Genomic DNA, 113118 nt, shown 5'->3' on the forward strand with positions numbered 1-113118 from the left:
CGTCACCCTGGACGCTGACCACGGGGGACGCTTGCACGTTGGCGCGGGCGCCCATGTCAACGGTCTTCTCCACCGTCATGCTTGCGAGGTCGATAACGGTGAACTGACCGTTGTAGGAGGCATCGTTTCCGCCGATGTAGGCCTTGCCGCCCGCCACGGCCGGCGTGGACGTGGAGGTGTTGGCAAAGGCGCAGCTGGACTCGATGGCAAGCTCGTCGCCGTCGCGGACGATCTTGTACAGCGTCGCAGGCTGGCGGCCGACGGCCAGGAAGACCTGCTTGCCGCCCTCGGTGCCGGCGCTGACGACGGTGGCTCGGATGGGGTTGTCACCAATGCTCACGGAGGACTTGACCTCGCCGGTGGCGCCGTCCACCAGGTTCACGCGGCCGCCCTCGTCGCCGATGACGAGGTCGGAGCCGGAGGCGCAGGCGCCGGCCCAGTAGTAGCCCTCGCCCGTGGAGCCGCCGGACTTGACGGTGAGCTTGGTCCACCTGACCTCGCCGGTGGAAAGGTCGACGCAGGTCATGGCACCCGCAGAGGCCGTACCGCTGTAGCTCACGCCCGCGACGAACTCCGCGTATACGCAGCCGTTGGCCAGGGTCATCGTGGAGTTGGCCTGGTAGCGCCCACCCACGGCAGGGGCGTCGAGCGCCTTGGTCTTCCAGACGCACTCGAGCGTCTCCGCGGAGAAGGCGGCAAGAGAGCCGTCGTCGTTGGCGCAGACGATGAGGCCGTTCGCATACACGGGACGCGAGAAGTACGAGGTGCTGCCACCCTTGTTGACGCGGCCTACCACGGCACCCGTGGAGTCAATCTTGATGAGGTCGGTGTTGGTGGTCAGGAAGACGTAGCCACCGGCGATGACGGGGTCGCCCAGGGCAACCCAGGGGTCGCCGTCGGTCTTGAGGTTGACCTTCCAGAGCTCCTCGGCGGCGTCGGAGGGCGTGGGCACGTTCACGAGCGTCGTCGAGCCGCCGTTGCCAAAGCCGCTCCAGCCGGCGTCCCAGTCCGGACGGGGCGCCAGGGGGTTGATGATGACGGAGTCCAGGGGGTTCTCGCCATATGCGGAGTAGACCCACTGCACGTTGTCGCCAGGCTTGAGCGTGACCTGGCTCGCGCCCAGGTCAGAGGACTTGCCGTTGACGAAGAGCTGCCAGTACTTGCCCGTGTCCTGGTCGTAGCCGAGCTTGCGGCCGTCGGCGGAGGTGATGTCGGAGAGGTAGTAGCCGTACGCGGTGTCGCTGGAGGTGTGGGCAAGGCCTGCGGCCTGGAGCGCCTGCTCGGTGAGGTCGGCCGCCGTGGAGCCGGAGGTCAGCTTGACGTCGGTCTGCTGGGCCCACACGGAGTTGTTGCCGTTGGCGTCCGGACCGACGAAGGACACGGACACCTTGACCTTGGCGTTGTTGATGTCGTCGATGCTGGCGCCATAGGCGGAGTAGTACAGGACGACGGAGTCGCCGGGCTTGAGGGCAACCTGGTCGGCGGTGACGTCGGAGGCAACGCCGTTGACGAAGAGCTGCCAGTACTTGTGCGTGTCCTGGTCGTAGCCGAGCTTGCGACCATCGGCGGAGGTGATGTCCTTGAGGTAGTAGCCGTACGCGGTGGTGCTGGAGGTGTGCTCGAGGCCCATCTCGGTCAGGACGGACTCGATGAGCTCGTCTGCCGTGGAGCCGTAGGCAACCTGGCGGCTGGCGTCGGACCAGACCTCGTCGGTGCCGTCGGCGTCAATGCCCACGAGCTGGAAGGGCACGGAGATCTGCGGGTCGGTGTGGTCGGTAGTGCCCACGACGCGATAGGTGGCCGTGACCTGCTGGTCGACGAGGCTCTGGAGCTTTGCGTTCTCGGGGTGGGCCTCCGCGAGGCTGCGGTACTTCTCGTAGGTGAGGTTGCTCGTGACGGTAACGAGGGTGTCGGCGGCAGGCTGCGTGACGCGCAGGGTCTCGTCGGCGACGACGCTCGTGTCGCTGGAGCGGTACGTGCGCCAGTTGGTGCTCGCCATGGGGTCATAGCCGGGCAAGTCATCGGCGACGACGTAGGCGTACTGGCTGTCCTTGCCCTTGCGGTACTCCACGCCGCCGTCGGCGGTGGGGGCGGCCTCGGCAAAGGTGGCGAGGTCCTTGCTCACGGCGTCGGCGGACTCGTTCTCGCCGAGAAGCGCGTTCTGGTAGCCGGCCTTGACCTGGGTCATGAAGGCCACGGCCTCGTCGATCTCGGACTCGGGGATGGGCTTCACGCGGATGGTGATGTCACGGGTGGCCGTTACGCCGTCCTTGGTGAGCGTGGCCGTGATGGTGGCCTCGTTGGTTCCGCCCTCGATGTCTCGAGTGATGAAAACGCGGTAGCCGTTGACCTTGGCCACGGCGTCGTTGCTGGAGCTGTAGGAGAGCTTGGCGCCGGAGGGGGCGTCGATGCCAGAGCGGCTCGTCCTCGGCAGCTGGAGGTCGGCCTCGACGGCATCGGCGTCGACGACCTCCTTGGTGACGAAGTCCTTGAGGACGATGCGCCCGAGGGCCTCGTCGAGCTCGGCCTTCTCCGCGGCGATGTCCTCGGCGGACTTTGCCGCCACGGTCACGGGGTAGCTCTTGGCAAGCGACGAGGAGGGGCCGTTGCCGTAGCCGGAGACGAAGAGCCTCACCGTGGCCTTGAGGGTGACGTTCTGGGACGCGTTGCCGTGGGTGTAGGTCACCTTGTAGACGGTGTCGTAGTTGGCGTCGTAGCTCTCGGTGACCTTGGCGACCGAGGAGTCGGTGGACGTCCATTCGATGGTGGCGGCCTTCTTGCCGTTCACCATGATGGTGCCGGGAAGCGTCTCCTCCTTGACGTCAGAGGCGGCGGTGCCGGACTTCACCGAGGCGGTGAGGTCGGCGGAGGCCATCTGCTCCTCGAGGTAGGACTGAACCTTGGCGTCGTCCCAGGCCAGCGTGGAGGAGAACTCCGGGGTGAACTCAATGGACTCGGAGCCCAGGGTCAGCACGTAGGTGGGCTTGAACTGGCGCAGCGAGGAGTAGTCGGAGTAGGTGGTCTTGTCGGCGTTGGAGAGGAAGAAGTACGTGACGGTGCCGTCAGCCGCAATGCCGCCCTGCTCGGCGGGGTCGGTCGCGGAGAAGCTCACGGACTTGAGGCTTGCCCTGACGTTGCCATAGCCAAGGTCGGCGAGCTTTGCCTGAAGCATGGAGACGATGTTGGTGTCAGTTCCGTACTTGGGGCTGGGCTTCCAGGTGGAGAGCTTCTGCTTGGCGGCAGCAAGGGTCTGGCCATCCTCGCTGAGCGACGGGGCCTCGTCGGACTGGACGGCAGCCTTCAGGCTCTCCGTGAACTTGTACTGCCAGGAGCTTGAGCCATAGGTGACCTTGCAGGCGACGTACTTGCCGGCGAGGTCGGAGGTCAGCGTGAGCTCGCGAGAGGTGGCGCCGGAGATGGGCTCGTAGCCGGAGGCCGTGGGCGCGCTCGACTGCTTGGTGCCCACATACCACTGATAGGAGAGCTGGGCGTACTCGGAGGAGGAGAGCTCGACGTCATCCCACTCGTCATCGTCCCAATACGTTGCGACCAGCTTGACCTTCTCGCCCACCTTGACGGTGTGGCCAGCGTGGGTCAGGTCATTGCCCTTGGAGTCCTGAAGCGTGACGTCATCGAACGTCACGCTCGATTGGACGGCAACGGCGCTCTCTGCCTGCGACTGGACGGCAAGAGCGTCTTCCGCCTCGGCGAGCGCCTGCACGGGAACGCAGGAGAACGCAGTTATCGCGGCAAGAAACGCTGCGGTGACTCTTGTTGGCAGGGGCCTAGTTTGTCTCATGTGCCACATCCCTACCCTTCTGGGGTCTCGGGAGGGCAGGGCAGGATTGGCGGCTTGCGCGGCCACCATCGATGCGTCAGGGCGCGCGCTCACACGAACCCGACGGCAATCCTTTGAACACAGTCTTTCAACTGATCCGGAGTCGAACCGGAATCCTTTTTTCTCTACTAGGCGTAGCAGCTGTTCGAACCGTGCCCTCATGCTATTAAGTTACGGTTCAGTCTACCAGCTTGGCCCCCGCGCGCCTCCGCCAAACCCGTCCCCAGTTTGCGCAAAAACGAACACGTCCCCAATTTGAGGGGTCGCTCGCGGGGCGGGGGGCACCGCCTGTTCCGACGTTTGGCAACTCGTATCGCGATTTTGTACCATACGGGCTAGCTGGCATAACGTTGTTACGTCTTCGGGGGAGGACGAATGGATCGCACCACCATCGAGAACGCGGCCCTGGAGCTGTTCCACAAGAGGGGCTTTGACGCGGTAAAGGTTCAGGACATCTGCGCCGCCTGCGGCATCACCAAGCCCACCTTCTACCACTACGTTCCCTCCAAGGACGACATCCTCCTGCGCTGCTACGACGACATCGTGGAGATCGTGGAGGCCCACGTGGCCGGCACCGACCCCGAGGGTCCCGTGGTCCAGCTCCTGGGCGCCTACCTGGCGCTCATTGACGAGTGCGAGCGCATCGGCGCCGACCTTTTGAGCCGCATCGCCTGCTCCAACCTGCAGGAGAACCGCGGCAGCTACGACACGCGCCCTGCCATCACCGAGCGCATGGAGGCCATCATCGCCACCGGCCAGTGCACGGGTGTCATCCGCAACGAGGCCGATCCGCATCAGATCTACCTCTCGACCGCCTACCTCTACGAGGGCCTGCAGTTCATGTGGTGCCTCAGGCGCGGCGACTTTGACTGGCGCACCCAGATGTGCGAGGGCCTGCAGGCCATCCTCCAGGTAAAGGCCTAGCAAAGAGGCGCCCGGCGAGAAGCTCTTCTCGCCGGGCGCCTTTGCCTGCACGCCTCTGCCGAGCGCCGGGCCGCTGGCGTCCCTACAGCCGCCAGCCAGCGGACTCGCGCTGGAGGCCCACCATGCGGGCGAACTCGCCGCCGGCGGCAAGCAGCTCTTCGGGCGAGCCCTGCTCGGCCACGCGGCCGTCGCGCAGTACCACGATCTTGTCGGCGGAGAGGACCGTGCGCATGCGGTGCGCTATGACGATGACGGTCTTCCCGGCCAGTAGCCTGGAGAGCGCCTCCTGGACCTGGGTCTCGCTTTCCACGTCCAGGCTCGCCGTGGCCTCGTCCAAAAGGACGATGGGCGCGTCCTTGAGGAGCGCGCGGGCGATGGAGATGCGCTGGCGCTCGCCGCCAGAGAGCCTGGAGCCGTTCTCGCCGATCATGGTCTGGTAGCCGTCCGCCATCCGACCCACGAACTCGTCGCAGTTGGCGGCACGCGCGGCAGCCAGGACCTCCTCGTCGGTGGCGTCTCGGCGGCCCAGGCGGATGTTGCCCATCACCGTGTCGTCAAACAGCAGCACGTCCTGGAAGACCACGGCGTAGTCGGCGAGAAGCGCCTCGGGGTCCACGCCGGCAACGTCGACGCCGCCCACGCGCACCGTGCCCGAGGTGGCGTCCCAGAAGCGCGCGGCCAGGCGGGCGCAGGTGGACTTGCCGGAGCCCGAGGGACCCACCAGGGCCGTGACCTCGCCCTCGCGGGCCACAAAGCTCACGTCCTCCAGGACCTTCTCGCCAGCGCGGCCGTCCGGGCCGGCGCCGTAGCCAAAGGCCACATGGTCAAACTCCACGTCATGGCCGTCCGGGCGGAAGTCCGCGGAGCCCGTGGCCAGTGGCTCATCCATGATGGAACGCATGCGAGAGGCGCTCGTCTGCGCCGCAAAGAGCTCGGAGAGAAGGGCCAGGGCCTGGTCGAAGGGCGCGTAGATGCGCGTGACCATGAGCAGGAAGGCGAAGAGCGTCATGAAGCCGACCTGCCCCGCAGCGACGAGGGAGGCACCCGTGGCGACCGTGGTGGCGATGCCAAGCCGCAGCACCGCATAGGCGCCGTTCACCACCAGGCCGTTGGTGAGCTCGCCCTTGGCGCAAACCCTCTCGCAGCGGTCGACCTGCCCGAAGAGGCCCTCGAGGTAGCGCCCCTCCTGGTTGGTGGCGCGAATCTCGCGCACGCAGTCGAGCGTCTCCTGGATGGCCTCGGTGACCCTGACCTTCTGGGCGCGGTTGGCCTCAAAGAGGGGCTTGAGCGGGCCTCGGCTCGCGAAGAGCATGGCAAAGGCCACCGGGATGCTCCAGAACGCGGCCAGGCTCAGCTGCCAGCAGAAGAGGAGCGATCCCGCAAAGACGATGGAGGTGGAGATGACGGCGCCCCAGAGCTCGCCCAGCACGTGGCTGTAGGCGTGCTCCATGGTCTGGACGTCCCCCATGATGGTCTCGGTGAGGTCGGCCAGGTCGCGGCGGCCAAAGAACGAGAGGGGGAGCTTCCGCAGGCGCTCGGCGATGCCGATGCGCTGCTGGCCGCTCTCCCGGTAGAAGACGCAGTACGTGTTGTTGTACTGCTGCCAGTTGCAGAGGAAGAGAGCCACGGCAAAGGCGGCGAGGCCAAGCGCCAGGACGGGCAGGCCAGGCAGCGGCGCGCCCTCGGTCAGGTGCGCCACGAAGCCATCCATAGCGTAGAAGAGAAAGCCGATGCCGCCCATGGTCACGAGGTTGGTCGCGGTCGTCCAGAAGATGCCGCGCCTCATGCCGGCATAGGCGTTGTCGGAGAGCAGGTACTTCTCCCTAAAGCCGGAAAGCATCAGGCCTCGCCTCCTTCCCGGGCCGCGGCGCCTGCGTCAGCGGCGGCCTCGCTCGAGATCTTCCAGCTTGCGGCGCGCTCGTAGTCGGCCCACATGCGCGCGTAGAGTCCGCCGGCAGAAAGCAGCTCCTGGTGGGAGCCGCTCTCCGCCACGCGCCCGCGGTCAAGGACCACGATCTTGTCCGCGCCCACCACGGTGGAGAGGCGGTGGGCGATCATGATGACCGTTCGACCGGCAGCCAGGCGGGTGAGGGCGCGCTGGATGAGGGTCTCGTTCTCGGGGTCGGCAAAGGCCGTGGCCTCGTCGAGCACCACGATGGGGGCGTCCTTCAGAATGGCGCGGGCAAGCGCCACGCGCTGGACCTCGCCGCCGGAGAGGTATGCCCCGCCGGCACCAAGCATGGTACGGATGCCCTGGGGGAGCTTGGCCACGATGTCGTCGCACTGGGCGGCGGAGAGGGCGGCGAGCACCTCGTCGTCGGTGGCGTCGGGGCGGGCGGCACGGACGTTGTCGGCCAGTGTCTGGCGGAACAGCCGGTTGGACTGGAACACGAAGGCCACCTGGTCCATGAGCTCGTGCGGATCCATCTGGCGCACGTCGACGCCACCCACGGTGACGCTTCCCCCGTCAACGTCCCAGAAGCGCGGCACGAGGCTGGCCGCCGTCGACTTTCCGCCGCCCGAGGGACCGACCAGAGCAAGCGTGCTCCCGGCGGGAACGTCAAAGCTCACGTGGTCGAGCGCGGGCCTCTCGGCGCCCTCGTAGGCAAAGCTCACGTCGCGGAAGGCCACGGCGTTGCCGCTGGGGTGCCGCGGCTCTGCGGCCACGGGCAGCGAGGGCGCCTCGAGCAGCCCCTTCACGCGGGCGAGCGAGTCCGCGCTCATCTGGGAGGCCTCGCCCGCAAACTGCAGCTTTGCCATGGCCGTAGGCACGATGGCCGAGAAGATCGCGTAGAAGGCAAAGTTGGCGAGAAACGCCGCGAAGTCGCCCTCCCCCGGCGCCAGCAGGATGGCGACGGGAAGCAGGAAGACGACGAGGCCGTTCAGGGCCGTGAGCTGGGCCACCTGCGGGGCGCGACAGAACGTGCCCGCATAGTCCATGGCCATCTGCGAGTACTCGACGATGGCGTCGTGGAATGCCCTGAACGAGAAGACCGTCTGCTGGAAGACCTTGACCACGGGGATGCCGCGCACGTACTCGGTGCCCGTGGCGTTCATCCTCGCGAGGGCGCCCATGTACCGCCTCATGAACTTCATGCCGTCGCCGCTCATCATGCGCATGAGGCAGGCGATGGAGACCACCACGGCAAGCAGGCAGGCCGCGCCCAGGCGCCAGTCGAAGACGAAGAACATCACGAGCATGCCCACGACCATTGCCACGGCGCCCGAGACGTCAGGGAGCATGTGGGCGAGCAGGGTCTCGGTCGAGGAGGCGCAGCCGTCGATGACGCGGCGCAGCTCGCCGGAGGGATGCACCGAGAAGTACCCCAGCGGAAGGCGCATGAGGTGCTCGGTCGTCGCCTTGCGCATGTTGGACGCGCACCGGAAGGCCGCCAGGTGCGTGCACATGAGGGCGAGGAAGTACGTGGCGATGCTGGCCAGCGCGAAGCCGACGGCCCACCACCCGTATGCCATGATGCCCGTGGCCGCCTGCCAGTCGGGCGCCACTGCGATGAGGTCGCGGACGACGAGCCAGATGCACACGTAGGGGCCAAAGCCCAGCAGCTGAGAGACGGCGGAGAGCGCGCAGCCCAGGTACGTGAGGCCTCGCCGGCTTCCGGCAAAGTCCAGGAGTTGGGCGATGTCGGAGCGCGGGCGCTTCTCGCCCGATGAGGCGTCTTGCGATGCCATTGGTCCTCCCTTTGGTCGAGGTTGATAAGTTAGCCAGCGTGAACTTATCATGAGTACAGGTTGGGACCGCCGCCGACGGGCGGCTTGCGAACGAAGGCTCAAGCACCGTGGACGAAAGCTCAAGATGACAGGCGCGCACAGGACGCCGCCGGCCGTGACCGGCCTCTACGCCCCGCAGTTCGAGCAGTTTGGCATCGAGCTCGTTGGCGAGGGAGCCGTCTTCACCGGCAAGGTGGCCACCAAGGACGCCGAGGGCAGCGCCTGGGTCATGCCGCTGGGCGCCAATTGCCTGGTCATGGAGCACAGCGTGGTGCCCCGGCACGACATGTCCCTCATGGAGCGTGCGCCCGAGCCGTACGCGTGCGTGACCCAGGTGAGCTCGGCCGCCGTGGACTGCATGCCGGAGGCGGGCATCTCCCCCGCAAACGTCCGGCCGCTGCGCGGACCATGGCCGGCGAGCACCGTGTGCACCTTCGTCCAGAGCAGCTGCGAGGAGCAGTTCTCGCCGCTCAAGGCGGGGCAGCTGTACCACTCGCGCTGCATCGCGTTTCTGCCAGAGTACTTCGAGGAGCTCGACGGCCGCTGGCCCGGGGGCTTTGGGGGACTGTTCGGGGCGTTTGCCAGGCCCTGGGCCGAGGACGCGCAGACGGCCATCGGCGGGGCGCTGCGGCGCCTGACCGCGGCGCGGGTCCGCGGGCACGCCGGCGAGCTCTATGCCACGGGCGTGGTGGAGGCCCTGGTGGCAGACCTCGCGGCATCGTGGGCAGAGGGGCAGCTGGCGGCCGAGCGGGCGGGCAGCGGGACGGCGCGGCTCCTGGCCGAGGAGGCCGCGGCCGAGGTGGAGCGCGCCCTCGACGAGGGCCGGCGGCCCGGCGTGGACGAGCTGGCGGCCCGGCTCTACGTGAGTCGCTCCAAGCTCTGCGCCACCTTCCGGCAGGAGACCGGCGAGGCCGTGGGCGCCTACGTGCGCAGGCGGCGCGGCGAGCGGGCCGAGGAGCTTCTGGGGGACGCCGGCCTCGAGGTCGGTGAGGTGGCCCGCCGACTTGGTTACCCCAGCGCCGGCGCCTTCTGCCAGGCGTTCCGCACTTCTCACGGCGTGAGCCCCAGCGACTGGCGGGCGGCGCAGTAGGCAGGGTTTACTCTGGTATGTACGCTATTGCGGTTTTGATGTTCTGTGGCGAGCAGCGCAGCAAGGCTCTGGCCTGCTGTTCTCTTGGCGAGAAGTGCTTCTCGCCTTTGCATCAATCCCGCAAGTACGTACATACCAGGGTTAAGGCACCGCAGGGGGCTGCCCACAGCCCCATCACGCCTGTGGAGACCTTGCGTTGATTGAAGATGGTTGAGCTATATATGCAACCAAGCCCTCCCGCGGCAACCACCGCCTGAGCTGCGACTTCGCGGTTCTGCCGCAAGCGTGCCGCACGCCAGCTGTCCGCGGAGGGAAAGCCAGCGGCAAGTATCATGTGCCAGCCTTGGGGCATGGTGACCCTCACGGACATATCGGCGCTGGAGAAGATGGCCGCGGACGGCCTGCTGGCGGAGCTTGGCTCGCCGATCTCGGGCGCGGGGCTCGATTGGGGCAGGACGAGCATGCGCGCCATTGGCCATGCCGGGCTGCCCGGCCTTGGAACGTGCCTCTCGGTGGACACCCCGGCTCACGTGCTCGTCTCTTCTCCCCAAGATAGGGTCAGATCAAAGTCCGTCGTGAGCCACGTCTGGAGGGGGCCGCTGCCCGACCGCTCGCTCTTCCAGCTTACCGACGACGTGCTCATAGCGTCACCCGGCCTCGTGCTTGCCCAGATGGCAACGAGCACTCCCCCGCCCGAGCTTGCCGCCGTGGTCATGGAGATGTGCGGCCGCTATGGTCGGGTGCGCTGGACAGAGCGCGGCTTTCTTGACCGCGGGCCGCTCACCACGCCGGACAACCTCAGGGAATACCTGAGGCACCTGCCCGGAAGGCTTTGCGTCCAGCGCGCCGAGCGGGCGACGCGACTCGCGCTCGTCGGGTCAAGGTCGCCCCTTGAGACGTCGTTTGCGCTGATGGTCAGCCTGCCCAAGGAGCTCGGCGGCTGCGGATTTGCGCGGCCGCGGCTCAACCATCGCATTGACCCCTCGACCCAGCTGGCCGTCCTCTGCGACCAGGGGTGGTACGAGGCCGACCTCTGCTGGCCCGAGCAGCGCGTGATTTGCGAGGTCAACAGCAGGCAGGAGCACCTGACGCCTAACGCGCAGGACCACGACGCCGCCAAGACGGGGGCGCTCGAGGCTATGGGCTGGAGGGTCCACTCCGTCACGGTTGGCCTGCTCAAGAGCCCGACCAGCCGAGAAGCGCTCTTCGGACAGATGACGAGCTCTCTTGGGTGTCCTCCGCCGAGCGACAGGCCGGAGGACGTCCGCCGCAGGGGCGAGCTGATGCGGCGCCTGCTGGATTGGTAGCGGATCGGCTGGCATGGCTTACCCCGGTATGTACGTACTTGTATGTTTTATATATCGGCGAGAAGGGCTTCTCGCCAGAAGAGCCGCAGGTCAGAGGGTTGCCGCATCTTCGGCGTCAGAATATCAAAGTCGCAAGAACGTACACACCGGGGTAAAGCGGTGGCCCGTCTACGCCACCGTCTACGCCAGGAAGAGCGCGCCGAGGATTCCCAGGACCAACAGACCACCGAAAGACACGGCGGCGCAGAGCGCGAGAGCCTGAGGAAGCCCCACGCGGCGGCGAAGGCGGCGGCGGTCGGCCAGCACGAAGGCCGCCGAGGCAAAGCCCGCCGGCATCCACGCGCCAAAGGCGAGGAGCCTGAACCAGAGGGGCCACGCGGCTCCGGACCCCGCCGGCTCCGCCACGTTCACCCAGCTCGCAGCCACCAGGACCGCAACCGCCAGGGCCAGCACGACGTTCCATGCGCGACCCGCGGCGGCAGGCACCTCCACTCCGACGGCCCCGGCTGGCGAGAAACGCCTGCCGTCGGCACGCCCCTCCACCGCGCGGGCAAGCTCCTCCGCGCTCGCGTAGCGCGCCTCCGGGTCAAAGCTCATTGCCTTGGCCACAACGCGATGCAGGTCAGATGGCACGTCAGGCCGTTCGGCCAGCTGCCGGGAGTCCATGCCGGGCGCTGGGTCCTCCCCCGTCAGGCAGAACCACAGCACGGCCCCCAGCGCATAGACGTCGCTCCTGACGCTGGTCTGCCCAAAGCCGAACTGCTCCGGCGGGGCGTAGCTGCGGGTGCCCAGACGCGTGGTGTCGGCCTCAGCGCCCTCGCGCCACGTGCGAGCAATCCCCAGGTCAATGAGGACGAAGCTTCTGGGCAGGCCGTTCTTGCCGCCCACCACCATGACGTTTGACGGCTTGAGGTCTCGGTGGATCACCGGGGCGCCCTCGCCCAGTCCCCCGTGGAGAAGCCCCACGGCGCAGACGAGCTGCGGCGCCACCTCGCGCGCCAGCTCCTCGGACGGGCCCTCCTCCCGCACGCAGTCCTCGAGCGTCACGCCAGGTAGCCACTCCATGAGCGCGTTGAGGCGCTCGCCGTCGTTCCAGCAGTCAAGGACGCGCGGCAGGTTGGGGCAGCGAAGGCCCTGGCGCTGGGCGGCCATAAGCCGCTCGTAGGCGTGTCCCAACCCGCAGGCGGCGTCGATCCGCTTGCGCACAAAGGGCCCAAGCTCCCCGCCGTCGCGTCCGCAGAAGACGACCTTCTCCGTGACCTCAAAGTCCGACGACTTGAGCGTCTCCAAAACGCGATAGCTACCCGCCCCCTCGCAAGAGGACAGGTAGCTCGCAAGCTCTGCATCAAAGTCGGCATCAATATCTGTCTTGCGCTCATCCATGAGGCACATGATAACGCCGCTAGCAGACGGTTTTCTCGCCAAAGCGGTAGAGCTCCTCGTTGACCTTCTGCAGTGAGCACCCGCGGTCGATGCAAAAGATGATGATGGCGTCCCGGCGGTCCTTGCAGTTGAGGTTGCTCACCCCGGCCGCCGTGAGCGCGCGGTTGGTCTCGCGCAACGTGAGGGCCATGGCAAACGCTATCTGGAGCACCTTGTCGCGCGAGGGGTTGCGCGCGCCGGTGAAGATCTGGTAGCCAAACGTCTCGTTGAGGTCGGCCATGCGCACCACGCGGGAGCGTGCCAGGCCCTTCTCGTCAAGGAGCTGCTGCAGGTAGGCCGACAGCGTCGTGGCCGGAAAGTCGTGGCCGGCCACGTAGCCGTCTATGCTCGGCGCGTCTAAGAGCTCGGCGAGAAGCTCCTCGGTCAGCTTCTTCTGCGACTGTGGTTGCGTCACACGCGCACCTCCCCTCCCACGAGAACCGGACGACTGACATCTTAGGAGAGCGCCCAGCTTGCCGTCGCGGTCTTCTCGAGCACGTTGCCAAAGTAGAGCACGCGCGCCAGGTCGCCCTTGAAGTAGACGTTGCCAGAGACGGTGCCGCCCTTGGCCAACGTGCCGGAGCTCAGCTCGTCCGAACCATCGCTGTAGTAGCCGCTGGACTGCTGGGCGCCGTTGGCGTCCTCGCCCTTCCAGTCAAAGACGTTGTAGCTGGCACCGTCGTCACCGTTGTTGGTGTAGGTCACGTGGATGCCCGTCATCGCGGAGCCGTCGTAGTTGGCGAGGCCCGGCTCAACGGAGTCGACCGTGACGGAGAGGCCGTCCGGGAGGTTGACGGTGGTCCCGATTACCAGGTTCTCGGTGGACTCCTCGGTCTTCTGCTCCGTCGCAGACTGATCCTTGGCGTCAGACTGCTCCGTCTGCTGAGTGGATTCGGGAGCGGTCGTCGTGGTCTTGTTGCCGCCCATGGACCCGAGTGCCCCCACGACGACGAGAACCACCACGACAATCAAGACGATCTTGCCCATGGGCTTCTTGCCTTCCTTAGCCATCTTTCCTCCTAATGTTGGCTGCTTTGCCGGCTGTTTTGCCGTCGGGGCCCATGGTGAGACGTTGGGGAGGCGATTTCATTAGCTGCCAGCTAATGCCCCGGGGCTCGCGCCTTTCTCGCCGGACGCGACGGGACGGCTGGGCTATGATGTCCTGCGGCGATAGGCGCCCGCGCTGTTCTAATCCGATATCCAGCGCGTAACAAGTTAAAACCAAAGGAGCCATGCATGTTCAAGAAGGTCTGGGAGGACTACAAGGTCCTTCTGCGGAGCATTCCCGCGTCCACCGTCACTCTGTTCATCGTGAGCGTCATCATGATGAACCTCCTAGCAAACAAGGAGCTCATCAGCCTGCCCTGGCTGGCGCTTGACTGCGGCTTTGCCGTGAGCTGGGTCTCGTTCTTGTGCATGGACATGATCTGCAAGCGCTTTGGCGCCCGCGCCTCCATCATGGTCTCGGTCATGGCCCTGGGCATCAACCTGGGCGTAAGCCTGGTCTTCTGGCTGCTCACGCTCACGCCCGGCATGTGGGGCGCCTACTACGACACGGGCCTTGCCGAGGTCAACGACGCCCTGAACGCCACCATCGGCGGCACCTGGTACGTGGTCCTTGGCAGCTCCTGCGCCATGCTCGTCTCCTCCGTGGTCAACTCCCTGCTCAACCAGGCAATCGGCCGCCTGGAGCACAAGAACACCTTCGGGGCCTTCGCGCTGCGCTCCTACGTCTCGACCGGCATCGCCCAGTTCGTGGACAACCTGGTGTTTGCCATCATCGTCTCGCACACGTTCTTTGGCTGGACGTGGCTGCAGGTGCTCACGTGCTCGCTCACCGGCGCCGTGGCCGAGCTGCTCTGCGAGGTGTTTCTCTCCCCCGTCGGCTACCGCGTGGTCCGCGGATGGGAGCGTGAGAACGTGGGCGCACTCTACCTGCAGCGACGCGCGACAGAGACCGGCGCAGGCGCCGAGGCCGCGGAGATCCAACAGTGAGGGTCCTTGTCACGGGAGCGTCCGCAGGCATCGGACGCGCGACAGCCGAGCTCTTCCTGGAGCGCGGGCACGAGGTCGCAGGCTTTGACGTCCAGGCCGCAACGCTGGACCACCCCAGCTACACGCACCACGTGGTTGATGTCCGCTGTCCGCAGGACTTTCCCCGCGGCATCAAGCCAGAAATCATCATCAACAACGCGGGGGTCCAGGACTCTGGCGACGACCTTGGCGTCAATCTTCACGGCACCATCAACGTCACGGAGTTCTATGCCTTTGGGAGAAGGTCTTCCGGCGACATGGGCACCGGTGCGGGTGCGCTTCTGGCCAAGCCCGCCCCGCAGGTGCGCGCCGTGGTCAACGTGGGTTCTGCCAGCGGTCACACGGGAAGCGAGTTTCCCGAGTACGCGGCCTCAAAGGGCGGCGTCATCGCATACACCAAGAACGTGGCCGGTCGGCTTGCCCCGCAGGCGACGTGCAACAGCATCGACCCCGGCGGCGTGCTCACCCCGCTCAACCAGTGCGTCATGGACGACCCCAAGCTCTGGAAGCGCATCATGGGCCTCACGCCGATGCGCCGTTGGGCCACGCCCGAGGAGATTGCGGAGTGGATCTACTTCGTGGCCGTCACCAACCGCTTCATGACCGGCCAAAACCTCCTCATCGACGGCGGCGAGGCCGGCCGCAGCGAGTTCGTCTGGCCCGAGGAGTAGGCAAAGGGGCCGCGGAGACGAGCCCGCAAAAGCCAAGCGTCAAAACAACGCGACGCTGCTCAGAGATCATGCTCGCACCCCCGCGCGTCAGCGGTGGGCAGAATCCGGAACTGCGTGGGACCTTCTTTCAGATAGCCAACGTAGGGCAGTATCCCGCTTTTGCGGCGTATCATCGACCACGGCTCAAAAGTCATCCCAGGAAGGCGACCATGTCAGACGCAGACCGCAAGCCCAGCGAGAAGGGCCCCCAGCCCCAGCACAACGTCCCCGAGGGCTTCGCCCTCGCGTTGGCGCTGGTGGACGCCGTGTCCGTAGCCCTCTTCTGCGCGAGCGCGGTTGTCTTTGGCACCCGCGTCCAGAGCCCGCTCTTTGTTGCCAGCGCCGCGGCGGCGGTGCTCGCCGGGCTCACGCGCCTATCGAGCCTGGCACCGCTGCTGGCGCCGCTTCTGGCGTAAGACATCAACCATCAAACGAAAAGGACGCGCATGACCGCATACAAGCTCTTGGCTCTGGACATGGACGGAACGCTGCTTGACTCCCGCAAGCAGGTGCTCCCCAAGACGGCCGCGGCCCTGGAGCGCCTTGCCGCAGCGGGCGTCGCCGTGGCCTTCTCCACCGGCCGCGGCCTCGCGGAGCTTTCGGACTATGTGCCCAACCTGCCGTTCATCAAGTACGGGTCTTGCATCAGCGGCGGCCTGGTGTATGACTTCTCAAACCAGCGCACCGTCTTTGTCCATCCGTTTGAGACCAAGCTCGCCCTTGAGGTCATGGCGGTGGCCCGCCAGGAGGCCCCCATGGTCCACGTCCTCACCACCACCCAGAGCGTGGCGGCCTCCGAGGCCCTTCCTCACATGGCCGACTTCCACATGGGCATCTACCAGGGCATGTTCGACCGCATTTGCACGCCCGTGGACGACATGCCCGCCTTCGCCCGCGCCAACGAGGGCGCGGTCTGCAAGGTCAACCTCTACCACCGCAGCGCCGAGTCGCGCGAGCGCACCCGCGCGCGCCTGGAGGAGGCCGGCCTTGCCGTCCAGCTTGCCTACGCGGAGGAGACGTCCCTTGAGGTCTCCCCCGCCGGCGTGAGCAAGGCCGAGGGCCTCTCCCGCCTCTGCGACTACCTGGGCATCACGCTCGCCGAGGCCGTCGCCGTGGGAGACGCGCCCAACGACACGCAGGCTCTGCAGGTGGCAGGCCTTCCCGTCGCCATGGGCAACGCCACGCCGGACATAAAGGCCCTGGCCAAGATGGTCGTCGCCGACAACGACCATGACGGCATCGCCGAGGTGGTCGCAGAGGTCTTCGGCGTCACCGCGTAGGCAAGGCGCCCGGCCGCCGCAGGCCAGCGCTTCTCACCCGGTCCCAACGTCCGCCGCCCGCAACCCGGCGCCCGGCGAGAAGCGCTACTCCTCCACCAGCTCCGCCAGCCAGACGTTCAGCGTGTCCACCTCGGGGCAGCAGAACTTGGCCGTGCCGGGGGCGTTTCCGGGGACGGTCCCGCCGTAGCGCAGGATGTCGATGTAGGGAAAGCCCACGTGGCAAGCCATGGAGCACATGCGACCACGGTCCCGGTCAAAGTCAAAGACGTCGCCCGGCTTGTGCCCGTGGTGGCAGCGGCACGTGCCCAGCTGGTCTACGCAGGTGATGCGTATGCGCGGCCGCTTTCCGCGCGGGGCGCCCAGGGGCTTCTCGCCGTCCGCGGCGCCTGTGCCTGCGCCGTCCCCAGCCAGGCACTTCTCGCCGTCTGCGCTACTCACCGTCGATCACGTCCAGGCAGGCCTCGATGGGCAGTCCGGCGGACTTGTCCTGCTGGCCGGCGTTGCGCGCGATGAGCTCGGAGACCACCCGCATGGCGTCTGCCGTGGCGCGCTGCAGCGTCCAGCCGGCCATGACGCGGCCGAGCAGCACCGACGAGAACGTGTCGCCCGTGCCGGGGAAGTAGACCGGGATGAGCTCGAACGGAATGGAGAAGTGCTCGCCGGCCACGTGGTCGTATCCGATGACGGCATTGGTGTCGTCCACCTTGGCGCTCGTGACCACGACGGACTTGGCGCCCAGGCCGCGCATGGCGTCCACCAGCGCGCAGGCCTCCTCGGCGCTGATGCCGTCCTTCATGGGGGTGTCCGTGAGCAGGCAGGCCTCGGTGTAGTTGGGCACCGTGTAGTCCGCGCAGGCCACGAGGTCGCGCATGAGGCCGATGGTGGACTCGGGCACGCCCGCGTAGAGCCTGCCGTTGTCCCCCATGATGGGGTCCACGAAGACCTTGGTGCCCTTGGCGGCGCGCCTGTGGCAGAAGTCGGAGATGATGCGCGTCTCCTCCTCCGTCACGATGAAGCCGGTCGAGATGGCGTCGAACTCAAAGCCCAGCTCCTCCCAGATGGCCAGGCTCTGGCGCACGTACTCGGTGGTGTCATGGATGTAGAACTTGGGGTAGTTGAGCGTGTCGGAGACAAGCGCCGTGGGCAGGTTGTGGATGCGGTAGCCCATGTGGGACAGCACGGGCAGCATGGCAGAGAGCGCCACCTTGCCGTAGCCGCACATGTCGTTGATCAGCAGGAGCTGGGTGTTGTTCATCGGGTTCCCCTCGGGTCTGGGCGACGCGGGGACGCGCCGCAGTCCTCCCAGTCTAGCGCAGGGGCGTCACGGGGTGCGGGCGGCAGGCGCCTGCGACGAGAAGGGCTTCTCGCCGGGCCGTTCTTGCCGTCACAGACGCGTTCCCGCCCTAAATCGACGTTTGGCCCCCTCCAAAGGGGGTCTATTGTCGATTTAGGGCGGGAACGCCAGAGCGGCACCAACAAAGCAGGGGCTCACACCCCGTAGGCCTCCAGGGGGACCTCGTCCACAAGCGGCTCATCGCCAGACGAAGGCTCCACGACAACCAGCGGCTCATGGTCCCGAGGCACGCCAAACGCGTCCAGCAGCTGGCTGAACTTCCAGTTGTCCGCCACGTCCGCAGGCGAGAAACGCACGACAGCGTCGCAGCTCGCCGTGACGCGCGACTCTCGCCTGCGCTCGTCTCGCATGACCTCAAGAACGGACTTGCCACCAGTCATCTTTGGATTGACGTACTTCTCGCCACCGTCGAGCTCACCGGCAATGGTCCGACCATCCGGCAGGCGCCATAGAAAGTCGACGAAGTACTCGCTGCCGTCAATCGGGTCACAAAAGGAAACCTGCAGCTCGGGTGCAGCAAAGCCAAGCTCCCACATGGCGGCCCGAGCAACGGACTCTCCCCCGCTGCCGCTGCGCACGTCGGCAAAGGAAGCCACCTCGCGCGCCCGTGCGACGCCGCGGAAGCCCCCAGGCAGACCGTCCACGTACGAGAGGAACTCCTCCTTGGAGAAGCGCCCGGACACCATAAGCGAGTCAACTACCGCAACGGCATCACGAAAGGGCATCCTGCGCGCACAGTCCAAAGCCGTACGCAACGGCGACGTGGTCCAGATGCCATCGCTATACACCCCGTACGCGTCGTCATCGTTGGCGTACCTGCCATGTACCCTGCCGCCAAGCAGCGACCTGTGACCACTCGAAGACACCACCTCGATGGGCTCGAGGCATGACCAGCTCACCGAAGCACCCAGCACGAACGCCGCCGAGGGCCCGCAGAACACCCATCCAGGCCTCAGGCGAGAAAGGCCACGGATCTTGTGCATCGTCCGCTGACCGCGGTTCAGGCCATCCCAGTACTCCTTTCGCGCATAGAGGCCCGGAAGCGGCTCGACCACCTGGCCGAGCTTCAGGCGTCGGCGCAGGTCCTTGTGAACCAGCTCGCTGTAGGAGTGCAGACAGGCGCCGCGGGTCTCCGCCTCGGCGAGGGACACCTCAACCTGCGCATCGACCTTTTTGCCCGTGCTTCTCGCCCTCATATGGCGCCCTTCGTTCGCCGTCCCGCCGCTCCGTCGTCCTGCCGTTCCAGCCCTAAATCGACGTTTAGCCCCCTCCAAAGGGGGTCTATTGTCGATTTAGGGCGGGAGCGCCGCCGAGTGCCGCCCTGCCGGCGAGAAGGTCGCACAGCCGGCAGACGTCCACGCCCTCAAGCTCGAGCAGCCGGCGCTTGACGTCGAGGCCGCCGGCAAAGCCCGTAAGGGTGCCGTCGGCGCCTACCACGCGGTGGCAGGGTACGATCACGCAGAGCCGGTTTCTGCCCACGGCGCCGCCGACCGCCCGGGCTGACGTCTGTCGGCCCAGGCGCTCCCCCAGCCTGCGGGCCAGCGCGCCGTAGCTGGTCACGCACCCATAGGGCACGCGCTCCAGCTCGGCCCAGACGGCGCGCTGGAACTCCGTGCCGTCCGCGCGGTGCGCGGGCCCGGGCGACGCGGGCTTCTCGCCGGCAAAGTAGCGGGCAAGCCAGTCTCGCGCCGGAGCAAACGCGGCCAGGGCGTCATCGCGCACGAGCTCGCCCGCCGCCCCGCGCTCGAGGTTACGGTCGTGCTCAAACCAGCACCCGGTCAGGACCTCGCCGTCAGACGCCAGCGTCAGCCTTCCGATGAGCTCGGTCTCAAACGTGGTACAGAAGCTCGTCTGCCCCATGCCGCCTCCCGCGCACATTGCGGCCGCTATTCCTCGGGCTGCTCCTTGGCCTGCGCGGGGGCGGGCTCGGCGGCCTTGGGCTCCTTATTGGAGCGGTCGAACTCCTCGCGCGTGAGGACGTCCTCGATGCGCAGGTTGACGCCGGCGACCTCAAGGCCCGTCATGCCCGTGACCTGCTTGACCACGGCCTTCTTGACGTCCTCGAAGACCTGCGGCGCATAGGCGCCGTACTCGATGAGCACGGAGATGTTCACGCGCACGGCGCTCTCGGGCGTGACCTCGACGGTGACGCCCTTCTTGGTGTCGCTCGCGCCAAAGGCGTCCTGGACGCGGTTGAACCAGCTGCCCTTCATGCCCACGACGCCGGGGACATCGCGCATGGCCAGTGCCACGATCTTCTCGATGACGCCGTTGGAGAAGGTCAGGGAGTCCTCGGAGTCCTCGTCCTCCTCGTCGCCGGCGGCAAGGTCGATGTCGGTTCCGGCGGGCTCGACGGCAGCGAGCTCATCGGCGCCCTCGATGGCCTCGGGCTCGATGGCAGCCTGCTCGACCTCGGTGTTCTTGTCCTCGCTCATGTGTGCTCCTTGGGTCTAGAGGGCGCGTGCGCCCGAACTGCCTCTACTGGTTGTTGGAGAAGAGCCTCTGCAGCGCCCTGATGAGCTTGGGGTCTCCGTCCACGAGCTGGCCCACCGCGATACCCGCCACGACGAGCACGGCCACGATGAGCGTCTTGAGGATGCCGAAGGCCAGAAGCACCACGGCTGCCACCAGGCCAAAGACGCCGCCCCAGAAGGCGTTCTCGTGCCCGGGGAAGGTCTTGCCCACCCACGCGGAGACGCGCGAGAAGCCCGCCTGCGCGGAGTCGGCCGAAGACGCGCCGGACGGCTGGGGGCCCTTGGACGCGCCGTCCTTGCCGCCGGCGTCCCCGGCGTTGCCCTGGCCCGTGGCCGGAGCGGCCTCGGGAGCTGCTCCCAGCTCCACCTTGGGCTTGGGTGACTTGTCGCTCTCTGCCATGTCTATGCCTCCCTCGCGCCGTCATGGGAAGCACCCATGGGCACCGTGATCTCGCTGGTTGAATCCGCCGCGCCGGGCTCGACGGCAACGGCGGCAATGGCGGCCGCGCCTGCGGCGCCTGCCACAGCCTCGTCGGCCTCGTACTCGGCAGGGGCCGCCTGGACGGCGGTGGTGACGGCCTCCGGCTCCACGAACTCCAGGCTCACGTCCTCGAGCTTGTCGCCGCAGACGGCGGCAAGGCCCAGGCAGAGCTCCTCGTGGAGCTGGGCGCCCTTCTCCACCACGTCGACGGACTCGTGCGGGAGCACCCGGACGTGCACGCGGACGTGGCCGCGCGGCTTGGCCGAAACGCTCACGCGGGCGGCGGCGCAGGAGCCGTCGGCCTCCACGATGTGGGAGGCCTGGGACGCAATGGCCGCGCGCGTGACGGAGATGACCCCGCCATCGACGGTGGTGACCTCGACGGTCTTGACGCGGCGAGAGAAGAGCGCGCGCAGTAGCGTCACCACAAGGCCCACGGCAGTGATGCAGAAGCAGACCTCGAGGGCCATCCAGTACTCGTTGATGACCATGAGGGCGCTTGCCACGTCAGTCCAGGGGCCGACCCAGGTGAGGCCCAGCGCCGCCAGCGTGAAGACGCCCGCGAGCGACCAGACTGCCAGGCACAAGCGCTTGAAACCACCCATGACTACCCCCTGCCGTAAGACGTTGCTACCCGACTAGCATACCCCTCGCGCCGGACGCTTACTCTGACGCCTCGGGCGCGCCGCCGGCGGCGCAGGCGTCCTCCGGGGCGTCGTGGCCGGCCGTGGCCGCGCGCACGAAGACGATGCCCAGGACCGCCGAGGTGAGGGACCCCACGAGGATGGCGCACTTGGCGGCCATGACCTCGGAGGCGGAGGCAAACGCCAGGCCGGAGATGAGGATGGACATGGTGAAGCCCAGGCCGCCCATGATGCCCACGGCGGCCACCTGCACCCAGTCCATGTTCTTGGGGAGCTTGGCAAAGCCGATCTTGACCAGAAGCAGCGTCACCGAGATGATGCCGAGCGGCTTGCCCAGGACGGCGCCGAAGAAGACGCCGCGGGTCACCGGGTCCATCACAATGGCGCCGAAGTCGGCGCCCACCAGGCGCAGCTGCGCGTTGACGAAGGCAAACAGCGGCAGGATGAGGAAGTTCACCGGGGTGGAGATGTAGTGCTCCATGCGCTGCAGGGGCGGCGTGACGTGGTGCATGACGCGCTCCACGCGCATGGCGGTGTGGGTGAAGCCGTTCTGGCCCAGGACGTGGAGGCCCTCGTCGTAGACCTCGTCGAGGTCCTGGGCGCGGTTCTGCAGCCAGTCGGAGAGGTCGGAGAGGCGCACGTCGGACTTGCTGGGCAGGGCAAAGGCCAGGATGACGCCGGCCAGCGTGGCGTGGATGCCGGAGTTGTACATGCAGAACCACAGCGCCAGGCCAACCAGGGCGTAGGGCTTGAGCGAGTAGACGCGGGCGTGGTTTAAGCCCCACAGGACCACGATCACGATGCCCGAGGCGGCGCACCACGCAACGTCCGGGGACTGGCCGTAGAACAGGGCAATGACCACGATGGCCAGAATGTCGTCGGCGATGGCGAGGGTCTGGAAGAAGACCTTGGTCTCGGACGAGATCTTGTCGCCAAGGAGGGACACCACGCCCAGCGCGAAGGCGATGTCGGTGGCGATGGGCACGGCCCAGCCATGGGTCTGGCCGCCCCAGTTGAGCACCAGGTAGATGAGGGCGGGGAAGCACACGCCACCCACCGCCGCCAGCATGGGCAGGGCCGCCTGGCGCGGACGGCGGAGCTGGCCCACCGTCATCTCGTACTTGAGCTCGATGCCCACCAGCAGGAAGAAGATGGCCATCAGGAAGTCGTTGACAAAGGACTCCACGCTCATGGCGATGAGGTGCGTGCCGATGCCGATCTCGAGCGGCTCGCGCAGGAACTCCTCCACCGCCTCAAAGGCCGGTCCGTTTGCCACCACGAGGGCCAGCAGCGCCGCGCCGACCATCACCGCCGCGGCTATGGTGCCGTTGGAGGCTATCTCGTGCAGGACTCCCCTGCGCTCGGTGCGCTTGATGACCGCGGGCTCCTCGTAGATGCTCTGTGCCATTTCTGCCTTTCTGTCAGTCGGCTGGCGAGAAGTGCCTCTCGCCGGGGAGTTCTATCGCCGCTCGTCCTGGAGCGCGAGCGTCTGCTCGACGTAGACCTTTGCCGCAAGCGACGCCACGGCCGCCTCGAGCACGTGCGCGAGCTCGGCAGGGGCCTCAGTGAGGCGAGGCTCGGCCGCCGGGGCGCCGTCGCAGAAGCGCTGCGCCAGCGACTGCTCCAGCAGGGCCACGACCTCGTCATACAGCGCGGAGACGTCCACGTCAGACCTATCAATCATACCCATCATGCTGGCGATCTGCCCTATGGAGTAGACGCGCTTCATGGCCGTGACAAACAGCAGTGACGCCACGTGGCGGCGGGTGTAGCGCTTGCGGCGCGGCGCCGGCACCACCTTCTGCTTGACGTAGTTGTTGACCATGGAGCCCGTGATGGCGACCTCTCCGGGGAGCATCACGGGGGCGAGCTCGCCGGCCACGATGGCCAGAACCTGGTCCAGGTAGAGCTCGATGCGCGGCAGCTCCGAGATGCGCGATATGTGAACGTGCGCCATGCGCTCAGGGAGCGGGAGTCGGGAGGCCTCCGCGGCCGCTGCCTCGTCTTTGCTGACGTGTGCCATGCGTGTGCCCTTCTTGCCGAATTGGCGTTGGTGTGTTCCTCATGCACCTAGTATCAAATACTAGATATAACGGTTATAGTCACTCTAGAAGGATACCCCACGCCCCCGGGCGCGGGCAGTCACGGGGAGAAACGCATGAACCAGCAGCGAATCTGCGTCATCACGGACACGGGCACCGACACGCCGGCGGACTTCTGCGCCAAGCACGACGTGCGCGTGGTGCCGCTGCGCGTCAACTACTCCGACGGCAGCTCCTACGAGAGCGGCGTGGACATCACCACGGACGAGGTCGTGGCCCGCTTTGGGCAGGAGGTGCCCAAGACCTCCCTGCCCTCCCCCGAGCGCATTGCCGATGCGTTTGCCCAGGCCAAGGCCGACGGCTACGTTGCCGCCATCTTTGTGAGCATCTCCAGCGGCCTCTCCGCCACGTGCGAGACGGCCCGGATGGTGGCCCGCACCATGGAGGACTTCCCCGTGGCCGTGGTGGACACGCGCAGCATCGGCGTGGCCGCCGGGCTGGTGGTCATGGAGGCCGTGCGCCAGATAGAGGCCGGCGTGCCCTTCTCGTCGCTGCCCGTCATGCTGGAGATCACGGCCAAGAGCACCAGCGTCTTCTTTGCCGTGCGCGAGCTCTCCTTCCTGCGCGCGGGCGGGCGCATCAGCGAGGCCGCCTACCGCCTGGGCTCCGTGCTCAACATCAAGCCGGTCTTTACCTGCGACGAGGAGGGCCACTACGCCGTGCGCAAGAAGGCCCGCGGCTGGGGACGAGCCCTGGACGCCGAGGTGGCGCTCATCGAGGAGCTGGCGCGCAGGTACCCCAAGGTGCGCCTGGCCATCAGCTGCACCGAGGCCTGCGCGGACGCCTACCCGGAGCTTGAGGCAAAGCTTCGCCGCCAGGTTGACAACGCGGTGGAGATCGTGCGAAGCGACATCTCACCCGCGCTGCTGGTCCACACCGGCCCAGAGCTCATCGGCCTGGCCGTCCAGGGGCTGTAGGCAGCCGCGGCGGGGCCTTGCCGCCGACGTCGTCCAAACGCAAGCCGCCCGGCGAGAAGTTCGCGCTTCTCGCCGGGCGGTCTTTGTGCGGGGCTGCGGTGCGGCCCTGCGGCGGAGCCTACGCCATGAGGGCGCCGGCGACCATGTGGCCAACGATGCGGGCGCAGTCGCGCGCGGCCTTCTCCTCGAAGGTGTTGTAGTCCACGACCTGGTCGGCGGCGCCAGGCTTGTCGGAGATGGCGCGGACGACGACGAAGGGGACCTCGTTCAGCCAGGCGGCCTGCGCGATGGCCGTGCCCTCCATCTCGCAGCACATGCCGCCGAAGCCCTCGGTGATGCGGTTCTTCTGCTCTGCGCTGGCGATGAACTGGTCGCCGGAGACCACGCGGCCGGCGTAGGCGTGGATGTCGGGCGCCACCTGGGCCGCGGCGGCAAGCGTGGCCTCGCGAAGGCCCTCGTCGGCCGGGAAGTTGATGGTGCCCACGCCCGGAATCTCTCCGGGACGGTAGCCGAGCGGCGTCACGTCGAAGTCGTGCCAGACGCAGTCCGTGGAGACCACGAGGTCGCCCACGTCCAGGCGGTCGTCGAGCGAGCCGGCCACGCCCGTGTTGATGACGTGGCTCACGCCAAAGCGGTCCACGAGCACCTGGACGCAGATGCCGGCGTTGACCTTGCCGATGCCGCACTGCACGACGACGACCGGCGTGCCGCCGAGCGCGCCCTCGCAGAACTCCATGCCGGCAACGCGCGTGACCTGCGCCTCGCTGAGCTGCTCCTTGAGGAGGGCCACCTCAGACGCCATGGCCCCGATAATTCCAACCTTCATGCAATGCCCCCTTGCGGTCCTTGGTTCTTGCGGTTTGGGGCGAGCGAGCGCCCCGTCTATTCCTACCCCTGCGGATACGTCATATGCGCATCGTCGATCTTGTACAACGTCTGCTCAAGGTAGCGGCGGGCCCACCAATGGGCGGCGTTGAGGTCGGCGTCGTGCCAGTTGCCGCACTCGGCGGGGTGGGCGCCGGGAATCTCGTCCTCAAAGTCGCGCGCGAACTCGAAGGCGCGCGTGACCAAGTCGATGACGTCGGCAGACTCGTACTTGCCAAAGAGAACCAGGTAGAAACCCGTGCGGCAGCCCATGGGGCCAAAGTAGACCACGCGGCTGGACCACTCGGGGTCGTTGCGCAGGAAGGTGGCGCCCAGGTGCTCCAGGGCGTGGACGGCCGCGGTGTCCATGACAGGCTCGCGGTTGGGGGCGGTCAGGCGAAGGTCAAAGGTGGTGATGACCGCACCCGTGGAGGGGTCCGCGTCCTGGCGGCTCACGTAGACGCCCGGCTCAAGGAGCAGGTGGTTGACGGTGAAGCTTGCGATGAGGTCCATGGGCAGGTCCTTTCTGGACTGGTGGCGGCACCGGGCGGGCCCGGGATGCCGCCCGTTGCTACTGGCTGAGGGCGCAGGCGAGCCAGGGCCTTCCCTGGAGCGCCCGGGTGACGCGGTCCTGCGCCGAGGAGAAGACCACGCCCTCGTTGACGTGCAGGCGCACCTCTCCCTGCGTGCCGTAGGCCGTGAGCGCGTTGAAGACGACCTCCACGTCAAAGGCCGGGTCGAGGTCTGCGCCCAGGACGTCACGGGCCGCCTGCTTGCACTCCGCAGCCACGGCGTCGAGGTCCGCGCCCGGCCTGACGGCTATGGGGACCGTCGCCAGGCCCATGCCCCAGGCCGTGCGGTGCGTGAGCGAGGTCTTGTTGAGCACGGAGTTGGGGATGACCTCGACGTCTCCCGAGCGGTGGCGGACGGTAGTGCTTCTCCACGTGACGTCGGTGACCTCGCCGGTGACCGAGCCGACGCTGATCTTGTCGCCCGGCTTGATGACCTTGCCGGCCATGAGCGAGAGGCCGCTGATGAGGTTTGAGATGGTGTCCTGCAGGCCCAGCGAGATGGCCACGGAGGCCACGCCCAAGGCGGTCACAAAGCCCGAGGGGTCCATGCCAAAGACCGGCTGCAGGATGGAGAGCACCGCCAGCGACCAGATGAGCGCTCGCAGGATGTTGAGGAAGATGGACGCGCTGGGCACGTCGCTGGCTTTCAGGACGCGACGGGCCAGGCGCAGCGCAAAGTGCTGCACCACCAGGGCCACCACCACGGCGGCGGCCACCGTCAGTCCCTTGGCGAGAAGTGCGTTGAGCTGATCCATGCTTTTCTCCCCTGCCGACGCGGGCGCGCTGGCCCTAGCTGACCTTCACGATGGGCGCGAAGCCCTTGAGGAGCTTCTTGGTCTTGCCCGTGCGGGTGAACTTGACCTCGATGGTGTCTCCGGAGACGCCGATGACCACGCCGGGGCCGAAGGTCTTGTGGGCCACGTGGTCGCCCTTGGCAAAACCGTCGGAGGCAGCGGCCGCGCGCGGGGCGGCAGCGGGCGCCGCGACGTCGGACGCCTTGCGGGCGTGTGGCGCGATGGGCGGCAGGCCGGAGGCGCGGCGGGAACCAAAGGTGCCGGCCGTGGCGGACGCCGCGGCCGAGCGCGGGGCGCCGCCCGTGGAGCGGGTGCGCTGGCCGAAGACGTGGCCGCCGTAGGCCTCGGTGCCGCTGCCGAAGGTGCCGTGGCGGTCTCCGCGCTTGGCGTTGTGGATGCCGCCGAAGCCCATGGAGCCCACGCCCACGCGCGTGCAGTCCGCCTCGGGGATCTCCTGGAGGAAGCGGCTGGGCGGGTTGGTCTGGACGGAGCCGTAGGTGCGGCGCGTGGCGGCGTGCGTGAGGTAGAGCTTCTTGCGGGCGCGCGTGATGGCGACGTAGGCCAGGCGGCGCTCCTCCTCGAGCTTGGCCGGGTCGGAGTCGCCGAAGGTGGTGTGGGGGAAGATGCCCTCCTCCATGCCAGTGACGAAGACCATGGGGAACTCCAGGCCCTTGGCGGAGTGGATGGTCATCATCGTGATGGCGTGCTGCTGGCCCGCGAGGGAGTCAAGGTCGCTGCGCAGGGCGAGCCACTCCATGAAGGCGGGGAGCTTCTCGGCGGCCACGGGCGGCCTTGCGGCAGACCCGTCGCTGGGCTCGGCGCTCGCTGCGCTCGCTCGCTGAGGCGACTCGCCTTGCGACGGGTCTGCCGCAAGGCCGGCGGCCACAGAGGCTCCGTCCGCTGCCGCCGGGGGAGAATCGAGCGCGCCGGCGGCGCGGAGCTGCTCGAGGGACTCGAGGGTCTCCTGTACGTCGTCGTGGGTCTCATCGAACTCGGCGGCGACGCCCATGAACTCTCGGATGTTCTCGATGCGGCCCTGGGCCTCGTCGGAGTGCTCAGCCTCGAGAGCCTGGATGAGGCCGGCCTTGTCGACGATGGCCTCGACCACCTTGGCCAGCTCGCCCTCGAAGTGGCGGCCGGCCTCGATGGCGCCGGTGAAGCCGGCGAGCGCCTGGCGTACCTTTGCCGAGAGCAGGCCGGCCTCGCAGATGCCCTGCTGGCAGGCGGCGAAGAACGAGATGCCCTCGTCGGCCGCGAGCTGCGAGATCTTGGCGATGGAGGTGCTGCCGATGCCGCGGCGCGGGGTGTTGATGACGCGCTGGACGGCCACGTCGTCATCGGGGTTGCAGACGGCCTTGAGGTAGGCCATGACGTCGCGAATCTCCGCGCGGTCGAAGAAGCGCGTGCCGCCGACAATCTTGTACGGCACGCCAGCGCGCAGGAACATGTCCTCGAGGATGCGGGACTGGGCGTTGGTGCGGTAGAAGACGGCGATGTCGTCGTAGCTCACGCCCTTGCCGTGGGCCTTCTCGATCTCCCCGCCGATCCAGCTGCCCTCCTCGCGCTCGTCCGCGGCCTGGTAGACGCTGATCTTCTCGCCGTCTCCGGACGTGGTGAACAGGCGCTTTGCCTTGCGGCGGGAGTTGTGGGCCACCACGGCGTTGGCCGCGTTCAGGATGTGGCCGGTGGAGCGGTAGTTCTGCTCCAGGCGGACGGTGCGGGCATCCGGGTAGTCCTTCTCGAAGTCCAGGATGTTCTGGATGTCGGCGCCACGCCAGGAGTAGATGGACTGGTCGTCGTCGCCGACGACCATGAGGTTTCTGAACTTGGCGGCCAGCAGGTTGGTGATGGCGTACTGGACATGGTTGGTGTCCTGGTACTCGTCGACGCTGATCTGCAGGAAGCGGTCCTGGTAGCCCTCGAGGATGCCCGGGTTCTTGGAGAGCAGCTCGTAGGTCTTGACCAGCAGGTCGTCAAAGTCCATGGCGTTGGCCTTGGCCAGGCGGGCGTCCAGGGCGCGGTAGACGCGGCCGGCGGCGCGGTCGGCCGGGTTGGTGGAGCTCTCCAGCTCGGCGGGACCAACCATGGCGTTCTTTGCCGAGGAGATCTTGGAGCGGATGCCGTTGATGGGGAACTGCTTCTGGTCGATGCCAAGGTCGTTCATGATGCTCTTGACCAGGCGCTTTGAGTCATCGTCGTCATAGATGGTGAAGTTGGGCGCGTAGCCGATGGCCTCGGGGTCCTCGCGCAGCATGCGCACGCACATGGCGTGGAAGGTGCAGACCCACATGCCGCGCGTGCCGCCGGGAAGCAGGGCGCCCAGGCGCTCGCGCATCTCTGCGGCGGCCTTGTTGGTGAAGGTGATGGCCAAGACCTGCCAGGGACGAACGCCCTCGTCGGCGATCATGTGGGCGATGCGCATGGTCAGCACGCGGGTCTTGCCGGAGCCGGCGCCCGCCAGGACCAGCAGCGGGCCATGGGTGCACTCGACGGCCTCGCGCTGGGCGGGGTTGAGGCCGTCCAGGTCGAGCGCGGGCCGCGCCGGAGCGGGAGCCGGGACGTAGGCAGGCTCGGGCGAGGGGGCCGGGACGTAGTCCGCGGGAACCTCCAGGGCGGGTTGCTCCTCGTAGGCAGCGTAGTCGGCATAGGCGTCCATGGGCACCTCGTCGGCGGGGACGGGGGTCGGAGCCGAGGTCACGGGCTGTGCGGGCGCGACGGGGACGGCATCAAAGAGTGACTGCTGGTTGTAGGTCATCTGGCGGGGGTCCTTCTCGCTTGGTCTTATGCGGCCTACGAGTTTACCCGCCCCACCAGACCGATTGCAGGGCTGCGAGAAATCAGCAGAGGCGTGAGGCGGGGGCCGGCTGCGCAGAACTGACCTTGGTGTGAGGATTTTTGATTCTGTTGCGCAGAAGTCCGCTTGGTGTGAGCCCTTTTTGAGGGCTCTCCCAGTATCTCGAAAACGCCAACTGGGGTTTTGTTGGCGAGAGACGGTCAAAATCGCCAAACGAGCCAAAAACCGGCTCACACGAAGGCCACTTCTGCACCAACTTTTGGAAAACACTCACACGAAGGTCAGTTCTGCGCAAAGGGCAACCCCGTAGCGACCCCAGGACCGCCGCCTCACGCGCAGACGACGTCCAGCGGAGCCACCTCGAAGGGCAGGTGCAGCGGATACGAAGCCCCGTTGGTGACCAGCTCCTCCCCCAGGTCGAAGCGCCTCGCCGGAGCCCCCGGAGAGAGGACCGTGGCCACCACGCCGGCGGGCACCTTGTTCCTGCAGACGACCTCCGCCACCCAGCCGTCTTCCGCACGCTCGCAGGACGCGACGACTCCCACCAGGCGGCGCTCGCGCGCATACTCCTCACGACCCGGGTTCTGCGTGGGCTCGCCCAGGAAAAACCCCGTGGAGTAGGGGCGATGGCTCACCAGGTCGAGTTCCTCCAGCCAGGGTTCGACGGAATCGCCGTCAAGCACGTGGCGATAGGCGTTGGTTACGCAAGCCACGTAGTAGCTCCCCTTGGCACGCCCCTCCAGCTTGAGCGCGTCCACGCCGGCCTCGGCCAGCCCGTCCAGGTGGTCGATCATGCGAATGTCATTGGAGGAGAGTAGATAGCTGCCGTACTCGTCCGCCTCCAGGGGGACGCGCGCCCCGGAGCGGCCCTCGACCAGCTCCCAGCCCCAGCGGCACGGCTGCGCGCAGGCGCCAAAGCTCGCCGAGCGCTCCGGGCCCATGAGCACGGCGGAGAGCAGACAGCGCCCGGAGTAGGCCATGCAGGCGGAGCCGTGGGCAAACGCCTCGAGCTCCAGCTCGGCGGGCACGTCTCGCCTGAGCTCCGCAACCTGCGCGAGCGTCATCTCCCGCGCCAGGATCACGCGCCGCACGCCCATGCCCATGTAGGCCTCGGCCGCGCGGGCGTTCATGCAGGACGCCTGCGTGGAGAGGTGGACGGCAACGTCCGGGGCCACCTCGCGCGCAAGGGAGATGGCGCCTAGGTCCCCCATTATAAAGGCGTCCACGCCCGCGTCGGCGCACTGAGAGAGGTAGGCGGGCAGCGCGTCTTTGGCAAAGTCCTCCTGGCGCATCAGAACGTTAACCGTCACATGCACGGCGACGCCATGGGCGTGCGCGTACCCAACCGCTTCCGCAAGCTCCTCGGCCGAGAAGTTCCTGCACGCAGAGCGCATTCCCCAGCGCCTGCCCGCCAGGTAGACGGCATTCGCACCAAAGTGCACGGCCATCTTGAGCTGCTCCATTCCGCCCGCAGGGGCAAGGAGCTCCATGTTGCGCATCTCGTCCTCCCGTGAACGCGTCGCCCGGCCGCGCTATGGTAGCTCAGAAGCCAACCGGGAGGAAACGCCATGACCAAGCGGCACAAGGTACTGCTCTACACCATCGACGACGTGAGCGATTACGCACGCGAGTGCGCGCGGAGCCTTGGCGCGCAGGACCAGCTTGAGCTGGTGAGCCGTACGCACGAGGTCTTCTCGTCACCCACCGCCGAGGAGCTTGACGGCGTGGAGGCGGTTCTCGGCGAGTTCATGCCCGTCCGGGATGCCGAGGTGGACGTCATGGCAGATGCCGGCGTGCGACTTGTGGCCAGCATGTCCATCGGCATCAACCACGTGGACGTGGCCGGGCTTGCCGCCCGCGGCGTGGCCGTCTCCAACTGCCCGGGCTACTGCGCCGAGGACGTGGCGCTTCACGCGGTCGCGCTCATGCTGGACCTCATGCGCCAGGTCACCATGTCAAACCGCGACGTCCTGGCAGGCAACTGGAACCCCAGGTTTGGACGAGAGATGCGCAGGCCCGCGGGACAGACCTGCGGCCTGGTGTTCTTTGGCAACATCGCCCGGAAGGTGGTGCCGCTCGTCAAGGCGCTGGGCATGGACGTCCTGGTCTGGGCGCCCACGAAGTCGGCCGAGGAGCTGGCCGCCGCCGGATGCCGCAAGGCGGAGAGCCTGGACGAGCTGCTGGCGACGTCCGACGTGGTGAGCCTCCACTGCCCGCTCGTCCCCATGACCGAGCGACTCATCGGCGCGCGCGAACTTGCCCTCATGAAGCCGACGGCGCTGTTGATCAACACGGCGCGCGGGGCCGTGGTCGACGAGGACGCGCTGGCAGACGCCCTAGAGACGGGTACCATCGCGGGTGCCGGACTTGACGTGCTCACCGAAGAGCGAGACGTTGCCTATCAGCGGCTGCCCAAGTGCCCCAACTGCATCGTCACACCGCACACGGCCTACGTCACGCGCGAGGCCAGCGAGGCCCTGGTCAGCATGAGCATGAAGTCCGTCTGCGAGCTGCTGTTGGAGGGTCGCAAGCCCGAGTTTATGGTCAGGCCGTAGCGGCTCACAGTGGCCCCAACCGCAATCCCGGCACCTACAGCTTGGCGAGAAGCGCCTCGCAGCCGGCAAGGACGTCCTCGTAGGTGGCGTCGAAGTCGCCGGTGTACCAGGGGTCGGCCACGTCGCGCGGCGAGTCGGTCCAGTCGAGCAGCCGGCTCACCTTGCCATCCGGGTCGCCGCGCAGGATGCGCTCCAGGCCCCAGGCGTTCTCCTCGTCCATGTAGACAACGTGATCCCAGTCCGCATACTCCGCGCGTGTCATCTGGCGCGCACGGTGGCGGCCCACGGGCACGCCCACCTCGCGAAGCTTAGCAACCGTGCCGTGGTGGGGAGGGTTGCCAAGCTCTTCTCGGCTGGTTGCGGCAGAATCAATGATGAACTCGTCCTCGCGCCCGGCCCGGCGCACGAGGTCCTCCATCACGAACTGGGCCATCGTCGACCGGCAGATGTTGCCGTGGCAGACGAAGAGGATGCGGTGGACGGGCTGGAGGTTATTCATGAACGAATCTTTCCGAACGAAGCCAAGTGGGGCGCCTTATTGAACGATGTCCCCAGGCCCTGACGATGCCAGCGAGCGCGACAGGTTCATGCTGGGAACCTCGATTATGCGCCAGAACGCAACGGCGGCGAGCATGCTTGCGGGCAGCGAGACCGCGGCAATCGCGAGCGGGTCGGCAATCCCGAGCTTGGGCAGCAGGGCGACGAGCGCCCCGATGACAATGGCGTGGGTGAGGTAGAGGCTGTACGACACCTTTCCCAAGAAGACCATGGGGGCCGTGGAGAGAGCGCGGCGCGTGAACCCGTCGGCAATCGAGACAACAACGACCACTAGGCAGGCTGCGTTCATGATGGTGGACTTCAACGCCTCGAGGACCCCGCCGGGATGCCACACGAGCGAGAGCTCGATGACGCCAACGGAGGCCGCAAGCAGCGCCAGCTCGGCCGGAACCGGGATTTGGACAGCCCTGATCTTGTCGAATCGCCTGGCCACCATGACGCCAAGCCAGAACATCAGGCAAAAGCGCAGCGGAAAGTAGCCCGTCCAGTGCGAGACGAACACCGCAGCAAAGGTCGCAATCACAGCGCGGTCCGTCCGGCGAATCCTTGATATGCACCAGATGGCCAGCGGGAGCGTCAGGCTGAACCAGAGCTCCCAGCTCATGGACCAGACGGGAGAGTCAACGCGAACAAGCGGCGCGCCAAAGAGGTTGCTGCCGTCATCGGACACGTTGAACAGCACGTCAAACTGCATGAGGATGTCGTGAACCACCGTGGGAAGGCCCGCATCGTAGGCGACGGCAAGCGCAGAGCGCGACGTGGACCCCAGGCGCCAGGCCACGTAGCCCGCGGGAAGGGCCAGCGCAATCGCCGCAAACAGCGGCACGCAAAGGCGGACGACCCTTCTTGGGTAATAGCCAAGCCAGTCATACCCGCCGCTCCCCATGCGTTTAAAGGGAACAAGGGACAGCACTATGCCTGACAGGATGAAGAACACCATGACCGACGCGGTGCCAGGGAAGAGACTCGGAACCCCCCCCCGCGCCAAACGGCTTGACCATGATGTCGACGTGCAGCAGGAACACCATCAGCGCCCCGAGCCCTCGCAGGCCGTCAAGCGACAAGACGCGCTTCTCGCGACCAGACATCGTCACCCCTTCCTTCGTGCATTTGAGCAGAGTGCCTCATTATACCCTCGAGGATTTAGCGCACATTTTGACGAGAAAGACCCCCGAATCGGGCGGATTCGGAGGCCTTGTTCATCTTTATGTACACTGTCCGGCAACGTCGCCGGCGCTGGCGGCGACGCGGCCGCCGCCCGCCCTACTCGGCCTCGGCCGCCTCCTCGCGGCGGGCGACCTCGTCGATGAGGATGGCGTCGCCGTACTTGGCGCCGGCCACGGAGAGGCCCATGAGCACACCCATGCCCGTGATGTAGGCAAAGAGCATGGCAGGGTTGACGTCCATGACCACGCCGGAGAGGATCGGGGTGATGACCTGTGCGGCCATGCTCACCGTGTAGTAGTAGCCAGAGTAGCGGCCCACGGAGTTGGAGCTGCAGCACTCGAGGATCATGGTGTAGACGCACATGTCCACGCCGCCCAGAGAGACGCCCATGAGCAAGAAGACCAGGTACAGCACGGGAGAAAAGCCCGGCACCAGCCACAGCACCAGCGGGCACGCCACCATGACGGCCGAGCTGGCCAGCGCGACCTTCTTGCGGCCCACCTTGAGCGAGAGGTTGGCCAGCGGCACGTAGCTCGCCAGCGCACCCACGATGGTCACGATGTTGATGATTGCGTAGGACCCGCCGGCCATGCCGTAGAAGATGTCCGCGTAGCGGCTGATGTTGGTGGTCATGGCGTTGTAGCTCATGTAGTAGAAGAACGTGGCGGCAAGCAGCATGGCAATGGAGAGCCTCATAGAGCGGTCGGCCACGCGCTCCTTGCCACCGGCCTCCGGGGAGTCGTCCTTCTCGACCTCGTCCTCGCGGATGCCCATCTCGAGGCTCTTCTGGTGCATCTTCCGCACCAGCGCCGGCTCCTTGACCAGAAGGCCGTACACCACGGCAGACACCAGCACAAAGGCGGCCTGCAGGAGGAACAGCGGCAGGTAGTCGGGCCGCTCCACGTTGGGGACCATGACCGAGATGGCAACCAGCATGACGCCCGTGCCGGCGTAGCCCACGATCTTCTGCACGGAGTCGGCCTTGGTGCGCAGCGGGCGCGGCGTGATGTCAGCCACGATGGCCACCGTCATGGTGCGGTACATGCAGATGGCAAGCAGCGTGATCAGGATGGTGCAGATAAGCAGCGGCAGGCTTCCCGCGTTGTTTGCGATTGCGATGAGCGGCACAGAGAGCGTGGCTATGCCGGAGCCCAGCAGAATGAAGGGGGTGCGGCGGCCGAGCTTGCTGGCGCAGCGGTCCGACAGAATGCCGAAGAGCGGCAGCAGAAAGAGGCCAAAGACGTTGTCGATGGCCATGATCGCGCCCGTCAGGGAGTTGGAGAGCCCAAAGGTGTTGGTGAGCATCTTGGGCACGATGCCGTCGTAGACCTGCCAGAAGCTGATCATGCCCATGAACGGCAAAGATGCCAGGGCAATGGCGCGGTTGTCGAGCTTGGCCGCGCGCCTTGTTGCGGTGTCTGCCATGTAGAGCCTTTCTTGTTTGATGCTCATTCTCAGGCGAGAAGGTCGCAGGGCTGATGCACTTCTCGCCGTGTGCTAGAGGTCGGCCAGGTGGCCGAGGAACGCCACGTAGAACTCGATGCCGCGCTTGTAGACGTCGACTCCGATGCGCTCGTTGGGCGCGTGCAGCAGCGTGCGGGCCTCGCCGGAGTAGACAAAGCCGCAGAAGCGGTAGACGTGCTCGCAGATGGCGTTGAACTCGCGGGAGTCCGTGCAGGAATTCTGCACGTAGGGCGCAAAGCCCACCTCGGGGTAGACGCCCGCCACGCAGCGGTGGATGTAGTCGAAGGCGGCGTCGTGCGCAAAGGGGCTCACGGGCGCGGGCTCGGTGTAGGGGATGGCCTCGTTGACCTCGACGGTCACGTGGTCGGGCGTGAGGCCGCTGGCCTCGCACTCCTGGGCGGCCAGGGCGCGGGCGCGGGCTACGGCGTCGTCGATGGTCTCGAAGGGGGCCACGCGCACGTTGAAGTTGGCGCGGGCCACGGGCGGCAGCACGTTGTGGGCCGTGGAGCCCTCCATCTGCGTGAGCGCGTAGGTGGTGCGGATCATGGCGCCGGTCTCGGGCACGCCGGCCATGATCTTGGTCACGAGCGGGCGCGTGAGCCACAGGTTGCCAAAGACGGCCTTGTAGAGCGCGCCGCTGCGGGCGCCCAGCTCGGAAAGGGTAGCCTCGACGGCGGGCGTGAGGACGGGCTTGCCTGGGTTGGCGGAGATGCGCTCGCAGGCGCGGGCCAGCAGGCGGCAGGCGTCGTTGGCCGCGGGCGTGGAGGCGTGGCCGCCGTCGGCGCGGGCCGTGACGGTGAGGTCCACGTGGCCCTTCTCGGAGACGCCGACCATGGCCACCGGCTCGGCGACGCCCAGGGGCGCGTCGGCCGCCACGGCGCCGCCCTCGTCCAGCACCAGGTAGGGGCGGATGTCGTGCTCGCGGAACCAGTCAACTGCGTGGGCGCAGGTGAGCGCGGCCACCTCCTCGCCGTCGCTGGAGAAGTACCAGACGTCGCGCGGCGGGACGTAGCCCTGGCCGATGAGGTGCTCGGTCGCCTCGAAGAACGCGCCGACGATGCACTTGGTGTCCAGCGTGCCGCGGCCCCAGATCTGGCCGTCGATGACCTCGGCGCCAAAGGGGTCGTGCTCCCAGTCCTGGCCCTCGACGGGCACCACGTCCTGGTGGGCCATCATGACGATGGGGTCGGCCGCGGGGTCTGCACCCGGCCAGCGCAGCAGGATGCCAAAGTCGTCGATGGTGGTGAGCTCGCAGGCCTCAAAGGTGCGCGGGTAGAGGCGGCGCAGCGTGGGCACCCACTGGCGGAAGGGCTCGTCGTCGCGCAGGGAGGCGTCCTCGCGCGAGATCGTGGGAATGCGGATGAGCTCGCGGAAGCGCTCGACGGCCGCATCGTCAGCGCGGTAGCCGCCGGCGTCCACGGGGGCGCCCGCCGGCGCGGAGGGCTTCAGGCGAGAAGCGCCGGCCGCGCAGGTGGCGGCAGCGACGCCGGCGACCGCGACAACCGCGCCCAGGCCGGCAAGAACGACATCGGAAGCGTGCATGAATGCTCCTCTCGGCTGCATTTGAGTCGGGGGCAGCATAGCCGAGAGGAGCGGGGCGCCCGTCGCGAGCGGCGTCTTTGTTCCCGGACGGTCACAATGGCCGCGGCCGGCCCGCCGTTTGCATGCGAACCCAGACGGCGAAGGCCGGCCCTGCGACCAAAAGTGCATGCAAACCACGGCGAGAAGGGCGGGGGCAGGAGTGTCCCTTTTACCTGGTAATGATCAACGTCCCCAATGGCAGGTGACTAGCGGAGGCGGGGCTCGGGGGTCACCAGGAGGTCGGCGGGGGCGCTAGCGGCGTCGGCGAGGCTGACGTAGCGGATGGCCGGGTCGTCGTAGGTGGACCAGTAGTAGCGACCAGTCTGGCCGCTGAAGCAGCTGGTGTAGAGTGTGCGCTCGAAGTCGCCGTTGCCCATGCGGGCCGCGCCCTCCACCATGGCAACGCCCTCGAGCGTGCGGAACATGCGGATGACGTTGTCCTTCTCGCCCGACTTGGCGGGGTAGTTGGCGTTGAGGTAGGCGGCCTTCACAAAGCGCGAGGGCGAGTAGCAGTCTCCCGGGATGCCGCGCATGCCGGCGCCGGCGCCGTAGGGGGCAAGCTCGGCGCGGCCCCACTGGGCGTTGGCCGGGAAGTCGCTGGTGGCGGTGACGTAGCTGCGCAGGTTCTCGAGGTGCCACTCGAGGGAGGGCTGGTTGGTCAGCACGTCGACGGGGTCGTCCATGACGTGCATGCCGTCGGCGCGGCTCTCCACCACAATGGAGCGGGTGGCGTCGCCGATGATCCAGTGCAGGTAGGAGACGCCCAGGCCCTCGCCCGCGGAGGCGCCCACGATGGCCACGTTGGCCAACGCGGCCTCGGCCTCGTCGACGCTCGCGAAGGTGGCGGCCACCCACAGCGGGAACTCGTAGGCGCACACGTTGGTCTTGCCCTCAGCCGGCGCGTCCGCGTAGGCGGCGTAGCCGGGGAAGTTCAGGCCCGCCACGGCCAGGCCGGCGTCGTTTCCGCAGTCAAAGAACATGGGGTAGTTCTGGTAGTCAACGCACATGCCCACCGCCGCGTGGGCCGCGGGCGCGTCGTCCATGAACTGGTAGCGCACGGGAAAGCCCTTGGGCATCACCCGGGGCTTCTCGCCGTAGCCGCAGCTCCAGTCGAGGTTACGTCCAAAGTACATGCCGCCCTCGGCGCCGTTGAACCTGACTCCCGTGCACATGGTGGGCTCCTCTCCCCCGTCGGGCGCACCCGGCCGCTTGCTCTTGCTTGCTCACGGGGTATCTACCCGTCTGCCGGCGGCGTCGCACTCCCTACACAAAAAAGCGCGGCGAGAAGTGCGTCCTTCTCGCCGCGCCCCGTACCCTGTCCGGCTGCGCCAACCTGTCCCAGATTTGCGCAAAAACGAACACGTCCCCAATTTGCGGGGCTAGACCAGCTTGCCGTTGCAGTGGTCGCACATGTGCTGAATCATCTGGGCGATCCAGCCGACGAAGTCGCCCTTGCGGTGGCGCAGCTGGCCATCGACGAGCTCGTCGTAGGAGACCTTGACCTTGACGAAGCGGGTGACCTTGGACTCGCCCTCGTGGGTGAGGCAGCTCTCGGTCAGGCGCTGCGGGCCCAGACCCATCAGAATCTTGGGGTTGTACATGACGTGGGGCTGCTCGTTGTCGTCCACGTAGACGACGACGGCCTTGGCCACGCCGATCTGGTTAGCGGCCAGGCACACGGCGTCCTCGAGGGAGGCCAGGGTGTCCAGGAGGTCCTGGGCCAGGGGCGCGTCCTCGGCCGTGGCGGCGGCGCAGGGCTGAGAGAGGATGGCTTCGTCGTTGACGAGGTCCTTGATCATGGTCGGTCCTTTCTTGCGGATGCGTGAGGCGCCGCGATGGAAGCCAGACGGCGCGCAGCCCTCAAGTATACGGGTTTGCGGCCACTTGTAGGAAATGACCACTATGATGGGCTAACGATGACGGAAGAAGGAGCGCACATGCCCAGAGAGTCAAAGAAGGCAAAGGTCGAGCGGGCCGTGGAGGTCTGCCGGCGCCTTGACGAGAAGTACGGCCCCGTCGAGTGCTTCCTGGACTACACCAACCCGTTCAGGCTGGTCATCTCCGTGCTTCTCTCTGCGCAGACGACGGACGCCCAGGTAAACCGCGTAACGCCCGAGCTGTTTCGTCGCTTTCCCACGCCTGAGGCCATGGCCGCCGCAAGCCCCGAGGAGGTAGCAAAGATCATTCGCAGCCTGGGCTTCTACAAGACCAAGGCGCGCCACTGCGTGGAGGCGGCCCAGGCCATCGTGGCCGACTTCGGCGGCGAGGTGCCGCACACCATGGCCGAGCTCACGAGCCTGCCCGGCGTGGGCAGGAAGACCGCCAACATCGTGCTCAACGTGAGCTTTGGCATCGTCGAAGGCATCGCGGTGGACACGCACGTCAACCGCATTGCGCACCGCCTGGGGCTGAGCCCCAAGACGCACGAGAGTGAGCCGCTCAAGACCGAGCAGGACCTTCTCGCCATCCTGCCGCGCGAGCTGTGGGGGCCGGTCAACCACCAGTGGATCCGCCACGGGCGCGACACCTGCACCGCGCGGGCGCCCAAGTGCGATGGGTGCGTGCTCGAGGACATCTGCCCGAGCGCGCACCGCCTCTAGGGAGGCCCCGTGATAGCGAGCCAGATTGTGGTGTGCTTTGCCTTCTTTGGCCTCCTGGGCTGGGTGTTTGAGTCCACGTACTGCTCCCTTGTGGAGAAGCGCTGGTGCAATCGCGGGTTTTTGTTCGGGCCGGTCTGCCCCATCTACGGCGCCGGGGCGGTGGCGGCCATCCTGGTCTTTGGCGGGCCGGGCGCCGCGGCGGTGCGGCTTCCCTGGTGGGTGGTGTTCCTGGCCTGCGCCGCGGGTGCGAGCTGCATAGAGTGGGTGACCTCCGTGGTCCTCGAGCGGCTGTTTGGCACCGTCTGGTGGGACTACTCCGACATGCCGCTCAACCTGCGGGGACGCGTCTGCGTTCCCGCCGCGGCGCTCTTTGGCCTGTGCGGCCTCGGCGTGGTCTACGTGGCCCTGCCGCTGGCGCGGCAGGTGGTGGCCGCGGTGCCGCCGCTGGCGTTTGAGCTGGCCGCACTGGCCCTTACGGCCGTGCTTGCCGCGGACACCACGCTCACGGTCTGCACGCTCACCGAGGTGCTGGCCGTGGTCGAGGGCGTCCAGGCGGAGTTTGACCAGCGCATGCAGGCCGCCGTGGAGACCGTCCCGGCGCAGATCCGCTCCGGGGCGGAGCGCCTGCGCGAGGAGGGCTCGGAGCGTGCGGACCGCCTGCGCGAGGGCGGCGCAGAGTACGCCGAGCGGCTTCGCGAGGTGGCCGGGCACCTCTCCGCGCGCCAGCAGCACGTCCTCCACAACGCAAGGCGCTTCCGGACCGACCGCATGGGCGCGGCCGCGCGTCGCCTGACCGATGCGCTCGACGGCATCGTGCTAGGGAGGGGGCGCAGGTGAGCCCCACGGACGAGGAGCGCTTCTCGCGGCTGGTGGCCGAGGTCGCCGGCGCTGGGCGCGTGCCGCTCATGCGAGAGTGCGTGCAGCACGGGCAAGTGAGCACGTGGGAGCACTGCGTGCGCGTTGCGCATGCGAGCCTCGCCATGGCGCGGGCGCTGCGGCTGCGCGTAAGCGAGCGGGAGCTGGTGCGGGCCGCACTTCTCCACGATTACTTCCTGTACGACTGGCACGAACCCGGACACGTGGGACACGCCACGCAGCACCCGGTCTTTGCGCTCAGGAACGCCCGCGAGGACTTTGACCTCTCTCCCCTGGAGGAGAACGTCATCGCAAGCCACATGTGGCCGCTGCCGCCGACGCGCGTCCCCCGGAGCCGCGAGGCCGCGCTGGTGTGCGTGGCAGACAAGTGGTGCTCGCTGGCAGAGACGCTGCTCATGAGGTGAGGCGCATGGAGAAGAGGATTGGGCTGGGCGCAAGGAGCGTCGTGGTGCGGGCCCCCGAGGGGGTGCGCGGGCAGGTGCCGCTGGTGGTCATGCCGGTGTTTCGCGGCGATGGCTCCGAGGTGTGGAGGCGCTGCCAGGAGCTGGAATGCCCGGCGTTTTCGCTGGTCAGCATTGGTGGGGTGGCATGGGAGCGCGACATGACGCCCTGGGCGGCGGAGCCGGCGACCAGGCGAGAGTCCGCCTACGAGGGCGGGGCGCCGGCGTTTCTGGCCGAGCTTCTGGACGAGGTGCTTCCCGCCGCCGAGGCCGAGCTTGCGGGCGCGGGCCTGGGCGTGGCCTGGCGAGGTATTGCCGGCTACTCGCTCGCGGGGCTCTTTGCCCTGTGGAGCACGTGGCAGACCGGCGTGTTCTTGCGCGTGGCGAGCGCGTCGGGTTCCCTATGGTATGAGGGCTGGCTCGGCTTTGCGCAGGGTCAGGAGCCCGCCGCCTGGCCCGAGCGCGCATATCTCTCGCTGGGGAGCAAGGAGCACAAGACGCCCAACAGACTAATGCGCAACGTTCGCACGGCTACGGAGCAGACGCGGGACCTTCTTTGCTCCCACGGTGTCGAGTGCACCTTCGAGCTCAACCCCGGCAACCACTTCCAGGACCCCGACCTGCGCATGGCCCGCGGAATCCGGTGGATTCTGGACTAGGCCGGCTGGTATGCGGGGCTCCCGCGGAAGGCTCCTGCGGGCCCTGGTGCGCAGAAGTGACCTTCGTGTGAGGAATTCTGGAGGCGCTGCGCAGAAGTGGCCTTCGTGCGAGTCCGTTTTCGCGAGTTTGCAGAGATATCAATTAATGAATGAATACGCCATTTTGAAGCCAGCAGGTAGATAAGCTGTCGCCCGCTTTAAAATGCATAGAACAAGCCGATCTGGCGGCCATCCACCAGAAACGGGCTCGCACGAAGGCCACTTCTGCACAAGCGAGGGCAAATCACTCACACGAAGGGGACTTCTGTGCAGCCCATCCCATTCGCTACCATCCTTTGGAGGCGTTAGGCGCTGCACGTTAACTAAAACCCGCCCCAAAGGTCCGCAAGCCCAGACGCGAAAGGCCTCGCATGCTCAACATCGTGCTCTTTGAACCCGAGATCCCGGCAAACACGGGAAACATCGGCCGGACCTGCGTGGTCACGGGTACAAGGCTTCACCTCGTGGCGCCCCTCGGGTTCTCCCTCGACGACCACATGCTCCACCGCGCCGGCCTGGGCTATTGGAGGAGCCTTGACGTCACGGTCTACCAGGGGTGGAATGACTTCCTGGCCCGCAACGAGCTTGCACCCGACGACGCCCGCCTGCACCTGCTTACCAAGAAGGCCCGCCGCACCTACGCCGAGTCCGCATACGCCGACGGCGACTTCCTCGTCTTTGGCAAGGAGAGCACCGGCATTCCCGAGGAGCTGCTGGCCCAGGCACCCGACCGCTGCGAGCGCATTCCCATGCTGACGGACGAGCGGGCCCTCAAGGACGCCGACGCCTGGGAGACATCCGACGCCGCGCCCGCCAATCACCCCATCCTCCGGCAGGACATCTGCGGCAACTTCGTCAACCCCGACGACTACCGAATCAGCGCCCTCAACCTCTCCAACGCCGCGGCCATCGTCCTCTACGAGGCCCTTCGCCAGACCGGCTTCCCCGGCATGTGACCCTCGCAAATTGGGGACGTGTTCGTTTTTGCGCGAATTTGAACACGTCCCCAATTTGCGGGGCTAGGACGAGAAGAACGTCGCGTCGGCGGCTCGCCATGGACGGAGGCGGGTGGGATCGTCCTCCACGTGGGCATGCGTGGGAACCTCGTCCCACTTCACGGTGTAGCCCGCGCCATGGGAGCAGAAGACGGAGTCGGGGGTGTTGGCCAGGTCGGCGCAGGGGTCGTAGGCGGCCTCGGCCACCACGCGGTCGGCGTCGTGACATGGCTCGTAGCCCGCAAGCTCAAGTGAGAGCCGCCCCTCCCCTCCGGTGTACGCCATGACCTCCAGCGCGTATTCCCCCAGCTCAGAGGCGGGAACCTTACCCGCGAGGCAGGCCTCGTCGCCTTCCATCTCCGGCGCGCCAAAGCTCGCGCCCATGCGCGTGAGGTCTGCCATCGCACGTCCCACCTTGTCCGCGGGAACCTCCAGCTCAAAGGCATACCACGGCTCAAGCAGCACGCACTCGCCCCGCGCTCCCGCCTCCATGAGTCCCTGTCGCACGGCCCGATACGTTGCCTGCCGGAAGTCCCCTCCCTCGGTGTGCTTGGGATGGGCCCGCCCGGCGCACAGCGTGATCCGCACGTCGGTGAGCGGTGCGCCCGTGAGCACGCCCAGGTGGTCGCGCTCCATCGCGTTGGTCAGAATGAGCCGCTGCCAGTTGCGGTCCAGCTCGTCCTCGGAGCACTCGGAGCCAAAGACCACGCCGCTGCCGCGCGGGCCCGGATCAAGGCGCAGGTGGGCCTCGGCGTAGTGCCGCAGCGGCTCAAAGTGGCCGATTCCCATGACAGACGCGCTTATCGTCTCCTTGTAGAGGATCTTTCCGGGATCAAAGCCCACGTCAAGCCCATAGCGCTCGCGCAGGAGCTCGCGGACCACCTCGAGCTGCACCGACCCCATGAGCGAGAGGCCGATCTGCTGCAGCCGCTCGTCCCAGGAGACGCCCAGCATGGGGTCTTCCTCGGAAAGCTGACAAAGCGCTTGGTAGACGGCATGAACGTCCGCGCCTCCAGACAGCACGCCATAGGTGAGCACGGGCGCGAGCGTAGGCCGGGCGCCGACAGGCTCCGCCCCCAGGACGTCTCCGGGCCTCACGCGCGTGAGCCCCGTGACGGCGCAGGTGCGGCCCGCGGCGACAAGGGCCACCGGCTCGAAGCGCGCACCGGAGTAGATGCGGGCCTCGTTGACCTTCTCGGACCAGGGACTGCCGCAGGAGACGCCGCTCACCTGCTGCTTTGCGCGCAGCTCGCCGCCCGTTACCTTGAGCCAGGCCAGGCGCTCGCCGCGGTCGGAGCGCGTCACGCGATACACGCGCGCGGCAAACTCGGACGGCCACGAGCACTCCCCCACCAGGTCCGCAACGCCGTCAAGCAGCTCGGCGACGCCCTCGTTTCTGAGGGCGGAGCCAAAGAAGCAGGGAAAGACGCGCCGCCCGGAGACCAGGCGGCGAATGGTTGCCGGGGCAAGGCGGCCCGCCTCCAGGTACTCGTCGAGCGCCGCCTCGTCACTGGTTGCGGCAGCCTCCTGACCTGCGGGGTCCCCGAGCGCGACGGCGTCCACGCACCCCTCCGAGAGCCGACGGCACAGCTCTGCGAGCAGCACGTCCTTCTCGCCGGCACTGCCTGCGTCGGGGAGAAGGTCGACCTTGTTCACGAAGACGAAGGTTGGGACGCCATGGCGCTCGAGCAGGCGCCAGAGGGTGCGGGTGTGGCCCTGCACGCCGTCGTTTGCGGCAACCACGAGGATCGCGTAGTCAAGGGCCGCGAGGGTCCGCTCGGCCTCGGCGCCAAAGTCCACGTGGCCCGGCGCGTCCACCAGCGTGAGGCGGGCTCCGGCGTGCTCGAGCTCGGCCTGGGCCGCAAAGATGGTGATGCCGCGGTCTCGCTCCATGGCGTCGGTGTCCAGGTGGGAGTCCCCACGGTCGACGCGGCCGAGGCGTCGGATGCGCCCCGCGTCGTAGAGCATGGCCTCCGCAAGCGTGGTCTTGCCCGCGTCGACGTGCGCGTATATGCCGATGACTGCCTGTTTCACGTTCCTCTTCCCGTCGCGTTCGCAAATTGGGGACGTGTTCATTTTTGCGCAAAGTCGGGACAGGTTCGTTCCACGGCACGGGCCGCCAGGCACGGGGCCGCCATGCCTAGCGGAGCATGTGCGCGGCCAGCTCGGCGCGACTGGAGATGCCCAGCTTGGCATAGGCGCTCGAGAGGCGGTTCTTCACCGTTCCGCGAGAGACGCCCAGGTGGCGCGCGATCTCGTCGTTGCTCCAGCCACGGCACGCCAGCATGGCCATGGAGAACTCCGTGGTGGTGAGGTCGTCCGCCACGTCCTCACCAGAGTCGGGGTTGTGGATGCGCCGCCAGCCATAGCTAAAGCGGTAGGTGATCTCTATCACCCGCGCAAAGTCCTCCGGGTGCTCGGCCTTGAGGCACGTCTCCACAAGGCCCTGGAGAAGCCCGTGGTGCTCGCCGACCTCCTCGATGAGGCCGTCGGGCTCCGCCAGCGCCCAGCCTGCCTCGAAGTGCGCCCGGGCACGGGCCACGTCTCTGAGGCTCATGTAGCCCATGGCGGCCACCAGGTGCAGGAAGAGCTCCGAGACGGGGTAGCTCCCCTGCCTCATGGCCAGGGCGTTCTCGGCTATCCCCACGCACTGACCGTACTCGCCGGCCAGGTAGCGAGCGTGGGCCAGCACGTAGCTCGCAAAGAGGCGCAGGCCCTCGGGCAGCGAGGCCGCCAGCGGGTAGAAGTCCTCCGCCGCGTAGGGGCTGGACAGGTGGAGAAGGACGCTCGCGGCGGAGGCAAAGAGCATGTGGGCCGCCTGCGTGGCGCGGTTCTCGACGGCGGGGGCGGCCACGGCGGCGGCCTCCACGTCGCCCGCGCTCCCCACCGCGGTGGGGCGCACGATTCCCTCCAGGCACCGGCGAGCGTTGGCGATGCGGTTGAGCGAGAGATTGGCGTATCCGCAGATGAAGCATGCCGAAAGCCTGAGCGCCGGGTCCGCGGACGCAAGGTAGGGGCCGGCCAGGGCCACGGCCTCCTCGGGCCGGCCGCAGAAGTAGGCCGCCTCGGCCCGGGCCACCTGGCCCTCGTCAGCGTCGGCTGCGGCAACGGCCTCCAGGGCACCGGCCAGCCCTCCCGGTGCAAAGCACGAGCACATGAGGGGCATGGGCACATGGCCCTCGGCAACGCCATCCTGCATGCCCGCCGCCCTTCTCGCTGTGTGGGCCGTCGGAGCAAGGCCCGGATTTGGTCAATTTTAAGCCAAAACGGCACTGTTGCTCCCCCTCCCTCTTCTTCACCATGGACAGAAGGACACACGCGAGGTCAGGAGGACCCATGAAACTGGCAAGGCGCATTGCCCTTGGCATCCTCGTCGTCGTTCTCGCCGCATGCGCGGGAGCCGGCGCCCTCTACGCCAGCCGCATCAAGACAGTAAGCTCCATCCAACAGCTCACAAACTACGACGACGGTTACAACCTTTATTCAATGGACGTTGCGTACGATTACAGCACGCAGCACATCATCGACTCGGGCATCACCGACAACCAGTCTCTCATAGACGCCGTCCTCAAAGAGTCGCTGCCGCTTCTTCCCGTGAGCATGAAGGCGCCAGACTTTGGCTGCACCGCCTTCACGGCCCAGGGCTCCGACGGCACCCTCATGGGCCGCAACTACGACTTCAAGCGAGACACCTCCGCCCTGCTGGTGCGCTGCTCGCCCGCAGACGGCTACCGCTCCATCGGCTTCGCGGCCCTCAACAACGTGGGCGCCGACGTGCCCGACGCCAGCGTCAAGAGCCGCCTCGCGTGCCTCACGGCCCCCTTCATCTGCCTGGACGGCGTTAACGAGAAGGGCGTCTCCATAGCCGTGCTCACGCTCGACACCGAGCCCACGCACCAGAGCACGGGCAAGCAGACCATCGCCACCACGCTGGCCATCCGCCTGGTGCTCGACCACGCGGCCACCACCGAGGAGGCCGTGAGCCTGCTGGAGGGCTACGACATGTTCGCCAGCTCGGGGCGCGACTACCACTTCTACGTCACCGACGCCTCCGGGGACGGCCGTGTCATCGAGTACGACCCCGCCAGCCCCGACCGCCCGCTCAAGGCCACGCCCATGCGCGCCATCACCAACTTCTTTGCCCTGTACGCCGACGAGGTTCTGCCCAACCAGAAGAACGGCATCTACGGCCACGGCAAGGAGCGCTGGGAGGCCGTCGAGGCCGTGCTGGACGCGCACGCCGACGACAATGTGGACGCCGCCTGGGAGGCCCTGCGCGCCTCCTCGCAGGACCCCAACCCCCAGGATGTGACGAGCAACACCCAGTGGTCCGTGGTCTACAGCAACACCGGCCTCACCGCCGACATCGCCCTGCGCCGCCACTGGTCCGACGTCACCCACTTCCAGCTCTAGTCCTCCCCTCAAATTGGGGACGTGTTCAAGTTTGCGCAAAGTTGGGACAGGTTCGCCCGCCCCGCCCGCCAGCGGGCGCCGAGAACGGCGAGACGAACCTGTCCCCCTTTTGCGCAAAAACGAACACGTCCCCAATTTGTGTTGTTGACTCGTCAACGTGAACTGGCTAGAATGCCGCTCGCAGATGTTGCCTAGTCAACAATTGAGAGGACCATCCCCATGAGGCTCGCCCGCCGCGCCTGGTGCCGCGCGTACCAGACCGCCTTCAGAATCGCCCTACCCGTCCTGCCCTACTTTGAGCCCCAGGTCGCAGACACCGTCGAGAAGGTCCCCGAGCTTCTCGCCAAGCACGGCGTCACGACGGCGCTGTTGGTGACGGACCCGGGAGTGGCACGGCTCGGCCTCACGCACGGCCTCGAGGACGCGCTCGCCGCGGCGGGAATCGCCTGCGAGGTCTACGACAGGACCGTGGCCAACCCCACCATCGCCAACGTCGAGCAGGCCGCAGCCCTCTACCGCGAGCGCGGCTGCGGGGCCATCATCGGCTTTGGCGGCGGCTCGGCCATGGACTGTGCCAAGGGCGTGGGCGCGCGCATTGCCCAGCCCGCAAAGCCCATCCAGAAGATGCGCGGCCTGTTGCGCGTCCACCGCGCCCTGCCGCCGCTCGTGGCCGTCCCCACCACCGCCGGCACGGGCTCGGAGGTCACGCTGGCCGCCGTCATCACCGACGAGAAGAGCCACTACAAGTACCCCATCAACGACTTTGCGCTCATCCCGCGCTACGCCGTCCACGACTGGCGGCTCACGCGCGGCCTGCCACCCGCGATCACGGGCCAGACCGGTATGGACGCGCTCACGCACGCCGTCGAGGCCTACATCGGCCGCAGCACCACGCGCCACACCCGTCGCATGGCAACGCAGGCCGTGCGCCTCGTGCACGACAACCTCCTCGACGCCTATCGCAACGGCGGCGACGAGCGGGCCCGCACCGCAATGATGGAGGCCGCCTACAAGGCCGGCGTCGCGTTCACGCAATCGTACGTGGGCTACGTCCACGCCATCGCCCACAGCCTAGGCGGTCAGTACGGCACGCCCCACGGCCTGGCCAACGCGGTTATCTTGCCGCACGTCCTGCGCGCCTACGGCGATGCCGCCGCGCCCCGCCTAGCCGAGCTCGCACGCGCCGCGGGCGTCTGCGCCCAGACCGAGCCAGACGCATTGGCGGCCGAAGCCTTCATTGCCTGGGTCGAGTGCATGAACGAGGCACTTGGCATACCCTGCCACCTGCGGTGCATTCGCGAAGAGGACATCCCGCTCATGGCCGCTCACGCCGACGCCGAGGCCAATCCCCTCTACCCCGTTCCGGCCCTGTGGGACAAAGACCAGCTCGAGCGCATGTACCATGTGGTCGCGGGGCCAGCCAGCGAGCCCCAGCCGGCGAGAAGCGCATAGGCCGCCGGCCCGGAGGCGTCGCCAAGAGCGTCCCCTTTACCAGGTAAACAAGGGCGTCCCCATTGTCACCATTGTCAGGTCAGGAGAGAAACGTGAACGAAGAGCAGGTCGCAGGCATCGTTGAGCGGCAGAGGGAGCACTTCCGCAGCAATGCCACGCTGCCGTTGGAGGCACGCCAGCAGGCGCTCCGGGCGCTGCTCGACGCCGTACGCGCCCACGAGGACGACATCGTCGCCGCCCTTGCGGCAGACCTCGGCAAGTCACGCGACGAGTCCTACATGTGCGAGATCGGCCTCTCGCTGTCTGAGATTCGCCACCAGCTCTCGCACGTGGCACGCTGGATGCGGCCGCGCCGCCACGCCACGGACCTCGCCAACGCCGTGGCCTCGAGCAGGACCGTCCGCGTGCCCTACGGCGTGACCCTGGTCATGGCGCCCTGGAACTACCCCTTCCTCCTCACGCTGGAGCCCCTGGCCGGAGCCCTTGCCGCCGGCAACACCGTCGTGGTGAAGCCGAGCGCCTACGCGCCGGCAAGCTCCGCCGTCCTGCGCGCCATCTGCGAGGATGCCTTCCGCCCCGAGCTCGTGAGCGTGGTCGAGGGCGGCCGCGCCGAGAACGCCGCCCTTCTCGACCAGCGCTGGGACTACGTCTTCTTCACCGGCAGCGTGGCCGTGGGCAGGCTCGTCATGGAGCGCGCAGCCGCCAACCTCACGCCGGTGACGCTCGAGCTGGGCGGCAAGAGCCCCTGCATCGTGGACGCCACGGCAAACCTGCGCGTGGCGGCGGCTCGCATCGCCTTTGGCAAGTGGCTGAACGTGGGCCAGACTTGTGTGGCCCCGGACTACCTGCTGGTGGACCGTCGCGTGAAGGACGAGCTGCTGCGCCTCCTGACCGCCGAGGTCGCGCGGCAGTACGGAGTACGCCCGCTCGAGAACCCCGCCTACGGCAAGATGATCAACCGCAAGCACTTTGACCGCGTGCGCGGGCTCATCGACCCCGCCCGCGTGGTGCTCGGCGGGGCCGTGGACGAGAAGGCCCTCAAGATCGAGCCCACCATCATGGACGGCGTCACGCCGCAGGACGCCGTCATGGGCGAGGAGATCTTTGGCCCCGTCCTGCCCGTCATGGCCTTCGACACCCTTGACGAGGCCATCGACCTGGTGCGCAGCCGCCCGACGCCGCTCGCGCTCTACCTCTTCAGCCAGGACCGCGCCACCCAGCGGCGCGCGATGCGCGAAGTGCCCTTTGGCGGCGGCTGCGTCAACGACACCATCATGCACCTGGCCACCAGCCACATGGGCTTTGGCGGCATGGGCGCCTCGGGCATGGGCAGCTACCACGGTCGCAAGAGCTTCGAGACCTTCACGCACGAGAAGAGCATCCTCAGGAAGGCCACCTTCGTCGACGTCCCCCTGCGCTACCAGCCCTACTCCAGCTGGAAGTCAAAGCTCGTCCGCGCGTTTCTCCGCTAGAGACGCGCCCGCCGGCCCGTCCGCCGCGCCTAGGCCTTATCGCCGCTCAGATATGGCATCCACTGGAAGACATTCGTGCGCGGCGCCCCTCGCTCGCCTTCTTTCGCAGAGAAGGGCCTTCCAGTGGAGCGTCATTTTGAGCGGCAAGGCCCCTCCCAGGCGCCCCGCGCAGAACCCGCTTCCAGCGGAAGGCAAATCTGCGCGTGAGACAAAGGGACGCGCGTTTCTCCGCTAGGGAGCGACGAGAAAGGGCACCCTACCCGCGCAGGTAGGCTATGGCGATCTGGGTGCGGTTGCGCAGGCCGAGCTTGGCCAGGATGGAGCTGATGTGGTTGCGGACCGTGCCCTCGCCCATGTAGGCGGCCGCCGCGATCTCCCTGTTGTCCAGGCCCTGGGCTATGAGCTCGGCCACCTCGTACTCGCGCTCGGTGAGGCACGCAAAGGCCGCCGGGCGAGAAGGACGCGCCGCCACGTCGTCCCCGCCGGAGAAGTTCACGTCCTCCATGGCGCGGCCCTCGAGCACGCGCCTGCCGGCCATGACCTCGCGCAGCGCCGGCGCGATGGCGGCCACGTCCTGCTTGATGAGGTAGCCGCTCGCGCCCAGCCTGAGCGCGCCCACGATGTACTCGTCGTCAGAGAACGTGGTGAGAAAGACCACGCGCGTCCGGCCGCCCTCGCCCAGAATCTCCCGCGCGGCGGAAAGCCCGTCTCGCCCGGGCATCTGAATGTCCATGAGCAGCACGTCGGGAGCCGCCTCGCGGGTCAGCCGCACCGCGTCATCTCCGTTGCAGCCACACCCGACGACCTCGATGTCCTCCTGTGCGCCCAGGATGATTCCGAGCGAGTCACAGACCAGACGGTCGTCGTCGATGATTGCGATTCTCATGCCGCTCCCCTCCCGACGCCGCCCTTGGGCACCGTGGCAAAGACCCTCCAGCCGCCGTCCGCGCAGGGACCGGCCCGGAGGGTCCCGCCCAGCGCCTCGACGCGCTCGCCCATGGAGGCCAGGCCCATGCCCGTCGAAGCCGCCGCGTCGCCCGTCGCCGCATCGCCCGCCACCGTGCCGCCCGTCGCCGCGTCGCCCGCCACCGTGCCGCCCGCGCTTCTCGCCGCGCCGTCATCGGTCACCTCGAGCTGGAAGAAGCCCGGGTGCTCCACGCACCTCAGCACCACGCGCTCGGCCGCGGCATGCCGCAGCACGTTGGAGAGTGCCTCGCGCGTGACCGCCAGCAGGCAGGAGCAGGCGTTTGGCGGCACGCGGTCGCAGCGCACGTCGAGCTCGACCGCAAGGGGCGCGGCGGCCGTCACGTCGGCCACCACCTTGCGCATCTGCACGCTGAGGTCGACGGAGTCGTCCCGCAGCGCGTGGACGCTCGCCCTCACGGTGTCCAGGGCCTCGCCCAGCGTGGCCCCCACGTCGGCAAAGTCGGCCTGGACGCGCGGCTCGTCGGCGTGCACCACGCGCAGGGCCTCCACCTGCAGCGTCGCGCGCGTGAGGAGGTGGCCCACGTTGTCGTGGATCTCCCGGGCAATGCGCGCCCGCTCGGCAAGGGTGGCAAGCTCGACCTCGTACTCCTGGCGGTCCATGAGGTCGCGGTTCTTGGCGGCAAGCTCCAACGCGCGGCCCTGCAGATTGTCCCTGGTCTGGCGGTTGGACGCGGCCGCCCGCTCCGCCTGGGTCGCACGGACCGAGAGCAGGCAGGCCACGCCGCAGCACAGAAGGCGAAGCGGCGCCGTGGCAGCGCCCCCGGCCACGCAGACGCAGACCAGAAGCGCACCCGCCGCCACGGACGGTGCCCGCCGCCACCGACCCCGGGAGCCCTCCCAGGGGCGCGTGACGTCGTAGGCCGCCAGGGGCAGGTACGCCCCTGCCCCAGAGACAAACGCGCCGCAGGTCAAAAGTGCCAACGCCAGGAAGGGGCGCATGCGCTCCGGCACCACCTCGCCCAGGCTCGAGAGCGTCACGGCCACGCACAGCCACGAGACCAGGGCGGCGTCGACCGGGCCTCGCACCAGCAGCGCGAGGCAGATCAGAAGCACGATGGTCTTGTCCAGCAATCTGCTCATGGGCCGATTGTACGGCTCGAGCCCCGCGCCGCCAGTGACGTATGTCACGACCTAGCGGCGCCCCGGCGCGACTCGTGACATACGTCACTGGGCAGGCCCGCCGGTCGCGGCCATGATGGTGCCAACGCAAGCTACCGTCCCCCGGAGGACACCATGGCAGACATCGTCTCAGTCAAGAACCTCGTCAAGCGCTACGGGGAGTTGGTCGCGCTCGACCACTTTGACCTGCGCATCGCCCAGGGAGAGATCTTTGGCCTGCTGGGCCCCAACGGCTCGGGCAAGACCACGTCCATCAACTGCATGCTGCAGCTGCTTCCCTACGACAAGGGCAGCGTTCGCCTCTTTGGCCAGGACATGGCCCCCGGCCGCTACGACCTCAAGCGCCGCATCGGCGTCGTTCCCCAGCAGGTGGCCGTCTTCGAGGAGCTCACCGTCCGCGAGAACATAGACTACTTCTGCAGCCTCTACGAGCCCGACCGCGCCCGTCGCCGCCAGCTGGTGGACGAGGCCGTGGAGTTCGTGGGCCTGCAGGACTTCTGCCGCTTCCGCCCGCAGAAGCTCTCCGGCGGCCTGGCCCGGCGCCTGAACATTGCCTGTGGCATCGCCCACCGCCCCGAGCTCATCTTCTTCGACGAGCCCACGGTGGCCGTTGACCCCCAGAGCAGAAACGCCATCCTGGACGGCATCTGCCGCCTGCGCGACGAGGGCGCCACGGTGGTCTACACCAGCCATTACATGGAAGAGGTCGAGCAGATCTGCTCCCGCGTCATGATCATGGACGGCGGCCGGACCCTCGCCCAGGGCACCGTCGACGAGCTCAAGCGCATGATCAGCATGGGCGAGAAGGTCACTGTGGAGGTGGGAGACCTCGCCCCCGCGGTGCTGGAGGACATCCGCGCGCTGCCGCACGTCCTCACGGCGGAGCTGGTCACCGGGCAGCTCGTCTGCTCCTGCGAGGCAAGCCCGCACAACCTGGTGGACGTCCTTGACGCGCTGCGCTCGGCGGGCGCCGCCATAGGCCGCGTCTGGTCCGAGCCTCCCACCCTGAACGACGTCTTCCTAGAGATCACCGGCCGCGAGCTGCGCGACCAGGAGTAGGGAGCCCTCATGCTGACGACGTTTCTCAACACGCTGCGCACGCAGCTCAGGCTGCCGGGCATGCTCGTGTGGGTCTTTGCCTTCCCGGTCATCCTCTGCACGATCTTCCTCTTCATGTTCTCGGGCCTCTCCACCGACGGCGTGCCTGACCCGGTGCCCGTGGTCGTGGTGACGGACTCCAACTGGCACGGCTCCTCGTTCTCGCAGGTGGTCGACGCCCTCTCGGGCCGCTCGGCCGGCGAGGCGCTTCTGGACGTCACGGAGGCCGCAAGCACCGACGAGGCGCGGGGCATGGTAGAGGCGGGCCAGGCCATGGGCTACCTTGCGGTGGATGCCGCGGGCACGCCCTCGCTCGCGCTGGCGCAGGGCGCCGCCGGCGGCCTCGCCAGCAGCGCCTTTGAGGCGGACCGCTCCATCCTGGACGCCGTGACCAGCTCCTACGTAAGAAACGAGACCCTGGTCAAGGCCATTGCCCAGAAGGACCCGTCCGCCCTGTCAGACCCCGCCGCGCTCGCGCGCGCCCTGGGTCTCTCCTCTGGCATCGAGCGCGTCCGGCTCACCCACGGCACGCCTGACGAGACCGTGCGCTATTACTACGCCCTCCTGGGCATGGCGGCCCTCATGGCCGCCCAGAGCGCGGTCATTGCCGTGACGCAGCTACAGCCCAGCGAGGGCGGCCTCGGCGCCAGGCTCTGCGCCAGCGGAACCGGCCGCATGCGCATGCTCCTGGGGGCGCTACTGGGCAGCTGGGCCGTCTCCATGCTGGGCCTGAGCCTCGCCTTTGCCTTCATGCGCCTGGTGGCCCGCATAGACTTCGGCGGGCGAGACGCGCTGTGCCTGCTGGGGCTTGCCACCTCGTCGCTACTGGCCACGGCCATCGGCGCCGCCATCGGAGCTGCTCCCCTGCGCGGCGGGGCAAAGTCCCGCGCCGGCATGGTGACCGCGCTCTCCTGCCTGGCCTCGCTCTTCGCGGGCCTCTATGGCGAGGGAGCCATGCAGCTCTCCGACTCCCTGGCCCAGGCCTGGCCGCCCTCGGTCTGGGTGAACCCCGCGCGTCTCATCACCGACCAGTTCTACGCCCTCTACTACTACGACTCCCTCGCGCCGTTTGCCCTGCGCGCCGCCGCGTGCGTGGCGGCCTCGGTCGCCCTGATGGGCGTCGTGGCGGCACTGACCGTAAGGAGCAGCCATGAGCACCTTTAGGAGCGCCCTGCGCGTCGCGTGGCGCCACCCCGTCTACCTCGTCAGCTACCTCGCCATAGTGAGCCTCATGGGCGTGCTCGTGGGACGCCTCGTGGCAGACCAGGCAGCCGCCGCCCCCAGCTCCTACGAGCCCGTCCGCGCGAGCGTCGCCGTGGTGGACGAGGACGGCTCCGATCTCTCCCGCGCGTTTGCCTCCTGGGCGGGCGGCCGCTTTGACCTTGTGGAGACGGACGGCACGCAGGAGGTCCAGGACGCCCTGGCGCGCAGCCTCGTCGACTGCGTACTCGTGCTCCCCCAGGGCTTTGGCCAGGAACTTCTCGACGCGGCGCGTGCCGGGGACGACCTCCCAAACGTCCAGGCCACCTACGGCACGGACGTCCAGACCGGCGTGCTGGCCGCGCAGGAGGCCAGCCAGTGGGCGTCGCTTGCCGGCAGCGCGGCTGCCCTCGAGCCGGACGCGGGCGCGAGCGTCGTGGGCGAGCTCGCCACGCAGGCCATGGGCCAGCGGGCCGACGTCGCCACGCTGACGAGCGCGGACGCGGGCGACGCCCGCACCGCCGCCGGCGCCACCACGTACTTCAACTTCTCGGCCTACCCCATCATGAGCAGCGTCGTGGTGACCGTGGGTCTGGTGCTCTCCGTCTTCTCGGAGAGCGAGGTCAGGCGCCGCCAGGGCTGCGCGCCCGTCTCGCCGGCGCGCCTTGACGCGTCGCTTCTGGGCGGCTGCCTGGTGCTTGCCCTGGGCGCCTGGGCCTGGACGAGCGTCCTTGGCCTGGCGGTCTTTGCCGACGAGCTTTCCGACGTGCCCGCGGCCAACCTCGCCCTGCTGCTGGTGGCCCAGCTCGCCATCTCGCTCACCCCGCTCTCGCTAGCGTTCGCGCTCTCGCGCCTAGGCCTTCGCGAGCAGGGCCTCAACGCGGCGGGCAACATCGGCGGCATGGTGCTCACCTTCCTGGGAGGGGCCTGGGTGCCGCTTTCCCTCATGGGCGAGGAGGTGTGCACGGTGGCCCACTTCGTGCCCACGTACTGGGTCTCGGACGCCGTGACCACGCTGCTAGGCACCGGCGCCCTCACCGCCTCTGACCTGGCCCGCGTTGGTACCGACATCGGCGTGGCCACCCTCTTTGCCGTGGCCATAGCCGCCCTGGGCCTGGCCCTGTCCCGCGCCCGCCACGCCTAGTCCTTCTCGCCGCGCGCCCCGCGGTTTGCATGCGTTTGTGGTCCGTCCGCGCCACATCACCGGCCACGTTCACATGCAAACCGCGGCAAGGCAACGGCTGGCGAGAAGCGCCTCGGATTTGGGGTACCCTTCTGCTGTTAACCAACTCCAGCAAAGGAGGCCCCATGGCCAACAAGCCAGTCAAGATCGTGATGCTCACCGGCTACCTCGGCGCCGGCAAGACCACGCTGCTTAACCACATCCTCTCCAACGACGGCGGCATCCGCGCGGCCGTCATCGTCAACGACATCGGCGAGGTCAACGTCGACGCCAGCCTCATCAAGGACGGCGGCCTGTCCGCAACCGACAACCTCATTCCGCTCACCAACGGCTGCATCTGCTGCACCCTGGCCGACGACCTTGCCAACCAGCTCTCCGGCATCGCGGAGTCCGGCAACTTCGACTACATCATCATCGAGGCCTCTGGCATCTGCGAGCCCGTGCCCATCGCCTACACCATCTCGGCCTTCTGCGACGAGGAGAAGGTCGGCGGCGCCCCCAAGCTCGCGCTGGACAACATCGTCGCCGTGGTGGACTGCGCCCGCATGTACGACGAGTTCCATGGCGGCCGCGACCTGCTGGCCGAGGACATCGACGAGGACGACATCGAGGCGCTTCTCATCTCTCAGATCGAGTTCTGCTCCACGCTGGTGCTCAACAAGGTCGACACCGTCACGCCCGAGCAGCTCGCCGAGCTCAAGGCCATCGTCCGCAGCCTGCAGAAGGACGCCGTCGTCGTCGAGGCCACCCAGGGCAACGTCGACCTCAGGGAGGTCCTGGACACCGGCCGCTTTGACTTCATGAAGGCCTACAACTCCGCCGCCTGGATCGAGGCCATGGAGCACCCCGAGGAGCACGACGACCCGGAGGTGCTGGAGTACGACATCCAGACCTTTGTCTACCACCGCCGCCAGCCCTTTGACCAGGCCGCCTTCCAGAACTTTGTCGAGAACCACTGGCCCGACTGCGTGGTCCGCGCCAAGGGCGTGCTCTGGAGCGACCTCAACCCCGACATGTGCTACCTCTTCGAGCAGGCCGGCCACCAGATGCGCCTGACCGAGAACGGCCTCTTCGTGGACTCCGCCCCCGAGGAGGAGAAGCGCCAGATTCTGGCCGAGACGCCCGAGATCATGGACCAGTGGGACCCCGAGGTGGGCGACCGCGAGACCAAACTGTGCATCATCGGCCGCCACATGGACAAGGACGCCGTCGCCGCAAAGCTCGACGAGCTCCTGACCACCTGGAAGCGCGCGTAGCACAATAGGCTTGCCAGGGCGCCCCGGCACGGGACGAGAGAGTCCTTCTCGCCGTGGCCGGGACGCCCCTTTTGAGCGAGGGGAGAGGCCCATGGCAGAGATCTCGAGGCGCGAGGACGCGCGCGTGTGCGCACCGTCGGGGCACGACTGCGCCTTCAGCCGCGCGGGCAGCTCCTGCATGGACAACATCCGCCTCTTTGCCGACCTCCCCGCCTCCGCCAAGCGCGAGCTCCTGTCCTGCTCCCGCCACTCCACACACCCGGCCGGCAGCATCATCGTCCACGAGGGAGACCCCATCGAGTCCATCGTGGTGGTGCGCTCCGGGCGCATCAAGACCTTCCGCACGAGCCTCGACGGCAAGGAGTACGTGCTGGACGTCCTGCACGACGGCCAGGCCCTCTGGCACGGCATGTTCCTGGCCGACCACACCTACCGCTACTCCGTGGCCTGCCTCACGCGCGTGGAGCTCTGCCGCATCCACCGCGCGGACTTCGAGGCGCTTCTCGCCAACCACCCCGACGTGGCGCTGGGCCTCATCCGCATGGTCTGCACCGAGCTGGACGACGCGGAGGAGAAGATCATGATGCTGGGCATCCGCGACCCAAGGCGCCGCCTGGCGGAGTACCTGCTCGCACGAGACGGCCGCTGCGTGGGGCCAGAGATCCACCTCAAGCTCGAGGACATCGCCAACTCCGTGGGCCTGCGCCCGGAGACCGTGAGCCGCAACATCGCGCAGTTCGTCCGCGAGGGCCTGGTGGAGCGTCCCGGCCGCGGCCGTTTGCTGGTGGTGGACCGCGCCGGCCTGGAGGCCGTTGCCGCCGAGTAGGCGCCCTTCTCCCCGTCCCCTTTGACCCCGGTGAGAAAAACATCGTGGATTTCTGAGTTACTTGATTCCAATCAAGGAACGCAGTCGACTGTCGGATTAGATTCCCCCTGTGTTTCATTAACACAGCGTAACGTCAACGCAAGGCGCAGGAGGAACGCGGGATGCAGGGTCTGGTTCACTCAACGGAGTCCTTCGGCTCGGCTGACGGCCCTGGCGTTCGCTTCCTCATCTTCCTCAAGGGCTGCCCCATGCGCTGCCGCTATTGCCACAACCCGGACACCTGGGCAGGCGAGGGCGGCACCATGATGGACGCAGACGCCCTTCTTGACCAGGCCGAGCGCTATCGGAGCTACTGGGGCCCCGAGGGAGGCATCACCGTCTCTGGCGGAGAGGCCCTCCTTCAGATCGACTTTTTGCTCGACCTCTTTACCCGCGCGAAGGCGCGCGGGATCAACACCTGCCTTGACAGCTCCCTTGCGCCCTTCACGCGCGAGGAGCCGTTCTTCTCCAAGTTCAACCAGCTCATGGACGTCTGCGACCTCGTCCTCGCAGACATCAAGCACATTGACCCGGAGAAGCACAAGGACCTCACCGGACGCGACAACGCCAACATCCTGGACTGCCTTCGCTACATGAGCGAGATTGGCGAGCCCATGTGGATCCGTCACGTCCTTGTTCCGGAAATCACGGATGTGGACGAGTACCTCTACCGCACCCGAGAGTTCATAGCCCAGCTCAAGACCATCGAGCGCGTGGAGGTTCTCCCCTACCACACGCTGGGCGTCTTCAAATGGGACGAGCTGGGCATTCCCTACACCCTGAAGGATGTGGACCCCCCTGCGCCAGAGCGCGTGGAGCACGCCACCAAGATCTTAAGGGGTGAGTTCCAGCAAGCCTAGCCAGCACCACCGGCAACAACGGCTCTACCGGCGTGAACTTCTCGCCGTTTGTTTTTTGATTCAACGTTTGGTCATTGGCGCGCCGCGGCCCGGCTCAGGCCCGGCGCCAGAAAAAGGAGGCATGGCACATGCAGCTTCGCGAAGAGTGGAACGGCTTTACGGGTGGCCACTGGGTGGACGACATCAACGTCCGCGACTTCATCCAGCGCAACTACACCGAGTACACGGGTGACGACTCCTTCCTCGCCGGCCCGACCGACGCCACCGACACCCTGTGGGGCAAGGTCCAGGAGCTCCAGGCCGAGGAGCGCGCCCACAACGGCGTGCTGGAGTGCGAGACCGAGGTCGTCAGCGGCCTGACCGCCTACGGCCCCGGCTACATCGGCGAGGACACCAAGGAGCTCGAGAAGGTCGTCGGCCTGCAGACCGACAAGCCCCTGAAGCGCGCCTTCATGCCCTACGGCGGCATTAAGATGGCCCAGCAGGCGGCCGAGAACTACGGCTTCCACGTGAACGACAAGTTCGACAAGATCTTCAACGAGTACCACAAGACCCACAACCAGGGCGTCTTTGACGCGTACACCCCCGAGATGCGCGCCGCCCGCCACTCCCACGTCATCACCGGCCTGCCCGACACCTACGGCCGCGGCCGCATCGTCGGCGACTACCGCCGCGTTGCCCTCTACGGCATCGACCGCCTCATCGCCGGCAAGAAGGAGGACCTGGCCAACTGCGGTGACCGCACCATGACCGACGCCGTCATCCGTCAGCGCGAGGAGATCACCGAGCAGATCCGCGCCCTGCAGGGCATGAAGAAGATGGCCGAGATCTACGGCTACGACATCTCCAAGCCGGCCACCAACGCCGCCGAGGCCGTCCAGTGGCTCTACTTCGGCTACCTCGCCGCCATCAAGACCCAGAACGGCGCCGCCATGTCCGTGGGCCGCGTCTCCACCTTCCTGGACATCTACATCCAGCGCGACCTCGAGGCCGGCAAGATCACCGAGGCCGAGGCCCAGGAGCTCATCGACCACCTGGTGCTCAAGCTCCGCATGGTCAAGTTCGCTCGTATCCCCTCCTACCAGGCCCTCTTCTCCGGCGACCCCGTGTGGGCCACGCTTGAGGTGGCTGGCCTCGGCCAGGACGGCCGCAGCCTCGTGACCAAGAACGACTTCCGCTTCCTGCACACCCTGGAGAACATGGGTCCGGCCCCCGAGCCCAACCTGACCGTTCTCTACAGCAAGCGCCTGCCGGAGGCCTTCCGCAAGTACGCCGCCAAGATCTCCGTCACCACCTCCTCCATCCAGTACGAGAACGACGACGTCATGCGTCCCGTCTGGGGTGACGACTACAGCATCTGCTGCTGCGTGTCCGCCACCGAGACCGGCAAGGAGATGCAGTTCTTCGGCGCCCGCGCCAACCTCGCCAAGTGCCTGAACTACGCCATCAACGGCGGCAAGGACGAGAAGTTCATGGACAAGCAGGGCAACCACATGCAGGTTGGCCCCGAGTACGCCCCCATCACCTCCGAGTACCTTGACTACGACGAGGTCATGCACAAGTTCGACATGATGATGGACTGGCTGGCCGAGCTCTACGTCAACATCCTGAACCTCATCCAGTACATGCACGACAAGTACTACTACGAGGCCGCCGAGATGGCCCTCATCGACACCAACGTGCGCCGCACCTTCGCCACGGGCATCGCCGGCTTCTCCCACGTCGTGGACTCCATCTCCGCCATGAAGTACGCCAAGGTGAAGACCATCCGCGACGAGCAGGGCATCGTCGTCGACTACGAGGTCGAGGGCGACTTCCCCAAGTACGGCAACGATGACGACCGCGTTGACGACATCGCCGTCTGGCTGCTGAAGAACTTCATGGCCAAGATTGCCAAGCACCACACCTACCGCGATTCCGAGCCCACCACCTCCATCCTCACCATCACCTCCAACGTGGTGTACGGCAAGGCAACCGGCGGCACCCCCGACGGCCGCAAGGCGTTCACCCCGTTTGCCCCCGGCGCCAACCCCGCCTACGGCGCCGAGCAGAGCGGACTTCTGGCCTCCCTCAACTCCGTGGCCAAGCTCCCCTACGAGTACGCCCTGGACGGCATCTCCAACACGCAGACCATCAACCCGTCTGCCCTGGGCAACGATGACGAGCAGCGCACCAACAACCTCGTCAACGTCCTCGACGGCTACTTCGCCAATGGCGCCCACCACCTCAACGTCAACGTCTTCGGCGTCGAGAAGCTCAAGGACGCCATGGAGCACCCCGAGAAGCCCGAGTACGCCAACTTCACCATCCGCGTCTCAGGCTACGCCGTGAAGTTCATCGACCTCACGCGCGAGCAGCAGCTCGACGTCATCGCCCGTACCTGCCACACGAGCATGTAGCCAGCGCCGCCTGCCCACCGCATAGGCGCCCGGTCACCCGGCATGACGAGGCCCCCGCAGCCAGACGGCTGCGGGGGCCTTTTGCACTTGCGGGGCGTTGGAAGCGGGGACTGAAACGCCCCGCCTACTTGTGGTACTTCTCGCCGCGGGAGATCTTGCAGGCGCGGTAGACCTGCTCCAGCAGCACCACGCGGGCCAGGTTGTGCGGCAAGGTTATGGGCCCGAACGAGAGGGTCTCATTCGCGCGGGCGCGCACCTCGTCGCAGACGCCGTCCGAGCCGCCAATGACAAAGGTGACGTCGCTCTGGCCGCCCAGGGCAAGCTGGTCAAGACGGCGCGAGAAGTCCTCGCTCGAGCGCTCCCTGCCCTCTATGGCAAGCAGGATGACGTGCGAGCGGGCGGGAACGGCCGCAAGGATGCCCTGCCCCTCGCGGGCGCGCGAGCCCTCGACGCCGCCGGCCCGGGCCGGGTCCACGTCAGGCACCTCCACGACCCTGACCTTGCCATAGGCGCCCAGGCGCTTGACGTACTCCGCACAGGCGTCCTTCCAGAAGCGCTCCTTGAGCTTTCCGACGGCAACTATGGTGTAGTTCACGACGCCTCCTCGGGGCCGTATCTGGCGGGCCCGGTTGGTATACCCTCAGATGGGAGTACGTTCGGACGTGGGGAGAAGCGCGTGGGCAGCAGAAAACAATCGGCGCGGGAGCGGCAGCGGGCGGCCTTTGAGGCCGGACTGGGTCAGGGCTCCCACAGCCTGGACGACGCCTTTGCCTCCGCTGCGGCACAGCGCGAGCGCACGGCGGCCGACCACGAGGCCCACCTGCGCCACAAGGCTTGCGAACGCAAGAAGCGCTACGCGAGCCGCACCGAGGCCGAGGCGGCCATCCGCGACTGCAGGCGACACGGCAGCCGTGACCTGCACTGCTACCAGTGCCCCTACTGCGGCGGCTGGCACCTCACACACAAGGGATAGGGCCGGGCTAGTCCAGCTGGATCTTCTCGACGCCCTCGCGGGAGGTCTCGCGATAGAGAGAGAAACGGCGGCCGATGACCTGGACGACCTCGGAGCGCGTGAGCTCGGCCAGCTGGTCGGCGGCCTCGCGGGCGGAGAGACCGGAGTTCTCCAGGGCAGAGCACTTGATAAGCTCGTGGGCCTCGAGGGCGGCGTTGGCCTGGTCGACGACGGCAGGGGCAACGCCCTGCTTGCCGACGGTGATGACGGGCTCGAGGTGGTGGGCCAGGCTACGGAGCTGGCGGATCTGACGACCGGTGAGGGCCATGGGGTTCCTGCTTTCGTCTATTGCCCCGCGGACGGGGGCGCTGCATTCAACCTGCTTACATTAGCGCATTTGCGCAGCTTGAGGGATAGAAGCGCGTAACGGCGCCCCTGCTGCCGCACAATCACACATCTTTTGCTATGGCCGGGGCGGCACCAGAACGTCGTAGCGCACGGCCTTGCCGCCCACGCTGTAGCTTGGCTTCATCCCGGCCAGAAGGCCTCCCTTTGCTGGCCGTTTGATGACCACCTTGCGCGGCTGGGCCGCCAGGGCCGCCGCCACGAGGGCCTCTTCCTCCTCGCATGGCTGCTCGAGATGGTGGAGGAGCTGGAACTTCTTCTTCACCGCGGCGCTCTTGGTGCGCGCGGGAAACATCGGGTCCAGGTAGACCACGTCGGGGGGCTCCGGCAGCGTGGCGAGGCCGGTAATGCTGTCATCCGCCACGAGCGTCATCCGGCCGACCGCCTCGGCCAGGCGCGGGTCTGCCGCGGCGCGCTCCAGCGCGTCGGCTAGAAGGGCCGCTATGGTCTGGTCCCGCTCGAAGAGCGTGACGGTGAAGCCCGCCGCCGCGAGGAGCAGAGAGTCCTCGCCCAGGCCGGCCGTGCAGTCGACCGCCGTGGGGGCCTCGGCGCCCTTGATGCGCGCCGCCTTGACCAGGAGCTCCTGCTGCAAGCGCCCCTGGCGCAGGCGGGGCAGCATGCGCGAGAAGTCCCCGCGGAGCTCCATGCCATCTCCCTCCAGGGCCAGGCCCCTCTCGTCACGGACAAGCCGGACGGAAGCGTCCCCCTCGCCAAGCGAATCTGCCACGTACGTCCCCCTGTCGTTTCCTCGTGCGCCAAAGTCTCTGCAGAAGTGTATACGACCAGATGCGACCGGGGGACGTCCGGGCGACCTTACGCGCTTGCCCTGACGAAGGCCTCCAGCTTTGCGTCAGAGACACCGTTCAGAACGTCGCCGGCAGCAAAAGTCGCACCGGGGGCAGATGGCTCAAGCGCCGCGACGAATGACTTGCTCATGATCTTCTCCCATCTTGCGGGTCATTGGCAGGCCCGCCAACAATATAATTCACACGTATCATCACCCTTGAAGCGCGCTCCAAGGCAACCCCTCACCCCAGACTTCGCAAGGCGAGAAGTGCATGGCTTCCTTTGAGATCATCCTCCTGCTGCTTGGCTGCATGCTGGCGTCCAGCGTCTTTGGCCAGGTCCTCCCCCGCGTTTCGCTGCCGCTGGCGCAGATCGCGCTGGGCGCGGTAGTGGGGACCCTCGTGACCCAGGACCCCACGGAGGTGCTTGGAGACCCGGAGCTCTTCCTCGTGCTCTTCATCGCGCCCCTTCTCTTCGAGGAGTCCCGCCACGCCAACAAGGAGGCGCTGCTGCGCAACTGGGCGCCCGTGACCTCGCTTGCCGTGGGCCTCGTGGTCGTGACCACGCTGGTGGTGGGCCTCGCGTTCCACGCCGTCATGCCGTCCATCCCGCTTGCCGCGGCGCTTGCCCTGGGAGCGGCGCTGGGTCCGACCGATGCCGCGGCCGTCGCGGCCATGGGCGCAGACGTCACGCTGACCGAGAGGCAGAAGTCCCTGCTCTCCGGCGAGGCCCTCTTCAACGACGCTTCGGGCGTAGTCTGCTTCGAGTTTGCCATCGCCGTCGCCGTGGGAGGCGCCTTCTCGCTTTCGGACGCCACGGCGACCTTCTTCCTCGACTTCTTTGGCGGGGTGCTGGTGGGCCTCGTGCTTGCCGTGGCGGTCATGTTCGTGCTGGGACGCATCCGCGCCCTTGGACTGGAAACCCCGACGGAGTTCGTACTCTTTGAGGTGTGCATGCCATTTGCCACCTTCCTGATTGCCGAGGAGCTGGGCGTGAGCGGGGTGCTCGCCGTGGTGTCTGCGGGACTGCTCATGCGCTTCTATCCAAGCCGGCTCACGCCGGAATCCTCCCGCCATGCCGTGGCCAGCGAGAACGTCTGGGAGCTCCTCACGTTTGTAATCAACGGCTCCGTCTTCCTGCTGCTGGGCATGAAGCTGCCGGCAACCCTCGGGCCCTACTGGCGCGCGACGACGGGCATGGGGGCGCTCAGGGCATGCGGCCTCGTCGTCCTGGTCACGGCGCTGCTGGTGGGAATCCGCCTCGTCTGGGTGATCGCCCTCGAGTGGCTGCACCGCAAGCGCAAGGTCCGGCGTCTTGCCGCATTGGGAGGGGAGGTCGCCTCGACGGTGGCGGCCGGCTCCTCCTCCGTCCTCTTTGGAAGGGACCTCGTAAGAAGCGCTCTGGTGACCACGCTGTCCGGGCCAAAGGGAGCCGTCACGCTCTCCATCATGCTCACCATCCCCTTCGTCAAGGCTTCGGGCATGGCGTTTCCCGCCCGTAGCCTGCTTGTCTTCATAGCGTCAGGCGTCATCGTCCTCACGCTGCTTCTGGCCAACTTCGTGGTGCCCCTGCTTGCCCCCGCCGCCCAGTCGGACGGAAGCGACGAGTCCCTCGCAAAGGCAAAGGCCAAGATTCTTCGACACGTCATCAAGGACCTCCAGTCGCGCGTCACCCCCGAGAACCAGCAGGCCATGAGGCTCGCCATTCGCTCGTATAGAGACCGCCTTGACCTCGCGCTCGACTGCCAGGCCTCCCCAGACACGCTCCGCCTCCTGCGCGTCAAGACCATCGCCAAGCAGCTGGCCTTCGTGGAGGAGCGCGTGAGGGCGGGCCAGACGAGCCGAGCCGTCGCCGACCGCTACGAGAACGCCCTGGAGCAGTTGGCCTCGACCTACGAGTCTCACCGCGGCTTCTCTGGCGGCAGGGGCAGAAGGACCGCCCACCTGCTGTGGGTCGCCCGTTCCACCACGGGAAGCGCCTCAGAGGACGAGCGTCGTGAGCTTGGTCAGCTCCACGTGGCCGCCGAGCGCCACGCCATCGACGAGCTTCGTGCCATGGAGCCCAGCCTCTCGGACGAGGAGAGGCAGGCTGCGCGCATCATCGCCGGCGAGCACCGGGCACACCTCGCCTCGGCCTGGCTCGAGCCCGCCGGTCAGAGCAGCCCCCAGCACAGTCCCAACCTCACGGCAAGAAGGGCCCGCCGCCGCAAGGCCGAGGTCCACGCAAGGGACATCGAGGCCGCCGCGCTCTCGCTGGAGCTTGAGCAGATCAGGCTCCTCCACGACGCCGGCGAGCTGAGCACGCACGCCGCAAGGGAGCTTCGTGAGGAGGTCTACCTCCTCCAGATGGGCCTTGAGGCCAGATAGTCCCCGGCTTCACCGAACAACGCCTGCAAAGAGAACGGACCACCTCCCATGAACGAGAACAAGCACGTTGACGCCTGGCTGAGCGATGCGCCCGAGGACGTCACGCGCACGACCGAAGGGCTGCTCCATAAGGTGGAGGGGATGCGCGACGAGCAGGTCATCTACCCTCCCCAGGAGGACATCCTCAACGCGTTGGCATGGACCTCCCCCCGCGACGTGCGCGTCGTCATCCTGGGGCAGGACCCCTACCACGGGCCGGGGCAGGCGATGGGACTCTCCTTCTCGGTCCACCGAGACCAGAAGCTCCCACCCAGCCTGCGCAACATCTACAAGGAGCTTGTGGCAGACCTCGGATGCGCGCAGCCGCCGACAGGCGACCTCAGCAACTGGGCCAGGCAGGGAGTCCTTCTGCTCAACACCACCCTCACGGTGCGCGAGCACGCCGCAAACTCCCACAGCAAGCTCGGCTGGCAGACGCTCACGGATTACGTCGTCAGGCGCTGCTGCGAGCTCCCCCAGCCCGTCGTGTTTCTTGCCTGGGGAGCCCACGCCATCAAGATGGTGGAACAGACCATGGCTGCCACGGAGACAGGAGCGGCAACCCGCAAGTACTGCCTGGCCTCGACCCACCCCTCGCCGCTCTCGGCAAATCGAGCGGCAAAGGGCGTGCCGGCGTTTATGGGGTCCCGTCCCTTCTCCCGGGCAAACGAGCTCCTGGCGTCATGCGGCCAGAAGCCCATCGACTGGGCAAAGGTGGGCTAGCCCGCCCGACCGATGCCGACAGCGCCATGGACTGGAGCTCCTCGCATTTGGCAGTCAGGCCATCAAACACCCTGAAGCTGGCTCCAGGTCAAACGAGGGCCCGCCCTCGGGCGGCACCAATGAACGCAGAGAAGATCTTACGGCTCTTTTCGTCAACGCCACGGGAGAACTCGGGATGCCACTGGACGGCCCAGAGAAAGCGAGACTCTGGTCGCCAGACGGCCTCGATGACTCCGTCCGGTGCGGTGGCCATCGTCTCAAGGCCCGGCGCAAGATTCCTCAGTGCCTGGTGGTGGTAGCTGTTGACGGCGTATGGTCCGGCGCCAATCGCTTCGGCCAGCGGAGTTGCCGGAATAACGTCCACCTCATGCACGGGTTCCTCGTACGGAGGAAGGCCATGGTGCTCGACCTCGGAGGGTCTCTGCTTGGGCAGGTCCTGCCATAGCGTGCCGCCAAGGACGGCGTTGATGACCTGAATGCCGCGGCAGATGCCCAGCATGGGCACGTCATCCCTTACCGCAAGGGGGATAAGGACCGACTCCATCTTGTCCCTGGCCGCGCACAGCTCGCCACAGAGGGTCACGGCATCGGCCCCCTGCTCGCCATAGAGTTCCGGCGAGACGTCCTGGCCGCCGGTCACGAGAATGCCGTCGCAGCTGGAGACGAGTCTCGCAAGCACCTCAGGGCCATCCGTCAGCGGAAGCATGACGGGCGCTCCGCCCGCCTCCAGGATTCCCTCAAAGTATCCCGGCAGCATCCAATAGCTGTCTCTGCCCTCGTCAACGAGGGGGACGACGCCAATGAGGGGAGGGTTCTTCTCTGCCATGGAGGACTCCTTTCGACGATGGAGACCAATCCTAGCGGAACGTACCGCAAAGGCAAGCCCAAAATCGAACAAATATTCTCAAGAACATTCGTTCTCTTTTATGCTAGATTCGTTCTCATGCAAAAGAGCATGAGCGGCACGGCGGCCCCCAATGGTACGTGCTCGCAGGCAAGTCGGATGATTCCAGAGGCCGACGGCGCAGGCTCCTCGCTACGGCAAACGCGTTGCCGCCTTGTTTTCACCATCTCATTGGCAACAAGCAAGAATCGGGGCCACCCATGTCCATTGACTCAAACGAGGTCCAGCAGCTCTTCTCGTCCATCGTTCACCTGGTCAACAATTACGGCTATCAAGAGAGGCAGGCACCCGCGGCAAGCAGGAACGAATGCCGCTGGACGACCTGAGCAGAGAGCCAGACCACAACGGAAGACTTCAGCTCATGCATTTCTCGTGTCCAAGAAATGGGAGGCAGTTCATTCCGGCGGGGCTTTCTGCTTTGCGCAACCAACGATTGCTTGGTAGCCCGCGTACCTGCGGCCATACTTTAACCAGCGAACAAACCCGCAGGAAGGAGTCGTCATGGCATTCGCAGACAAGCTCGTCGCCATCCGCCGCGCGCACAATCTCACGCAGGAAGGCCTCGCCGCCAAGCTCTACGTCACGCGCCAGGCCGTGAGCCGCTGGGAGCGCGGCGAGGTCACCCCGGGCATCGATATGATGAAGCTCATCGGCGCGGTCACAGGCGAGCCGCTCTCGCACCTGCTCGAGATGCCCGAGCACTACTGCGAGAGCTGCGGCATGTACCTCACCCCCGACGACCTCGGCACCGACGCGAACGGCAAGAAGAACGACCATTACTGCAAGTGGTGCTACGACCACGGCGAGTACACCTACGACACCACGATGGAGGCAATGATCGAGGACTGCGCGCCGCGGCTCGCCGAGAACGAGGGGATAACGCTCGACGAGGCAGTCTCGCTCATGGGCGCGGTGCTGCCGCAGCTCGAGCGTTGGCGTGCCGTCCGCACGAACGAGGAGCGCTTTGGCGCCGAGGCCCGCGAGCGCTACGGGAACGAGGCGGTCGACGCCGCAAACGAGAGAATCCTGGATATGGATGCGGTCTCATGGAACGACCTGAAGGAGCTCGAGCGCGCGGTCTTGGGCCAGCTCTCGATTGCCCTGGCAGACGGAGACCCGCACGGTCCCGAGGCGGCAAAGCTCGTGGCCATGCATCGCCGCTGGGTCGGCCTTCACTGGGGCACCGCGCCCGAGGACGCCGCCTACCTGAGGCTTGTTCAGGGGTACCTCGCCGATCCGCGCTTCGTGGCCTACTACGACAGCCCCTGCGGCGAGGGGGCAACGGCGTTTCTTGCTAAGGCCGTGGAGGCCGCGGTCTAGGCCAAGCCCAACCCATCAAGAAGTGCCCCGCACGGAACCCGAAATCCCGTGCGGGGCACTCAGCGTGTATTTAAGCCAGTCGCTACGCGAGCCAAGCGGCGACGGCGTCGGCGCTCGCGGCTGCGTTAGAGCCCTTGATGGCAAGGCCCTCGATCACGGTCGCGCCGGGGCACGCCTTGGCCACATGCTGCTCGATCTGACCCATGCCGCTGCCCTCGTGGGTGCACAGCGGCCAGATCTCCTTGCCCGCAAAGTCGTGGCCCTCAAGGAAGGAGTACACGGGCATCGGCATCGTCCCGCACCAGTTGGGGAAGACGACGACCACGCGGTCGTAGCCCGACACGTCGACGTCGCGCGCAAGCTCGGGGCGCGCCTTCACCTTGAGCTCGGCCATCGACTCCTTGACGCACGCCTTGTACTCCGCCGGGTACGGCTCGACGCGCTCGATGTGGAACAGGTCGCCTCCGCAGGCCTGCGCGGCAAACCCGGCGAGCACCTCCGCGTTTCCGTGCTCAAGCTCGGCGACGCCGCCGTTCACGTAGTTCTGTCCCGCGTGCGAGAAGTACGCGACCAAGGTCTTCATGCAAGCCTCCTTGCTTGGTTTCAAACGAATCGAAGCCCCTTATACCCAACCGGGCGCGCGAGGACCATCGCGAAGGCTAGAAGGTCACGTTGCCAAACTCGGAAAGCTTGAGGTCGGGATTATGCTCCACTGCCCAGTTGAGGTTCCACTCGCTCGTGAAGAGCAGAAGCTTGCCGCCACGCATGTCCTGGACGCGGCAGGTGTCGCGGGTCAGGCTGAGGCCGCGGACGGCAGACTCCTCCATGTCCCCCTCAATCCAGCGGATAGTGTTGTAGGAAAGGGCCTGACGATAGACCTCGACATGGTACTCACTCTTGAGGCGCTGCTCGAGCACCTCAAACTGAAGCACGCCCACCACGCCGACGATGACGCTCTCCATGCCGGCGCCGAGCTCGCGGAAGATCTGGACGGCACCCTCCTGGGCAAGCTCCTCCATGCCCTTCACAAACTGCTTGCGCTTGAGGGTGTCCACCTGGGAGATCTTGGCAAAGTGCTCCGGGGCAAAGGTCGGGATCGGCGGGAACTGCACGTGTTGCTTGCCCGTGCACACGGTGTCTCCGATGGAGAAGATACCCGGGTCAAAGAGGCCCACGATGTCTCCGGCGTATGCCTCATCGACGATGGCACGGTCATCGGCCATCATGGACGTGCCCGTGGCGAGCTTGAGCTTGCGACCGCCCTGCACGTGGTAGGCATCCATGCCGCGCTCGAACTTGCCGGAGCAGATACGCACGAAGGCGATGCGGTCGCGGTGGTTCTTGTCCATGTTGGCCTGGATCTTGAAGACAAAGCCCGAGAAGTCGTCGCGCGTGGGCTCCACCGGCTCACCGGAGAGCTTGTCGGTGTAGGCGCGCGGCGTGGGGGCAAGGCGCAGGAACTCCTTGAGGAAGGGCTCCACGCCAAAGTTGGTGAGCGCCGAGCCAAAGAACGCGGGCGAGAGCTTGCCGCAGGCGACCGCATCCAGGTCAAGCTCGTCTCCGGCACCATCCAGGAGCTCGATGTCGTCCATCAGGTTGCGGTGGTTCTCCTCGCCAATGAGCTCGTCCATGGAGGGGTCGCCCAGCTCGGCCTCAATCTCCGCGACCTTCTTGGTGGCGTTGGCGCGACCGTCGCCCTCGAAGGCAATGACGCGTCGGGTCTGGCGGTCAAAGACTCCGCGGAAGTTGCGGCCGGAGCCAATGGGCCAGTTCATGGGATACGTCCTGATGCCCAGGACGTTCTCGATCTCCTCCATGAGCTCGAAGGGGTCTCGCGCGTCGTGGTCGAGCTTGTTGACGAAGGTGAAGATGGGGATGTGCCTGAGTGTGCAGACCTTAAAGAGCTTCTTGGTCTGGGCCTCGACGCCCTTTGCGCCGTCGATGACCATGACCGCGGCGTCGGCAGCCATGAGGGTCCTGTAGGTGTCCTCAGAGAAGTCCTGGTGCCCGGGGGTGTCGAGGATGTTCACGCAGCAGCCGTCATAGGTGAACTGCAGTACAGAGGAGGTAACGGAGATGCCGCGCTCCTTCTCGATGTCCATCCAGTCAGAGACCGCGTGCTTGGAGCTGCTCTTGCCCTTTACGGAGCCAGCGGTCTGGATGCTGCCGGTATACAGGAGGAGCTTCTCGGTGAGGGTGGTCTTGCCTGCGTCCGGGTGAGAGATGATCGCGAAAGTGCGGCGAGAAGAAATCTGGTCAGAGAGGTTAGACATGCAGTTCCTTTGTCATGCGGTGTGAATCGTACGGCGTTGCCCAACGTATTGTAGCGGCAGGCACCCGCGGCCCTAGAGGTAGCTCACCGTCTCCGCAAGTTCCTTGCGGCGGGAGTGGTTGGGCAGGGGGGTCACGCCCTCGGCGGCAAAGCCGAGGTCAAGGAACATGAGGACGTCCTCGTCCGCCGGAAGGCCGAAGGCCTCGCAGGCGCGCTCGGGGTCGAACTTGTTGATCCAGCAGCTGTCCACGCCCTCGTTGGCCGCGGCAAGGAGCATGTGCGTGGCCACGATGGTGGCGTCCTCCACGCCGGAAGTGCGCTTGCCGCCAGGATAGGTGAAGACGTCGTCCTTGTTGAACGCGACCAGGAGCACCGTGGGGGCGCCGAAGCGGCAGGGCGTGACCTCATCGACCTTGGCCAGCCCCTCCTCGGACTGAATCACGTAGACGTGCTGCTCCTGGAGGTTCTTGGCCGTGGGGGCCAAACGACCCGCCTCGAGGATGGCCGAGAGCTGCTCCTGGGAGAGCTGCCTGCCGTCGTACTTCTTGCAGGAATAGCGGTCGCGGATTATGTCTGAGAACTCCATGTCCTTCTCCATTCGTGAGTGGTTGGCTCGCACTCACCAACACTACCACCGGGGCGCCCCGCGCGACCCTCTTGGCACAGGTTGGTTAACAGGCGGGGACGCCTGGGCGGCGCGTGCTACAGTCACCCAAAACATGCCCAGCAACCAGCCCGGAGGCGCTCATGGCAAAGATCGAGATGAAGACCCCGCTCGTCGAGATGGACGGCGACGAGATGACCCGCATCATCTGGCAGATCATCAAGGACGAGCTCATCTGCCCCTACGTGGGCCTCAAGACCGAGTACTATGACCTCGGCCTTGAGAACCGCGACGCCACCGACGACCAGGTCACCGTCGACTCCGCCGAGGCCACCAAGCGCCTGGGCGTCGCCGTCAAGTGCGCCACCATCACCCCCAACGCCCAGCGCGTGGAGGAGTACCACCTCAAGCAGATGTGGAAGAGCCCCAACGGCACCATCCGCGCCATCCTTGACGGCACGGTCTTCCGCGCCCCCATCGTGGTCAAGGGCATCGAGCCCGTTGTCCGCTGCTGGAAGAAGCCCATCACCATCGCCCGTCACGCCTACGGCGACGTGTACAAGAACGCCGAGATGCGCATCCCGGGCCCCGGCAGGGTGGAGCTCGTCTACACCGCGGCCGACGGCACCGAGACCCGCGAGCTCGTCCATGACTTCACCGGCGCCGGCGTGGTCCAGGGCCAGCACAACCTGGACGACTCCATCGAGAGCTTCGCCCGCAGCTGCTTTGAGTTTGCCCTCTCCAGCAGGCAGGACCTCTGGTTTGCCACGAAGGACACCATCTCCAAGAAGTACGACCACCGCTTCAAGGACGTCTTCGCCGACCTCTACGAGGCCGAGTACCGCGCCAAGTTCGAGGCGGCCGGCATCGAGTACTTCTACACGCTCATCGACGACGCCGTGGCCCGCATCATGAAGGCCGAGGGCGGCTTCATCTGGGCCTGCAAGAACTACGACGGAGACGTCATGAGCGACATGCTCTCCTCCGCCTTCGGAAGCCTTGCCATGATGACCTCGGTCCTGGTGAGCCCGCACGGTTACTACGAGTACGAGGCCGCCCACGGCACGGTCCAGCGCCACTACTACAAGCACCTCAAGGGCGAGCCCACCAGCACCAACTCCGTAGCCACGATCTTTGCCTGGACGGGTGCCCTGCGCAAGCGCGGAGAGCTCGACGGCACGCCGGAACTCGTCGACTTTGCCAACCGCCTGGAGGCAGCGACGCTGCACACCATCGAGGCGGGCAGGATGACCGGGGACCTCGCCCGCATCACCACCCTCCCCAACCCCACGACGCTGGGCACGCGCGAGTTCATTCTTGCCATTCGTGAGACGCTGGAGGCCGAGGCGGTATAACGTTCAGGCAGCGCGTTACACTAGGCAACAACCGCAGCATTGGCGCCCGTCGGCTCCCCTGGAATCGGCGGGCGCCTTCTCACCCTCGTGAAAGGAACGAGAAGAAGATGGCTAAGAACACCGTGCTCACCCTCAAGAAGAAGGTGGACGAGGGCGGTAAGGTCACCATGGTGACCTCCTACGACTACACCATGGCCGCGCTCGTCGAGGAGGCCGGGATTGACATGATCCTGGTCGGAGACTCCCTCGGCATGACCATGATGGGCTATGACTCCACCATTCCCGTGACCATGGACGACATGGTCCACCACACCCGCTGCGTCACCCGCGCGACGAGCAACACCTTCGTCGTCGGCGACATGCCCTTCCTCTCCTACGAGCAGGACGTGGCCTCGGCCGTCAGCAACGCCGGCCGCCTCATGAAGGAGGGCCGTTGCCAGGCCGTCAAGCTCGAGGGCGGCATCGAGGTCTGCCCCCAGGTCAAGGCCATGGTGGAGGCCGGCATCCCCGTCGTGGGCCACATCGGCCTGACGCCGCAGTCCGTCAACGCCTTCGGCGGCTTCAAGGTCCAGGGCAAGAGCGTCGAGGCCGCCAAGAAGCTCGTCGCCGACGCCCTCGCGCTCGAGCAGGCCGGCGCCTTCGCCATCGTCCTCGAGTGCGTGCCCGCCAACCTGGGTGCCTACATCACCGAGCAGCTCACCTCGGCCTTCACCATCGGCATCGGCGCGGGCGCCGGCACCGACGGCCAGGTCCTCGTGGTCCAGGACATGCTCGCCATGACCGCCGGCGGCTTCAAGCCCAAGATGGTCCGCCAGTTTGCCCAGGTGGGCGAGGCCATCAAGCAGGCCTACCACGACTACGACGCCGCCGTCCAGGACGGCTCCTTCCCCGCCGCCGCGGAGAGCTACAAGGACATCGACCCCGAGCTCATGGAAGAGGTCAAGCGCGCCTAGACCAGGCGCACCGTCAAACGTCACTACAGGATCGTTCACCAGAGGAGAAGAACATCATGCAGGCAGTTTCCACCATCGCCGAGGTCCGCGAGCAGGTGCGCCAGTGGCGCCGCGAGGGCCTGACCATTGGCCTCGTCCCCACCATGGGCTACCTCCACGAGGGCCACAAGAGCCTCATCGTCCGCGCCGCCGCCGAGAACGACCGCGTCGTGGTCTCCGACTTTGTGAACCCCACGCAGTTTGGCCCCACCGAGGACCTCGAGAGCTACCCGCGCGACTTTGACCGCGACTGCAAGCTCTGCGAGGAGGCCGGCGCCGCCCTGGTCTTCCACCCCGAGCCCTCCGAGATGTACGCCCCCAACGCGTGCACCTACGTCAACATGGACGAGCTCACCCACGAGCTCTGCGGCCTCACGCGCCCCATCCACTTCCGCGGCGTGTGCACCGTCGTCTCCAAGCTCTTCAACATCGTGACGCCTGACCGCGCCTACTTTGGCCAGAAGGACGCCCAGCAGCTCGCCGTCATCCGCCGCATGGTGCGCGACCTCAACTTTGGCATCCAGATCGTCGGCTGCCCCATCATCCGCGAGGAGGACGGCCTGGCCAAGAGCTCTCGCAACACCTACCTCTCCGCCGAGGAGCGCCAGGCGGCCCTATGCCTGTCTCGCGCCGTCTTTGCCGGCCAGAAGATGGTCCAGGACGGCGAGCGTGACGCCAAGGTCGTGCTCGATGCCATGAAGGCCATCATCGAGGCCGAGCCCATGGCCAAGATCGACTACGTCAAGATGGTCGACTTCGAGAACATCGTCCAGGTGGAGAAGATCGAGAGCGAGCCCGTCCTGTGCGCCATGGCCGTCTACATCGGCAAGACCCGCCTCATCGACAACTTCATCTTTGACCCGTCCTGCAACTGCTCCGGCAGCGAGGCCGAGGGCCACTGCTGCTGCGGCCACTGCTCCGAGTAGCCATGGCCGTCCGCGTCTCCTTCATCGGCGCCGGCAAGGTGGGTTGCTCCCTGGCCCGCTACCTGGCCGCCGACCCCGCACGGGGGCAGAAGGACGTTGAGCTCGTGGGCTTCTTCAGCGCAAGCGCCGAATCAGCGCGCGCGGCTGCCGACTTTGCCGGTGGCCGCGCGTTTGCGTCTGCCGAGGAAGCCGCCCGGGAAGCCGAGCTCGTGTTTGTCACCACGCCCGACGGTCGCATCGCCGAGGTTGCCGCCCAGCTGGCGGCTGCCGCAGACGCCGGCACTCTTGACCTTGCCGGAAAGGTCTTTGCCCACTGCTCGGGAGCCCTTGCGTCAGACGCGCTCTCTCCCCTGCGCGAGCGCGGCGCCGCAGTCTGCTCCGCCCACCCCCTCTACGCCGTGAGCAGCCGCTTCGACTGCTGGCAGGAGCTCTCTCAGGCCTGGTTCACCCTCGAGGGGGACGACGAGGCAACCTCGCTTCTGCAAGCTCTTCTCGCCGCACGGGGCAACCACGTGGCGCGCATCCCCGCAGACCAGAAGACCCGCTACCACGCCGCCGCCGTCATGGCCTCAAACCTGGTTGTCGGCCTCTACGACATGGCAGCCTCCGAGCTTACCACCTGCGGATTTGCCCCCGCGGACGCCGAGGCGGCCCTGGCCGCGCTCTTTCTGGGAAACGCCCACCACATAGCCGAGGACGGCGTGGAGGCCTCGCTCACCGGACCGGCCGCCCGTGGCGACCAGGCAACGATAGACGCCCATCTGAGCTGTCTTTCTGGAGATAGCCGGGAGGTATACCGCCTGCTCACCGAGGTGTTGTACCGTATAGCGTCGCGACGAGCAACGCCGCACCGCTAACGAGCCAAGCCAGGAGTTCCCACAGATGATGCTCAACATGCTCAAGGGCAAGATCCACCGTGCCACCGTCGTCCAGGCGGAGGTCAACTACGTCGGTTCCATCACCATCGACGAGGACCTCATGGACGCCGCCGGCATCCTCGAGTATGAGAAGGTCCAGGTCGCCGACGTCAACAACGGAAGCCGCCTTGAGACCTACGTCATCGCCGGAGAGCGCGGCAGCGGCATGATCTGCCTCAACGGCGCCGCGGCCCGCTTTGTGTCCGTGGGCGACAAGGTCATCATCATGTGCTACGCCCAGATGGACCAGGACGAGGCCCGCGGCTTCAAGCCCCGCGTGGTCTTCGTCGACGAGAACAACCACGTCTCTCGCCTCACGCGCTACGAGAAGCACGGCCTCCTGGAGGACATGGCGTAGACGCACGTCCTCCTTACAAACAGACTTCCCGCCCGTTCACGGGCAAAAGCGGGCATGTCACGGGGTTGGCATGCCCGCCTTGCTGTCTCTTCTCGCCGGTTTCGAGCAAAATTTTGACCACTGGTCAGTTTTACTCACGAGAGGAGACCATCGAGTCCATGGCCGCAGGCACCGGCTCCTGGTGCGCCGGCATCGCCAACTCTGACCCAAAGAGCATCGACATCGCCTGGACGCACGGCACCGGCGCCCCCAAGGGCCCGTTCCAGATCATCGACACGGTGGGCCTGGCCACGGCGCTCAACATCGTCAACCAGTACCAGAGCGTGCCGGGGCTGCTCTCTCCCCTGCTCAAGAAGATGATGATGCCCTACAACTTCAAGACCATGTCCAAGCTCCTCCAGGACATGCTGGACAAGGGCGAGAAGTTCTACGAGTAGCCACTCCCGCCGACGCAATCCCCCAAGGCCCCGCCGCGCCACGCACGCGACGGGGTCTTCCCTCCCTTCACCCCTTGCACACATCTGACGCGTGTTGGACATCGCAAAAGTTCGTCTGGGTATACTTTCAACAATTAAGTAAGCCAACACTAACTTTGAAAGGTGGCAGACATGAGCAAGATCGCCAAGGTGTACGGTCGCGAGGTCCTGGACTCCCGCGGCAACCCCACCGTCGAGGTGGAGGTCACGCTGGAGGACGGCTCCTTTGGCCGCGCCATCGTTCCGTCCGGCGCCTCTACCGGCGAGTTCGAGGCCGTTGAGCTGCGCGACGGCGACAAGGACCGCTACCAGGGCAAGGGCGTCCAGACCGCCGTCTCCCACGTCAACGGCGAGCTCGCGGCGCTTCTCGTCGGACGCGAGGCCACCGACCAGCGCGGCGCCGACGAGGCCATGATTGCCGCCGATGGCACCCCCAACAAGGGCAACTATGGCGCCAACGCCATCCTGGGCTGCTCGCTTGCCATCGCCCGCGCGGCCGCGGCCAGCGCCGGCCTGCCGCTCTACGCCTACCTCGGCGGCCCCAACGCCCACATCCTCCCCGTCCCGATGATGAACATCCTGAACGGCGGCGTGCACGCGGACAACAACGTGGACTTCCAGGAGTTCATGATCATGCCCGTCGGCGCGCCCGACTTCAAGACCGGCCTGCGTTGGTGCACGCAGGTCTACCACACCCTCAAGGGCACCCTGAAGAAGGCCGGCCTCTCCACGGGCGTCGGCGACGAGGGCGGCTTTGCCCCTGACCTCAAGACCAACGCGGAGCCCTTCGTCTACCTGATGGAGGCCGTGGAGGCCGCCGGCTTCACCCCCGGCAAGGACTTCATGTTTGCCATGGACCCCGCCACCTCCGAGTGCTTCAACAAGGAGACCGGCCTCTACGAGCTCAAGGGCGAGGGCCGCACCCTCACCTCCGACCAGATGGTGGACTACTGGGCAGAGCTCGTCGAGAAGTACCCCATCGTCTCCATCGAGGACGGCCTGGCCGAGGAGGACTGGGACGGCTGGGTCAAGCTCACCGAGCGCCTGGGCAAGAAGGTCCAGCTCGTGGGCGACGACCTCTTCGTCACCAACACCGCCCGCCTCAAGAAGGGCATCGAGCTGGGCGCCGCCAACGCCATTCTCATCAAGGTCAACCAGATCGGCAGCCTGACCGAGACCCTGGACGCCATCGAGACCGCCAAGCGCGCCGGCTACACCGCCGTGGTCTCCCACCGCTCCGGCGAGACCGAGGACACCACCATCGCCGATCTGGCCGTGGCCACCAACGCCGGCCAGATCAAGACCGGCGCCCCCGCCCGCACGGACCGCGTGGCCAAGTACAACCAGCTCCTGCGCATCGAGGACGAGCTGGGCGCCTCTGCCGACTACCTGCAGAAGGCTGCCTTCTACAACCTGGCGTAGCCACAGCGTCACGCGCAACGCCAAGGCCCCGGACCCGCTCCGGGGCCTTTTGCGTGCGCCAGCGCACTTCTGGCCGTCTGCCGTGCGCTATCCTAGCTGCAGCAACCACCACGAGAGGAGCCCCATGTCAGGCGAGAAGAACATCCTGGTCGGCCAGTCCGGCGGTCCCACGGCGGCAATCAACGCGAGCCTGGCGGGCGTCGTCGCGGCGGCGCGCGCGGAGGGCTGCCGCGTCACGGGCATGCGCCACGGCATCCAGGGGTTTCTCGCCGGCCGGACCGTCGACCTGAGCGAGACCCTTCCTGGTCAGGAGAGCCTGACGCTGCTGAGGCAGACGCCGGCAAGCTGGCTGGGAAGCTGCCGCTTCAAGCTGCCCGACCTCTCTGACCAGGCATTCTATGAGGACGCCCTTGCGCGCCTGGACGCGGCCGGCATTGACGCCGTGCTCTACATCGGCGGCAACGACTCCATGGACACCATCGCCAAGCTGGGCACCTACGGCGCGCGCGTGGGCAGCCCCATCCGCTTCATCGGCGTGCCCAAGACCATCGACAACGACCTCGTGGGCACCGACCACACGCCCGGCTACGGCAGCGCGGCAAAGTTCGTGGCCACCTCCTGCGGCGAGCTCTTCCGCGACGCCGACGTCTACGACCTCAAGAGCGTGACCTTCGTGGAGATCATGGGCCGCGACGCCGGCTGGCTCGCCGGGGCCTCCGCCCTTGCTGGGCCGCGCGGCGCCGGTAGGCCCGACCTGGTTCTTCTCCCCGAGGTGCCGCTTGGCGAGGATACCCTGATGGAGCGCATCGCAGAGCTTCTGAGCAGGCAGAACACCGTTATGGTAGGCGTCTCGGAGGGCGTGCGCACGGCCGACGGCACCCTCATCTGCGAGAGGACCGTGGCCGCGGGCACCGGCACGGACGAGTTCGGCCACCTGGCCCAGCTCTCCGGCACGAGCCGCTACCTGGCCGGCGTCGCCAAGGTGCGCCTGGGCTGCAAGACCCGCGCGGTGGAGCTCTCCACGCTGCAGCGCTGCGCCTCTCACGTGGCCAGCAGGACTGACCTCGACGAGGCCTTTGAGCTGGGACGCGCCGGCGTCCGCGCCGCGCTTGACGGGCAGACGGCCAGGATGTGCGCCCTCACGCGCGTGAGCGACGAGCCCTACCGGACCGTGCCGGCGCTGCTGGACGTGGTCGAGATTGCCAACAGGGTCAAGCCCGTGCCGCGGGCCTGGATAAGCGCCGACGGCATGGACGTCACGGAGGACTTCGAGCGCTACGCGCGCCCCCTCGTCTGCGGCGAGGAGCCCGTCACCTACGCGGCCGGCGTCCCCGCCCGGCTGGCGCCACTGGCGTAGCCGCACCCGCGGTTTGCATGTGTTTGCGGTCTGTCCGGCGAATGCCACCAGCCACTTTCACCGGCAAACCGCGGGGCACCGACCCTACCGGCGGCCCACGTGCATGACGGTGCCGGTCATGCGGGCCACGGGCGTGCCGAGGTCGTCCTCGATCAGGCAGCCGTAGAAGCCCAGCGTGCGGCCGCGCTTGTCCTCGTCGGCGGTGGCGATGAGCCGGCCACCTTTGGGCGCGCTCATGAAGTTGACGTTGAACGCCACGGAGACCGTGTCGGGCGCGCCCACGGTTGCCGCCACCACGATGGCAAAGTCGCCCAGCGAGAAGATCGCGCCGCCCATGACGCCGCCCTTCTCGTTGAGGTGGCGCTCCTCCAGGTCAAAGGCGCAGACGGCATGCCCGGCGGCCGCCTCCAGGATCTGCGCCCCAAGCGCCCCGGACACAAACCGGTCATGCGAGAAGTGCTCGCGCACCTCCTCGAGGCTGGCGTCGGCGGGTATGGCAAGGCTGGCATCGCCCATGGGGCTCCCTTCCGCAGGTTGACCGCTCCAGTCTAGCGCCGGACGGCGACCGCACGCCCCGGTGGCTACTCCTGCCCGCCAGCCTGGTGGCGCACCAGGCGCCGCGAGAAGAGCCTGGTCTCGTGGCGGTTCTCCCAGAGCTTGAAGAGCTCGGCCACCAGGGTGGGCACCACGGCCAGCGCGCACGCCACCGCCCAGCGCACCCAACCCACAGCGGACATGCCAAAGACGGCGCCCAGGGGCTCCACCAGCACCAGCGCGGAGAAGACCGCCACCATGGCCGCGGCGCTCCACGCCAGCGGCATGTTGTCGCGCACGGTGCGGCGGAAGACCGAGCCGCGGCTGCGCACGGTGAAGACGTGCAGCACGCTCGTCACCGCCATGACGAAGAAGCACATGGTCTGCCCCACGCCAAAGCCCGCCGCCACGGCGCCCGGCAGCTCCACGAAGCGGCCCAGCCAGAACGCCAGCAGACCCACCGCGGAGAACGCCACCGTCTGCTGCAGCGTGGCCCGCACCACCAGCGGCGAGAAGAAGCTCTCGTTGCGGCCGATGGGCTTGCGGCGCATGATGCGCTCGTCGGAGGTGTCCTGGGCCAGGTGCAGGCCCGGGATGCCGTCTCCCAGCACGTTGGCGAGCAGCAGCATGACCGGCGTGAGCGCCGTGCCCCAGCCCGCGAGCTGGGCTCCCAGCATGACCACGATCTCGGACAGGTTGCAAGACACCAGGAAGTACACGGTGCGCTTGATGTTTGAGAAGACGTTTCTTCCCTCGCGCACGGCCTCCACGATGGTCGCGAAGTTGTCGTCGGTCAGCACCATGTCGGCGGCCGCCTTGGCAACCTCGGTGCCGGCCGCGCCCATGGCAACGCCCACGTCGGCGGCCTTGAGCGCCGGGGCGTCGTTGACGCCGTCGCCCGTCATGCTCACGACCTCGCCCTGCTCCTGCCAGGCCTCCACGATGCGGATCTTGTCCTCGGGAGAGACGCGCGCGTACACGGAGTAGCCGCGCACGTTGGCCACGAGCTCCTCGTCCGTCATGGCGGCCAGCTGCTTGCCCGTGACCACCGTGCCCTTCTCGCCGAGGATGCCGATCTGCCGCGCGATGGCCGCGGCCGTGGCGGCGTGGTCGCCGGTGATCATGACCGTGCGGATGCCGGCGCGACGGGCCGTCTCGATGGCGGCCGCCACCTCGGGGCGCGGCGGATCGATGAGCCCGACGATGCCCTCAAAGGTGAGGTCGCGCTCGAGTTCCTCCAGGTCCCCGCTGGCGGGAAGCTCGTCCACCACGCGGCTGCCCAGCGCGATGACGCGCAGCGCGTCCGCGGCAAACCCGTCGTGGACCTCCTGGCGGCGCCGCAGCTCCTCCGCAGGCGCCGGCGAGAAGGGCAGCCGGTCGAAGGCTCCCTTGGTGAGCACCAGGTAGCCGCCCTGCGGCAGCGCGTGCACGCTCGTCATCATCTTGCGGGCGGACGAGAAGGGCACCTCGCCCACGCGCGGTCGCTCGCGCTCAAGCTCCTCGCGGGTCTGGCCGCCCTCCATGAGCAGGCGCATGATGGCCGTCTCGGTGGCGTCACCCACGATGCGCGTGCCGCCCTCGCCGTCGGGCTCCACGGTGGCGTTGCTGGCCAGCGCGAGCTTGCCAAGCAGGTCGAGCTCGGCCACGCCCTCCACCGGGCCGTCCACCGCCACGGGCACGCTCACGGGCAGGAGCGGCGAGGCCGCCCACATGCGCCGGATGGTCATGCGGTTCTGCGTGAGGGTGCCGGTCTTGTCGGAGCAGATGACCGAGACCGAGCCCAGCGTCTCCACGGCGGGCAGTTTGCGCACCAGCGCGTGCTTCTGGACCATGTTGTGGACGCCCTGGGTGAGCGTGAGAGTGACGATGAGCTGCAGGGTCTCGGGCACGGCGGCCACGGCCAGGCTCACGGCCGCCAGCACCATGGCCCAGAACTCCTCGCCCTGCTGCAGGCCCGTTGCCAGAAGAATAGCCGCGGCCACCATGGCGACGGCGCTGATGGCGCGCACCACGCGGACCAGCCGCAGCTGGAGCGGGGTCTGCATCTTCTGGGCGTCGTTGAGGTAGCCGGCGATGCGGCCCATCTCGGTGCCCATGCCGGTGGCGGTCACCACGGCCGTGGCGTTGCCGGCCGTGACCAGGCAGCCCGAGAAGACCATGCTCGCGCGGTCTCCCAGCGCGGCGTCGTCCTCGGGCGTGGCGGAGGCGTCCTTCTCGGCGGCCTCGGACTCTCCGGTGAGGGAGGACTCGTCCACGGCCAGGCCCGTGGCCTCTATGAGGCGGGCGTCCGCGGCCACGAGGTCACCGGTCTTGAGCAGGAGGATGTCTCCGGGCACCACGTCGGCGGTGTCCACCTCCACGCGGGCGCCGTCGCGCAGCACCAGGCAGGTGGGGCTGTTGAGGTTGGAGAGCGCCTCCAGGGCGCGCTCGGCGCCGCGCTCCTGCGTTACCGCCAGGACCACGTTCAGGCAGATGATGACCAGGATGACCACGGGCTCCAGGTAGCCTGCGCCCTCGCGGACGGCAAGCGCCAGTGAGAGCGCGGCCGCCACCAGCAGGATGACGTTGGAGACGTCCCTGAACTGGCGTAGGACCTGCGCGGCAACGCTCTCGCTCTTTGCCTGCTGGTAGGCGTTTGCGCCGTGGGCTGCCAGGCGGCTGGCCGCCTCGGCGGAGGAGAGGCCCGTCCGGCTAGACGTGCCCTGCTCGTGGATGAGCCGGTCGATGGGGGTGTTCCAGTGCTTCATGTCCCTCGTTTCGTGCGACGCGCGAGCGGGAGACGGGCGCCCCCAACCGCGGGGGCGTCTCACATTCGCTGGTTTTCAAGGTGCGCCGGCCGTCCGGCCACGCAACGTTTGGTTAAATACCCCCTTTCGAGGGGGTTTATACGCCCTGGCTTGGAGCGCGCGGCAAGAAGGGCTTCTCGCCGAGAAACACGCGCTACCATGGGAGGCCCACGCCAAGACGTCACCCCTACCGCCTCGAGGAGCGCCCATGACCCCCGACTTCTATGACCTTCTGTACAACGGCTACACCGGCGAGTACCAGCTCATGAGCTCGCTGTACCGCAACGGCCTGGACGCCGTGCGCCCGCCCGCGGACATGGGCATTGACGTGGTCTCGCTCAACCTCAAGGACCAGCTCGAGAACCCCGACCACGCACCAGAGACGTTCTTCTTCCAGGTCAAGACCGCCGTCACCTCAATCGAGAAGAGCGACGGCCACCCCGGCGTGCTCGTCACCGTCGCCTTCAAGCTCAAGCCAAGCGAGGTGGACCTGCTGTGCGCCGACGCCAGCCGCGCCCTTATGTGCTACGTCTACAACCAGCAGAGCGACGCGCTCACCAACGCCTACGAGAGCCCGTTCATCTGCTTCTGGATCGACGGCGCGCGCCTTGCCGCCATCCGCGAGGCGGCCCTCTTCCAGCGCCCCGGGGACTCCAAGCTCACCCTGGCCTGCCAGCTGCGCAGGCCCGCCTACGAGGGCGGCCACTGGTACGCCGTGATCGTCGACGAGAGGGGCCACCAGGTCCCCGAGGGCTACCTGGGCACGGTGGACTCCGAGAACGAGAGCACGCAGGCCTCCGACGGCGCCGACCACTACAGCGTCCGCGGCTACCTGGACTACGCGCGCGGCAAGCGCGGGCAGGCAGGGCGGACGTCGCAGGCGGCGCCGGCGGCCCCGAAGGAGCCCCTCGAGCCCGAGGATGCCTTCAGGGCCTAGAACGCCGCCTCCTCGGCGCGCTCCTGCGCCAGGCGGGCATCCCACTCGGCAAAGAGCTCCTCGACCTCCCACAGGCTGAGCACCTCCTCGGCCTGCGCCCGAGCATGGTCGCGCTTCTCGCAGAAGTCCTGGTAGCGGGGGTGCCTCTCCAGCTGGTACGCCCCGTCTGCCACGCCCTTCTGGCCGCGGCAGAACAGCCACCAGGTGCCCTGGGGCGTCTCGAGCAGCGTGGTGGGCATGCGACCCGCGCGAGTGGAGAAGTAGCGCGCGGTGCGCTCGTCCTGGAAGGCCAGCACTAGATGGCGGTCGCAGTTGCCCACGATGGAGTTGGCCGAGGCCTCGCCGTAGCGCGCCTCCAGCTGGCTCACCGTCTGACAGACCACGGTGCAGCTGATCTCCCTGCTGCGGATGACGGAGAGCACGTCGTCAAAGTCCGGCAGGCGCAGGTTGGCAAAGTCGTCCAGCATGAAGCGGACCGGCACGGGCAGCCGGCCTCCCTCGGAGGCGTCGGCCTCGTCGCACAGCGAGCAGAACGCCTGGCGCACAAACAGGCTGGTCAGCGCAGTCATGCTGTGGTCGAGGTCGTCCATGGTCACAAAGAGGGCGCACTTCTTGTGGCCGAGCGCGGCAAAGTCGACCTGCTGGGGGCGCTCGTAGCTTGCCATGGCGGCCTCGTGCGAGAAGGGCAGGATGTCCGCGGCAATGATGCCCATGATGCTCGCGTGCATCTTCTCCGCCCGGCCCGTGGCGCGGGCGCGTCGGTAGAGCGAGACGGCAAAGCTGCTCGGGTTGTCGTGCTCCAGGTCTTCAAAGAGCTCGCCCGCGTGGCCGTCTGCCGCCTGCTCGAAGACGCGCACCACCGATGCCATGTTGCAGGAGCGCTCGGGCATTGCCTCAAGGACGTAGGCCACGTAGCTGGCCAGGTAGTTGGCGGCGGCGTGGCCCCAGAAGGGGTCGCTGCCCATGTCCTCGGCCGAACAGACGGCGTTTGCCACCGCAATGACGTCCTGCGTGTTGGGACGGCCGTGGCTCCAGCGGACGTGCGCCAGCGGGTCGTAGCCCACGGTGCCCGCGCCCTCGCGAGTGAAGTCTAGCTGGTCCACCTGGTAGCCGTTGGCGCGCAGGTACGGTGCGAGCTCGTCGTAGAGCGACCCCTTGCCGTCAAGGACCACGTAGGACCCCTGACACTGGAGCAGGTTGGGCACCAGATGGTTCCTGGTCTTTCCCCCGCCGGAGCAGCCCAGCACCAGCACATTGTTGTTGAGGCCGGTCTGCCAGGCGTCCGTGCTGGCGGAGTGGTTGGCGGTGAGGAGCAGCTCGCCGGCATAGGCGGCGCGCGGGTTGGCGGGGGCGGCGAGGACGTCTGCGTTCTTGTCGATGTTCATCTTTTTATCCCTTTCCAAAGGACGGCGAGAAGTGCGTGCGGCTAGAGGCTTGCGACGACCGCGTCGGCCAGGCCGGCCTCCACGGCCGCCTCCGCCTCGAAGTAGGTGTCCTGCGCGGTGAGCTCGAAGACGCGCTCCAGCGTCATGCCCGTGTGGCGGGCGAGCACCTCTCCGGTGATGTCGCGGATGCGCATGAGGTCGTCGGCGCGGGCCTTGACGGAAAGGGCGCTGCCGCCAAGGCCGCCGCCAATGAGCGGGTCATGGATCATGACGCGGCTGTGCGGAAGCATTTCTCGCCGAGCGCCAGAGACAAAGACCAGGGCCGCCATGCTTGCGGCCATGCCCAGGCAGATGGTGGTGACGGGGCAGGAGAGCGTCTGCATGACGTCGTAGAGCGCAAGGCCGGACTGGACCTCGCCGCCCGGGCTGTTGATGAACATCTTGATGGGAGCGACGGCATCGGCGCGCTGCAGGTAGAGCAGGCTCCTGATGAGGATGGCGGCCGACTCGGCGTCGATGGGGCCGCAGAGCTCCAGCTCGCGGTTGGCAAGCATCTGGTCACGCACGTCGAGGCGGCAGATGCCCTCGCAGGTCTCTTGCAGGACCTGCGGCTGGTAAAGGGGGTAGATGGCTTCGCTCATGGGAAGCTCCTTCCAGAGGTTTGCCGGTCGCAGATGCGCGACCGGACGGCGTTTTGACAGCAGCCATGGTTGGCTGCCATACATGCCGTGAGTCCTCTTTGGGTTGTGGAGCTTCCGCCGCATGCGTCTGGGCGGTGAGCGTGATACGCACTCTAGCACATCGTCCGGACGTTTGCGCGAGTTTTTTCTGGCGAGAAGGGCACTCCTTTGGGCACCGCAAATACCGACCTGGGTATTCTCCGGCCAATACCCAAGTCGGCTTTTCTCGCCAGATGACCGCTAATCCCGACCTGGGTATCCGCTTTTGGACACCCAGCTCGGTTTTTGTGGCACTGCCACCCCTGCGGCAGCCCGCTCCGCCTCCAGCCATTTGTGGCGACTCCGTCGCGGCTCTTGCCCTGGAGCGCACTCAAAGTCCTATGCTCTTCTCGACCACAAGAGACGGGCCACGACGTCCTGGGCGAGTTTGCGCCCGAGTTTGCCCACCTCAACGACGACGTCCTCTTTGGCGAGGTCTGGAACCGGACGGAGGCTTAGGCTCCGACTTGGGCACCAGGCCCTAGTTGCAGTAGACCTGGGCAAAGACGCTGTAGCGCCAAGAGCGGGGCAATCTAATAAGGCGGCCGACGCCCTCTAGAGCGTGGCGTCGACGGCGCGGATGAGGGCGGCGCGCAGGCCGGAGGCCTCCAGCTCGGCCACGCCGCGGATGGTGGCGCCACCTGGGGAGCAGACCGCATCTTTCATGGCGGCAGGATGCTCACCAGTCTCTAGCTGCAGCTTTGCCGTGCCAAGCATCATCTGGCTCACGATTCTGTACGCGTCCGCACGCGGGATGCCATGCTTGACGGCGGCGTCGGCCAGGGCCTCGATGCCCATGGCGACAAACGCGGGAGAGCAGCCGCCCACCGTTCCGCCCACAAACAGCAGGCGGCTCTCAAGCTCCACCACCAGGCCAAGCTTGCACAGCAGGTCAAGCACCTCGACGCGTATCTCCGCGCCCATCGTTGAGGCGCGCTCCACCGCGATGACGCCCTCGTTGACGGAAACCGGCGTGTTGGGCACGCAGGAGAGGTGCGCCGCACCAGGCAGGAGCTCCTCCCACTTGGCGCAGTCCCAGCCCCAGGCAACGGAGAGCACGGCCTTGCCGGAGAGCCCCTCTGCCAGCGGCCCCACGACCTCGGCGATGAGGTGCGGCTTCACAGCAACGACCACCAGGTCAGACGCCGCGACGACCTCCGCCGCACCCGAGCAGGCCGTCATGCCGCGCGCCTCGCAGCGCTCACGCAGCGCGTCAAAGCGCCCCGCGCAGGCGCACATCCGCCCCGCGTCCACGCCCGCGGCAATCCAGCCGTCCGCCATGGCGCTCGCCATGTTGCCAAAGCCAATGAAGCCAATCCTCATAGCTGCCCCTTCCACGATGCCTGTTGCCGCCAGTATGCCAGAGCATGCCCACACGGGCGCCCCCGACCGCGCGCACGCAAAACAGCGTACATAAACGCAAGAGACCCTTCTCGCCAACTGGGCAAACGCGGCGAGAAGGGCGCGGGCAACGGTCACCTAGCGCGGGCTCAAACTCCGCAATAGCGAAAAAAATCGATATTGCGGAGTTTGAGCCCAGTTCTATTACGCAATATTGCAGTCCAGCTGAGAGGAACGTCCCTACACCAGCCTGGCGTAGTCCTGGCTCTGGTGGAAGACGTGGGCCACGTAGACCTTCTCGCCTTTGACACGGTACAGAGCAAGATAGCCCTCCAGCGCTGCCTTACGATATCCCAAGCGGGCAAGCCGCGACTCCCTGGCTGTGGGATACATCAGCGGAAACGCCTCGACCTTGGCCACAAAGCCATCGAAGGCGTCCAGCAGGTCGCCCGCCGCCGCGGGGACACCCAGGGACTCCGTCAGATACAGCACGGCCGCATCGAGGTCTTCCTTGGCCTCGTCGGTGACCACGACCTCACAGGCCATACTTGGCCCTCAGGCCTGCAGAGACCTCGCGCGCATCGGCCACCCTGCCGGCGGCGATATCCGCCTCGGCGCGGTCGATGGCCTGGTAGAGCTTGGCCCGAGCTGCCTCGGCGCAAAGGGCCTCGTAGCCGCTCACGGAGAGGGCGACAAACGCCTCTCGCCCATTCTTGGTCACCAGGACCGGGCCGGCGGCATTCTGGACGGTGTCCGTGAACTCCGCCGTATTCTTGAGCTCCTTCATGGGCACGCAGGTAGCAGGCGCCATCTTTGGCTTCCTTTCGTCTTGGCAGCTTAAAAATACCACGATTGTGGTATTTCTCTAACAGCGACGAGAGGAAGTCACCCAAACTCCGTCACCGGCGGACACTTTGGCGAGAAGAACGTCCGCGGGTGACGGAGTTTGTCGCCGCCCGCGGCGCCGGCCCGCGGCGTCCGCGCCGCCAACCCGCGCTGCCAGCCCTACCCGCGATGCCTCGCCGACGGGAGGAACTTCTCGCCAGAAAAGATGGACTCCACGGCGGTCTGGTACTCCCCCACCTTGCGGGCGGACCTCACCCTGCGCCGGACGGACTTCTCGTCAGCGAACGCGCAGCTGGCGTAGAGCCACCACTCCTTCATGCGCATTACCGCGTTGCCGCCCATCTCCTCCTCGTAGGCGGCAAACAGCGCGTCGTGAAAGCGCCGCAGCTCGTCGGCCGCAAGCGGCGCGCCGCCGCAAAGCACGCGCGGCAGGGCGGGGTTGCCAAGCACGCCGCGGCCCAGCATCACATGGCGCGTCTGCGGATACGCGCTGGTCAGGCGCTTGAAGTCATCGACATCAAAGATGTCTCCGTTGTAGGCCACGGCAAAGGGCGCCTCCTCCAGCGTGCGCCCATAGGGCTCCCAGCGCGCCGTCCCCCGATAGGCGTCCACCCGCAGCCTCGGGTGCACGATCAGCTCCGCCAGGGGACAGCGGCAGTAGGCGGCCAGGACCTCCCCGTACTCGTCGTCCCTCTCCACGCCGATGCGCGTCTTGACCGAGACCGGCAGGGGCGACCTCTCGCACACGTCCTGCAGAAACGCCTCCAGCTCCCGCGGCTCCCGCAGGAAGCCCGCACCCTTGCCCTTGGAGACCACGGTGCCCGAGGGGCAGCCCGCGTTGAGGTTGACCTCGCGATAGCCCATCTGCTCCAGAAGACCGGCCGCCCACACAAAGCGGTCGGCGTCACGGGTCAGCAGTTGGGGGACCACGTCCAGCCCCTCGTTGACCACGGGGTCCAGCTCCTTCTTGGCGCGGCCGACAAACCCCTTGCCCACCTGCGGCGGAGCCACAAACGGCGTGTAGTAGCGGTCGAGCGCGCCAAAGCACTCGGCGTGGACACGCCTGAACACGTGCCCCGTGGCCCCCTCCATGGGGGCAAGCGAAAGAATCATCCTTCTCTCCGTTCTTCTCCCCGCCATTGTGGCATGCCGGCCTGCCGGGCAGAAGCGCCGGCAGGGCGCCGAGCTCACCCGCGGGCATGCGCCGGCTCTTCTCGCCTACCTCACGAACACCATGAGCAGCGTGCCGGCAACGATGAGCGCCAGGCCGGCGCCGGAGCAGGCCGTGAGCTTCTCGCCAAATACCAGACGAGAAAAGCCAATGGTCACGAGGATGCTCAGCTTGTCTATGGGCACCACGACGCTGGCCAGGCCGTCCTGCAGCGCCTTGTAGTAGCAGAGCCACGAGGCGCCCGTGGCCAGGCCGGAGAGGCAGATGAAGAGAAGCTCGCGGCGGGGAACGGAGCGGACCTCACCCACCTTGCCCGTCACGGCGACCATGGCCCAGGACATGACCAGCACCACGATGGTCCTGACGGCCGTGCCCAGGTTGGACTCCACGCCCTCGATGCCCACCTTGCCCAGGATGGCCGTCAAGCTGGCAAACACCGCGGAGAGCACGGCGAACACCAGCCAGGAGCCTCCCTTGGACGGGGCGCCCGCCGAGGGCGCGGCCGGCTTGCGCTCGATCATCATCAGCGTGCCGGCGAGGATAAGCACCATGGCGACGACGCTTGCCCAGCTCAGAAGCTCGCCCAGCAGCAGGAAGGCAAGGAGCATGGTGAGAACGGTGCTGGACTTGTCGATAGGCACGACCTTGTTGACGTCTCCCAACTGGAGCGCCTTGAAGTAGCACAGCCACGAGGCACCCGTAGCCAGGCCGGAGAGGCCCAAGAACGCCCAGGTCATAGGCGCAATCGAGGCAATCTGCCCCGCCGAGCCCACCGCCGCGACCATGACCCAGGCAAACGCTAGGACAACGATGGTCCTGATGGCGGTGGCAACCGTCGAGTCGGTCTCGCGGATGCCGCACTTGGCCAGGATGGCCGTGATTCCCGCAAAGAACGCCGACCCGCACGCAAACGCAACCCACATGTCAAAGCCTCCGAACCCAGAATCGCACCAAGGGCGGCAATCCAGCATAGTCCTCGCGCGTAACGGGGGCGTAAAGAGGCGCGGCCGCGGGAGCGCGCTAGCCCAGGTAGCGCCCAGTGACGCTCTGGGGGCAGGTGGCAACCTGCTCGGGGGTGCCGCAGGCCACCACGCGACCGCCGGCCTCGCCGCCGCCCGGGCCCATGTCTATGACCCAGTCCGCGTTGGCTATGAAGTCAAGGTCGTGCTCCACGACCACGACGGTAGCCCCCTGGTCCACCAGGCGCTGGAACACGCCCAGGAGGGTCTCCACGTCGCGCGGGTGCAGGCCGATGGTCGGCTCGTCAAACACAAAGACGGCGTCCGCCTGGCCGCGACCCATCTCGCTAGCGAGCTTGAGGCGCTGGGCCTCGCCGCCAGAGAGCGCAGGCGTGGCCTCCCCCAGCGTGAGGTAGCCCAGGCCCAGGTCGTGCAGGGTCTGGAGCTTCTCGCGGGCGCGCTTGAGATCGGCCACGTGCGGCAGGGCCTCATCCACGGAGAGGGCCATGAGCTCCGGCAGGCTGAGGCCCGGGCCGTCCGTGCCCTTCTCCACGCGCCGAACGCCTGCGGCCGCGGTGCCGTAGCGGCTTGCGCGGCAGTCCGGACAGTCGATGTCCACGTCGGGCAGAAACTGCACGTCAAGCGATATCTGTCCCGTGCCGTCGCAGGTCGGGCAGCGCAGGCGGCCCGTGTTGTACGAGAAGTCCCCGGCCTTGTAGCCCGCCTCGCGCGCGGCGTCCGTGCGCGCGTAGGCCCGGCGCAGGTCGTCGAGGACGCCGCAGTAGGTTGCCACCGTGGAGCGCACGTTGGTGCCGATGGGCGTGGCGTCTATGAGGTTGGCGCGCGAGACGCCCGCGGCGTCAAGCGCCGTCACGTGGGCGGGCAGCGGCTCGCCCGCCGCCGCGGCCGCAAGCGCGGGAACGAGCGTCTCGAGCACGAGCGTGGTCTTTCCGGAGCCGGAGACGCCCGTCACGGCCACAAGACGCCCCTTGGGAACGTCCACGCAAAGTGGCCTCACCGTGTGGAGACCGCTCGACTCAAGGTGAATGCGCCCCAGGCCAAACATGTCGTCCGCCTCGGTCCTCGGCCGGGCCCCCACGCGCTTCTCGCCGCTCAGGTACGGGCCGATGAGGGACTCCGGGCACGCGGCCACCTCGTCCACGCCACCCTGCGCCACCACGGTTCCGCCGCCCGCGCCCGCCGCCGGGCCCATCTCCACCAGGTGATCGGCCGCCGCGAGGATGCGCGTGTCGTGGTCGACCATGACCACGGAGTTGCCGTCCGCAATGAGGTCCCGCATCACGCCCAGAAGGCCGTCCACGTTGGCCGGGTGCAGGCCAATGGAGGGCTCGTCCATGACGTAGAGCACGCCCGTGGTGCGGTTGCGCACGGAGCGCGCCAGCTGGACGCGCTGCCGCTCGCCCGTGGAGAGCGTGGAGCCCGCGCGGTCAAGCGAGAGGTAGCCCAGGCCAAGCTCAAGGAGCCGCCGCGCCGTGGACTGGAAGGACTCGCAGATGGAGGCCGCCATGGGACGCATCTCGGCGGGTAGGCTCTCCGGCACGCCCGCCACCCAGGCACAGGCCTCGTCAAGCGTCATCTGCGTGGCCTCTGCCAGGTTGATGCCGCGCACGAGGGGGCCTCGCGCCGCGGCCGAGAGTCGCGTGCCACCGCAGTCCGGGCACGGGCCCTCAACCAGGAACTTTGCCACGCGCTTCAGGCCCTTCTCGTCCTTTGCCTTGGCAAGGGAGTTCTCCACGGTGCGCACGGCGTTGAAGTAGGTGAAGTCCAGCTCGGCAAAGTTGTCGCCCTTCTTGGCCTTGTACAGGATGTGGCGCTTCTCGGCGGGGCCGTCAAAGACGATGGCGCGCTCCTCGGGCGTGAGCTCGCAGAAGGGCACGTCGGTGCGCACGCCCATGGCGCCGCAGACCTGCTTCATGAGGTCCCACATGAGCGAGCCCCACACCACCACGGCGCCCTCGTCTATGGACTTGCTCTCGTCGGGCACCAGCGCCGCGCGGTTGACGGTGCGGGCCACGCCGGTGCCGCCGCAGATGGGGCAGGCGCCGCCGCTGTTGAAGGCCAGCTCCTCGGCGCCGGGGCCGCGGAACTTCTGGCCGCATTCGGGACAGGTCAGGGGCAGCTCGGCCGCCACGTTGAGGCTCGGCGGCACGTAGGCGCCGCAGTGCGGGCACACGTGGCTGCCCACGCGCGAGAAGAGCAGGCGCAGGCTGTTGAGAAGCTCGCTCGAGGTGCCAAAGGTGGAGCGCACGCCGGGAACCGCCGGGCGCTGGCGGAGGGCCAGCGCCGCCGGAACGTAGCGGACGTCGTCGACCGCGGCCTTGCCCGCCTGCGAGATGCGCCGGCGCGTGTAGGTGGAGAGGGCCTCCAGGTAGCGGCGCGAGCCCTCGGCGTAGAGCACGCCCAGGGCCAGCGAGCTCTTGCCGGATCCGGAGACGCCGGCCACGCCCACCAGCTCCCCCAGCGGGATGTCCACGCTCACGTTCTTGAGGTTGTGCACGCGCGCGCCGCGTACCTCGATGTGGTCGATGCGGTCGGGGTTCTTGGCCTGGCTCTTCTCCATGTGCTTCCTTGCCGTTGGGGTTTCTCGCCCCCAAGGGTAGCGCCGACGCGACGCGCTTGTCACGGCTGGGGATGACGGCCGAAAAATCGATAGCAAATGCCCGAACCGTGCGGCTCGCAACGTGAGCTAGGCAGACTATACATCAAGACTGGCACCGACCAGGCAAGAAGGGCACTCGCCCCGCCCATCCCCCGCCTGCGCGCAGCCCACCCGCCCGCGCTGGTAAAGTGGTGTCCTGCAACCATGCACAGCCGCCGCGCCGGGCGCGGCCTTCAGCGGGAGGAACCCATGACGCAGATGTCCGCCTTCGAGGTCCTTGGCCCCATCATGATCGGCCCCTCGAGCTCCCACACGGCCGGCGCCCTGCGCTGCGCCCAGACGGCCCTCGCGCTGTGCGCCGGCGAGCCCGCCTCCGTCACCTTCACGCTGTGGAACAGCTTCGCCCACACCTACCGCGGCCACGGCACCGATCGCGCACTTCTCGGCGGCATCCTGGGCTTTGACACCGACGACGAGCGCATTCGCGACTCGTTCCAGATTGCCGACGAGCGCGGCCTGGCCTACCGCTTTGCCATCGGCGGGGACGACCCGGCCCTGCACCCCAACACCGTCGACATCGCCATCACAGAGTCCGGCGGCGGCACGCTCGAGGTCCGCGGCGAGAGCCTGGGCGGCGGCCGCGTTCGCCTCTGCCGCATCAACGGCGTCTCCGTGGACATCCTGGGCGAGTACGAGACGGTCTTTGTCTCCCACCGAGACGTGCCCGGGGCACTGGCCAGCATCATCGCCTGCGTGGCGGACGACGGCGTGAACATCGCCTTCATGAAGACCTATCGCTCCGAGCGCGGCGGCATGGCCTACACCGTACTGGAGATGGACGACGCCCCGGCAGACGCCGTTCTGCAGCGGCTCTCCCAGCTCGCGCCCGTCACCTCCGCGCGGCGCATCCACATCCCCGGCGCCACCCGTCCCGGCGGCGAGGGCAGCTCGCCCTACCTGTTTGCCAACGGCCGCGAGCTGCTGGACCTCTGCGAGAAGCACGGTACTAGCATCGGCGCGGTCATGCGCCTGCGCGAGGAGTCGCTCTTCTCGCCTGGGTTTGACGAGCGCATGGCCCACGTGCTCCAGGTGATGCGCGAGTCCTCCACCCGCGCCATCGAGAACCCCCGGCCGTCGCTCGGCGGCTTCATCGGCGGAGAGGCGCGGCTGCTGTCCCAGGCGTCCGGCACCGCCGCGTCCTCGCTCGTGGGCGCCCCGCTCACGCAGGCCGTCACGCGCGCCATGGCCGTCCTCGAGCAGAACGCCACCATGGGCGTCATCGTGGCGGCACCCACCGCAGGCTCCTCGGGCGTGGTCCCCGGATGCGTCATCTCCGCAGGCGAGGCCCTTGGCGCAGGCGAGAAGGACGTCCAGCAGGCGCTCTGGTGCGCCGCGGCCGTGGGCATGCTGCTCTCCCGCAACGCCAGCGTGGCCGGCGCCGAGGGCGGCTGCCAGGCAGAGGTGGGCTCGGCCGCGGCCATGGCGGCGGCAGCGCTCGCGCAGATGCTCGGCGGCACCCCCGAGCAGGCACTCAACGCCTCCTCCATTGCCTTGGGCAATCTGCTGGGCCTTGCGTGCGACCCCATCGGCGGCCTGGTGGAGGCGCCCTGTCAGAACCGAAACGCCATCGGTGTGGCCTGCGCGTTCACCGCGACGCAGCTCTCGCTCGCGGGCATCAAGGCGCCCGTCTCCTTTGACGAGGCCGCCGACGCCATGCTGCGCGTGGGCCGCATGCTCCCCCTCGAGCTGCGCGAGACCGCCCTCGGTGGCCTGGCCACCTGCCCCAGCGTCTGCTCCGCCTGCGGCGCTTGCGCGTAGAGACCCCTCGCTAGCTTGTGAGCGCCGCGAATGCCCACGCTCTTAGGAACAAACAAGCCGCTGGTATAGCACGCAATTTCGTCATCAAGGCCGCAGGTCATTCCAATGTGCACGAAGGTGCAGCCGGGGTCTGCCATGGCGCGCGATGCCATCGCGGCATTCTTCCATGTGTCAGGCGCATGGGCCACTCAGGCACGGCACATCGGGCAAGGTAGCGCTACGTCGTACCCCTTGGGTATCGACCCCCGCAACGCAACGTTTGCCCTGTTGGCAACAGAGCAAAATGGGCCGCTACTCAAGGGGTCCGTGACAAGACGCAAACGTAAGTCTGTAGATTATTTGACCTCAGCGCCTGCATGACGGAATTCTCCGCCAGCGCACCTCTGAAGTCAGAGGACCCCAGAGGCAGCCCCTGCTCCTGAGACTCCAACCAAAGACGTGGGTTGACTCCGAGCTTGTAGAACATGAGACCCGTATCGGACAGGTACACCTTGAAGAAGCTACCCTCCGTGTCATCGTAGGGAACGAGCGGCGCCTCGGCGCAGTCGGTCAAGGCGTTGATGGAAATGATTCCCGCTGCCTCAAGCCAATCCAGCGGTTCAATGAGCTTTGCGCGGCGTCCACCGCGCTCGGCCTCAGAGTATTTGAATTTTTTAGTCGACGAACGGAGAAGCTGCGAGGGAATCGACCGCCACACCTTTCGAGCGGCAAGGCCGCTGATTCCATTATCTGGGTCTGTCATGTCAGCGGTGTACGTCTGGTCGACCTCGCGCTGCTCGATTCGAGCGTCGTCGATTGACCTTGCTGCCACATAGGCGTCGTCATAGGTCCCGTTGGCCTCGGCCGCCGCAGCCGCGGCGACGTCATAGGCCCTCTGCGCGTCATCGGCGGTCTTCTGGGCGGCGTCAAGCTGCGCCTTGGCCTCGGCAGCCGTTGCGGGAGCTTTCTTGGCGTTGGGCTCTACCCGGCGGTTTGAGCTGGCGTCACCCGTCGCGCCATTGGCGGGCACGGCCCCGGCAGGCGCGGGCTGGACGCTCGGCGCCAGCAGCGCGGCCGCCGTTGCCACTGCCAGAAGGCGCTTGCCCATCTCGCGACCAGCCTGCTCTTCACGATTCGGAGTGATGCTCATGACGCTGCCCGTTCGCCGCCCATTGGCGAAGAGGTTACCGTGAGGTCCGTTCCGCGACTGGTGTGATGTACCCCCTACCGCGGTCTTCTCGCCACCAGGTGCGCGCGGAAGTCCTTCTGCGCCTCCATGGAGACCACCTCAAAGCCCGCGGCGCGAGCAGCCCCCACAAAATCGCGCTGCCTGAGTACGCGCACGTCACCGTGGCCAAACGCGCGTGCCAGTGGCAGTTCGAAGTGGTTCATAAGCCATACCACCAGGTCATTTGAGGTGTAGTCCCGCAGAATCAGGCGGCCGCCGGGGCGAAGCACGCGGAGGGCGCCCGCCAGAAACGCCGCCTGGTTGGGGTAGTGGTGAAAGCTGTTGGAGCACAGCACCGCGTCAAAGGAAGCGTCCCCAAAGGGCAGGTCCTCGGCATCTCCCACCACAAACTCCATGCCAGGCGCCACCTTGGTGCGCGCGACCTCAATCATCTCCGGCGTGAGGTCAAGGCCCACGTAGTGCCTGCCGGGGTACTTGTCGTTGAGCAGTGCGATGACCGCACCCGTGCCGCACCCCACGTCAAGCACGTCGAAGAAGGGCTCCTTCTCCAGCTCCGCCAGCATCTGGGGATAGTCGTCCTTGCACATCTCGTAGAGGCCCGCGTGGTTGGTGTCGTAGGTCTTTGCTGCCTCGGAGAACTCCTTGATGGAAAGCTGCTTGTACTGCTCGGGCGTCATGGCGCCTCCCCCTGCGACTGTTTGGTGGCGTGATTGTTAGTCTAGTTTAACTCTTAAGTTGAGCGAGCCGCCTGTATACCGCGCAAAACCGCGTTCCAGCGGAAGGCGATCCTGCGCGCAGGGCGATCTTCTCGCCATTTGCGCAGTTTTCCCTTCCAGCGGAACCAAATTCTGCGCGCCGAGAAGCCCTTCAAACCCCTCGCGTACAAATGCCTTCCAGCGGATGGCAAATCTGCGCGGCAAAAGCGTGGCCCGGCGACCAACTTGCAAGGCGCGGCAAGCAACAGGCGGCGGGCTCTCCCTCCTTTGCCGCGCAGAACCCGCCTTCGTGCGAGTACTTTTGGCTTGGGCGGTGCAGAAGTGGCCTTAGTGCGAGTGCCTTTATGGCACCTCGGCAACCGGTCTAGGAATTTTATGCAGTCGAGCCATTGACGATCTGCGATTTCCCGATGAAATATACATTGCTTTTTTTGATATATTCTCCAGAGTCAAAACAACGCACTCGCACGAAGCTCACTTCTGCGCAACGGAACGGAATTCACTCGCACGAAGGGGAGTTCTGCGCCAACAGTGGCCGCTCCTTACATCCCAGATGGTCAACCTCCTTCTGGATCTCGGTCATCTGCCCGCGGGCCTTCTCCTTTTGCTGCCGGATGCTCATCAACCTCTGTACCTGGGCCAATAGCCCCCCGCGAGCAAAGGTACATGCGACGCCAGATCTCGGAAAGCCACATTCCAGTATCGCGCAGGCAGAGCACGATGCGAGCGGTGCCAAGCTGGCTGACGGCGCATCGACACGGCCACTGCCTGCGAGAATGAGCCAGTAGTCAGCCAAATCAGGGTTCACATCGGTCATACCCCACGGAGGTCAGCGCCCTTCTCGCCTACTTGCAAGAGTGAGCGCTGCAGAGCGGTATAGTTAGCCTAGACCAACAAGTTGGGACCCAAGCGAGGGCGGCGACCGTGAAGAAGCACTCCTTTGAGACAGAGCGCGATGGCTTCTACGGCACCTACTATGAAAATCCGCGCGGAGCAGGCTGCGCCATGATTGGCCTGTTTGGGGACGATCCGAACGACTACATGGCAAAGTGCGGTACAAAGTGGCTGCATAAGAATGGCGTCAACGCGCTTTGCATTTCTCCCGGTAAGCACAACTACAGCCACGTCAACTAATCTGCCAAAGACCAGCGATAACAGCAATCTTGCCTCATGCTTTGCTCTGCTGCTCGTCGGCGGTGGCGCACTAACCGCAACGGCCGTTATCGGCAGCAACAAAAAGCGTAGCGAACGTTAAGATCGCATAGATTCCAAGCAAGACAAAGCGCCGTAGAGATACGGCGCTTTTTTGTTACCCATAAGCGATACACAACGGCTTATTACCAGGCAAAGAGGCTCGCGAGGGGCAAAGACGCGGCGCCTGCCGGAAGCGGTTTGCATGAGCGGGAAAGCCGCAGCGTACGGCTTTTCAACAGGACTGCGGTTAGCCCAATCTAGGCGGTAGTATCATCTATGCGAGTTAGTGCAGTGCAACTTTTTGCTGCAAGGATAGGGCAATGGAAAAAAGCCAAACCTTCTGGGATAAAAACGCTGGGCGGTACGACGCCTTCATGCGCAAGGACGCAGCAGCCTACGGGCAGCTATACGAATTGCTGCGCCCCGTGGTGCGGCGCAAAACGGTGCTGGAGCTGGCCACTGGCACGGGGCTTATCGCAAAGAACCTCGTGAGCAGCGCCAAACATATCGAGGCTACAGACGCATCGCCTGAGATGATCGCGGAGGCACGGCGAGGCAACCAATCTGCCAAGCTGCATTTCTCCGTGCAGGATATGTTCCACCTCCCCTACGCCGATAAAAGCTTTGACGTGGTCATTGTGGCCAATGCCCTGCACATCGTGCCGGAGCCGCAGAAGGCTCTCTCCGAAATTCGCCGGGTGCTGAGGGACGACGGCGTTCTAGTTGCGCCAACCTTCACCCACGCGGACAACTCGCTTTCCGGCAAGGTCAAGGCGTTTTTCATGAAGCTGGCGGGCTTTCCGCTGCACAGCAGGTGGACGAGCAAAGAATACCTGGCATTTCTGCGGGAAAACGGCTGGACGGTGCAAAAAAGCACCGTGCTGAAGGCCTCGTTCCCACTGACGTACGCAGAATGCGCAAAAGCGAAAGGGCTTTGACATGGGAGAAAAAATCAAGCTCTCGGGCGTGCCGGAGACCATGCTGCAAACCGTCTATGCAAGGGCAAAAGAGAGTCGGGGACGCGGGGTCATTCACGACGCAAAAGCAGAGGAAATCATTGAAAAGCTGGACTATGATTTCTCCCTTGCCGACAAGGATACCGCCATGCACAGCGGCGTTATTGCCCGCACCATTGTCCTGGATCGGCTGACGAAGGAATGGCTTGCAAAGCACCCCGGTGCGGTAGTGGTCAATATCGCCTGCGGGCTGGACACCCGCTGCTATAGGGTGTCGGGTTACTCGCATTGGTACAACCTCGACCTGCCGGAGACGATGGCGGTGCGGGAGAGGCTCTTGCCAGAAAACGGCGCGATTTCGCAAATCGCCATGTCCGCCATGGACGATTGGGGAGGCAAAATCAGCGAGCAAAATGCGCCGGTGCTGGTCGTCATTGAGGGACTGACCATGTACCTGAGCACAAAAGACGTGCAGCAGATTTTTGCAGTGATTTCCCGCCGCTTTGAGAAAGCCACGGTCTTTGTGGAAACGATGAGTCCGATGATGGCGAGGCGCTTCAAGGAAAAATCCATCGAGGGCACCCGTGCAAAATTCAGCTGGGGGGTGAAGAACGGTGAAGCCCTCGCGGCGCTCCTGGCGGGTTTCCAATGTAGGGAAGAACACAGTCTGATAGAGGGTATGGCGGCGTTTGCGCCAATCTACAAGCTGCTGGACAAGCTATCTATCGTTCGGAATATCTCGAATAAGATCATCGTTTTGGAAAAAATGTAAGGAAGTGACAAGATGTCTTTTTTCGAGAACACCCGCAAGCCTGTAGGGCTTGGTGGGAAAGTCATGGTTTCCATGATGAATCTTGGGCATACGCCCGTGGCAACATGGGGACTTGAATTCCTGCGCCTTTCACCTGATGCCAAAGTGCTGGACTGCGGCTGCGGCGGCGGATCAAATATCAAGAGGCTGCTGAAAAGCTGCCCGCGGGGTATCGTGAAGGGCATCGACTATTCGCCCGTCAGCGTGGAGAAGGCAAGGAAGGTCAACCACGCCGCCATCGCGGAGGGACGCTGTTCCGTCCTTCAAGGCAGCGTGGCGGACATGATCTTCGCGGATGCGTCCTTTGATGCCGTCACGGCCTTTGAAACGGTCTATTTCTGGCCTGCTCTGCCGCAATGCTTCCGGGAGATCTATCGGGTGCTGAAGCCCGGCGGGACCTTTCTCATCTGCAACGAGAGCAACGGTGACACGGACAAGGATGAGAAGTGGACGGAGATCATCGGCGGCATGGTCATCTACAAGAGCGGCGAGTTGAAGGCGTATCTGGAGCAGGCGGGCTTTCACGACGTGCAGATACACAAAAAGAAAAAATGGCTGTGCATCACGGCGAGGAAACGAGGAGATCAGGCCTGAGCATTTTCATTCGATTCGCTTCCATACTCCCGATTTCAAGCATCGATTCCCGCTGCAAGATATGTCTTTTGAATCCGAACGCCCACAATCGCAAAACGCAAATATCAAAAACAGGGGAACCGACAAGTGCAGAGCAGCATAATCCAGGCCTTAACGTATGTTCCTGGGCCGTTGATCCCCAAACGAATCCAGGTGGCTAAAACTCCATTTTGCTGTCCTCTAGAAACTGATCGCAGGCCACCAAGGCACTCTTAATCCTTTACTGGAAGTAGAACCGCTCTTGCCGCAAGGCCGCCGAGAGTTCTCGCACCATGGCTCTTGGCGCTAGCGAGTCGACAGTGCCTTGCGTATCCCGCTGGTAGGCAGCAGATCGCCGTCGCGGGTGATAAGGACGGCTTCGATTCCAGGGTGTTCCTCAACGTATTCTGCCGCCCAGTCGCTACCCATGAGCAGAAGGGCCGTCGAAAGGCCGTCGCCATCGATCGACCGCTTCGATATCACCGTTGCGCTTGCAAGATCGCTTTCAGAGGGGCGTCCGGTACGGGGGTCGGCAATGTGGTGGTAGACCATGCCCTTTTCGTCTGCGAAGCAGCGCTCGTAGATGCTGCTTGTGACAATGGAACAGTCGTTTAGCTCGAGGATACAGGCGGGCTGTTCGGCAGTCATCTGCTTGTTGCGAAGCGTTCGCAAATCGATTCCATGCGGGCTGCGTGCCAACGCGGCGGCGCGCTTCTCTGCCCGATTCCGCTCCAGGGCATGGAGGGGCGACCTTATGCCTACGCTCCAGTGCGCTTGCCCCTCCTTTCCCAAGAAGGGCTCTCCTTTTATCACGATGTTTCCCCCAAGGTCGATAAGCGCATGGAGGATCTGCCTCTTCTCGAAGAGCTCCCCTACCCTATCGGCGATGTAGCCCTTCGCAATGCCTCCCAACGAGACCTTGCTTTCGGGGGTGGGGAGTTGGGCATAGTCCTCGGCCACTCGGGGCTGCCCCACTTTGACGGTTTCAAGAGCTCTGGCTATTTCGTCTGTGCTGGGAACCTGGGCCCTGTGGTGGTTCCAGAGTTCGGCAACGGGCGCCATGGCGATATCGAACAGCCCCACCGTTTCCTCGTAGTAGTGTCGGGCAGCCTTCAGGATCGCTGCGGTTTCACGACTGACGGTCACTGGCCTTCCCTGCGCGTGGTTAAGGCGCCAAATGTCGCTCCCCTCCCGCGTGTGGCTCCACATCCTCTCGTAGCGGTAGCAGAGGCCGACCGCTTCATCGAGGGCTTCGTTGAGCCTCCGGCAAGAAACGGGCGTCGCCGCGTCTCGAGGAATTGCCGCTTTGATGCGACAGTTTGTGTCAAAGGCAAAAAAGCCGCGGCTCTCCACCTCAAATCTTCCTTCCGCAGACGGAGTCTTGGGGAAAAGCGCTGGCTTGGGCTGCTCGGTCTGCTCACTCACAGGGGGGGTCCTTTCCTGAAGAAACGATTGGCTGGACGCGCCACGGTGGGCAAAGAACGGCCCCGCAGCTAGCTGACAAATTGCAGATTGTTAGCTATGGTAAACTTCGTTCTTATAGTTAGCCACAGCTAACTGAACTTCAATGGGATTAGCCAGGAAGGAAAGACATGACAGAATCCCGCTCGACTAGCTCGACTGCAGCAACCGTAGCGAAGATTGGCGTAACGGCGGCCTTGGTTGCGGGAATGGCGGTTACCGCCCCCGTCGCTACATTTGCGGCAGATGAGAGCGATCAGGATGTGGACGCCGCATCTGAAACTGCAAAGGAGGGCTACTACTACATCAGCGATAGTTCCTATGGGCTGAGCTCATATCTTTCTGAGGCGGTTTCCCAGGGATACAGAAAGATTCATATCGGAACGAGCTTTACGGACAAGGGAACGGTCACCATTCCCTCGTCGATTACCGAGCTTGCGGGGTATTCCGAAGGGTTCTTTGGATCGGGTCCAAAGACGGTCGATCTTGGGTATTCCAACAAGATGAACGCTGTCTTTCCCGCGGGTTCTAAGATCAGCGTTGATCGGATCAACTTCTACAAGCGAAACAGGTCGGACGCAGAAGGCGCCGTTGTCGAGGTCCAGAAGGGCGCCGTAGTCCACTTTTCTAATTGCACGTTTTCCAACACTCCCGTAGTAAACGGAACGGCGGTATTCGAGGACTGCACCTTTGCAACGGGAAAGATCGAGAACAACGGCTCTGCAACGTACACGGGCAGCACCAAGGAGCCCGAAAACACGGGAACCCCCACCATGTCCTACCAGGACCTTTCGTTTAGCTTTTCTTCGGGCAAATCGTTCTCAGCTGCCGTGAAGGGCGACGAGGTAAGCCAGACGCTGCCCTTTGAGCTGAAGGGAACGAAGGCTTCCGATGCAAAGATCTCTGCAAAGGTGGTCGATGGGCAGGGCGCCGAGGTCGATGGGTTGAGCGCCTCCGTCTCCAAAGAGAGCATTTCCCTCACGGGAGAGGCTCCCGAGGCAGGTTCGTACTCGGTTATCGTCTCCGCCTCGGCGACCAAGGAAGATGGCTCGGTGGATTCTGCCGGCGAAACTCTTGGTTTTGTGGTGCAGGAGAAGATTCAGGTACGGCTTGCGGGAGACCTTCAGTGCTTCGTCGTCAATGGAACCTCTGCCCTAAGCGGGGAATATGACGTCATGGCCACATCGACGGGCGGCGGCTCTTCAAGCACGACCCAGTCAAACAGCCTAAAGCCTGAAGTAAAGGAAGGTTCGGGCGCATGGGAAGACTGGAACACCTTCGCAACGCGCAATTCGGACGCCCATATCAGCTTCTCCATTAGCCCGGAAGGCAGTGGCATGGAGGTAAGCGCCGTAGCCTACGACACGGTTTACGTGCAGGGAACGCCGCAAACGCCCGGCACGTACTACATCACGGCAACAGTGACCTCCGGTGCGCGCACCCAGAAGAGCAGCCCCGTCGAGATGAGGATCTACTCAGACGATCAAACCCTGCAGCAGCGAATGGATGCGCTTGCCGAGGGAACCAGCTCTTGGGATATGGAACCGTACGAGATCTCCGAAACGGGCAATGCGGTTGTGCCCGTTGGGCTGCATGACATCTACGGGTCGCACGAGTCTGGTGTGTACGGCATTATCGGCAAGGGCGAAAACGGCAACTTTGGCACAGAGACCCTGACGATCCCCTCGGGCGCCGATGTCACGATCCACAACATGAAGATCTACTCCAGCGTGAAGATCGTTGTGGAAAAGGGAGGAAAGCTGACCCTCGACGACTCAGTTGCCTATGGTGCCGTTGAGGTGAACGGCGGCACGCTGAGTGCGCGCAACAGTTCTTCGTTTGTCAACCAAATCACGTTGAACGATGGCTCCACCCTCGAGGATGCCGAAATCAGGTCTCATGCAAACTACCTCACCGACGGCAACTACAAGGTGGAGGCACCGAAGGCGCCCGTGCAGACAAATGGCACCGTTACGGTGAAGGGCGCCTGCTCAATCGAAGGCGAGGGCATCGTAGCCAACAAAGACGCCCAGTCAGGCCTGATCGTGAACGCGGGGAAGCTCGTTATCGAGCAGGGCGCCACGCTGAAGTCGACGGGCGGCTCGGTTGATGTCAACGGGGGAAACGGTGGCGCGGGCGTCGTCCTTAATGGTGGATCCATCGTTGGCAACGGGTGCCTTGAGGCTGTAGGCGGCTCCGTGGGAATGGGCGGAGGAGACGGCGGCGCGGGCATCGCTGGCAAGGGCGTTGTGAGCGTTTCCGTGCTCAAGGCCACAGGTGGCAACACAGTTGGCGAGAATGATGCCGCCATGGGAGATCCGGGCAATGCCGGAAACGGAATCGATCCTGAGGTCTTGGTCTCGAAGTCTTCCCAGGTTGAATCAGTGGGCGGAACAGGTGTTAACCCCGGCTCGAGCGACTACAACTTCTATGAGGACCATGGCAGCGTAACCCCCGACCAGGGCAATGGCGGCGATAACGGCGACGGCGGCAACGGCGGATCTGGTGGCGCCGACAACAATGGCGGCAACGGCGGCAGCAACAGCGGCGGTTCCGGTAACGGAAACGCCTCCGGTAACGGAAACGATAGCGGTAGCGGCAGCAACGGAACCAGCAGTTCCAATAACGGCGGCGCCGGCACTGGCAACGGCGGTTCCAACTCCGGCAATAGCACCAAGCCTTCCCGCTCTTCCAAGCTGCCTACAACAGGCGATACGACTCCCCTTGGAGCGGCATCGGCACTTGTCGCAGCGGCCACGGGCCTTTTTGCGGCGGCCCGCAGGAAGTTCAATCGATAGCCCATCGATGCAGACAGCCGACACAGCACCGTAGCTGGCAAGAAGGCGCCCCCAGGGGCGCCTTTTTCAGGCGGCGTGCAGCCTATGGTGCCATCACATCCGAATCGATCTTTGATCAACCCTTGATTCACTTTTCGGGGAATGATTTTCAGATGGAATGCTGTGCAACGATTTGTAGATTGCCGCAAGGGCGCCTGCCGCCGCAAGCGCCCGCCAGGCATGGGACGCCGGGGCAGTCTAGCATCTCAACTCCATCGCCGTCACGTTGAGGAAGCTGCGGTAGCCGCAACATAAGCCGGAGGGACCACGGCCTCGCCCATGCGGCCGTTGCCCCCCCCGGCCCTTGCAGACCTTAAGGGATAAGGACACGGACAAGGACGGGCGACTAAACCGGAGGCAGCAAATGGATAGGCATTATCATTTCAGTGGTAGAGTCTGACTCTGGCCGCAGCCGGTCGAGAGGAGACTATCGCGTGAAGCGGCCGAGGCATTATGTAGGGTCCCGCACCAGCACCAGGTTTCTCCTGACAACCTTCCTCATCACTTGGCCCGCATGGTGGCTGAATGCGGTTCTGACCTCAGCGGGCATCATCGATTATTCAAGTCCCATCGGAACGGCAATCCACACCGCCGGCGTCTTTGGACCCACCATCGCCGGACTCTCGTTGATTCCGGGAGGCTTTACCCTGAAGCGCGGCCTCGCGTTCACGTTCGGCGGACTGAGACGCTCGCTCCCCTGGACCGCGGCGTTCCTCGTCGTGCCGCTGGTCCTTCTCACCGCCGCCTCCGATGGCCTCGCGGAAGGCTTCAGCCCAATCTCCGCCATGGGAGCCTTCCTTTTTTTCGCGGCCTGCCTTGCCACCGGGGCTATCTGGGGCCTGTGGCATCTGCCGCTGTGGTTCACGCAGGGCGCCGGGAGGGAGACGACCCCGTTTCCTGCGTTCGCAGCCCTCGCCGTGCTCCTCTCGTTCTGGCTGTCGGCGCTCTATCGCGCGGGCGGGTGCGCCTTCTCCTGCCGCCTTCTCCATGCGCTGGCGAACACGCTCATCGGTGTGCTCACGCTCTCAAGCATCCCGCTCGTGATGGCCGCGGTGCTCGCCCTCACGGGGCTCTCGCTGGCCGCTTTGCCATATTCCGCACCTACGCGAGCGCTTGATCGATCAGCTTGTTGAGTGCCTCGCGCTGCTCAGCAGAGTTGATACCGCCCATGATCGGCTCTCCCACGATGTTGCCGTTCTGGTCGATCACGTAGGTGGTCGGGAACGAGTACAGGTTGGAGGTGAACTTGCCGGCCTCGCTATCCGACTTGAACCAGATGTTCTTGTACGTCACGCCCTTCTTGGAGAGCACGTCCTTGGCATCGGCCACCTCGCCCTTGCTACCATCGAGCGTAAAGGAATTGACGCCCACGACCTGGCCGCCCTTTGCGGCAAGCTCCTTGTTGAGCTCCTCCAGATCGCTCAGTTCGCCCACACAGGGCTTACAGGTGGTAAACCAGAAGTTCATGACGGTGACCTTGTTCTTGGAGAACAGCTCGTCGCTGTTTACATCGTTGCCGTCAAGGTCCTTGCCCTTGAAGCTGGGGAACTTTGCTGCCTTGCTCTCGCCGTTGGCCATTCCCGCGGCCGAAGCATCAACGCTCTCCCCCTCGCCAGGCGCGCTGCCACATCCGGGGAACTCCTTCTCCAGCGCCATGAGCTTTTCCTCGATCTCCTTGACCTGCTGCGCGCCGGCCTTCAGCGTCTTGAGCTCGTCAGCCGTAAACTGGTCCTTGGCGCCCTCGATGGTGCCGAGCAAAAAGTCGCCGTAGTTCTTGCCGTCCTCGATCATGGGGGTGTCCTTGTTGGCCGCAAGGAACACCTTTTCCCACAGGGCGTTATCGCTCGCAAAGATCTCGTTTTCCTTTTGCAGCAGCTGCTTGTGCAACTCGGCCGCCTCGTCGGCACTCGATGGCTTTTGCGCCATGAGCTCGGCAATCTGCGCATCGCCGCTCGTGGCATCGCTCGCGTCGCCCTTGGGCACAGAGCACGCCACGAGACTCAGCGCCAGCACGGGCGCCATCAACAGGACCGCAATTTTTGACAGTTTCATGGTTCCTCCGTTACATCGAAGCTTATATGGATGCCTGTTTGCTTTCGCAGGCTTGCGAAGACTGCGCGGGCTTGTTGCCCGTCACGCCCAGCCCGTAGCGAAAGCTAATGGCATCGACGGGGCACGCACCCACGCACTTGCCGCAGCGGATGCACTCGGCATGGTCGGGCGTACGCGTAACGTCCACGTCCATCTGGCACACCTTGGCGCACTTGCCGCACGAGACGCACTTGCACTTATCAACCTTGATCCCCAGCAACGACACCTTGTTCATGAGCGCATAAAACGCGCCGAGGGGGCAAATCCATTTACAGAAGGGGCGATAAAACAGCACGCTCAGCACCGCAACCGCAATGAGAATCGCGAGCTTCCAGGTAAAGAGCTTTCCCAGCGCGGAGCGGATCCCCGCGTTCATGATTGACAGCGGAATCGCTCCCTCGAGCACACCCTGCGGGCAGATGTACTTGCAAAAGAACGGGTCGCCCATGCCCACATCGTTGACCACCAAGACGGGCAGCAGCACCACGGCAAACAGCAGCACGGCATACTTGATGTACGTGAGCGGCTTGAGCTTTTTCGTGGAGAGCTTTTTGCCGGGAATCTTGTGCAGAAGCTCTTGCAGCCATCCAAACGGACACAAAAAGCCGCATACAAAGCGCCCCAACAGCACACCGATCAGGATGAGGGTTCCGGTGACGTAATACGAGAAGCTGAACTTAGACGAGCCCACCACCGACTGAAACGACCCGATGGGGCACGCACCCGAGGCCGCCGGACACGAGTAGCAGTTGAGCCCCGGCACGCAGACGGCTTTGCCCGCCCCCTGATAGATGCCTCCCTTGGCAAAGTTAGGCAGGTGAATATTGGTCGCAAGCGTCGCCACCGCCTGGATCAGTCCGCGAAATCGCGCCAAAAGGTGCGATACGGTGTTTATTCTTTTATCCAATTCCGATACACTCCAAGCACAGCCTGATTGCCTTGGCCAGCACGGCATCCGCCTCGCCGCGCATGACGCCAAAGCACACCATGGCCATCCCGACGATCAGCAAAGCAACCTGCGCCACAGGCTTGATCGCTTTGAACAATCTGACCACTCCTTTCGCTTCGCGACCCATTGGACCATACCGACTATAAAATCCGCGTTAAGCGCGAATGACTATGCAAGGAGAACGTTATGCGCATCTTGGTCGTCGAGGACGAGCGGGCGCTGTGCGATGCGATCGCACGCAGCCTGCGTAACTTGGCCTATAGCGTCGACTGCTGCTACGACGGGCAGCAGGCCCTCGATCTGCTCGATGTCGAGACCTTTGACCTTGTCGTGCTCGACCTCAATCTCCCCCATGTCAACGGCATGGCCGTGCTCAGGCAACTCAGAAAAACCGATTGCGAGACCAAGGTGCTCGTGCTCTCGGCACGTGGCGAGGTCGCCGACAAGGTGGCGGGGCTCGATGCCGGCGCCAACGACTACCTCACCAAGCCGTTCCATCTTGACGAGCTGGCGGCGCGCATCCGTAGCCTCACGCTCAGGCGCTTCATGCAAAACGATACTGTCCTCACCTGCGGGTCGCTGAGCTTTGATACCAAGACGCGCCTCGCCTCCGTGGGCGACGTGCCCCTATCCCTCACGCGCAAGGAGACCGGCATCTTGGAATACCTGATGCTTAACCAGGGGCGACCGGTGAGCCAAGAAGAGCTTATTGAGCACGTATGGGACTGCAGCGTCAACAGCTTTAGCAACGCGACTCGCGTGCACATCTCGTCGCTGCGCAAAAAGCTGCGCGGCGCGTTGGAGCACGACCCCATCCGCAACCGGATCGGCGAAGGCTACGTTATGGAGGATGGCGAATGAAGCGGCTGTCGCTGCAGTGGCGCATCACGTTGATGACGGCCCTGCTGATGTGCTTGACCGGCGTGCTCATTAATTGCATGGTCGGCTACTCCGGCATGCGCTACATGGACTCGATTGGCACTGAAGTGTCGGCGCATGGCGAGGTGCAGGCGGACTCGCCCAGCTCATTTGACCCGGCGAGCAAAGAGCTCGATGACGAGCTGACCATCGTCGTGAGCAACGCCCAGGAATCGTTTGGCGCGACGAGCTGGTATATAACCGCGGCGGTAACGCTGCTCGGCGGCGTGCTGGCCTATTTTGTGAGTGGGCATGCGCTACGGCCGCTGCGTTCCTTTGCGGCGCAAGTCGAGAGCGTGCAGCCCGACAACCTCGCCGACACAAAGATCAGCGAAGACGTGCCTGCCGAACTCAGGCGCTGCAGCGCGTCGTTTAACGACATGATTGCCCGCCTTGACGAGGGTTTTTCTGCGCAAAGGCAGTTTACGGGCAATGCGGCGCACGAGCTGCGCACGCCGCTCGCGCTCATGCAGGCCCAGGTTGAACTGTTTTGTGCCGAGCACCCCGGCATCGACGCTGACACGGCTAGCCTGCTCGGCCTGCTGCAGGAGCAGACCGAGAGAATGACGCACATGACAGCGACGCTACTTGAAATGAGCGAGCTGCGCGGCGTCCCCTGCAACGACGAGATTGACCTGGCGCCGATGATCGAGGAAGTGCTCACCGACCTGGCGCCGCTTGCCGAGGAAAAGGGCATCACACTTGCAAGCGAGGGCGAAGCGCAAATGATCGGCAGCGACACGCTGATCTATCGACTGCTGTTCAACTTGGCCGAAAACGCCATTCGCTACGGCGCGCCCAGCTCGACCGTGCAAATCAGCACCCGCGACGAGGGCAACCGCGTGCTGCTGCGCGTGCGCGACCAGGGGCTGGGCATTCCCGAGCAATACCAGACGAGCATCTTCCAGCCCTTCTTTCGCGTCGACAAATCGCGTAGCAGGGCATATGGCGGCGTGGGCCTGGGACTTGCGCTGGCCGGGGAGATCGCCGCGCTCCACGGCGGCTCCATCGAGGTTGAAGAGAGCTCGGAGAGCGGAACGACCATGCTCGTGACCCTTCCCGCACGCACACTCGGCTAATAACGCCTCGTCACAAGGCAGCGCAACGTCAAGACCCGCACCCCAATGTCAACTCTTTTCGAAAAAAGGGGCCCTGCTCGCCTTTGCTGAATGGGGTCGCTTCGCGTCAGCAGGTACTTGGGGTAGTTGTCTCTGACCTGTTCGAACGGGCGGTATTCGCGCTCCTCGATGGACTGGTCGGCCATGATGGTCATTGCGACCTGAACGTATGCGTAGCCCATCTCCGGGTTCCTGAGGATGAAGTCGCATTCCAGCTTTCCAATGCGCCCGACGCTGACCTTGCAACCCTGCGCGCGAGCGTCTCGCGCTTGACCCTCACGCCCTGCTTGCTTTCGAGGTCGGACTGGATGTTCGCAAGCGAAGTGGTGACGCCGAAGTTGTTGATGACGTAGTCGCGCACCTGGTTGAACACGGAGACGTTCTTGATCTTCACGCGCCTGCGGATGTCCTTTTCGAAGATCTCCTGGATTACCGCCGCGACGTAAGCGCGCTTGTCGGTGAGCTGGGGGGTGGTGATGCGTGCCATGTCGTCAGGGCGCTTGTTGGGATCCACGCAGGGCCCCTTCGGGGCCGATGGGATGCGCCGGCGCGCAGGCGCATTGGCCACAACATTAAATTACATGCAGACACGACCAGGTTTTCCCTGCTGAGCACGACCGGAAGACGCAGCACGGCTCATCGTACTGGCGAACCCCTACGTCTTCATCAGCCATATCATGAGCCTGCCCGCCCTCCCTTTCTTTATCCAAAGCCTGGGCGGAAGCGAGGCGATCGTGGGCATCTGCGCAGCGGCCTTCTCTTTAGCCGCCGTGATCAACAGACCGTTTGTGGGCTGATGGCTCGATAACGGAGCTCGCAAGGTGGCGCTTGCGATAGGCCTTCTGCTCTTGGGCGCCGCGCCACCAGGCTATGTGTTTGTGCCGATTTCCTGTCATGCCGCCCAATGACCCCGAAGCGGGTATCACCCAAGAGGCGCAGACCCAGTTGAAAGAGGCATCATGTCCAAGCTTGACGATTTCATGCGGCTCCTATGCGGCGAGTTCGACAACAGGGAGCAGTTCGAGGCGAAGCAGGCCGCGGGCGAGACCTTCCCCCTTGCCCACCACGTCAACACCGCCTGCAACGATAAGATCCTGGGGCTTCCCGACGACTTCGCCGGCACCTTCATGGTCGAGGAGTGCTACTACGAGGTTGACGGCAAGAAGTCCGCCTCGCCCCACCTGTTCCTCTTCACCGAGGAGAAGGACGGCGTCCTTCTGACCTCCTACGACACGCCCGAGGGCAACGACAAGCGAACGTTCTCCTACGTGACCATGGTCCCCGCCGAGTTCTCATCTCTGCGCGAGTCGGGCAAGTTCACGCCCGCGCTCTACCGCGAGCACGATGGCGTATGGGAGGGCGGCTCGGACTCCATGTTTTCGCCCGTCATGAGGTTCCACCTGTTCGAGAGGTTCTCCGCCGACGTCCTGGAGGTCTCCGAGTCCATGGAGATGAACGGCAAGCGCGTGTTCGGCTTCGACGAACCAATCCTCTACAAGCGCATCGGCAAGTAGCCACGAGGTGAGAACGGATAGGCGTGGGACGTGGGGGTTCGTCATGCAGAGGAGCGCGCCCAGACACATCCTGTACACAGCGATGCTGGTTCCGTTCATCTTGATGACCATAGCGTCGACGCACTCGAGATATTAGCAAGATGATGGACGGTTGTCGTCGATGGGCCACCACGGACGCAGTCCCAGCAGCTCCCGATTTGTTTTTAGCTCGTTTGTCTCCGTTTGCCGGACGGTAGTACAGAAATTGGGCTGCTTGATGAAAGGGGCCGAGCCTGGAGACAATCCAGACTCGGCCCCTTCGCTTTGAAGTGAGAATGGGACGGATGCCCAAAACACGTCGATCGTGGCGTCAAGCGTACTGGACGCGCTAACACCGCTGGCGCCACCGGCAGCAGCGACATCCGGGACGGGTCGAGCGCTGGCGATGGCATTTTCGGCGCACCTGGGGAGTAAATGATACGGTGGCTTACACGGCGACGCTCGGCGGTATGCCGCGGCATTTCCCCTGATTGCTCCCGTTTTCATTGAGGCGGCGAGATTCTTTGCTCCCCATTAACCACCTGGGGAAACGCCGTACGGAGACCGCAAAAACGCCCGTTGAGTTCGATTTGAGTTTCACGGGCCCCGAAACGGCGTCGTTTCGCCCCCGGGGACAAAAACCGCGCGTCTACTCACTTGGGATGAATCCTTACTCCCGTCCCCCCCCCCCCCGAATGCCGCCCCGTGCCTTGTTGTCTTTAAATGCGGGGAGTAAATGGCGAAATCTCAGGTGAAAAGGAGTAAATAGCCAAAGAAAAAGCCTCCGTTCCAACGCGGGGACAGAGGCCAGATCATCGTATTTACTCACCGCCGTCGCTGGCGGCTTTGCCGTGACTATCGTACGAAACGAAACTCAACGCCACAGTGCGGCACTCAAAAATGCAGGTCAGAACCCTATCGACCTACTCCCACTCGACATTGAGATTTTGCATCGTCATAAATCGTTATTCCCTTTGATTTCGCATAGTGCCCACAGTGGACATAGGAGAAAGAAGAACGCGTACTCAAACGATACTCGCAAATGCCTTTATTCCGCATTGGATTCAACGGTTTCCTTGTACACATCCCCCATCATCATCTTGTAATGTTCAATGTTCTCGCTGACCTCGAAAATTCTTTTGAAGACTTCTCTATATTTGTCAGGAGATTCCGAATAGCTATCGATGTACAAATCATCTGGAATCGAGTGAGAGCCATCATTCATCCAAGCAAACAATGATCTGCAAATTATCTTATCTTCGATAGTTTCGAATCGATTTTCGATTTTGTCGGACTTATCTTTTCCGAGCATCCGGAAATAGTTTTCTATGATTCGACGCATTGAGTTCTGAAGTGCGATAGTGCTGGCAGAACGGCTCTTAACCTCCTCCCAAAGCAATTCATATGAGGTTTTGATTGGATTGGTGCTGCCATGGTCCTTAATGAATGATTGATTTCCACGCTTTTGGATCGTCCAGTATTTCGTATTCCTGTCGTCATATGCTTTTCCTTTTGAGAACGATGCTTCTTTATGGAAAAATGCATTGTGGGTGAGTACGAATACCTGCTTTACTTCACTTTGATTCTTTTTTGCATCGTCAATCAATTGCTTCACCATACAGCTGACAATGTAGAGGACGGTGCTATCTAAGCTGCAGATAGGATCGTCGATCACGACAATCTTTTCTTGTGCGAATTGATTAGGGTCAACTGATCCCTTGATAAGTTGCATGAAATAGAGAAATGCGACAAAAGTCTCCTCTCCCTCACTTAGGGTCTTACCAGCAGGAGAACCGTCGGGTCTAACAATTTGGTATGCATTTTCTGACGCACCTGAAGGCTGGATGCTGAATCCATCGAAGCCATACGCTAACAGTGAACGATTTATTTCATCGACTGTCGGTTGTATGCTCGTGATTCCTTTTCTGGCTTCAACAATTTGTTCGTTGAAGTTTTTTTCGTAACCTTTTTGTTCCCTGATGGTTTTCTCAAGACCCTTCTTTGCACCCTCTAGTTTTTTGATGGCTTCCTCATGCGACTGGATTGCAGCTGCGCCAATCTTTCTTAGAGTCGCCCATGTATCCTTAAGAAGTCGTTCTTTTTCCTTGCTGATGTTTAGCATTGCCTCATTATGCTCGATGATTGCATTATTGATGACAGTTATCTGCTGCAACAACTCCTCGTACAGTTTGCTGCATGAGCTAATCGTGACCCTTCTGCTAGGCTCCGCCACTTTGCCCTCCATCAGCTTGATGTTTTCTTCAATTGCAGGGCGGATTTCTAATACTTTGGTCTCGAGCAACTGCCGACTCTGATCACCGCAAGCAACGATAAATGGGTTTTCTAAAAGTGCTTCAAATATCGTTAAAAGTGCACCAGCAGTGGATCGATAGCAGTTTAATTCGTCTTTCGCCTTACGAAGATTGGTCTCATATTGATTGTCAAAGAAAGATTCAAGCTGGGTCTTTAAATCGGAGGTGATCGTATGTTGCTGACAGAACGGACACACATCCGTTTCGTCGACATAAACCATACCTTGCCTAACCCAGTCGGAATTACCAAGGGTACCAATAAGCTCGGCTATGCCAACATCCTGATTGCCTATGATGGCCAATTCCCAAATATCGCAAGTTTCGCAATTACCCAAATTGTCGACAAGGGTTCTAAATGAATCAATACTGATGCTTTCGTAGGTGTTCGGTTCTCCTGAGAATACGTCAGCGATTTGGGCTTCTAGCTCATCAATGGTGACGCTGGGCTCTTCTCCCGGCTTTTCGAGTAACTTCGATGCGAATTTCGATTTACTGTTTCTGTATCCAGTAAGGGCTGGCCCAAGCAGCCGTTCATTTGGCTTAAGAACGTTATCCCAAACGCTATCACGGAAAGACTCTGTCGCA

At 65.6% G+C, this 113118-nt stretch carries 104 protein-coding genes (2 of these 104 only partly in view); 48 read left to right on the forward strand and 56 right to left on the reverse strand.

The genetic code is table 11. The annotated features are described in order from the left end of the window. Positions 1–3799 carry the 5' portion of a DUF4430 domain-containing protein gene (locus tag DXV50_RS06125; protein WP_147556694.1) on the reverse strand. The gene continues 824 nt to the left of window position 1, outside the view, so the window shows 3799 of its 4623 coding nt (coding positions 1–3799); it begins with the start codon at positions 3797–3799; the stop codon falls past the left edge of the window. 414 nt (positions 3800–4213) lie between these two features. Here DXV50_RS06125 and DXV50_RS06130 point away from each other — a divergent pair, with 414 nt between their 5' ends. Then, positions 4214–4762, forward strand: coding sequence for a TetR/AcrR family transcriptional regulator (locus DXV50_RS06130; protein ID WP_117205375.1), 549 nt, complete (start codon positions 4214–4216; stop codon positions 4760–4762). A gap of 82 nt (positions 4763–4844) precedes the next feature. Here DXV50_RS06130 and DXV50_RS06135 read toward each other — a convergent pair whose 3' ends face one another. Next, the gene (locus DXV50_RS06135) at positions 4845–6602 is read right to left on the reverse strand and encodes an ABC transporter ATP-binding protein (RefSeq protein WP_117205376.1); all 1758 of its coding nucleotides are present in this window, start codon (positions 6600–6602) and stop codon (positions 4845–4847) included. Then, the gene (locus tag DXV50_RS06140) at positions 6602–8452 is read right to left on the reverse strand and encodes an ABC transporter ATP-binding protein (RefSeq protein WP_198666421.1); all 1851 of its coding nucleotides are present in this window, start codon (positions 8450–8452) and stop codon (positions 6602–6604) included. The genes DXV50_RS06135 and DXV50_RS06140 overlap by 1 nt, the downstream gene beginning before the upstream one ends. A gap of 124 nt (positions 8453–8576) precedes the next feature. On the opposite strand from DXV50_RS06140, the gene DXV50_RS06145 reads away from it, so the two are divergent. Together DXV50_RS06145 and DXV50_RS06150 are read left to right on the forward strand one after the other, a co-directional pair. Further along, positions 8577–9581: a helix-turn-helix transcriptional regulator gene (locus DXV50_RS06145; RefSeq protein ID WP_198666422.1), complete on the forward strand. Its 1005-nt coding sequence runs from the start codon at positions 8577–8579 to the stop codon at positions 9579–9581. Between the two features lie 332 nt (positions 9582–9913). Next, a complete protein-coding gene (locus DXV50_RS06150; protein WP_117205378.1) occupies positions 9914–10888 on the forward strand; it encodes a PDDEXK family nuclease in 975 nt (324 codons plus the stop codon). Between the two features lie 180 nt (positions 10889–11068). Here DXV50_RS06150 and DXV50_RS06155 read toward each other — a convergent pair whose 3' ends face one another. The 3 genes from DXV50_RS06155 to DXV50_RS09700 are packed head-to-tail and all read right to left on the reverse strand — an operon-like array spanning position 11069 to position 13321. Then, positions 11069–12280 carry a serine/threonine protein kinase gene (locus DXV50_RS06155; RefSeq protein ID WP_117205379.1) on the reverse strand — a complete coding sequence of 404 codons (1212 nt, stop codon included), beginning with the start codon at positions 12278–12280 and terminating at the stop codon, positions 11069–11071. Between the two features lie 10 nt (positions 12281–12290). Further along, positions 12291–12725: an XRE family transcriptional regulator gene (locus DXV50_RS06160; protein WP_117205380.1), complete on the reverse strand. Its 435-nt coding sequence runs from the start codon at positions 12723–12725 to the stop codon at positions 12291–12293. A gap of 41 nt (positions 12726–12766) precedes the next feature. Continuing rightward, positions 12767–13321 (reverse strand): DUF4352 domain-containing protein, encoded by a 555-nt coding sequence (locus DXV50_RS09700; protein WP_198666423.1) that lies wholly within the window; start codon positions 13319–13321, stop codon positions 12767–12769. A gap of 225 nt (positions 13322–13546) precedes the next feature. Here DXV50_RS09700 and DXV50_RS06170 point away from each other — a divergent pair, with 225 nt between their 5' ends. The 4 genes from DXV50_RS06170 (at position 13547) to DXV50_RS06185 (ending at position 16334) form a co-directional block, all read left to right on the forward strand. Beyond that, the gene (locus DXV50_RS06170; RefSeq protein WP_117205381.1) at positions 13547–14305 is read left to right on the forward strand and encodes a VUT family protein; all 759 of its coding nucleotides are present in this window, start codon (positions 13547–13549) and stop codon (positions 14303–14305) included. Beyond that, positions 14302–15015, forward strand: coding sequence for an SDR family NAD(P)-dependent oxidoreductase (locus DXV50_RS06175; protein ID WP_117205382.1), 714 nt, complete (start codon positions 14302–14304; stop codon positions 15013–15015). Before DXV50_RS06170 ends, DXV50_RS06175 begins: the two co-directional genes overlap by 4 nt. A gap of 209 nt (positions 15016–15224) precedes the next feature. Further along, complete coding sequence (locus DXV50_RS06180) at positions 15225–15470, forward strand: hypothetical protein (protein ID WP_117205383.1); 246 nt, start codon at positions 15225–15227, stop codon at positions 15468–15470. 30 nt (positions 15471–15500) lie between these two features. Beyond that, positions 15501–16334, forward strand: coding sequence for a Cof-type HAD-IIB family hydrolase (locus DXV50_RS06185; RefSeq protein ID WP_117205384.1), 834 nt, complete (start codon positions 15501–15503; stop codon positions 16332–16334). An 84-nt stretch (positions 16335–16418) separates the two neighbouring features. Here DXV50_RS06185 and DXV50_RS06190 read toward each other — a convergent pair whose 3' ends face one another. From DXV50_RS06190 to DXV50_RS06230, 9 genes are all read right to left on the reverse strand, one after another. Further along, complete coding sequence (locus DXV50_RS06190; RefSeq protein ID WP_232817475.1) at positions 16419–16772, reverse strand: TIGR04076 family protein; 354 nt, start codon at positions 16770–16772, stop codon at positions 16419–16421. Next, positions 16765–17589, reverse strand: a complete 825-nt coding sequence (locus tag DXV50_RS06195) for a bifunctional hydroxymethylpyrimidine kinase/phosphomethylpyrimidine kinase (protein WP_117205385.1) — start codon at positions 17587–17589, stop codon at positions 16765–16767. The genes DXV50_RS06190 and DXV50_RS06195 overlap by 8 nt, the downstream gene beginning before the upstream one ends. Before the next feature lie 233 nt (positions 17590–17822). Further along, positions 17823–18884 carry a hypothetical protein gene (locus DXV50_RS06200; RefSeq protein WP_117205386.1) on the reverse strand — a complete coding sequence of 354 codons (1062 nt, stop codon included), beginning with the start codon at positions 18882–18884 and terminating at the stop codon, positions 17823–17825. Positions 18885–18969: 85 nt separating this feature from the next. Further along, positions 18970–19548 carry a methylated-DNA--[protein]-cysteine S-methyltransferase gene (locus DXV50_RS06205; protein WP_117205387.1) on the reverse strand — a complete coding sequence of 193 codons (579 nt, stop codon included), beginning with the start codon at positions 19546–19548 and terminating at the stop codon, positions 18970–18972. Between the two features lie 26 nt (positions 19549–19574). Next, positions 19575–20123, reverse strand: a complete 549-nt coding sequence (locus DXV50_RS06210; protein ID WP_117205388.1) for an Asp23/Gls24 family envelope stress response protein — start codon at positions 20121–20123, stop codon at positions 19575–19577. 43 nt (positions 20124–20166) lie between these two features. After that, on the reverse strand, positions 20167–20562 hold the full coding sequence (locus DXV50_RS06215) for a DUF2273 domain-containing protein (RefSeq protein WP_117205389.1): 396 nt from the start codon (positions 20560–20562) through the stop codon (positions 20167–20169). Positions 20563–20564: 2 nt separating this feature from the next. Continuing rightward, a complete protein-coding gene (locus tag DXV50_RS06220; protein WP_117205390.1) occupies positions 20565–21248 on the reverse strand; it encodes an Asp23/Gls24 family envelope stress response protein in 684 nt (227 codons plus the stop codon). Between the two features lie 58 nt (positions 21249–21306). Then, entirely contained in the window at positions 21307–22695 is a 1389-nt protein-coding gene (nhaA, locus tag DXV50_RS06225) for a Na+/H+ antiporter NhaA (RefSeq protein WP_117205391.1), read from the reverse strand. Between the two features lie 51 nt (positions 22696–22746). Next, the gene (locus DXV50_RS06230) at positions 22747–23310 is read right to left on the reverse strand and encodes a DUF1836 domain-containing protein (protein ID WP_117205392.1); all 564 of its coding nucleotides are present in this window, start codon (positions 23308–23310) and stop codon (positions 22747–22749) included. 135 nt (positions 23311–23445) lie between these two features. Here DXV50_RS06230 and DXV50_RS06235 point away from each other — a divergent pair, with 135 nt between their 5' ends. Further along, positions 23446–24306 carry a DegV family protein gene (locus DXV50_RS06235; protein WP_117205393.1) on the forward strand — a complete coding sequence of 287 codons (861 nt, stop codon included), beginning with the start codon at positions 23446–23448 and terminating at the stop codon, positions 24304–24306. Positions 24307–24424: 118 nt separating this feature from the next. On the opposite strand, the gene DXV50_RS06240 is transcribed toward DXV50_RS06235, so the two are convergent. The 5 genes from DXV50_RS06240 to DXV50_RS06260 all read right to left on the reverse strand — a co-directional run bounded on the left by DXV50_RS06240 (position 24425) and on the right by DXV50_RS06260 (position 30829). After that, complete coding sequence (locus DXV50_RS06240) at positions 24425–25132, reverse strand: 5'-methylthioadenosine/adenosylhomocysteine nucleosidase (RefSeq protein ID WP_117205394.1); 708 nt, start codon at positions 25130–25132, stop codon at positions 24425–24427. 62 nt (positions 25133–25194) lie between these two features. Next, positions 25195–25683 carry an S-ribosylhomocysteine lyase gene (locus tag DXV50_RS06245; protein WP_117205395.1) on the reverse strand — a complete coding sequence of 163 codons (489 nt, stop codon included), beginning with the start codon at positions 25681–25683 and terminating at the stop codon, positions 25195–25197. Between the two features lie 58 nt (positions 25684–25741). Next, positions 25742–26497: a mechanosensitive ion channel family protein gene (locus tag DXV50_RS06250; protein WP_117205396.1), complete on the reverse strand. Its 756-nt coding sequence runs from the start codon at positions 26495–26497 to the stop codon at positions 25742–25744. A gap of 34 nt (positions 26498–26531) precedes the next feature. Further along, positions 26532–29291: an ATP-dependent helicase gene (locus tag DXV50_RS06255; RefSeq protein WP_232817476.1), complete on the reverse strand. Its 2760-nt coding sequence runs from the start codon at positions 29289–29291 to the stop codon at positions 26532–26534. Between the two features lie 368 nt (positions 29292–29659). Beyond that, a complete protein-coding gene (locus DXV50_RS06260; RefSeq protein ID WP_117205397.1) occupies positions 29660–30829 on the reverse strand; it encodes a peptidase U32 family protein in 1170 nt (389 codons plus the stop codon). 69 nt (positions 30830–30898) lie between these two features. On the opposite strand from DXV50_RS06260, the gene DXV50_RS06265 reads away from it, so the two are divergent. Further along, entirely contained in the window at positions 30899–31885 is a 987-nt protein-coding gene (locus DXV50_RS06265) for a 2-hydroxyacid dehydrogenase (protein WP_117205398.1), read from the forward strand. 34 nt (positions 31886–31919) lie between these two features. On the opposite strand, the gene DXV50_RS06270 is transcribed toward DXV50_RS06265, so the two are convergent. From DXV50_RS06270 to DXV50_RS06295, 6 genes are all read right to left on the reverse strand, one after another. Further along, the gene (locus tag DXV50_RS06270) at positions 31920–32384 is read right to left on the reverse strand and encodes a low molecular weight protein-tyrosine-phosphatase (RefSeq protein WP_117205399.1); all 465 of its coding nucleotides are present in this window, start codon (positions 32382–32384) and stop codon (positions 31920–31922) included. A gap of 36 nt (positions 32385–32420) precedes the next feature. Next, complete coding sequence (locus DXV50_RS06275) at positions 32421–33431, reverse strand: acyltransferase family protein (RefSeq protein ID WP_269801611.1); 1011 nt, start codon at positions 33429–33431, stop codon at positions 32421–32423. A gap of 275 nt (positions 33432–33706) precedes the next feature. Then, positions 33707–35035 (reverse strand): MFS transporter, encoded by a 1329-nt coding sequence (locus DXV50_RS06280; protein WP_232817477.1) that lies wholly within the window; start codon positions 35033–35035, stop codon positions 33707–33709. Positions 35036–35107: 72 nt separating this feature from the next. Then, on the reverse strand, positions 35108–36616 hold the full coding sequence (locus tag DXV50_RS06285) for a M20/M25/M40 family metallo-hydrolase (RefSeq protein ID WP_117205402.1): 1509 nt from the start codon (positions 36614–36616) through the stop codon (positions 35108–35110). Positions 36617–36861: 245 nt separating this feature from the next. Beyond that, entirely contained in the window at positions 36862–37827 is a 966-nt protein-coding gene (bsh, locus tag DXV50_RS06290) for a choloylglycine hydrolase (RefSeq protein ID WP_117205403.1), read from the reverse strand. A 207-nt stretch (positions 37828–38034) separates the two neighbouring features. After that, positions 38035–38454 (reverse strand): peptide deformylase, encoded by a 420-nt coding sequence (locus DXV50_RS06295; RefSeq protein WP_117205404.1) that lies wholly within the window; start codon positions 38452–38454, stop codon positions 38035–38037. A gap of 138 nt (positions 38455–38592) precedes the next feature. Here DXV50_RS06295 and nth point away from each other — a divergent pair, with 138 nt between their 5' ends. The 5 genes from nth (at position 38593) to DXV50_RS06320 (ending at position 42225) form a co-directional block, all read left to right on the forward strand. Then, positions 38593–39255 (forward strand): endonuclease III, encoded by a 663-nt coding sequence (gene nth, locus DXV50_RS06300; RefSeq protein WP_117205405.1) that lies wholly within the window; start codon positions 38593–38595, stop codon positions 39253–39255. A gap of 9 nt (positions 39256–39264) precedes the next feature. Further along, positions 39265–40092, forward strand: coding sequence for a putative ABC transporter permease (locus DXV50_RS06305; protein WP_117205406.1), 828 nt, complete (start codon positions 39265–39267; stop codon positions 40090–40092). Continuing rightward, complete coding sequence (locus DXV50_RS06310; RefSeq protein ID WP_117205407.1) at positions 40089–40535, forward strand: HD domain-containing protein; 447 nt, start codon at positions 40089–40091, stop codon at positions 40533–40535. The genes DXV50_RS06305 and DXV50_RS06310 overlap by 4 nt, the downstream gene beginning before the upstream one ends. 5 nt (positions 40536–40540) lie before the next feature. After that, positions 40541–41230, forward strand: a complete 690-nt coding sequence (locus DXV50_RS06315; protein ID WP_117205408.1) for an alpha/beta hydrolase-fold protein — start codon at positions 40541–40543, stop codon at positions 41228–41230. Positions 41231–41640: 410 nt separating this feature from the next. Next, positions 41641–42225 (forward strand): tRNA (cytidine(34)-2'-O)-methyltransferase, encoded by a 585-nt coding sequence (locus tag DXV50_RS06320; protein WP_117205409.1) that lies wholly within the window; start codon positions 41641–41643, stop codon positions 42223–42225. 63 nt (positions 42226–42288) lie between these two features. Here DXV50_RS06320 and DXV50_RS06325 read toward each other — a convergent pair whose 3' ends face one another. Further along, positions 42289–44298, reverse strand: a complete 2010-nt coding sequence (locus DXV50_RS06325; protein ID WP_232817478.1) for an elongation factor G — start codon at positions 44296–44298, stop codon at positions 42289–42291. A 106-nt stretch (positions 44299–44404) separates the two neighbouring features. Next, the gene (locus DXV50_RS06330; RefSeq protein WP_117205411.1) at positions 44405–45463 is read right to left on the reverse strand and encodes a helix-turn-helix transcriptional regulator; all 1059 of its coding nucleotides are present in this window, start codon (positions 45461–45463) and stop codon (positions 44405–44407) included. Between the two features lie 137 nt (positions 45464–45600). Between DXV50_RS06330 and DXV50_RS06335 the strand changes: the two genes are divergently transcribed. The 3 genes from DXV50_RS06335 (at position 45601) to DXV50_RS06345 (ending at position 49601) form a co-directional block, all read left to right on the forward strand. Further along, the gene (locus DXV50_RS06335; RefSeq protein WP_117205412.1) at positions 45601–46677 is read left to right on the forward strand and encodes a carcinine hydrolase/isopenicillin-N N-acyltransferase family protein; all 1077 of its coding nucleotides are present in this window, start codon (positions 45601–45603) and stop codon (positions 46675–46677) included. 219 nt (positions 46678–46896) lie between these two features. Next, positions 46897–48129 (forward strand): iron-containing alcohol dehydrogenase, encoded by a 1233-nt coding sequence (locus tag DXV50_RS06340; RefSeq protein ID WP_117205413.1) that lies wholly within the window; start codon positions 46897–46899, stop codon positions 48127–48129. Between the two features lie 92 nt (positions 48130–48221). Next, positions 48222–49601: an aldehyde dehydrogenase gene (locus tag DXV50_RS06345; protein ID WP_117205414.1), complete on the forward strand. Its 1380-nt coding sequence runs from the start codon at positions 48222–48224 to the stop codon at positions 49599–49601. 256 nt (positions 49602–49857) lie between these two features. Here DXV50_RS06345 and DXV50_RS06350 read toward each other — a convergent pair whose 3' ends face one another. After that, a complete protein-coding gene (locus DXV50_RS06350) occupies positions 49858–50487 on the reverse strand; it encodes a response regulator (protein ID WP_117205415.1) in 630 nt (209 codons plus the stop codon). Next, positions 50484–51668 (reverse strand): sensor histidine kinase, encoded by a 1185-nt coding sequence (locus DXV50_RS06355; RefSeq protein WP_117205416.1) that lies wholly within the window; start codon positions 51666–51668, stop codon positions 50484–50486. The genes DXV50_RS06350 and DXV50_RS06355 overlap by 4 nt, the downstream gene beginning before the upstream one ends. Before the next feature lie 153 nt (positions 51669–51821). Between DXV50_RS06355 and DXV50_RS06360 the strand changes: the two genes are divergently transcribed. From DXV50_RS06360 to pflB, 7 genes are all read left to right on the forward strand, one after another. Continuing rightward, entirely contained in the window at positions 51822–52766 is a 945-nt protein-coding gene (locus DXV50_RS06360; RefSeq protein WP_117205417.1) for an ABC transporter ATP-binding protein, read from the forward strand. A gap of 9 nt (positions 52767–52775) precedes the next feature. Continuing rightward, positions 52776–53969: an ABC transporter permease gene (locus DXV50_RS06365; protein WP_117205418.1), complete on the forward strand. Its 1194-nt coding sequence runs from the start codon at positions 52776–52778 to the stop codon at positions 53967–53969. Continuing rightward, positions 53956–55149, forward strand: coding sequence for an ABC transporter permease (locus DXV50_RS06370; protein ID WP_117205419.1), 1194 nt, complete (start codon positions 53956–53958; stop codon positions 55147–55149). Before DXV50_RS06365 ends, DXV50_RS06370 begins: the two co-directional genes overlap by 14 nt. 164 nt (positions 55150–55313) lie before the next feature. Then, complete coding sequence (locus DXV50_RS06375) at positions 55314–56444, forward strand: GTP-binding protein (RefSeq protein ID WP_117205420.1); 1131 nt, start codon at positions 55314–55316, stop codon at positions 56442–56444. Between the two features lie 91 nt (positions 56445–56535). Then, complete coding sequence (locus DXV50_RS06380; RefSeq protein WP_117205421.1) at positions 56536–57270, forward strand: Crp/Fnr family transcriptional regulator; 735 nt, start codon at positions 56536–56538, stop codon at positions 57268–57270. 161 nt (positions 57271–57431) lie between these two features. Further along, positions 57432–58169 carry a pyruvate formate-lyase-activating protein gene (pflA, locus tag DXV50_RS06385; protein ID WP_117205422.1) on the forward strand — a complete coding sequence of 246 codons (738 nt, stop codon included), beginning with the start codon at positions 57432–57434 and terminating at the stop codon, positions 58167–58169. Positions 58170–58297: 128 nt separating this feature from the next. Beyond that, entirely contained in the window at positions 58298–60568 is a 2271-nt protein-coding gene (gene pflB, locus DXV50_RS06390) for a formate C-acetyltransferase (RefSeq protein ID WP_117205423.1), read from the forward strand. Between the two features lie 124 nt (positions 60569–60692). Here pflB and rlmH read toward each other — a convergent pair whose 3' ends face one another. After that, the gene (gene rlmH, locus DXV50_RS06395) at positions 60693–61163 is read right to left on the reverse strand and encodes a 23S rRNA (pseudouridine(1915)-N(3))-methyltransferase RlmH (protein WP_117205424.1); all 471 of its coding nucleotides are present in this window, start codon (positions 61161–61163) and stop codon (positions 60693–60695) included. Between the two features lie 81 nt (positions 61164–61244). On the opposite strand from rlmH, the gene DXV50_RS06400 reads away from it, so the two are divergent. After that, a complete protein-coding gene (locus tag DXV50_RS06400) occupies positions 61245–61541 on the forward strand; it encodes a hypothetical protein (RefSeq protein WP_117205425.1) in 297 nt (98 codons plus the stop codon). A 7-nt stretch (positions 61542–61548) separates the two neighbouring features. Here DXV50_RS06400 and yhbY read toward each other — a convergent pair whose 3' ends face one another. The 3 genes from yhbY to DXV50_RS09965 form a co-directional block, all read right to left on the reverse strand. After that, the gene (gene yhbY, locus DXV50_RS06405) at positions 61549–61848 is read right to left on the reverse strand and encodes a ribosome assembly RNA-binding protein YhbY (protein WP_117205426.1); all 300 of its coding nucleotides are present in this window, start codon (positions 61846–61848) and stop codon (positions 61549–61551) included. A gap of 135 nt (positions 61849–61983) precedes the next feature. Continuing rightward, entirely contained in the window at positions 61984–62652 is a 669-nt protein-coding gene (locus tag DXV50_RS06410; protein ID WP_232817479.1) for a class I SAM-dependent methyltransferase, read from the reverse strand. 86 nt (positions 62653–62738) lie between these two features. Further along, entirely contained in the window at positions 62739–62861 is a 123-nt protein-coding gene (locus DXV50_RS09965) for a hypothetical protein (RefSeq protein WP_269801612.1), read from the reverse strand. A 122-nt stretch (positions 62862–62983) separates the two neighbouring features. Here DXV50_RS09965 and DXV50_RS06415 point away from each other — a divergent pair, with 122 nt between their 5' ends. Beyond that, on the forward strand, positions 62984–65077 hold the full coding sequence (locus tag DXV50_RS06415) for a cation:proton antiporter (RefSeq protein ID WP_117205427.1): 2094 nt from the start codon (positions 62984–62986) through the stop codon (positions 65075–65077). 48 nt (positions 65078–65125) lie between these two features. Further along, complete coding sequence (locus DXV50_RS06420) at positions 65126–65839, forward strand: uracil-DNA glycosylase (protein ID WP_117205428.1); 714 nt, start codon at positions 65126–65128, stop codon at positions 65837–65839. A gap of 88 nt (positions 65840–65927) precedes the next feature. Here the strand turns inward: DXV50_RS06420 and DXV50_RS06425 are convergent, their stop codons facing one another. Continuing rightward, a complete protein-coding gene (locus DXV50_RS06425) occupies positions 65928–66665 on the reverse strand; it encodes a gamma-glutamyl-gamma-aminobutyrate hydrolase family protein (protein WP_117205429.1) in 738 nt (245 codons plus the stop codon). A gap of 278 nt (positions 66666–66943) precedes the next feature. Between DXV50_RS06425 and DXV50_RS09970 the strand changes: the two genes are divergently transcribed. Both DXV50_RS09970 and DXV50_RS09590 read left to right on the forward strand, forming a co-directional pair. Then, entirely contained in the window at positions 66944–67069 is a 126-nt protein-coding gene (locus DXV50_RS09970) for a hypothetical protein (protein WP_269801613.1), read from the forward strand. Positions 67070–67244: 175 nt separating this feature from the next. After that, positions 67245–68063, forward strand: a complete 819-nt coding sequence (locus DXV50_RS09590) for a zinc ribbon domain-containing protein (protein ID WP_157966976.1) — start codon at positions 67245–67247, stop codon at positions 68061–68063. A gap of 82 nt (positions 68064–68145) precedes the next feature. Here the strand turns inward: DXV50_RS09590 and DXV50_RS06435 are convergent, their stop codons facing one another. The 3 genes from DXV50_RS06435 to DXV50_RS06445 all read right to left on the reverse strand — a co-directional run bounded on the left by DXV50_RS06435 (position 68146) and on the right by DXV50_RS06445 (position 70921). After that, positions 68146–68646 (reverse strand): flavodoxin, encoded by a 501-nt coding sequence (locus tag DXV50_RS06435; protein ID WP_117205430.1) that lies wholly within the window; start codon positions 68644–68646, stop codon positions 68146–68148. Between the two features lie 76 nt (positions 68647–68722). Continuing rightward, positions 68723–70336 carry a peptide chain release factor 3 gene (locus DXV50_RS06440; RefSeq protein WP_117205431.1) on the reverse strand — a complete coding sequence of 538 codons (1614 nt, stop codon included), beginning with the start codon at positions 70334–70336 and terminating at the stop codon, positions 68723–68725. 72 nt (positions 70337–70408) lie between these two features. Continuing rightward, positions 70409–70921 carry a nitroreductase family protein gene (locus DXV50_RS06445; protein WP_117205432.1) on the reverse strand — a complete coding sequence of 171 codons (513 nt, stop codon included), beginning with the start codon at positions 70919–70921 and terminating at the stop codon, positions 70409–70411. Positions 70922–71082: 161 nt separating this feature from the next. On the opposite strand from DXV50_RS06445, the gene DXV50_RS06450 reads away from it, so the two are divergent. The 8 genes from DXV50_RS06450 (at position 71083) to DXV50_RS06485 (ending at position 78742) form a co-directional block, all read left to right on the forward strand. After that, positions 71083–72294 carry an NADP-dependent isocitrate dehydrogenase gene (locus DXV50_RS06450; protein ID WP_117205433.1) on the forward strand — a complete coding sequence of 404 codons (1212 nt, stop codon included), beginning with the start codon at positions 71083–71085 and terminating at the stop codon, positions 72292–72294. A 107-nt stretch (positions 72295–72401) separates the two neighbouring features. Beyond that, entirely contained in the window at positions 72402–73247 is an 846-nt protein-coding gene (gene panB, locus DXV50_RS06455; RefSeq protein WP_117205434.1) for a 3-methyl-2-oxobutanoate hydroxymethyltransferase, read from the forward strand. Positions 73248–73303: 56 nt separating this feature from the next. Further along, complete coding sequence (gene panC / locus DXV50_RS06460; protein WP_117205435.1) at positions 73304–74212, forward strand: pantoate--beta-alanine ligase; 909 nt, start codon at positions 73304–73306, stop codon at positions 74210–74212. A gap of 2 nt (positions 74213–74214) precedes the next feature. Continuing rightward, on the forward strand, positions 74215–75069 hold the full coding sequence (locus tag DXV50_RS06465; RefSeq protein WP_117205436.1) for a Rossmann-like and DUF2520 domain-containing protein: 855 nt from the start codon (positions 74215–74217) through the stop codon (positions 75067–75069). 25 nt (positions 75070–75094) lie between these two features. Further along, positions 75095–75487, forward strand: a complete 393-nt coding sequence (gene panD, locus DXV50_RS06470; protein ID WP_117205437.1) for an aspartate 1-decarboxylase — start codon at positions 75095–75097, stop codon at positions 75485–75487. Between the two features lie 158 nt (positions 75488–75645). Further along, positions 75646–75924 (forward strand): 3-hydroxyacyl-CoA dehydrogenase family protein, encoded by a 279-nt coding sequence (locus DXV50_RS06475; RefSeq protein WP_117205438.1) that lies wholly within the window; start codon positions 75646–75648, stop codon positions 75922–75924. A gap of 171 nt (positions 75925–76095) precedes the next feature. Beyond that, on the forward strand, positions 76096–77385 hold the full coding sequence (eno, locus tag DXV50_RS06480) for a phosphopyruvate hydratase (protein WP_117205439.1): 1290 nt from the start codon (positions 76096–76098) through the stop codon (positions 77383–77385). Between the two features lie 124 nt (positions 77386–77509). Continuing rightward, positions 77510–78742, forward strand: coding sequence for a 6-phosphofructokinase (locus DXV50_RS06485; protein WP_117205440.1), 1233 nt, complete (start codon positions 77510–77512; stop codon positions 78740–78742). 84 nt (positions 78743–78826) lie between these two features. Here the strand turns inward: DXV50_RS06485 and DXV50_RS06490 are convergent, their stop codons facing one another. After that, the gene (locus DXV50_RS06490) at positions 78827–79258 is read right to left on the reverse strand and encodes a PaaI family thioesterase (RefSeq protein ID WP_117205441.1); all 432 of its coding nucleotides are present in this window, start codon (positions 79256–79258) and stop codon (positions 78827–78829) included. A gap of 65 nt (positions 79259–79323) precedes the next feature. Beyond that, positions 79324–82023, reverse strand: coding sequence for a cation-translocating P-type ATPase (locus DXV50_RS06495; RefSeq protein ID WP_117205442.1), 2700 nt, complete (start codon positions 82021–82023; stop codon positions 79324–79326). A gap of 247 nt (positions 82024–82270) precedes the next feature. Between DXV50_RS06495 and DXV50_RS06500 the strand changes: the two genes are divergently transcribed. Beyond that, on the forward strand, positions 82271–82999 hold the full coding sequence (locus tag DXV50_RS06500; protein ID WP_117205443.1) for a hypothetical protein: 729 nt from the start codon (positions 82271–82273) through the stop codon (positions 82997–82999). On the opposite strand, the gene DXV50_RS06505 is transcribed toward DXV50_RS06500, so the two are convergent. The 8 genes from DXV50_RS06505 to DXV50_RS06540 all read right to left on the reverse strand — a co-directional run bounded on the left by DXV50_RS06505 (position 82996) and on the right by DXV50_RS06540 (position 92001). Beyond that, a complete protein-coding gene (locus DXV50_RS06505; RefSeq protein WP_117205444.1) occupies positions 82996–84384 on the reverse strand; it encodes a VirD4-like conjugal transfer protein, CD1115 family in 1389 nt (462 codons plus the stop codon). The genes DXV50_RS06500 and DXV50_RS06505 overlap by 4 nt on opposite strands. A 41-nt stretch (positions 84385–84425) precedes the next feature. Continuing rightward, positions 84426–85025: a ClpP family protease gene (locus DXV50_RS06510; protein WP_157966977.1), complete on the reverse strand. Its 600-nt coding sequence runs from the start codon at positions 85023–85025 to the stop codon at positions 84426–84428. 633 nt (positions 85026–85658) lie between these two features. Then, the gene (proC, locus tag DXV50_RS06515) at positions 85659–86426 is read right to left on the reverse strand and encodes a pyrroline-5-carboxylate reductase (protein WP_198666424.1); all 768 of its coding nucleotides are present in this window, start codon (positions 86424–86426) and stop codon (positions 85659–85661) included. Positions 86427–86684: 258 nt separating this feature from the next. Continuing rightward, positions 86685–86990: a type II toxin-antitoxin system RelE/ParE family toxin gene (locus tag DXV50_RS06520; protein ID WP_117205447.1), complete on the reverse strand. Its 306-nt coding sequence runs from the start codon at positions 86988–86990 to the stop codon at positions 86685–86687. Continuing rightward, a complete protein-coding gene (locus tag DXV50_RS06525) occupies positions 86980–87255 on the reverse strand; it encodes a type II toxin-antitoxin system prevent-host-death family antitoxin (RefSeq protein WP_117205448.1) in 276 nt (91 codons plus the stop codon). The genes DXV50_RS06520 and DXV50_RS06525 overlap by 11 nt, the downstream gene beginning before the upstream one ends. A 194-nt stretch (positions 87256–87449) precedes the next feature. After that, the gene (locus tag DXV50_RS06530; RefSeq protein WP_117205449.1) at positions 87450–88403 is read right to left on the reverse strand and encodes a tRNA dihydrouridine synthase; all 954 of its coding nucleotides are present in this window, start codon (positions 88401–88403) and stop codon (positions 87450–87452) included. A 105-nt stretch (positions 88404–88508) separates the two neighbouring features. After that, complete coding sequence (locus DXV50_RS06535; protein WP_117205450.1) at positions 88509–89384, reverse strand: EamA family transporter; 876 nt, start codon at positions 89382–89384, stop codon at positions 88509–88511. 97 nt (positions 89385–89481) lie between these two features. Beyond that, positions 89482–92001 (reverse strand): excinuclease ABC subunit UvrA, encoded by a 2520-nt coding sequence (locus tag DXV50_RS06540; protein WP_117205451.1) that lies wholly within the window; start codon positions 91999–92001, stop codon positions 89482–89484. A 288-nt stretch (positions 92002–92289) separates the two neighbouring features. On the opposite strand from DXV50_RS06540, the gene sdaAA reads away from it, so the two are divergent. After that, positions 92290–93858, forward strand: coding sequence for an L-serine ammonia-lyase, iron-sulfur-dependent, subunit alpha (sdaAA, locus tag DXV50_RS06545; RefSeq protein ID WP_117205452.1), 1569 nt, complete (start codon positions 92290–92292; stop codon positions 93856–93858). 295 nt (positions 93859–94153) lie between these two features. On the opposite strand, the gene DXV50_RS06550 is transcribed toward sdaAA, so the two are convergent. Further along, positions 94154–94987, reverse strand: a complete 834-nt coding sequence (locus DXV50_RS06550; RefSeq protein ID WP_117205453.1) for a DUF4143 domain-containing protein — start codon at positions 94985–94987, stop codon at positions 94154–94156. 74 nt (positions 94988–95061) lie between these two features. Next, a complete protein-coding gene (locus DXV50_RS06555; RefSeq protein WP_117205454.1) occupies positions 95062–95703 on the reverse strand; it encodes a class I SAM-dependent methyltransferase in 642 nt (213 codons plus the stop codon). Positions 95704–96666: 963 nt separating this feature from the next. Between DXV50_RS06555 and DXV50_RS06560 the strand changes: the two genes are divergently transcribed. From DXV50_RS06560 to DXV50_RS06575, 4 genes are all read left to right on the forward strand, one after another. Next, positions 96667–96876 (forward strand): hypothetical protein, encoded by a 210-nt coding sequence (locus DXV50_RS06560; RefSeq protein ID WP_198666425.1) that lies wholly within the window; start codon positions 96667–96669, stop codon positions 96874–96876. Between the two features lie 380 nt (positions 96877–97256). Further along, positions 97257–97874, forward strand: a complete 618-nt coding sequence (locus tag DXV50_RS06565; protein ID WP_117205455.1) for a class I SAM-dependent methyltransferase — start codon at positions 97257–97259, stop codon at positions 97872–97874. A 1-nt stretch (position 97875) separates the two neighbouring features. Continuing rightward, on the forward strand, positions 97876–98664 hold the full coding sequence (locus DXV50_RS06570) for a class I SAM-dependent methyltransferase (protein WP_117205456.1): 789 nt from the start codon (positions 97876–97878) through the stop codon (positions 98662–98664). 12 nt (positions 98665–98676) lie between these two features. Continuing rightward, positions 98677–99297 carry a class I SAM-dependent methyltransferase gene (locus tag DXV50_RS06575; RefSeq protein ID WP_117205457.1) on the forward strand — a complete coding sequence of 207 codons (621 nt, stop codon included), beginning with the start codon at positions 98677–98679 and terminating at the stop codon, positions 99295–99297. A 324-nt stretch (positions 99298–99621) separates the two neighbouring features. On the opposite strand, the gene DXV50_RS06580 is transcribed toward DXV50_RS06575, so the two are convergent. Next, positions 99622–100740 (reverse strand): FAD:protein FMN transferase, encoded by a 1119-nt coding sequence (locus DXV50_RS06580; protein WP_157966979.1) that lies wholly within the window; start codon positions 100738–100740, stop codon positions 99622–99624. 167 nt (positions 100741–100907) lie between these two features. Between DXV50_RS06580 and DXV50_RS06585 the strand changes: the two genes are divergently transcribed. Both DXV50_RS06585 and DXV50_RS06590 read left to right on the forward strand, forming a co-directional pair. After that, positions 100908–103574 (forward strand): hypothetical protein, encoded by a 2667-nt coding sequence (locus tag DXV50_RS06585; protein ID WP_117205459.1) that lies wholly within the window; start codon positions 100908–100910, stop codon positions 103572–103574. A gap of 473 nt (positions 103575–104047) precedes the next feature. Beyond that, positions 104048–104746: a CPBP family glutamic-type intramembrane protease gene (locus DXV50_RS06590; RefSeq protein WP_117205460.1), complete on the forward strand. Its 699-nt coding sequence runs from the start codon at positions 104048–104050 to the stop codon at positions 104744–104746. Here the strand turns inward: DXV50_RS06590 and DXV50_RS06595 are convergent. From DXV50_RS06595 to DXV50_RS06605, 3 genes are read right to left on the reverse strand one after another with little or no spacing between them, the layout of a single operon-like run. Next, positions 104715–105665, reverse strand: coding sequence for a TlpA family protein disulfide reductase (locus tag DXV50_RS06595; RefSeq protein ID WP_117205461.1), 951 nt, complete (start codon positions 105663–105665; stop codon positions 104715–104717). The two genes, DXV50_RS06590 and DXV50_RS06595, sit on opposite strands and share 32 nt — an antisense overlap. Positions 105666–105687: 22 nt before the next feature. Then, positions 105688–106611, reverse strand: a complete 924-nt coding sequence (locus DXV50_RS06600) for a 4Fe-4S binding protein (protein ID WP_232817480.1) — start codon at positions 106609–106611, stop codon at positions 105688–105690. Further along, positions 106604–106750, reverse strand: coding sequence for a CD1871A family CXXC motif-containing protein (locus DXV50_RS06605; protein ID WP_032111250.1), 147 nt, complete (start codon positions 106748–106750; stop codon positions 106604–106606). Before DXV50_RS06605 ends, DXV50_RS06600 begins: the two co-directional genes overlap by 8 nt. A gap of 89 nt (positions 106751–106839) precedes the next feature. Between DXV50_RS06605 and DXV50_RS06610 the strand changes: the two genes are divergently transcribed. Both DXV50_RS06610 and DXV50_RS06615 read left to right on the forward strand, forming a co-directional pair. Next, on the forward strand, positions 106840–107514 hold the full coding sequence (locus DXV50_RS06610; RefSeq protein WP_117205463.1) for a response regulator transcription factor: 675 nt from the start codon (positions 106840–106842) through the stop codon (positions 107512–107514). Further along, the gene (locus DXV50_RS06615; protein WP_117205464.1) at positions 107511–108650 is read left to right on the forward strand and encodes a sensor histidine kinase; all 1140 of its coding nucleotides are present in this window, start codon (positions 107511–107513) and stop codon (positions 108648–108650) included. Before DXV50_RS06610 ends, DXV50_RS06615 begins: the two co-directional genes overlap by 4 nt. Positions 108651–108840: 190 nt before the next feature. On the opposite strand, the gene DXV50_RS06625 is transcribed toward DXV50_RS06615, so the two are convergent. Beyond that, positions 108841–109203 (reverse strand): hypothetical protein, encoded by a 363-nt coding sequence (locus DXV50_RS06625; RefSeq protein WP_117205466.1) that lies wholly within the window; start codon positions 109201–109203, stop codon positions 108841–108843. A 445-nt stretch (positions 109204–109648) separates the two neighbouring features. Here DXV50_RS06625 and DXV50_RS06630 point away from each other — a divergent pair, with 445 nt between their 5' ends. After that, positions 109649–110203, forward strand: a complete 555-nt coding sequence (locus DXV50_RS06630) for a hypothetical protein (RefSeq protein ID WP_117205467.1) — start codon at positions 109649–109651, stop codon at positions 110201–110203. Between the two features lie 1066 nt (positions 110204–111269). Here DXV50_RS06630 and DXV50_RS06635 read toward each other — a convergent pair. Then, on the reverse strand, positions 111270–113118 hold the 3' portion of the coding sequence (locus DXV50_RS06635) for an AAA family ATPase (RefSeq protein WP_157966980.1). 374 nt of this gene lie beyond the right edge of the window; the window shows 1849 of its 2223 coding nt (coding positions 375–2223); its start codon lies beyond the right edge, outside the window — the gene reads right to left on this strand; it ends in the stop codon at positions 111270–111272.

The organism is Paratractidigestivibacter faecalis (assembly GCF_003416765.1).
Classification (GTDB): Bacteria; Actinomycetota; Coriobacteriia; order Coriobacteriales; family Atopobiaceae; genus Paratractidigestivibacter; species Paratractidigestivibacter faecalis.

Excerpts from the sequence above, each read along its gene's own strand:
- DXV50_RS06575 (WP_117205457.1), top strand. The coding sequence starts at position 98,677 with ATGTCTTTTTTCGAGAACACCCGCAAGCCTGTAGGGCTTGGTGGGAAA.
- DXV50_RS06445 (WP_117205432.1), bottom strand. The coding sequence starts at position 70,921 with ATGGAGTTCTCAGACATAATCCGCGACCGCTATTCCTGCAAGAAGTAC.
- DXV50_RS06205 (WP_117205387.1), bottom strand. The coding sequence starts at position 19,548 with ATGGGGCAGACGAGCTTCTGTACCACGTTTGAGACCGAGCTCATCGGA.
- DXV50_RS06570 (WP_117205456.1), top strand. The coding sequence starts at position 97,876 with ATGGGAGAAAAAATCAAGCTCTCGGGCGTGCCGGAGACCATGCTGCAA.
- DXV50_RS06245 (WP_117205395.1), bottom strand. The coding sequence starts at position 25,683 with ATGGACCTCATCGCAAGCTTCACCGTCAACCACCTGCTCCTTGAGCCG.
- DXV50_RS06490 (WP_117205441.1), bottom strand. The coding sequence starts at position 79,258 with ATGGGCGATGCCAGCCTTGCCATACCCGCCGACGCCAGCCTCGAGGAG.
- DXV50_RS06565 (WP_117205455.1), top strand. The coding sequence starts at position 97,257 with ATGGAAAAAAGCCAAACCTTCTGGGATAAAAACGCTGGGCGGTACGAC.
- DXV50_RS06520 (WP_117205447.1), bottom strand. The coding sequence starts at position 86,990 with ATGGCCTGTGAGGTCGTGGTCACCGACGAGGCCAAGGAAGACCTCGAT.
- DXV50_RS06475 (WP_117205438.1), top strand. The coding sequence starts at position 75,646 with ATGGCCGCAGGCACCGGCTCCTGGTGCGCCGGCATCGCCAACTCTGAC.
- DXV50_RS06370 (WP_117205419.1), top strand. The coding sequence starts at position 53,956 with ATGAGCACCTTTAGGAGCGCCCTGCGCGTCGCGTGGCGCCACCCCGTC.
- DXV50_RS09970 (WP_269801613.1), top strand. The coding sequence starts at position 66,944 with ATGTCCATTGACTCAAACGAGGTCCAGCAGCTCTTCTCGTCCATCGTT.
- DXV50_RS06340 (WP_117205413.1), top strand. The coding sequence starts at position 46,897 with ATGAGGCTCGCCCGCCGCGCCTGGTGCCGCGCGTACCAGACCGCCTTC.
- DXV50_RS06500 (WP_117205443.1), top strand. The coding sequence starts at position 82,271 with ATGACCCCCGACTTCTATGACCTTCTGTACAACGGCTACACCGGCGAG.
- DXV50_RS06240 (WP_117205394.1), bottom strand. The coding sequence starts at position 25,132 with ATGAAGGTTGGAATTATCGGGGCCATGGCGTCTGAGGTGGCCCTCCTC.
- DXV50_RS06150 (WP_117205378.1), top strand. The coding sequence starts at position 9,914 with ATGTGCCAGCCTTGGGGCATGGTGACCCTCACGGACATATCGGCGCTG.
- panC (WP_117205435.1), top strand. The coding sequence starts at position 73,304 with ATGCAGGCAGTTTCCACCATCGCCGAGGTCCGCGAGCAGGTGCGCCAG.
- DXV50_RS06265 (WP_117205398.1), top strand. The coding sequence starts at position 30,899 with ATGACCAAGCGGCACAAGGTACTGCTCTACACCATCGACGACGTGAGC.
- DXV50_RS06195 (WP_117205385.1), bottom strand. The coding sequence starts at position 17,589 with ATGAACAACACCCAGCTCCTGCTGATCAACGACATGTGCGGCTACGGC.
- DXV50_RS06170 (WP_117205381.1), top strand. The coding sequence starts at position 13,547 with ATGTTCAAGAAGGTCTGGGAGGACTACAAGGTCCTTCTGCGGAGCATT.
- DXV50_RS06270 (WP_117205399.1), bottom strand. The coding sequence starts at position 32,384 with ATGAATAACCTCCAGCCCGTCCACCGCATCCTCTTCGTCTGCCACGGC.
- DXV50_RS06415 (WP_117205427.1), top strand. The coding sequence starts at position 62,984 with ATGGCTTCCTTTGAGATCATCCTCCTGCTGCTTGGCTGCATGCTGGCG.
- DXV50_RS06215 (WP_117205389.1), bottom strand. The coding sequence starts at position 20,562 with ATGGCAGAGAGCGACAAGTCACCCAAGCCCAAGGTGGAGCTGGGAGCA.
- DXV50_RS06350 (WP_117205415.1), bottom strand. The coding sequence starts at position 50,487 with ATGAGAATCGCAATCATCGACGACGACCGTCTGGTCTGTGACTCGCTC.
- DXV50_RS06230 (WP_117205392.1), bottom strand. The coding sequence starts at position 23,310 with ATGGCACACGTCAGCAAAGACGAGGCAGCGGCCGCGGAGGCCTCCCGA.
- DXV50_RS06525 (WP_117205448.1), bottom strand. The coding sequence starts at position 87,255 with ATGGCGCCTGCTACCTGCGTGCCCATGAAGGAGCTCAAGAATACGGCG.
- pflB (WP_117205423.1), top strand. The coding sequence starts at position 58,298 with ATGCAGCTTCGCGAAGAGTGGAACGGCTTTACGGGTGGCCACTGGGTG.
- DXV50_RS06505 (WP_117205444.1), bottom strand. The coding sequence starts at position 84,384 with ATGAACATCGACAAGAACGCAGACGTCCTCGCCGCCCCCGCCAACCCG.
- DXV50_RS06180 (WP_117205383.1), top strand. The coding sequence starts at position 15,225 with ATGTCAGACGCAGACCGCAAGCCCAGCGAGAAGGGCCCCCAGCCCCAG.
- DXV50_RS06260 (WP_117205397.1), bottom strand. The coding sequence starts at position 30,829 with ATGCGCAACATGGAGCTCCTTGCCCCTGCGGGCGGAATGGAGCAGCTC.
- DXV50_RS06465 (WP_117205436.1), top strand. The coding sequence starts at position 74,215 with ATGGCCGTCCGCGTCTCCTTCATCGGCGCCGGCAAGGTGGGTTGCTCC.
- DXV50_RS06185 (WP_117205384.1), top strand. The coding sequence starts at position 15,501 with ATGACCGCATACAAGCTCTTGGCTCTGGACATGGACGGAACGCTGCTT.
- DXV50_RS06495 (WP_117205442.1), bottom strand. The coding sequence starts at position 82,023 with ATGAAGCACTGGAACACCCCCATCGACCGGCTCATCCACGAGCAGGGC.
- sdaAA (WP_117205452.1), top strand. The coding sequence starts at position 92,290 with ATGACGCAGATGTCCGCCTTCGAGGTCCTTGGCCCCATCATGATCGGC.
- DXV50_RS09590 (WP_157966976.1), top strand. The coding sequence starts at position 67,245 with ATGGCATTCGCAGACAAGCTCGTCGCCATCCGCCGCGCGCACAATCTC.
- DXV50_RS06630 (WP_117205467.1), top strand. The coding sequence starts at position 109,649 with ATGTCCAAGCTTGACGATTTCATGCGGCTCCTATGCGGCGAGTTCGAC.
- DXV50_RS06380 (WP_117205421.1), top strand. The coding sequence starts at position 56,536 with ATGGCAGAGATCTCGAGGCGCGAGGACGCGCGCGTGTGCGCACCGTCG.
- DXV50_RS06510 (WP_157966977.1), bottom strand. The coding sequence starts at position 85,025 with ATGAGCGAAGCCATCTACCCCCTTTACCAGCCGCAGGTCCTGCAAGAG.
- DXV50_RS09965 (WP_269801612.1), bottom strand. The coding sequence starts at position 62,861 with ATGAGCAAGTCATTCGTCGCGGCGCTTGAGCCATCTGCCCCCGGTGCG.
- bsh (WP_117205403.1), bottom strand. The coding sequence starts at position 37,827 with ATGTGCACGGGAGTCAGGTTCAACGGCGCCGAGGGCGGCATGTACTTT.
- DXV50_RS06360 (WP_117205417.1), top strand. The coding sequence starts at position 51,822 with ATGGCAGACATCGTCTCAGTCAAGAACCTCGTCAAGCGCTACGGGGAG.
- eno (WP_117205439.1), top strand. The coding sequence starts at position 76,096 with ATGAGCAAGATCGCCAAGGTGTACGGTCGCGAGGTCCTGGACTCCCGC.
- yhbY (WP_117205426.1), bottom strand. The coding sequence starts at position 61,848 with ATGGCCCTCACCGGTCGTCAGATCCGCCAGCTCCGTAGCCTGGCCCAC.
- DXV50_RS06285 (WP_117205402.1), bottom strand. The coding sequence starts at position 36,616 with ATGCACGCTTCCGATGTCGTTCTTGCCGGCCTGGGCGCGGTTGTCGCG.
- DXV50_RS06155 (WP_117205379.1), bottom strand. The coding sequence starts at position 12,280 with ATGTGCCTCATGGATGAGCGCAAGACAGATATTGATGCCGACTTTGAT.
- DXV50_RS06220 (WP_117205390.1), bottom strand. The coding sequence starts at position 21,248 with ATGGGTGGTTTCAAGCGCTTGTGCCTGGCAGTCTGGTCGCTCGCGGGC.
- DXV50_RS06425 (WP_117205429.1), bottom strand. The coding sequence starts at position 66,665 with ATGGCAGAGAAGAACCCTCCCCTCATTGGCGTCGTCCCCCTCGTTGAC.
- DXV50_RS06585 (WP_117205459.1), top strand. The coding sequence starts at position 100,908 with ATGACAGAATCCCGCTCGACTAGCTCGACTGCAGCAACCGTAGCGAAG.
- DXV50_RS06250 (WP_117205396.1), bottom strand. The coding sequence starts at position 26,497 with ATGGATCAGCTCAACGCACTTCTCGCCAAGGGACTGACGGTGGCCGCC.
- DXV50_RS06615 (WP_117205464.1), top strand. The coding sequence starts at position 107,511 with ATGAAGCGGCTGTCGCTGCAGTGGCGCATCACGTTGATGACGGCCCTG.
- DXV50_RS06295 (WP_117205404.1), bottom strand. The coding sequence starts at position 38,454 with ATGATCAAGGACCTCGTCAACGACGAAGCCATCCTCTCTCAGCCCTGC.
- panD (WP_117205437.1), top strand. The coding sequence starts at position 75,095 with ATGATGCTCAACATGCTCAAGGGCAAGATCCACCGTGCCACCGTCGTC.
- DXV50_RS06315 (WP_117205408.1), top strand. The coding sequence starts at position 40,541 with ATGGAGAAGAGGATTGGGCTGGGCGCAAGGAGCGTCGTGGTGCGGGCC.
- DXV50_RS06135 (WP_117205376.1), bottom strand. The coding sequence starts at position 6,602 with ATGCTTTCCGGCTTTAGGGAGAAGTACCTGCTCTCCGACAACGCCTAT.
- DXV50_RS06440 (WP_117205431.1), bottom strand. The coding sequence starts at position 70,336 with ATGTCTAACCTCTCTGACCAGATTTCTTCTCGCCGCACTTTCGCGATC.
- DXV50_RS06450 (WP_117205433.1), top strand. The coding sequence starts at position 71,083 with ATGGCAAAGATCGAGATGAAGACCCCGCTCGTCGAGATGGACGGCGAC.
- DXV50_RS06530 (WP_117205449.1), bottom strand. The coding sequence starts at position 88,403 with ATGATTCTTTCGCTTGCCCCCATGGAGGGGGCCACGGGGCACGTGTTC.
- DXV50_RS06130 (WP_117205375.1), top strand. The coding sequence starts at position 4,214 with ATGGATCGCACCACCATCGAGAACGCGGCCCTGGAGCTGTTCCACAAG.
- DXV50_RS06210 (WP_117205388.1), bottom strand. The coding sequence starts at position 20,123 with ATGAGCGAGGACAAGAACACCGAGGTCGAGCAGGCTGCCATCGAGCCC.
- DXV50_RS06540 (WP_117205451.1), bottom strand. The coding sequence starts at position 92,001 with ATGGAGAAGAGCCAGGCCAAGAACCCCGACCGCATCGACCACATCGAG.
- DXV50_RS06595 (WP_117205461.1), bottom strand. The coding sequence starts at position 105,665 with ATGAAACTGTCAAAAATTGCGGTCCTGTTGATGGCGCCCGTGCTGGCG.
- DXV50_RS06535 (WP_117205450.1), bottom strand. The coding sequence starts at position 89,384 with ATGTGGGTTGCGTTTGCGTGCGGGTCGGCGTTCTTTGCGGGAATCACG.
- DXV50_RS06365 (WP_117205418.1), top strand. The coding sequence starts at position 52,776 with ATGCTGACGACGTTTCTCAACACGCTGCGCACGCAGCTCAGGCTGCCG.
- nhaA (WP_117205391.1), bottom strand. The coding sequence starts at position 22,695 with ATGGCACAGAGCATCTACGAGGAGCCCGCGGTCATCAAGCGCACCGAG.
- DXV50_RS06550 (WP_117205453.1), bottom strand. The coding sequence starts at position 94,987 with ATGAGCATCACTCCGAATCGTGAAGAGCAGGCTGGTCGCGAGATGGGC.
- DXV50_RS06420 (WP_117205428.1), top strand. The coding sequence starts at position 65,126 with ATGAACGAGAACAAGCACGTTGACGCCTGGCTGAGCGATGCGCCCGAG.
- pflA (WP_117205422.1), top strand. The coding sequence starts at position 57,432 with ATGCAGGGTCTGGTTCACTCAACGGAGTCCTTCGGCTCGGCTGACGGC.
- nth (WP_117205405.1), top strand. The coding sequence starts at position 38,593 with ATGCCCAGAGAGTCAAAGAAGGCAAAGGTCGAGCGGGCCGTGGAGGTC.
- DXV50_RS06610 (WP_117205463.1), top strand. The coding sequence starts at position 106,840 with ATGCGCATCTTGGTCGTCGAGGACGAGCGGGCGCTGTGCGATGCGATC.
- DXV50_RS06255 (WP_232817476.1), bottom strand. The coding sequence starts at position 29,291 with ATGACCTACAACCAGCAGTCACTCTTTGATGCCGTCCCCGTCGCGCCC.
- DXV50_RS06485 (WP_117205440.1), top strand. The coding sequence starts at position 77,510 with ATGTCAGGCGAGAAGAACATCCTGGTCGGCCAGTCCGGCGGTCCCACG.
- DXV50_RS06355 (WP_117205416.1), bottom strand. The coding sequence starts at position 51,668 with ATGAGCAGATTGCTGGACAAGACCATCGTGCTTCTGATCTGCCTCGCG.
- DXV50_RS06280 (WP_232817477.1), bottom strand. The coding sequence starts at position 35,035 with ATGGCAGACACCGCAACAAGGCGCGCGGCCAAGCTCGACAACCGCGCC.
- panB (WP_117205434.1), top strand. The coding sequence starts at position 72,402 with ATGGCTAAGAACACCGTGCTCACCCTCAAGAAGAAGGTGGACGAGGGC.
- DXV50_RS06320 (WP_117205409.1), top strand. The coding sequence starts at position 41,641 with ATGCTCAACATCGTGCTCTTTGAACCCGAGATCCCGGCAAACACGGGA.
- DXV50_RS09700 (WP_198666423.1), bottom strand. The coding sequence starts at position 13,321 with ATGGCTAAGGAAGGCAAGAAGCCCATGGGCAAGATCGTCTTGATTGTC.
- DXV50_RS06235 (WP_117205393.1), top strand. The coding sequence starts at position 23,446 with ATGAACCAGCAGCGAATCTGCGTCATCACGGACACGGGCACCGACACG.
- DXV50_RS06335 (WP_117205412.1), top strand. The coding sequence starts at position 45,601 with ATGAAACTGGCAAGGCGCATTGCCCTTGGCATCCTCGTCGTCGTTCTC.
- DXV50_RS06200 (WP_117205386.1), bottom strand. The coding sequence starts at position 18,884 with ATGAGGGCGAGAAGCACGGGCAAAAAGGTCGATGCGCAGGTTGAGGTG.
- DXV50_RS06140 (WP_198666421.1), bottom strand. The coding sequence starts at position 8,452 with ATGGCATCGCAAGACGCCTCATCGGGCGAGAAGCGCCCGCGCTCCGAC.
- proC (WP_198666424.1), bottom strand. The coding sequence starts at position 86,426 with ATGAGGATTGGCTTCATTGGCTTTGGCAACATGGCGAGCGCCATGGCG.
- DXV50_RS06555 (WP_117205454.1), bottom strand. The coding sequence starts at position 95,703 with ATGACGCCCGAGCAGTACAAGCAGCTTTCCATCAAGGAGTTCTCCGAG.
- DXV50_RS06375 (WP_117205420.1), top strand. The coding sequence starts at position 55,314 with ATGGCCAACAAGCCAGTCAAGATCGTGATGCTCACCGGCTACCTCGGC.
- DXV50_RS06145 (WP_198666422.1), top strand. The coding sequence starts at position 8,577 with ATGACAGGCGCGCACAGGACGCCGCCGGCCGTGACCGGCCTCTACGCC.
- DXV50_RS06330 (WP_117205411.1), bottom strand. The coding sequence starts at position 45,463 with ATGCAGGATGGCGTTGCCGAGGGCCATGTGCCCATGCCCCTCATGTGC.
- DXV50_RS06435 (WP_117205430.1), bottom strand. The coding sequence starts at position 68,646 with ATGAAGACCTTGGTCGCGTACTTCTCGCACGCGGGACAGAACTACGTG.